This is a genomic window from Streptococcus sp. IsoGale022 (assembly GCF_031142805.1).
GTDB lineage: Bacteria > Bacillota > Bacilli > Lactobacillales > Streptococcaceae > Streptococcus > Streptococcus sanguinis_A.
Genome location: NZ_JAKZJI010000007.1, coordinates 1 through 101,643, shown reverse-complemented (window position 1 = coordinate 101,643; position 101,643 = coordinate 1). Strand labels below are relative to the sequence as shown.

The 101,643-nt window shown below is 43.6% G+C and carries 100 protein-coding genes, 1 tRNA gene, 1 other RNA gene and 3 pseudogenes; 18 read left to right on the top strand and 87 right to left on the bottom strand.

Features of this window, described 5'->3' with window-relative positions; translation table 11 throughout:
• Positions 1 to 266: 266 nt before the first annotated feature.
• The 3 genes from hpf to RG608_RS05430 all read right to left on the bottom strand — a co-directional run bounded on the left by hpf (position 267) and on the right by RG608_RS05430 (position 2,851).
• Positions 267 to 809: a ribosome hibernation-promoting factor, HPF/YfiA family gene (gene hpf / locus RG608_RS05440; protein WP_308946681.1), complete on the bottom strand. Its 543-nt coding sequence runs from the start codon at positions 807 to 809 to the stop codon at positions 267 to 269.
• Between the two features lie 81 nt (positions 810 to 890).
• Entirely contained in the window at positions 891 to 1,556 is a 666-nt protein-coding gene (locus RG608_RS05435; protein WP_308946680.1) for a ComF family protein, read from the bottom strand.
• Entirely contained in the window at positions 1,553 to 2,851 is a 1,299-nt protein-coding gene (locus RG608_RS05430) for a DEAD/DEAH box helicase (RefSeq protein WP_308946679.1), read from the bottom strand. The genes RG608_RS05435 and RG608_RS05430 overlap by 4 nt, the downstream gene beginning before the upstream one ends.
• A 55-nt stretch (positions 2,852 to 2,906) precedes the next feature.
• Between RG608_RS05430 and RG608_RS05425 the strand changes: the two genes are divergently transcribed.
• On the top strand, positions 2,907 to 3,539 hold the full coding sequence (locus RG608_RS05425) for a YigZ family protein (protein WP_308946678.1): 633 nt from the start codon (positions 2,907 to 2,909) through the stop codon (positions 3,537 to 3,539).
• Positions 3,540 to 3,639: 100 nt separating this feature from the next.
• Positions 3,640 to 4,569, top strand: coding sequence for a cysteine synthase A (gene cysK / locus RG608_RS05420; RefSeq protein ID WP_308946677.1), 930 nt, complete (start codon positions 3,640 to 3,642; stop codon positions 4,567 to 4,569).
• A gap of 107 nt (positions 4,570 to 4,676) precedes the next feature.
• Here the strand turns inward: cysK and RG608_RS05415 are convergent, their stop codons facing one another.
• From RG608_RS05415 to RG608_RS05355, 13 genes are all read right to left on the bottom strand, one after another.
• Entirely contained in the window at positions 4,677 to 5,039 is a 363-nt protein-coding gene (locus RG608_RS05415) for a S1 RNA-binding domain-containing protein (protein WP_002901252.1), read from the bottom strand.
• Complete coding sequence (locus RG608_RS05410) at positions 5,039 to 6,439, bottom strand: bifunctional Cof-type HAD-IIB family hydrolase/peptidylprolyl isomerase (RefSeq protein ID WP_308946676.1); 1,401 nt, start codon at positions 6,437 to 6,439, stop codon at positions 5,039 to 5,041. The genes RG608_RS05415 and RG608_RS05410 overlap by 1 nt, the downstream gene beginning before the upstream one ends.
• Positions 6,440 to 6,478: 39 nt before the next feature.
• On the bottom strand, positions 6,479 to 7,111 hold the full coding sequence (locus tag RG608_RS05405; RefSeq protein WP_002926512.1) for a response regulator transcription factor: 633 nt from the start codon (positions 7,109 to 7,111) through the stop codon (positions 6,479 to 6,481).
• Positions 7,089 to 8,108 carry a sensor histidine kinase gene (locus RG608_RS05400; RefSeq protein ID WP_308946675.1) on the bottom strand — a complete coding sequence of 340 codons (1,020 nt, stop codon included), beginning with the start codon at positions 8,106 to 8,108 and terminating at the stop codon, positions 7,089 to 7,091. The genes RG608_RS05405 and RG608_RS05400 overlap by 23 nt, the downstream gene beginning before the upstream one ends.
• Positions 8,105 to 8,800, bottom strand: coding sequence for a cell wall-active antibiotics response protein LiaF (gene liaF / locus RG608_RS05395; protein ID WP_308946674.1), 696 nt, complete (start codon positions 8,798 to 8,800; stop codon positions 8,105 to 8,107). The genes RG608_RS05400 and liaF overlap by 4 nt, the downstream gene beginning before the upstream one ends.
• 146 nt (positions 8,801 to 8,946) lie before the next feature.
• On the bottom strand, positions 8,947 to 10,794 hold the full coding sequence (pknB, locus tag RG608_RS05390) for a Stk1 family PASTA domain-containing Ser/Thr kinase (protein ID WP_308946673.1): 1,848 nt from the start codon (positions 10,792 to 10,794) through the stop codon (positions 8,947 to 8,949).
• The gene (locus tag RG608_RS05385) at positions 10,791 to 11,531 is read right to left on the bottom strand and encodes a Stp1/IreP family PP2C-type Ser/Thr phosphatase (RefSeq protein WP_002927472.1); all 741 of its coding nucleotides are present in this window, start codon (positions 11,529 to 11,531) and stop codon (positions 10,791 to 10,793) included. The genes pknB and RG608_RS05385 overlap by 4 nt, the downstream gene beginning before the upstream one ends.
• An 18-nt stretch (positions 11,532 to 11,549) precedes the next feature.
• On the bottom strand, positions 11,550 to 12,866 hold the full coding sequence (gene rsmB / locus RG608_RS05380; RefSeq protein ID WP_308946672.1) for a 16S rRNA (cytosine(967)-C(5))-methyltransferase RsmB: 1,317 nt from the start codon (positions 12,864 to 12,866) through the stop codon (positions 11,550 to 11,552).
• Positions 12,856 to 13,791 (bottom strand): methionyl-tRNA formyltransferase, encoded by a 936-nt coding sequence (gene fmt / locus RG608_RS05375; protein WP_308946671.1) that lies wholly within the window; start codon positions 13,789 to 13,791, stop codon positions 12,856 to 12,858. Before fmt ends, rsmB begins: the two co-directional genes overlap by 11 nt.
• 83 nt (positions 13,792 to 13,874) lie before the next feature.
• Positions 13,875 to 16,262 (bottom strand): primosomal protein N', encoded by a 2,388-nt coding sequence (locus RG608_RS05370; RefSeq protein ID WP_308946670.1) that lies wholly within the window; start codon positions 16,260 to 16,262, stop codon positions 13,875 to 13,877.
• A gap of 60 nt (positions 16,263 to 16,322) precedes the next feature.
• Positions 16,323 to 16,637, bottom strand: coding sequence for a DNA-directed RNA polymerase subunit omega (rpoZ, locus tag RG608_RS05365; protein ID WP_002893503.1), 315 nt, complete (start codon positions 16,635 to 16,637; stop codon positions 16,323 to 16,325).
• Positions 16,638 to 16,662: 25 nt separating this feature from the next.
• Positions 16,663 to 17,295 carry a guanylate kinase gene (gene gmk / locus RG608_RS05360; RefSeq protein WP_002893505.1) on the bottom strand — a complete coding sequence of 211 codons (633 nt, stop codon included), beginning with the start codon at positions 17,293 to 17,295 and terminating at the stop codon, positions 16,663 to 16,665.
• 187 nt (positions 17,296 to 17,482) lie between these two features.
• Positions 17,483 to 19,096 (bottom strand): ribonuclease Y, encoded by a 1,614-nt coding sequence (locus RG608_RS05355; protein ID WP_308946669.1) that lies wholly within the window; start codon positions 19,094 to 19,096, stop codon positions 17,483 to 17,485.
• Positions 19,097 to 19,461: 365 nt separating this feature from the next.
• On the opposite strand from RG608_RS05355, the gene RG608_RS05350 reads away from it, so the two are divergent.
• Positions 19,462 to 19,944, top strand: coding sequence for an S-ribosylhomocysteine lyase (locus RG608_RS05350; protein ID WP_308946668.1), 483 nt, complete (start codon positions 19,462 to 19,464; stop codon positions 19,942 to 19,944).
• A gap of 102 nt (positions 19,945 to 20,046) precedes the next feature.
• Here RG608_RS05350 and RG608_RS05345 read toward each other — a convergent pair whose 3' ends face one another.
• The 5 genes from RG608_RS05345 to RG608_RS05325 form a co-directional block, all read right to left on the bottom strand.
• Entirely contained in the window at positions 20,047 to 21,504 is a 1,458-nt protein-coding gene (locus RG608_RS05345) for a cell division site-positioning protein MapZ family protein (RefSeq protein ID WP_308946667.1), read from the bottom strand.
• Positions 21,505 to 21,516: 12 nt separating this feature from the next.
• Positions 21,517 to 22,671, bottom strand: coding sequence for a class I SAM-dependent RNA methyltransferase (locus RG608_RS05340; RefSeq protein WP_308946666.1), 1,155 nt, complete (start codon positions 22,669 to 22,671; stop codon positions 21,517 to 21,519).
• 283 nt (positions 22,672 to 22,954) lie between these two features.
• Positions 22,955 to 23,322: RNase P RNA component class B (rnpB, locus tag RG608_RS05335), an RNA gene on the bottom strand.
• A 21-nt stretch (positions 23,323 to 23,343) separates the two neighbouring features.
• Positions 23,344 to 23,706, bottom strand: a complete 363-nt coding sequence (gpsB, locus tag RG608_RS05330) for a cell division regulator GpsB (protein WP_050540601.1) — start codon at positions 23,704 to 23,706, stop codon at positions 23,344 to 23,346.
• Positions 23,707 to 23,777: 71 nt separating this feature from the next.
• Positions 23,778 to 24,305 (bottom strand): DUF1273 domain-containing protein, encoded by a 528-nt coding sequence (locus RG608_RS05325; protein WP_308946665.1) that lies wholly within the window; start codon positions 24,303 to 24,305, stop codon positions 23,778 to 23,780.
• A 67-nt stretch (positions 24,306 to 24,372) separates the two neighbouring features.
• Here RG608_RS05325 and recU point away from each other — a divergent pair, with 67 nt between their 5' ends.
• Positions 24,373 to 24,975 carry a Holliday junction resolvase RecU gene (gene recU / locus RG608_RS05320; RefSeq protein ID WP_002908157.1) on the top strand — a complete coding sequence of 201 codons (603 nt, stop codon included), beginning with the start codon at positions 24,373 to 24,375 and terminating at the stop codon, positions 24,973 to 24,975.
• Positions 24,968 to 27,109, top strand: coding sequence for a penicillin-binding protein PBP1A (gene pbp1a / locus RG608_RS05315; RefSeq protein ID WP_308946664.1), 2,142 nt, complete (start codon positions 24,968 to 24,970; stop codon positions 27,107 to 27,109). Before recU ends, pbp1a begins: the two co-directional genes overlap by 8 nt.
• A gap of 77 nt (positions 27,110 to 27,186) precedes the next feature.
• On the opposite strand, the gene pepC is transcribed toward pbp1a, so the two are convergent.
• The 13 genes from pepC to rsmH all read right to left on the bottom strand — a co-directional run bounded on the left by pepC (position 27,187) and on the right by rsmH (position 40,776).
• The gene (gene pepC, locus RG608_RS05310) at positions 27,187 to 28,521 is read right to left on the bottom strand and encodes an aminopeptidase C (protein WP_308946663.1); all 1,335 of its coding nucleotides are present in this window, start codon (positions 28,519 to 28,521) and stop codon (positions 27,187 to 27,189) included.
• Positions 28,522 to 28,599: 78 nt separating this feature from the next.
• On the bottom strand, positions 28,600 to 29,160 hold the full coding sequence (locus RG608_RS05305; protein WP_308946661.1) for a GNAT family protein: 561 nt from the start codon (positions 29,158 to 29,160) through the stop codon (positions 28,600 to 28,602).
• A 47-nt stretch (positions 29,161 to 29,207) separates the two neighbouring features.
• Positions 29,208 to 30,032, bottom strand: coding sequence for an ammonia-dependent NAD(+) synthetase (gene nadE / locus RG608_RS05300; RefSeq protein ID WP_308946660.1), 825 nt, complete (start codon positions 30,030 to 30,032; stop codon positions 29,208 to 29,210).
• Complete coding sequence (locus tag RG608_RS05295; RefSeq protein WP_308946659.1) at positions 30,029 to 31,489, bottom strand: nicotinate phosphoribosyltransferase; 1,461 nt, start codon at positions 31,487 to 31,489, stop codon at positions 30,029 to 30,031. The genes nadE and RG608_RS05295 overlap by 4 nt, the downstream gene beginning before the upstream one ends.
• A 107-nt stretch (positions 31,490 to 31,596) precedes the next feature.
• Positions 31,597 to 32,511 (bottom strand): thioredoxin-disulfide reductase, encoded by a 915-nt coding sequence (gene trxB / locus RG608_RS05290; RefSeq protein WP_308946658.1) that lies wholly within the window; start codon positions 32,509 to 32,511, stop codon positions 31,597 to 31,599.
• Positions 32,512 to 32,576: 65 nt separating this feature from the next.
• Positions 32,577 to 32,801, bottom strand: a complete 225-nt coding sequence (locus RG608_RS05285) for a DUF4059 family protein (RefSeq protein ID WP_002893522.1) — start codon at positions 32,799 to 32,801, stop codon at positions 32,577 to 32,579.
• A 171-nt stretch (positions 32,802 to 32,972) separates the two neighbouring features.
• A complete protein-coding gene (locus tag RG608_RS05280; protein WP_308946657.1) occupies positions 32,973 to 33,716 on the bottom strand; it encodes an amino acid ABC transporter ATP-binding protein in 744 nt (247 codons plus the stop codon).
• Positions 33,716 to 34,525, bottom strand: a complete 810-nt coding sequence (locus RG608_RS05275; RefSeq protein ID WP_308946683.1) for an amino acid ABC transporter permease — start codon at positions 34,523 to 34,525, stop codon at positions 33,716 to 33,718. Before RG608_RS05275 ends, RG608_RS05280 begins: the two co-directional genes overlap by 1 nt.
• A 258-nt stretch (positions 34,526 to 34,783) precedes the next feature.
• A complete protein-coding gene (locus tag RG608_RS05270; protein ID WP_002920069.1) occupies positions 34,784 to 36,127 on the bottom strand; it encodes a DEAD/DEAH box helicase in 1,344 nt (447 codons plus the stop codon).
• Positions 36,128 to 36,231: 104 nt separating this feature from the next.
• On the bottom strand, positions 36,232 to 37,215 hold the full coding sequence (gene mraY, locus RG608_RS05265) for a phospho-N-acetylmuramoyl-pentapeptide-transferase (RefSeq protein WP_308946656.1): 984 nt from the start codon (positions 37,213 to 37,215) through the stop codon (positions 36,232 to 36,234).
• A 1-nt stretch (position 37,216) separates the two neighbouring features.
• Positions 37,217 to 39,505 (bottom strand): penicillin-binding protein PBP2X, encoded by a 2,289-nt coding sequence (gene pbp2X / locus RG608_RS05260; RefSeq protein WP_126435182.1) that lies wholly within the window; start codon positions 39,503 to 39,505, stop codon positions 37,217 to 37,219.
• Positions 39,495 to 39,818: a cell division protein FtsL gene (gene ftsL / locus RG608_RS05255; RefSeq protein WP_002893529.1), complete on the bottom strand. Its 324-nt coding sequence runs from the start codon at positions 39,816 to 39,818 to the stop codon at positions 39,495 to 39,497. Before ftsL ends, pbp2X begins: the two co-directional genes overlap by 11 nt.
• 7 nt (positions 39,819 to 39,825) lie before the next feature.
• The gene (gene rsmH, locus RG608_RS05250) at positions 39,826 to 40,776 is read right to left on the bottom strand and encodes a 16S rRNA (cytosine(1402)-N(4))-methyltransferase RsmH (RefSeq protein ID WP_308946655.1); all 951 of its coding nucleotides are present in this window, start codon (positions 40,774 to 40,776) and stop codon (positions 39,826 to 39,828) included.
• A gap of 200 nt (positions 40,777 to 40,976) precedes the next feature.
• Between rsmH and RG608_RS05245 the strand changes: the two genes are divergently transcribed.
• The 3 genes from RG608_RS05245 to RG608_RS05235 are packed head-to-tail and all read left to right on the top strand — an operon-like array spanning position 40,977 to position 41,955.
• Positions 40,977 to 41,192, top strand: coding sequence for a helix-turn-helix transcriptional regulator (locus tag RG608_RS05245; RefSeq protein ID WP_002893537.1), 216 nt, complete (start codon positions 40,977 to 40,979; stop codon positions 41,190 to 41,192).
• A gap of 47 nt (positions 41,193 to 41,239) precedes the next feature.
• Complete coding sequence (locus tag RG608_RS05240; protein WP_308946654.1) at positions 41,240 to 41,782, top strand: DUF3278 domain-containing protein; 543 nt, start codon at positions 41,240 to 41,242, stop codon at positions 41,780 to 41,782.
• Complete coding sequence (locus tag RG608_RS05235) at positions 41,779 to 41,955, top strand: hypothetical protein (RefSeq protein WP_002927526.1); 177 nt, start codon at positions 41,779 to 41,781, stop codon at positions 41,953 to 41,955. The genes RG608_RS05240 and RG608_RS05235 overlap by 4 nt, the downstream gene beginning before the upstream one ends.
• A 57-nt stretch (positions 41,956 to 42,012) precedes the next feature.
• Here the strand turns inward: RG608_RS05235 and RG608_RS05230 are convergent, their stop codons facing one another.
• The 28 genes and pseudogenes from RG608_RS05230 to RG608_RS05100 form a co-directional block, all read right to left on the bottom strand.
• Positions 42,013 to 42,270, bottom strand: coding sequence for a DUF896 family protein (locus RG608_RS05230; RefSeq protein ID WP_308946653.1), 258 nt, complete (start codon positions 42,268 to 42,270; stop codon positions 42,013 to 42,015).
• A 22-nt stretch (positions 42,271 to 42,292) separates the two neighbouring features.
• Positions 42,293 to 44,332, bottom strand: coding sequence for a glycine--tRNA ligase subunit beta (gene glyS, locus RG608_RS05225; RefSeq protein WP_308946652.1), 2,040 nt, complete (start codon positions 44,330 to 44,332; stop codon positions 42,293 to 42,295).
• 2 nt (positions 44,333 to 44,334) lie between these two features.
• A complete protein-coding gene (gene glyQ / locus RG608_RS05220) occupies positions 44,335 to 45,252 on the bottom strand; it encodes a glycine--tRNA ligase subunit alpha (protein ID WP_308946651.1) in 918 nt (305 codons plus the stop codon).
• A 199-nt stretch (positions 45,253 to 45,451) separates the two neighbouring features.
• Entirely contained in the window at positions 45,452 to 46,213 is a 762-nt protein-coding gene (locus RG608_RS05215; protein ID WP_308946650.1) for an elongation factor Tu, read from the bottom strand.
• Positions 46,214 to 46,526: 313 nt separating this feature from the next.
• Positions 46,527 to 51,047 (bottom strand): annotated as a pseudogene (locus RG608_RS05210) (S8 family serine peptidase).
• Between the two features lie 258 nt (positions 51,048 to 51,305).
• Positions 51,306 to 51,458, bottom strand: coding sequence for a hypothetical protein (locus RG608_RS05205; RefSeq protein ID WP_308946684.1), 153 nt, complete (start codon positions 51,456 to 51,458; stop codon positions 51,306 to 51,308).
• 113 nt (positions 51,459 to 51,571) lie between these two features.
• A complete protein-coding gene (locus tag RG608_RS05200) occupies positions 51,572 to 52,324 on the bottom strand; it encodes a hypothetical protein (RefSeq protein WP_308946649.1) in 753 nt (250 codons plus the stop codon).
• A gap of 25 nt (positions 52,325 to 52,349) precedes the next feature.
• Complete coding sequence (locus RG608_RS05195) at positions 52,350 to 53,525, bottom strand: HAD family hydrolase (RefSeq protein WP_308946648.1); 1,176 nt, start codon at positions 53,523 to 53,525, stop codon at positions 52,350 to 52,352.
• Between the two features lie 38 nt (positions 53,526 to 53,563).
• Positions 53,564 to 53,923, bottom strand: a complete 360-nt coding sequence (locus RG608_RS05190) for an ATP-binding protein (protein ID WP_308946647.1) — start codon at positions 53,921 to 53,923, stop codon at positions 53,564 to 53,566.
• Between the two features lie 144 nt (positions 53,924 to 54,067).
• Positions 54,068 to 55,258, bottom strand: coding sequence for a helicase HerA domain-containing protein (locus RG608_RS05185; RefSeq protein WP_308946646.1), 1,191 nt, complete (start codon positions 55,256 to 55,258; stop codon positions 54,068 to 54,070).
• On the bottom strand, positions 55,251 to 56,609 hold the full coding sequence (locus RG608_RS05180; RefSeq protein ID WP_308946645.1) for an SIR2 family protein: 1,359 nt from the start codon (positions 56,607 to 56,609) through the stop codon (positions 55,251 to 55,253). The genes RG608_RS05185 and RG608_RS05180 overlap by 8 nt, the downstream gene beginning before the upstream one ends.
• Complete coding sequence (locus RG608_RS05175) at positions 56,609 to 57,235, bottom strand: DUF1524 domain-containing protein (protein WP_308946644.1); 627 nt, start codon at positions 57,233 to 57,235, stop codon at positions 56,609 to 56,611. Before RG608_RS05175 ends, RG608_RS05180 begins: the two co-directional genes overlap by 1 nt.
• Positions 57,236 to 57,517: 282 nt before the next feature.
• Positions 57,518 to 58,270 (bottom strand): DUF6261 family protein, encoded by a 753-nt coding sequence (locus RG608_RS05170; protein ID WP_308946643.1) that lies wholly within the window; start codon positions 58,268 to 58,270, stop codon positions 57,518 to 57,520.
• 650 nt (positions 58,271 to 58,920) lie between these two features.
• Complete coding sequence (locus RG608_RS05165; RefSeq protein ID WP_308946642.1) at positions 58,921 to 59,373, bottom strand: GNAT family N-acetyltransferase; 453 nt, start codon at positions 59,371 to 59,373, stop codon at positions 58,921 to 58,923.
• Entirely contained in the window at positions 59,374 to 60,219 is an 846-nt protein-coding gene (locus RG608_RS05160) for an aldo/keto reductase (RefSeq protein WP_308946641.1), read from the bottom strand. It abuts the gene before it with no gap.
• A 76-nt stretch (positions 60,220 to 60,295) separates the two neighbouring features.
• A complete protein-coding gene (locus tag RG608_RS05155) occupies positions 60,296 to 60,490 on the bottom strand; it encodes a hypothetical protein (RefSeq protein ID WP_308946640.1) in 195 nt (64 codons plus the stop codon).
• Positions 60,491 to 60,648: 158 nt separating this feature from the next.
• Positions 60,649 to 61,800 carry an N-acetylglucosamine-6-phosphate deacetylase gene (nagA, locus tag RG608_RS05150; RefSeq protein WP_308946639.1) on the bottom strand — a complete coding sequence of 384 codons (1,152 nt, stop codon included), beginning with the start codon at positions 61,798 to 61,800 and terminating at the stop codon, positions 60,649 to 60,651.
• A 239-nt stretch (positions 61,801 to 62,039) separates the two neighbouring features.
• The gene (gene rbfA / locus RG608_RS05145; RefSeq protein WP_002908941.1) at positions 62,040 to 62,390 is read right to left on the bottom strand and encodes a 30S ribosome-binding factor RbfA; all 351 of its coding nucleotides are present in this window, start codon (positions 62,388 to 62,390) and stop codon (positions 62,040 to 62,042) included.
• Positions 62,391 to 62,564: 174 nt separating this feature from the next.
• Positions 62,565 to 64,778, bottom strand: a pseudogene (infB, locus tag RG608_RS05140) (translation initiation factor IF-2); the annotation flags it as partial.
• Positions 64,779 to 65,158: 380 nt separating this feature from the next.
• Positions 65,159 to 65,357 (bottom strand): annotated as a pseudogene (locus RG608_RS11645) (translation initiation factor IF-2 N-terminal domain-containing protein); the annotation flags it as partial.
• 19 nt (positions 65,358 to 65,376) lie between these two features.
• Positions 65,377 to 65,673, bottom strand: a complete 297-nt coding sequence (locus tag RG608_RS05135; RefSeq protein WP_308946638.1) for a YlxQ-related RNA-binding protein — start codon at positions 65,671 to 65,673, stop codon at positions 65,377 to 65,379.
• Positions 65,666 to 65,962 (bottom strand): RNase P modulator RnpM, encoded by a 297-nt coding sequence (rnpM, locus tag RG608_RS05130; RefSeq protein WP_002893558.1) that lies wholly within the window; start codon positions 65,960 to 65,962, stop codon positions 65,666 to 65,668. The genes RG608_RS05135 and rnpM overlap by 8 nt, the downstream gene beginning before the upstream one ends.
• Positions 65,963 to 65,972: 10 nt before the next feature.
• Positions 65,973 to 67,229 carry a transcription termination factor NusA gene (gene nusA, locus RG608_RS05125; protein ID WP_308946637.1) on the bottom strand — a complete coding sequence of 419 codons (1,257 nt, stop codon included), beginning with the start codon at positions 67,227 to 67,229 and terminating at the stop codon, positions 65,973 to 65,975.
• A 59-nt stretch (positions 67,230 to 67,288) separates the two neighbouring features.
• Entirely contained in the window at positions 67,289 to 67,777 is a 489-nt protein-coding gene (rimP, locus tag RG608_RS05120; protein WP_308946682.1) for a ribosome maturation factor RimP, read from the bottom strand.
• Between the two features lie 198 nt (positions 67,778 to 67,975).
• The gene (gene trmB, locus RG608_RS05115) at positions 67,976 to 68,614 is read right to left on the bottom strand and encodes a tRNA (guanosine(46)-N7)-methyltransferase TrmB (RefSeq protein WP_002893561.1); all 639 of its coding nucleotides are present in this window, start codon (positions 68,612 to 68,614) and stop codon (positions 67,976 to 67,978) included.
• Positions 68,611 to 69,405 (bottom strand): cell cycle regulator CcrZ, encoded by a 795-nt coding sequence (ccrZ, locus tag RG608_RS05110; RefSeq protein WP_002893562.1) that lies wholly within the window; start codon positions 69,403 to 69,405, stop codon positions 68,611 to 68,613. The genes trmB and ccrZ overlap by 4 nt, the downstream gene beginning before the upstream one ends.
• 50 nt (positions 69,406 to 69,455) lie before the next feature.
• Complete coding sequence (locus RG608_RS05105; RefSeq protein WP_268687653.1) at positions 69,456 to 70,502, bottom strand: ABC transporter permease; 1,047 nt, start codon at positions 70,500 to 70,502, stop codon at positions 69,456 to 69,458.
• On the bottom strand, positions 70,499 to 71,230 hold the full coding sequence (locus RG608_RS05100) for an ABC transporter ATP-binding protein (protein WP_268687654.1): 732 nt from the start codon (positions 71,228 to 71,230) through the stop codon (positions 70,499 to 70,501). Before RG608_RS05100 ends, RG608_RS05105 begins: the two co-directional genes overlap by 4 nt.
• 68 nt (positions 71,231 to 71,298) lie before the next feature.
• Between RG608_RS05100 and RG608_RS05095 the strand changes: the two genes are divergently transcribed.
• Together RG608_RS05095 and RG608_RS05090 are read left to right on the top strand one after the other, a co-directional pair.
• Positions 71,299 to 71,709, top strand: a complete 411-nt coding sequence (locus RG608_RS05095; protein ID WP_002893566.1) for an HIT family protein — start codon at positions 71,299 to 71,301, stop codon at positions 71,707 to 71,709.
• Positions 71,710 to 71,718: 9 nt separating this feature from the next.
• Positions 71,719 to 72,006, top strand: a complete 288-nt coding sequence (locus tag RG608_RS05090) for a hypothetical protein (RefSeq protein WP_268687655.1) — start codon at positions 71,719 to 71,721, stop codon at positions 72,004 to 72,006.
• A gap of 121 nt (positions 72,007 to 72,127) precedes the next feature.
• Here RG608_RS05090 and RG608_RS05085 read toward each other — a convergent pair whose 3' ends face one another.
• From RG608_RS05085 to RG608_RS05065, 5 genes are all read right to left on the bottom strand, one after another.
• Positions 72,128 to 73,366, bottom strand: a complete 1,239-nt coding sequence (locus RG608_RS05085) for an LCP family protein (RefSeq protein ID WP_268687656.1) — start codon at positions 73,364 to 73,366, stop codon at positions 72,128 to 72,130.
• Positions 73,367 to 73,373: 7 nt separating this feature from the next.
• The gene (locus RG608_RS05080; RefSeq protein WP_268687657.1) at positions 73,374 to 73,895 is read right to left on the bottom strand and encodes a GNAT family N-acetyltransferase; all 522 of its coding nucleotides are present in this window, start codon (positions 73,893 to 73,895) and stop codon (positions 73,374 to 73,376) included.
• A complete protein-coding gene (gene tsaE / locus RG608_RS05075; protein ID WP_176798422.1) occupies positions 73,888 to 74,328 on the bottom strand; it encodes a tRNA (adenosine(37)-N6)-threonylcarbamoyltransferase complex ATPase subunit type 1 TsaE in 441 nt (146 codons plus the stop codon). Before tsaE ends, RG608_RS05080 begins: the two co-directional genes overlap by 8 nt.
• 139 nt (positions 74,329 to 74,467) lie before the next feature.
• A complete protein-coding gene (locus RG608_RS05070; protein ID WP_268687658.1) occupies positions 74,468 to 75,889 on the bottom strand; it encodes an NCS2 family permease in 1,422 nt (473 codons plus the stop codon).
• A 145-nt stretch (positions 75,890 to 76,034) separates the two neighbouring features.
• Positions 76,035 to 76,664 (bottom strand): DUF1361 domain-containing protein, encoded by a 630-nt coding sequence (locus RG608_RS05065; RefSeq protein ID WP_268687659.1) that lies wholly within the window; start codon positions 76,662 to 76,664, stop codon positions 76,035 to 76,037.
• Between the two features lie 96 nt (positions 76,665 to 76,760).
• On the opposite strand from RG608_RS05065, the gene RG608_RS05060 reads away from it, so the two are divergent.
• The 6 genes from RG608_RS05060 to RG608_RS05035 all read left to right on the top strand — a co-directional run bounded on the left by RG608_RS05060 (position 76,761) and on the right by RG608_RS05035 (position 82,510).
• Positions 76,761 to 77,573 (top strand): Cof-type HAD-IIB family hydrolase, encoded by an 813-nt coding sequence (locus RG608_RS05060; RefSeq protein WP_308946636.1) that lies wholly within the window; start codon positions 76,761 to 76,763, stop codon positions 77,571 to 77,573.
• Between the two features lie 217 nt (positions 77,574 to 77,790).
• Positions 77,791 to 78,810 carry an alcohol dehydrogenase AdhP gene (gene adhP / locus RG608_RS05055; protein WP_268687661.1) on the top strand — a complete coding sequence of 340 codons (1,020 nt, stop codon included), beginning with the start codon at positions 77,791 to 77,793 and terminating at the stop codon, positions 78,808 to 78,810.
• Positions 78,811 to 79,271: 461 nt separating this feature from the next.
• Positions 79,272 to 80,267 (top strand): PTS sugar transporter subunit IIB, encoded by a 996-nt coding sequence (locus RG608_RS05050; protein ID WP_002893577.1) that lies wholly within the window; start codon positions 79,272 to 79,274, stop codon positions 80,265 to 80,267.
• A gap of 44 nt (positions 80,268 to 80,311) precedes the next feature.
• Positions 80,312 to 81,118, top strand: coding sequence for a PTS mannose/fructose/sorbose transporter subunit IIC (locus RG608_RS05045; protein WP_002927603.1), 807 nt, complete (start codon positions 80,312 to 80,314; stop codon positions 81,116 to 81,118).
• Between the two features lie 18 nt (positions 81,119 to 81,136).
• Entirely contained in the window at positions 81,137 to 82,078 is a 942-nt protein-coding gene (locus RG608_RS05040) for a PTS system mannose/fructose/sorbose family transporter subunit IID (RefSeq protein WP_308946635.1), read from the top strand.
• 69 nt (positions 82,079 to 82,147) lie between these two features.
• Positions 82,148 to 82,510 carry a DUF956 family protein gene (locus RG608_RS05035; protein ID WP_002927605.1) on the top strand — a complete coding sequence of 121 codons (363 nt, stop codon included), beginning with the start codon at positions 82,148 to 82,150 and terminating at the stop codon, positions 82,508 to 82,510.
• A 184-nt stretch (positions 82,511 to 82,694) separates the two neighbouring features.
• On the opposite strand, the gene RG608_RS05030 is transcribed toward RG608_RS05035, so the two are convergent.
• From RG608_RS05030 to RG608_RS05020, 3 genes are read right to left on the bottom strand one after another with little or no spacing between them, the layout of a single operon-like run.
• Entirely contained in the window at positions 82,695 to 83,327 is a 633-nt protein-coding gene (locus RG608_RS05030; protein ID WP_002927606.1) for a GNAT family N-acetyltransferase, read from the bottom strand.
• 13 nt (positions 83,328 to 83,340) lie between these two features.
• Positions 83,341 to 83,919 (bottom strand): NAD(P)H-dependent oxidoreductase, encoded by a 579-nt coding sequence (locus tag RG608_RS05025; RefSeq protein ID WP_308946634.1) that lies wholly within the window; start codon positions 83,917 to 83,919, stop codon positions 83,341 to 83,343.
• Positions 83,912 to 84,469: a TetR/AcrR family transcriptional regulator gene (locus RG608_RS05020; RefSeq protein WP_002927608.1), complete on the bottom strand. Its 558-nt coding sequence runs from the start codon at positions 84,467 to 84,469 to the stop codon at positions 83,912 to 83,914. The genes RG608_RS05025 and RG608_RS05020 overlap by 8 nt, the downstream gene beginning before the upstream one ends.
• A gap of 310 nt (positions 84,470 to 84,779) precedes the next feature.
• Here RG608_RS05020 and serS point away from each other — a divergent pair, with 310 nt between their 5' ends.
• Entirely contained in the window at positions 84,780 to 86,057 is a 1,278-nt protein-coding gene (gene serS / locus RG608_RS05015) for a serine--tRNA ligase (protein ID WP_002927609.1), read from the top strand.
• A gap of 120 nt (positions 86,058 to 86,177) precedes the next feature.
• On the opposite strand, the gene RG608_RS05010 is transcribed toward serS, so the two are convergent.
• From RG608_RS05010 to RG608_RS04935, 16 genes are all read right to left on the bottom strand, one after another.
• Complete coding sequence (locus RG608_RS05010) at positions 86,178 to 87,095, bottom strand: TDT family transporter (RefSeq protein ID WP_002927612.1); 918 nt, start codon at positions 87,093 to 87,095, stop codon at positions 86,178 to 86,180.
• 72 nt (positions 87,096 to 87,167) lie between these two features.
• Positions 87,168 to 88,232, bottom strand: coding sequence for an acyl-CoA dehydrogenase family protein (locus RG608_RS05005; protein ID WP_268687662.1), 1,065 nt, complete (start codon positions 88,230 to 88,232; stop codon positions 87,168 to 87,170).
• 18 nt (positions 88,233 to 88,250) lie between these two features.
• Positions 88,251 to 88,799, bottom strand: coding sequence for a carboxymuconolactone decarboxylase family protein (locus RG608_RS05000; RefSeq protein ID WP_009659051.1), 549 nt, complete (start codon positions 88,797 to 88,799; stop codon positions 88,251 to 88,253).
• 199 nt (positions 88,800 to 88,998) lie between these two features.
• Positions 88,999 to 89,769 carry an acetyl-CoA carboxylase carboxyl transferase subunit alpha gene (locus tag RG608_RS04995; RefSeq protein WP_002927615.1) on the bottom strand — a complete coding sequence of 257 codons (771 nt, stop codon included), beginning with the start codon at positions 89,767 to 89,769 and terminating at the stop codon, positions 88,999 to 89,001.
• Positions 89,766 to 90,629, bottom strand: coding sequence for an acetyl-CoA carboxylase, carboxyltransferase subunit beta (accD, locus tag RG608_RS04990; protein WP_002901174.1), 864 nt, complete (start codon positions 90,627 to 90,629; stop codon positions 89,766 to 89,768). The genes RG608_RS04995 and accD overlap by 4 nt, the downstream gene beginning before the upstream one ends.
• A gap of 99 nt (positions 90,630 to 90,728) precedes the next feature.
• Entirely contained in the window at positions 90,729 to 92,096 is a 1,368-nt protein-coding gene (locus RG608_RS04985) for an acetyl-CoA carboxylase biotin carboxylase subunit (protein ID WP_002893598.1), read from the bottom strand.
• Between the two features lie 18 nt (positions 92,097 to 92,114).
• Entirely contained in the window at positions 92,115 to 92,537 is a 423-nt protein-coding gene (gene fabZ / locus RG608_RS04980) for a 3-hydroxyacyl-ACP dehydratase FabZ (RefSeq protein WP_268687664.1), read from the bottom strand.
• On the bottom strand, positions 92,534 to 93,022 hold the full coding sequence (gene accB, locus RG608_RS04975) for an acetyl-CoA carboxylase biotin carboxyl carrier protein (protein WP_268687665.1): 489 nt from the start codon (positions 93,020 to 93,022) through the stop codon (positions 92,534 to 92,536). The genes fabZ and accB overlap by 4 nt, the downstream gene beginning before the upstream one ends.
• Before the next feature lie 6 nt (positions 93,023 to 93,028).
• Positions 93,029 to 94,261, bottom strand: coding sequence for a beta-ketoacyl-ACP synthase II (gene fabF / locus RG608_RS04970; RefSeq protein ID WP_223312567.1), 1,233 nt, complete (start codon positions 94,259 to 94,261; stop codon positions 93,029 to 93,031).
• 64 nt (positions 94,262 to 94,325) lie between these two features.
• Positions 94,326 to 95,060 carry a 3-oxoacyl-[acyl-carrier-protein] reductase gene (gene fabG, locus RG608_RS04965; protein ID WP_268687666.1) on the bottom strand — a complete coding sequence of 245 codons (735 nt, stop codon included), beginning with the start codon at positions 95,058 to 95,060 and terminating at the stop codon, positions 94,326 to 94,328.
• A gap of 12 nt (positions 95,061 to 95,072) precedes the next feature.
• On the bottom strand, positions 95,073 to 95,993 hold the full coding sequence (fabD, locus tag RG608_RS04960; protein WP_268687667.1) for an ACP S-malonyltransferase: 921 nt from the start codon (positions 95,991 to 95,993) through the stop codon (positions 95,073 to 95,075).
• Complete coding sequence (fabK, locus tag RG608_RS04955; protein ID WP_002896881.1) at positions 95,986 to 96,960, bottom strand: enoyl-[acyl-carrier-protein] reductase FabK; 975 nt, start codon at positions 96,958 to 96,960, stop codon at positions 95,986 to 95,988. Before fabK ends, fabD begins: the two co-directional genes overlap by 8 nt.
• Positions 96,961 to 97,096: 136 nt before the next feature.
• Complete coding sequence (locus RG608_RS04950; RefSeq protein WP_002893611.1) at positions 97,097 to 97,321, bottom strand: acyl carrier protein; 225 nt, start codon at positions 97,319 to 97,321, stop codon at positions 97,097 to 97,099.
• A 55-nt stretch (positions 97,322 to 97,376) separates the two neighbouring features.
• Positions 97,377 to 98,351 carry a beta-ketoacyl-ACP synthase III gene (locus RG608_RS04945; RefSeq protein ID WP_268687668.1) on the bottom strand — a complete coding sequence of 325 codons (975 nt, stop codon included), beginning with the start codon at positions 98,349 to 98,351 and terminating at the stop codon, positions 97,377 to 97,379.
• Positions 98,351 to 98,785: a MarR family winged helix-turn-helix transcriptional regulator gene (locus tag RG608_RS04940; protein ID WP_002901186.1), complete on the bottom strand. Its 435-nt coding sequence runs from the start codon at positions 98,783 to 98,785 to the stop codon at positions 98,351 to 98,353. Before RG608_RS04940 ends, RG608_RS04945 begins: the two co-directional genes overlap by 1 nt.
• Positions 98,786 to 98,926: 141 nt before the next feature.
• Entirely contained in the window at positions 98,927 to 99,718 is a 792-nt protein-coding gene (locus RG608_RS04935) for an enoyl-CoA hydratase (RefSeq protein ID WP_268687669.1), read from the bottom strand.
• 251 nt (positions 99,719 to 99,969) lie between these two features.
• Here RG608_RS04935 and RG608_RS04930 point away from each other — a divergent pair, with 251 nt between their 5' ends.
• On the top strand, positions 99,970 to 101,334 hold the full coding sequence (locus RG608_RS04930) for an aspartate kinase (protein ID WP_268687670.1): 1,365 nt from the start codon (positions 99,970 to 99,972) through the stop codon (positions 101,332 to 101,334).
• A 231-nt stretch (positions 101,335 to 101,565) separates the two neighbouring features.
• Here RG608_RS04930 and RG608_RS04925 read toward each other — a convergent pair.
• Positions 101,566 to 101,639, bottom strand: a tRNA-Asn gene (locus tag RG608_RS04925).
• Between the last annotated feature and the right edge of the window lie 4 nt (positions 101,640 to 101,643).

Here is a 101,643-nt window from a genome sequence, read left to right as displayed (position 1 = left end):
GACAGGTTACATATCTCTATGTCACCCTGCACTTGGTTCGTCTTGTTCAGTTTTCAAAGGGCTTTGTCTTTCGCGACAACTATATTAGTATATCACCTATACCTACCAACTGTCAATACCTTTTTCCAATTTTTTTAAAAGTTTTATTTTTTTAACTAAGTATGAAGTTAAATCTTTGTAAGTAGGGGCTTGTTTATGTCACCTGAGAGTATAGCTTTCTAAAACTAAAAAGGTTGAGAAAACTGCTCTCAACCTTTTTAGATTATTTATTTGACTTCTAACAGGCCAATATCTCCATCCTCACGACGGTATATAACATTTGTGCTGCTGTCCTCAGCGTCAGAATATATGAAGAAATCATGTCCCAATAAATCCATCTGCAGAATCGCTTCTTCCAAGTCCATTGGCTTCAAATCGATGTGTTTTGAACGAACAACTTTTGACGGAACTTCTTCTGCTTCTTCAGCAAAGGAATCTGTGAAAAGCTGGCTTGTAGCAACTTTATTGCGATTCTTTCTTTCAATCTTGGTTTTATTTTTGCGGATTTGGCGCTCAATCTTATCTGTGACCAAATCAATTGATCCATACATGTCCTGAGAGATATCTTCTGCACGAAGAGTGATGGAGCCTAGCGGAATTGTCACTTCCACTTTCGCAGTCTTTTCACGGTAAATCTTGAGGTTCACACGCGCATCAAGTTCTTGCTCTGCTTGGAAATACTTCTCAATCTTCTCAAGTTTAGAAACTACGTAGTCACGGAGAGCGTCTGTTACTTCTAGGTTTTCACCACGGATACTATATTTAAGCATATAAGTACCTTCTTTCTAAACATAAATGTTTTATTTATAATATCATTATAACGCTTTCATTCCTTTTTTGCAAATTTTTTCTTATCTTGCGATTGAAAATGTCAAAATTTCTTTCACTCCTGCTTCCAGCAAGATTTGCTTGGCTAATTGCAAGGTTTTTCCAGTCGTATAGATATCATCAACCAGCAAAATTTTATCTGGCAAATCAACTCCACTCTTAATTTTAAAAGCCTGCTGCGTCTGCAGACGCTCCTCACGTGTCTTGCTCGACTGTGCTAGGGTGTCTTTTTTCTCTAAGATATCTCTGTATGACAAGTTTGCAGCATCTAAAATCCCCTGCACTTGATTAAAACCTCTCACTTGAAATTTTTCGATACTGACTGGAATCGGAACAATGGTATGCTCTCTAAACATTTTGACTGCTTTTTTAGCTGCTTTTGCAAATACAAAGCGCAATACATAGTCTCCCTGAAACTTGTATTGACTGAAATATTCCTTCATTGCTTCATTATAGGTAAATAGTGACTGATGCTGGACTTGATTCCCCTCTTTCTCCCATTTTTGGCAATCTGCACATAAATCTGATTGCCCGTTTCGAAAACAGCGTGGGCAATGCTCTTCAGATATGCGTTCAAAATTTTGATAACAAGTGGAGCAGCAGCTTGGTCCTTCTTCTTTTAATAGAAAAAGCCGTAAAAAACTGCCTTTCTCCTTAATTTGCTCCTTACATAAAAGACACTCTGTCATAATCCCGCCTCCTTATTCATATCTCTCATTTCCCGAATTGCCTTTTCCATAGCAAGGGTAGTCCCATCATGAAAAAATAGCAACTGTCCAGTCGGTCTATCCATACTACGGCCAACTCGGCCTGAAATCTGAACCAGAGCACTACGACTGAACAGGCGACGATTGGCTTCCAAGACAAAAACATCTACACCAGGAAAGGTTACTCCACGCTCTAAGATAGTCGTTGTCACCAAAATAGTGATCTCCTTGCGACGAAACTGCTCGACAATCTCTAGACGATTTTCTGTTGTGGAGGCGACAAAAGCCAGCTTTTCATCCGGCAGAGCAATATGCAAAGCCTGAGCAAAATCCTCTCCTCTTTGAATTTCTGCAGCAAATATCAAGAGAGGAAATTGAGTCTTTCTCTGTTTTTCTATATAGTTCAAAAGTTTAGGTGCTATTTTCTTCTTCTGAAGATGTTTTTGAAAATCGGATAACCAAACTTTCTGAGGGATGGTCAAGGGATTACCATGAAATCTTCTGGGAAGACTCAGGCGTTTCAGCTCACCCTTTTGAACTCTTTTATCCAGTTCATCCGTGGAAGTGGCTGTCAGAAAAATAGTTGTATCATCCTCTTTAACTGAACGCTCTACAGCGTGATACAGCATGGGATTATCCACATAAGGAAAGGCGTCTACCTCATCCACAATCAGCAAATCAAAAGCTTGATAAAATTTTAATAGCTGGTGAGTGGTAGCGATTACCAAGGGACTGCGAAAATAAGCTTCTGACTCCCCATGCAGAAGGGCTATTTCACAAGAAAAGTCTTCTATAAGGCGCCGATAAAGCTCTAAACAAACATCAATCCGCGGACTGGCCAAGCAAACAGAACCACCTCTATCAATAACTCTTGCAAGCACTTGGTAAATCATTTCTGTTTTTCCAGCGCCAGTAACAGCATGCACTAACGTATTCTGCCTTTTCTCTAGCGCATCAAGTAAGCCTTTGGAGACCTTCTCCTGAAACTCTGTCAGTTGCCCCTGCCATTTAAGCACCTGATTTTTAGGAAAATCCTCTTGAGGAAAATAGTAGAGTTTTTGGTCACTCCGTACCCGACCCAAGATTAAGCATTCTCTACAATAATAAGCTCCAACAGGTAGCTGATTTTCTCGTTCAATCAAGCTGTTGCAGCGTCCGCAGCGGAGCTTGCCTTTTTCTTCTCGGATACTGGGAATTGCTTTTGCTTTTGCTCGCAAGCTAGTCTCTAACTGATTTTCTGTAAATATCCGTCCTAAACAATCTTGTAACTCTAACATACTTATATATTCGTAATTTTTTGGCAAAATTCATCTTTTTTTGTAAAATATAGTTATGGAATTTAAGACAATTAAGGAAGATGGCATGGTTCAAGAGGAAATTAAAAAATCCCGCTTTATCTGCCATGTGAAAAGAGTTTACTCCGAGGAAGAGGCTCGCGCTTTTATCGCTGCTATAAAAAAAGAACATTACAAGGCCACTCATAACTGCTCTGCTTTTATCATTGGAGAAAAGAGCGATATTAAGCGGACCAGTGATGATGGGGAGCCCAGCGGAACAGCCGGAGTTCCTATGCTGGGAGTCTTAGAGAAGCACGAATTGACCAATCTTTGCGTTGTGGTTACTCGCTATTTTGGCGGTATTAAACTAGGAGCCGGCGGTCTGATTCGAGCTTATGCCGGCAGTGTTACTATGGCTATTAAGGAGATTGGACTGGTTGAGATAAAAGAACAGGCTGGCTTGCGCCTAAAACTGTCTTACAGCCAATATCAGGATTTTGCAAATTTTCTCAAGGCAGAAAATCTTGCTGAATACGATACTGAATTTACAGATACTGTCTCCTCTCTTCTTTTCGTTGACAAAGGTGAAAGAGAACTGCTCAAAGATAAACTGACTGAGTTTTTTAAGGGCAAATTGGAGATGATGGATCAAGGACTGCGCCAAGTAGAAGTCCCCTTGACGTTTTGACATAAAGAAAAGCTATGGCTCTCATAGCTTTTTTATATTTTACAAAGCGCTTGTTTCATTTTATACTAATTCTATTAAATTATATTGAGGTATGTATTTTATGTCACGTATTTATCAAAACATTACAGAACTAATTGGGCAAACCCCCATTGTCAAATTGAACAACTTGGTTCCAGAAGGAGCTGCTGAGGTTTATGTGAAGTTAGAAGCTTTCAATCCTGGCTCTTCTGTTAAAGATCGGATTGCTCTCAGCATGATTGAGGCGGCCGAACGCGATGGCTTTATCAAGTCCGGCGATACCATTGTTGAAGCAACCAGCGGAAATACTGGTATTGGTCTTTCTTGGGTTGGAGCAGCCAAAGGCTATAAGGTTGTCATTGTTATGCCAGAGACCATGAGTGTGGAGCGGCGCAAGATTATCCAAGCTTATGGTGCTGAGTTAGTCTTGACTCCGGGTAGTGAGGGAATGAAAGGTGCTATTGCAAAAGCACAAGAAATCGCCCAAGAACGAAATGGCTGGCTGCCGCTGCAGTTTAACAACCCGGCTAATCCAGAGGTCCACGAACGAACAACAGGAGCAGAAATTATTGCTGCTTTCGGTGAAACTGGACTGGATGCTTTTGTTGGCGGTGTCGGAACTGGCGGAACTATTTCCGGTGTATCTCACGCCCTCAAAAAAGTTAATCCGGACATCCAAACCTACGCAGTTGAAGCAGACGAATCTGCTATCCTTTCTGGTGAGAAGCCAGGTCCTCACAAAATCCAAGGGCTTTCAGCTGGATTCATTCCAGAGACTTTGGATACAACAGCCTACAACGGGATTGTCCGTGTAACTTCTGATCAAGCACTGGAATTCGGACGCTATATTGGCGGTCAGGAAGGCTTCTTAGTGGGGATTTCATCTGCTGCTGCTATTTTCGCAGCTATTGAAGTAGCGAAAAAACTAGGAGCTGGCAAGAAAGTCCTTGCTCTGGCACCTGATAACGGCGAACGCTACCTGTCTACTGCCCTCTATGAATTTGATGCTTAGTATTTTTTGAAAAACAAGTCCGTTTCAACTTAGCAGTCGGCTATGAATTGAATAGCAAGTCTATCTAAAACAAAAATATCCTGTTCTCTTATGGAACAGGATATTTTTTAAACTTTTTCTTCTTTTAAGAATTTTTTTGCCTCTTTGATCCAGATAGGCAGCTGTCTGCCTAAAGGCTCAAAACCAATTTTACAGCGGTCATTTGAAAAGCGGTGGCGTCTAGGGAGGCGGTGCTTTTCTTCTTCTAAGGTTCGCATGGACAGACTGGACTTCCCAGAAAATTCATCATAGTCCACAACTTGTACCAAGACTTGCTGGCCAATCTTTACACTATCATGGATATTTTCAATATAGCCCGGACGAATTTCTGAGATATGAATCAGGCCAATCGTTCCGTTTTCCAGCTCAACAAAAGCCCCATAAGGCTGAATCCCAGTGATTTTGCCTTTTAATTTATCACCGATTTTCATCAGTCTTCTACCTCAATTGTCTCAATCACAACATCTTCCACGGGCTTGTCCATAGCCTCCGTCTCAACAGCTGCAATCTTGTCCAAAACTTGGTAGGATGCTTCATCAACAAGCTGACCAAAGACAGTGTGGCGCCGATCCAAATGCGGTGTTCCTCCCTGACTGGCATAGACTTCAGAGATAGCTTCAGGCCAGCCGCCGCGGCTTAATTCCTTAGCTGAATAAGGAAGATTTTTATTTTGAACAATGAAAAATTGACTGCCGTTAGTATTCGGCCCAGCATTTGCCATGGAAAGAGCCCCACGAATATTGTAAAGCTCAGGTGAAAACTCATCTTCAAATTTCTCACCATAGATAGACTGACCGCCCATACCGGTACCAGTAGGATCGCCACCCTGAATCATAAAGTCCTGAATAATGCGGTGGAAAATAACACCGTCATAGTATCCATCTTTAGCAAGGGCAATAAAGTTGGCTACTGTTTTTGGTGCCTGTTCTGGAAACAGCTGAATTTTCATGTTCCCATGATTAGTCTTGATAGTCGCTTTTGGACCTTCTGCTGCTGCAAGTTCTACTTGCGGAAAATGTAATTCTTTTTCTACCATACCTAACTCCTCTAAAGCGGTAAAAATACCGTCTTCTTCTACTGTTTTTGTAATATAATCTGCTCTTTTTCGCAGTTCTTCATGGGAAACGCCCATGGCAATGCCAATTCCGGCATAGTCAAACAATTCCAAATCATTGAGTCCGTCGCCAAAAACCATGACATTTTCAGGTTTGAAGCCCAGATGTTCGACAACCTTGGAAACTCCGGCCGCCTTGGAACCTTCTGTCGGTACCACGTCTGACGAATGAGGATGCCAGCGAACCAAACGCAGATGCTCCGCTAACGCGTCTGGCAGCTGCAGGCTATCTCCTCTATCTTCAAAGGTCCAAAGCTGATAAATATCCTTGTCTAAATGAAAGTCCGGATTAACGGGCAAATCTGGATAAACCACATCAATGGCCTCTGAAATCAGAGAATTTCGATTGGACAAGGCTGCTCCATGGCTGCCGACCAGACCATAGTCAATCCCTTCCCTCTGAGCCCAAGCAATATAGGAAGTTACTCTATCGGCTGGGATAACCGTCTGATAAATCACCTTCCCTTTGCTGTCTTCGACATAGGCTCCGTTCAGGGTAACGAAAAAGTCTGGTTGTAAAGCTCTCAGCTCCGGCACGACACCAAACATTCCTCGTCCAGACGCAATACCCGTCAAAATCCCTTTGTCCTTCAACTGCTTGAAAACTGTCTGGATAGAGTCTGGGATAAAACCTGTATCCTTGACTCGCAGGGTATCATCTATATCGAAAAAGACAATTTTTATCTTTTTTGCCTTATACTTTAATTTTGCGTCCATATCTCCCCTTGTTCAATCTTAATCTTTTCTATTATACCATTAAAAGTCTTCTTGTGGGACAAGATGGTGCTGAAAAGCATAAACAACTGCCTGAGTGCGATCGCTCACCTCCAATTTGGACAGGATATTGGAAACATGAGTCTTGACCGTTTTAAGGGAAATGAAGAGCTCATCCGCAATCCGTTGATTTTCATAACCCTTGGCTAACAGCCCTAAAATATCACGCTCACGAGCTGTCAAATCCTCATGGAGCTCAATATGGTTACGATGATATTCCACTTTCTTACTGACCTCTGTTTCAATGGCAAATTCTCCCTTGGCCACTTTTTTGACAGCACGGAGGATTTCTTCAGCGCTGGAAGTCTTAAGCATGTATCCATGAGCGCCTGCATCCAGAACAGGATAAATTTTTTCATTATCCAGATAAGAAGTCAAAATCAAAATCTTTGCTTCTGGCCACTCTTTTAAAATGGCCAGTGTCGCTTCAATCCCATTCATCTCAGGCATGACAATATCCATGATAATCACATCCGGACGACTTGCCAAAGCCTGCTCAACTCCTTCTTTACCATTGACTGCTTCAGATACTTCTGCTATATCATCTTGCAGTTCCAGATAACTTTTCAATCCCAATCTGACCATCTGATGGTCATCCACTAACAATATCTTCATGATCTTCTCCTTCTAGTAAAGGTATCGTGATTTCAATAGAAAGACCTTTTCTGGGGGCAGTCAAAAGCTTAAAGGTACCCGCCATATCCCGCACACGGTCTTCCATATTTTTCAAGCCGTAGCTGAGTTCATCTTGAGCCAGCGGATCAAAACCAACGCCATTATCAGATACCTTGATTTTAAGTTCATTAGGTGCCTGATAGAGGTAAATATCCAGCCGACTGGCTTGGGCATGCCGCAGTGTGTTGTTGATAATTTCCTGCATGATCCTGAAGACATGCTCCTCCATCTGTTTGGGTAGATGCCCAACCTGATGATTGAAGTGAACATCAATGTCGCTTTTATCAGTCAGCTCCTTGATAATCACATCCATACCTTCGACCAGAGTCTTATTTTCCAACTCTGTAGGTCGCAGGTGGAGCAGGAGAATCCGCAAATCCTTCTGGGCTGTGTCCAGAATATCTGCAATCCCCTTGAGCTGCTTTTGCAGTTTTTGTCCATCAAGGCGCTCTACATTTCCAGCCACTCCTGAAAGAATCATATTGGCTGCAAATAATTCCTGACTGACAGTATCGTGCAAATCACGCGCAATCCGCCGCCGTTCTTTTTCGATAATTTTCTCTTCTGTCTGCAGGGTTTGATTTTCAGACTTTTGAAGATTCTCTGTCAGACGGTGCAGCCTTCTCTCGAGCTGATGCAGAGAGCGATCCAGCTCGGGTTGGTCTGTCGGCTCCAGCCTCCGTCCATCTAGCAAATGCCGAAGATTTTTTTGCACATGGGCGACCGACAGGTATTGGATCAAGCGGGCCGCAATCACAATCAGAATAGTCAGTGATAAACCGATAATCACAACAAAGAACACAAAAGACTGCAACAGCTCCAAATCATTAAAGAGTTCCTGCCAAGTGAAATCAAAAATATTAAAAATATAATGAAAGATGATAAATAAGACAAAGAAAGTATAGAGGAGAATGAGAAAATAATTTGATTTCTTCACTTTCTGACAACCTCCACATTTCCTAAGAAGCTGACGAGGACAATCTTCACTGTCTTATTGGCTCGTTTATAATCTGGTGTCGTCAGCGAAATGGTTTCGTTGCGCAGCTTGCGAGATGGATGATGCAGAAAGTTCAGCTCCCCGTAAAGAGTATTGATTTGCAGCTGAATTTCCACATCCAGCGGTACAATAATCTTGGTATCGCCAAAACCTTTTCGAATGACAATGACATTATCATGGTTGACCAAAATCACGTCTTCCAAATGAATGGTGTCTTTCCCAATGATACGCAAAAGGTTGATGTCATGAAATTGACAGCTGTCCTTAGAAAAATGCTGCAGGTCCCCCAACCAGCGATTTTTTTCACTCTGAATTTCCACATCTTCTTCGTAAACGAGATGGGTTTCTTGATTTTCCTTATAGATATAAGGGTAGGCCACAATCATCCCATAAACAAGCGCAAATAAAAGGGCAGCAATGACGTAGGGATTGAGCATAATAATGAAAAACAGCATAATCATGGAAGCGACCAGCAGAAAATTCCCTTTTTGCTTGCCGAAGTAATAGTAGAGCAGCAGCAAAAAAAGGACCAAGATAATGACAACTCTTGAAAAATCAGCTGCCAACATGGTCACCAATGCCATGGATAATAAGACTGTTTCAACAAAGACAAATAATTGAACCTTCCACATAGCCTTTTCCTTTCTCTACCTTCCTATTTTAACAAAATTAAAGCAAAAATCCTCCGTCCAAGGCATGAAATGGGGAAATTTGTCCAGCAAAAAAGAAAAAACCATCCTTTCAAGCTAGAAAGCTTAAAAGGAATGGTCTTTTATCATTAATGTTCTGAAGAACTAGAACTACTAGAATGATTTTCATCATCGGACGATGAACTGCTCTTCGAACTGCTAGATGAGGATGACGAGCTAGATGACGATGGTGTCGTTGCTTCTGTCACGTAAAGAGTGATTTTTTCATTAGACTTGAGGTCGATTGTCTGACCTGCCGCTGGGGACTGGGAAGTTACCAAGTCTGCCTGAGTCGAAGTGACCGAACGGTCAACAACTCGCTCAATTCGAGACGAAGAAATTCCCATTTGAATCAAGTAAGAACGGGCATTGGCGTAGGTGTACTGCATGCTGCCAAAGTCAGGCATGGCCACACTAGTCACTGCTTTCGCCACTGTCAGCTTGATCTTATGATTAGAAGTCAAATCATAGGTCGAACCAGCTGCCGGCGACTGGCGAATGACCTGACCTGGCTCGTACTCGTCCGATTCCTCCTCAACAATCTCAATCAATTTCTCAGAAACATTATAGTTTGTTTTCAGATTTTCAACTACGGCTGATTTTGCTTGACCGACATAATCTTCCATCACAAAGGTCTTGGGTCCCTTGGAGATAATCAGGTCAATCTTGCTGCCTTCGCGGCGCTGACTATTGGCCTGTGGATCAGTTTTAATTACTTTGCCGGATTCGACATTGTCGCTGTATTCTTCCTTTTCCTCTCCGACAACCAGCTTCTTAGCTTCAATAGCGGAGCGAGCCTCTGCTACAGTCTGACCAGAAACATCTGGCACGCTGGTGTTAGACGGGCTGTTATAGAGAAGGACGACAAAGGCAGCCAAAACCAATAGGATAGCAAAGAAAAGAACCTTGTAACGCGTTCTCAAACGGCGTTTCTTTGGAGCTTTCTTAACCGCATCAGATGTCTCTTCCTTGACTTCAGCAGCTTCCACTTTAGGCGGCGTTGACTTAACAGGTGGAACTGCCGGCTGAGGTACAGGTGAGATTTTTGGCAAGGTCTTGGTGTCTGCTTTCGCAACATCATCAAAGACTAATTTCTTTTCATTACGGCGCTCGTAGGATAAGCTGCTGGACAAGTCAACATACATCTCTGCAACTGACTGATAACGATCCGTCAGTTTTTTGGCTGTTGCCTTAATGACCACATTTTCCAAGGCTTGAGGCACATTAGGATTTTCAGAAATGATGGATGGCAGCGGCTTTTGGAAATGCTGCAAGGCAATCGTAACGGCACTATCCCCGTCATAAGGGATATGACCAGTCAGCATTTCATAAAAAATAATCCCCATCGCATAAATATCACTCTGAACAGTTGCTTTAGAGCCACGTGCCTGCTCAGGCGATAGATAATGAACTGAACCTAGCATTGAGTTAGTCTGAGTCAGACTTGTCTCCGCAAAGGCCACCGCAATCCCAAAGTCTGTTACCTTGGCATTGCCATCTGGGGTTAAGAGGACATTTTGTGGTTTCAGGTCACGATGGACAATACCGCGTGTATGCGCTAGGCGCATTGCCAGCAAGATTTGTCCCATGATTCTGACTGCTTCTTCATTTGAAATCGGAGAATTCTCTTTGATATAGCGCTTGAGGTCCAGACCCGCCACGTATTCCATAGCCAGATACTGCTGGCCATCTTCTTCCCCAATATCAGTAATCCGAACGATGTGCGGATGGTCCAAGTCAGCCATCGCCTTAGCTTCCCGCTGGAAACGCGCGACAGCGATAGGATCTGTCTGGTAATTGGTCCTAAGAACCTTTACCGCAACTTCCTCACCATCCAAAATCAAGTCCTTGGCCAGATAGACATCTGCCATGCCTCCGCGGCCAATCTGCTTGATGATTTTATATCGCCCGGCAAAGATTTTGCCGATTTGAATCATGCCTTATCCTCCTTGTCAAAGCGAACCAGAGCAACTGTGATGTTATCTAGCCCTCCAGCATTGTTGGCAAAGCGAATTAAGGTTTGTGTTTTTTCAGACAGGCTGATGTCGCTGCTGACAATGTCACAAATTTCACTGTCTGAAATCATATTAGTCAGACCGTCACTGTTGAGCAGAAGGTAGTCACCATCTTCCAAGGTAATCATGCCATAGTCAGGCTGTACTTCGTCTTTTTGACCAATAGACTGGGTAATGATATTCTTCTGCGGATGACGCTCTGCTTCTTCTGGAGTAATCTGTCCAGCTTTCAACAAAGCATTAACAAGCGAGTGATCATTGGTCAGCTGGCGGTATTCATCACCGCGAATCAAGCCGATGCGAGAATCACCGATATGGGCATAGATGGCTTGATTATCAATGATAGCCAAGGCTTCCAAAGTCGTGCCCATGCCCTTGTATTCTTCATCTTGACCAAATTGATGAATGCGCTGATTTTCCTCTTCCAAGTGCTCCGCAAACCATTCACGCACTTGATTCACCGAATCAATCTGTGTATCAACCCAGGCAGCTCCTAAGTCTGTCACAGCCATTTCGCTGGCAATATTTCCCGCTCTGTGACCGCCCATACCATCTGCCAAGATGATAAGGGTCTTGCCCGCCCGATTCACAAAAAGATTGGCATAATCTTGGTTATTTGTACGCTTTTGACCAACATCTGTTAATAATGAAATTTCCATACTGTCAGTTTCCTCCTCTTATTCCGATATCTTCCTAAATTGACTGATAAAAAATCCGTCACTTTCATATAATTCCGGCGTAATCAAGATACAGCCGTCTTTGACGATATCTTTTCTTTCATGGTCTAATAAGACTTGCTCAAAATTCGAATGGCTGGCCAGAAATTTATCGACAACCTCAAAATTCTCTTTGGCCATAATCGTGCAAGTACTATAAGCTATTATACCACCTTTACGTAGACTTTGACAAACGCTGTCTAGTATATCCAGCTGAATTTTTTGTAAATTCTCAAAATCTGCATTTTCTTTATTATATTTTATATCTGGTTTGCGGCGAATTAAGCCAATACCAGAGCAAGGAGCGTCCACCAGGATTTTATCGAAAGCATTTGGGCCAAAAGTCTCAAACACCTTGGTCGCGTCTAGCTTTTTAGTAGTGATTTTATCAGCCAGACCCAGCCGTTCCGCATTTTCTTCTACGAGCTCTAACTTATGATCGTAGAGGTCCAAGGCTGTAATGTGACCGGTCGTCAGATAGGAAGCCATGTGAACAGTCTTGCCGCCCGGTGCACTGCAGGCATCCAAAATCTCCTCCTCTTCTTCGATGGCCAGAGTCGGGGCCACCAGCTGGCTAGACTCATCCTGAATCGTAATCACTCCGCTTTCAAAGAGCTGATGCCCAGCAAAATGTCCCTGTTTCTTAACCAAGGCTGACGGAGATAAGAGCGAGTCCTCAGCCCCTAAAAGCTGGCGAAGCTCTGCCTTGCGCGACATATCCGTCACGCGAATGCTGGCCTTGCTGCGAACAAAGAGACTGGCAAAGATAGCCAGAGCTCTTTCTTCGCCATACTCTTCTATGAGAGCTTTGGCCAGCCAGATCGGCAGAGAATACTGGATCGAATAGCGCTTATTTTTGCGCTTGATTGTTTTAAAATCAGCTACACCCTCACGCTCAACCCTACGTAACAAGGCATTGACAAATTTTTCGCTGCCGCGCTTACGGATTTTCGCAATTTCAACAGCCTCATGAACAACTGCGTGCTGAGGAATTTTGTCCAGATAGAGCATCTGATACAGACTGAGCTCAAGCAAAATGTAGAGCCAGTTATCTAATTTGTTCCTATCCTCAATCAGATGGGATAAATACCATTCCAGAGTGATTTTCCGAGCAACTGTGCCGTAAACCAGCTCTGTTACCAGACCTTTATCTGCTTGACTCAGCGGACTTTGACTCAGAGCTCGGTTTAAGGCTATATTGGAATAGGCTCCTTCTTCAAAAACTTCTTCCAAAATTTCCAAGGCCTGCCAACGGGCCATTTTTTGCTTACTTTCCAAAAGTATCTCCTACGGACAGACTGCGCCCCAGTCCATTCAAAAAATCAACGATTGCCATCTTGGGCTTACCAGCAGGCTGAACCGTCTTCAGCGAGAGAGCTCCCTGACCAGCTGCGACTACAAGCTCTTTTTTACTAATAGACAATATCTGTCCCGGCTGACCGTTGCCAGCTACCATATCTGCTTCGTAAATCTTAAAACGTTGCCCTTGCAGCAAGGTATGAGCTACCGGCCAAGGGTACATGCCGCGAATTTGATTGAAAATTTGTCGGTTTGTTTTGCTCCAGTCTATCCGCTCTTCTTCTGGGCTGATATTCGGAGAGAAAGTGACCTGACTAGGATCCTGCGGCTGAGGTGTAATCTGCCCTGCCCTATAGGCTGGTAGCACATCCAATAATAGATCTCGCCCGATAAGCGCCAATTTTTCAAAGAGAGTTCCAACGTTGTCCGTCTCTTCAATCGGCGTCGCCTTGCTGGCTATCATATCTCCGGCATCCATTTCCTTGACCATTTCCATAATCGTAACACCCGCCTGCTCATCGCCGTTGATCAAAGCATAGTGAATAGGCGCACCACCTCGGTATTTAGGCAACAAGGAGGCATGAACATTCACCGCAAAGTCAACACTGTCCAGCAAGCAGCTAGGCAAAAACTGTCCGAAAGCAGCTGTGACAATACCATCTGCTTCTAAGTTCATCAACTCCTCTAAATCCGAGCTTTGAGCCAGCTTTTCCGGTTGATAAACCGGCAGCTTGTATTCCAAGGCTAATTCTTTTACTGGAGTCATGCGAATCTCTCTTTTACGGCCAACGGCCCGGTCCGGCTGCGTCACCACGGCTAACACTTGGTATTGACCATTGTCCAGTAGTCCTTTTAGGACAGTCGCTGAGAAGTCCGGTGTTCCCATAAATATTATTTTCATCATTTTTAACTATTGATTCCTTCTTTGTTCCTTCACTTATTATATCAGAAGTCGCCTGCAACAACCTTAATCTCGGCTAAAAAGCTTTACATAAAATTTTGTGGTTCATTATCAATTATCAGGCGTAAATCTTTATTGTCCCGATTCTGTGTCCAGTCTAATACTTGATTTAGTGTCGCCTGCAGCTTGTCTTCAAAGCGATATTTGAGCAAAATCTGATAATGATAGAGATTGTGGGTACGGGCAATGGGCTTCGGCGTTGGACCTAGGATTTGCACTTTTTCTGACAGACCGCTCCGCAGAATATCCATAACCTCATAGGCTTTTCGCACTGCTGTCTCTTCGTCCTTGTGGGACAGGGTTAGACCGACCGTAAAGTAATAAGGCGGATAGCCCAGCTGCCGGCGGATTCCCATTTCATAAGCATAAAAACCTTCATAATCCTGCCGCTTGGCAAATTCAATGGCATAATGATGAGGATTGTAGGACTGGATAAAGACCTGACCAGCCTTTTCAGCCCGACCAGCCCGGCCTGCCACCTGAGTCAGCAGCTGGAAAGTTCGCTCTGAAGAGCGAAAGTCCGGCAAATTAAGAGCAGTATCCGCATTGAGAACACCAACTAGCGTTACGTTTGGAAAATCTAGCCCCTTGGCAATCATCTGAGTGCCTAAGAGAATATCTGCCTGCCCTTGACCAAAGCTTTCTAAAATGGCTTCATGACTCCCTTTCTTACGGGTCGTATCTACATCCATCCTCAAAATGCGAGCCTGAGGAAAGAGCTGAACCAACTCATCATAAGCTTTCTGCGTCCCTGTCCCATAATAGCGAATGCTGCGGCTGGCACAGTTAGGACAAGACTGAGGAATATTCTTAGCAAAACCACAGTAGTGGCAGTTCATGGTCTTGGTGTCCATATGCAGGGTCAGAGAAATATCACAGTTAGGACAGCTATCAACGGTCCCACATTCCCGACACATGACAAAGCTGGAATACCCCCGCCTATTAAGCATGAGAACCGTCTGCTCTCCCTTATCCAGACGATCTTGAATAGCCTCTAGCAGGACTGGGGTGAAATTACTGGCCTCATGCTGGCCGATATAATCCCGAAAGTCCACGACTTCCACTTGAGGAATCTGCGCCAGCGGATTTGCACGCTTGCTGAGTAGCTGAAAATCATAAACACCACGGCTTGCTCGAGCATGGCTCTCCAAGCTCGGAGTCGCTGACCCCAGCACTAAGACAGCTTGATTGTACTGAGCTCGCAGGAGAGCCACCTCTCTGGCATGATAGCGAGGATTAGAATCCTGCTTGTAGGAAGATTCATGCTCTTCATCAATGATGATGGCTCCAATATTCGTCAAGGGAGCAAAAATAGCTGAACGCGCTCCGACAACAACCTGGGCAGCTCCTCGCTCCACCTTGCGCCATTCATCATATTTCTCACCGTCAGACAGACCTGAATGCAAAATTGCAACTTGGTCGCCAAATCTAGAAATAAAGCGATCAGTAACCTGCGGAGTCAGAGAAATTTCTGGAACAAGCATGATAGCGGTCTTTCCCTGGGCCAGTGCCTCAGCGATAACTTGTAGGTAAACTTCGGTCTTCCCACTGCCAGTAACCCCTTCTAAGAGGACTGGCTGAGAATGACTCTGTCCAATTTTCTGAGTGATTGCCGCAACCGCTGCGGCCTGTTCATCGTTTAAGGTCAGACTTTGCTGCTGCCGCTCCTTTTGGAAATAAGCAGCAGAACGGCTGATTTCTCTATCTTCAATGCTAATTAGGTTTTCTTTGATAAAGTAATTGATAACATCGCGCGAAAAGTTTTCTCGCAAATCAGCCAAGAGCCGGCTATCTCTCTGTTCTAGCAAGACTTCTTTTAATGCTTGTTTTTTCTTGGCTTGTCGGGGAAGGTCATGATTTTGCAGAGCGGTATGATTGACCTGATACCATTTCTCAGTCTTAATATGCTTCTTGTCCGTCGCCTGATACTCCAGCCGAATGCGGCCAGTCTGAGTCATTCGCATCAGTTTAGCCTGGCTTTTCTTGTCCAAATCAGAAAAGCGAAGGCTGTCTTCCTGTCCAAAGATAGCTGAACGTTCCTCATCATTCAGCAGCTCCGTCGGATAGAGCAGTTTATCATAACTGGAGTTGAGAAGACTAGGCAGCATGGCCTTTAAAAGGGTAATCTTATAGGAAAAGACTGACTTGCGCAGCTCATCCGCCAACCAGAGCTGTTCCTGGTTTAGCACTGGCCTGAAATCAAGGACTTCCGCAATTTCCTTCAGCTTTTCTTGGCCTCCCGTCTCATCAAAGCCGACCACAATCCCCTGAATCAGACGATTTCCCTGCCCAAAAGGGACATGTACCCGCATGCCAGCCGTTAGCATTCCAGCAAACTCTTCTGGAATAGCATAGCTATAGGGCTTGTCCGTCTGCATCAGAGGAACATCCACAATAATCTTTGCTAGCTTCACATTCTCACCCCACTTTCCTAAACGTCATTACAGAAAAAATAAGATTGAGCATCCCCAACCTTAAATCTTCTCACCTTCTTCTTTTTCTTTAGCGATTTGCTCTTTAATCTTGCGTTCTTCTTCTTCTTTACGCAGGCGCTCTTCTTCTGCCCGACGGCGAACTGCCTCGCGCTTGCCTTCTGGATCTGGATGGATAACGACATTGCCAGATTCAATTTCTTCCAAAGCACGAAGAGTGGATTTAACAGACTTGAATTCCTGCGTAGCGGGAGCTCCAGCTTCAAGCTCATGAGCGCGCTTAGCTTCTAAAATAACCAAGGAATATTTTGAAGGAACCTTGTCCAGCAAAGTGTCAATAGACGGTTTTAACATCATAATTTTCTACCTAATTTCTAACTTTCTATCGAATAATCGTTTCATTTTTGGGAAGCATGTCCTGATAACGGCCGATAACACGGTCTACTCGGAAATGCTCTGCTTCAATCACGCGCTTGACACGGTCGGCAGCCAGCGGCACCTGATCATTGACAATGGCATAATCATACTCGCGCATGAGGGCAATTTCTTCTTTGGCCTTTTCAATGCGCTGAGCGATAATCTCCGCACTGTCTGTCCCACGTCCGACCAAGCGGTCTTTAAGTTCTTCTAAGTCTGGAGGAGTCAAAAAAATAAAGACGGCATCTGGAACTTTTTTCTTGACTTGCAAAGCTCCCTGAACCTCAATCTCTAGGAAGACATCAATACCTTTATCCAGCGTTTCATTGACATAAGTCAGAGGCGTCCCGTAATAATTTCCCACATACTCTGCATACTCCAACATCTGTCCCTGACGAATCAGCTCTTCAAACTCCTCGCGAGTGCGGAAGAAATAGTCAACTCCATCCACTTCGCCTGGACGCTGCGGACGAGTCGTCATGGATACCGAGTACTGAAATTGGTTATCAGTGCTTTCAAAAATTTCTCGTCTAACAGTCCCTTTTCCTACACCAGAGGGGCCAGAAAAGACGATTAGTAAGCCTCGTTCCGTCATCATGTCTCCTTCACAGTCTTTCTATCTAGTGTAACAAAATTAGGCTGATATTTCAAGAGGATAGAAAGAAATGTATGTGTCTAGAGTTTTGAGAAAATAGAAAAAATAAGCAAGCAATCATACGGAAAACAAAATAGACCAGCAGATAATTTAAGAAAAAAGCAATCTGTTATCAGACTGCATTTCTTCTTTATTTTGCGTAGTCGACGGCACGCATCTCACGAATAACCGTTACCTTGATATTGCCTGGATATTCCAAGTTGTTTTCGATTTTTTCACGAACATCGTGCGCCAAAATCGTAATCTTGTCATCCTTAATCTTGTCCGGCTGAACCATAATCCGGATTTCCCGGCCAGCTTGTAAAGCAAAGCTGTTCTTGACACCCTTGAAGCTATTAGCGATTTCTTCCAAATCTTGGAGACGCTTGATATAGCTTTCCAGAGATTCACTACGGGCACCTGGCCGAGCGGCACTGAGAGCGTCTGCAGCAGCTACGATAACAGCAATGACACTTTCTGCTTCCACATCCCCGTGGTGGCTGGCAATGGTATTAACAACGATTGGATGCTCCTTGTACTTACGAGCCAGTTCTGTCCCGATTTCCACGTGGCTGCCTTCAACCTCACGGTCGATAGACTTGCCAATATCATGGAGGAATCCAGCACGGCGGGCTAAATTGGCATTTTCACCAAGCTCACCAGCGATAATACCGGAAAGCTTGGCAACCTCAATAGAGTGCCGAAGGACGTTCTGACCATAAGAAGTACGGAACTGCAAGCGACCCATGATTTTCATCAAATCAGGATGCAGGTTAGGAGCTCCGATTTCATAAGCTGCAGCTTCCCCATACTCACGGATGCGATTGTCAATTTCCAGACGGTTCTTCTCAACCAACTCCTCGATGCGGGCTGGATGAATGCGACCATCTTTCAAGAGTGCTTCCATGGTCATTCGAGCGATTTCACGGCGAATCGGATCGAATCCTGAGAGAGTAACCACTTCAGGCGTATCATCAATGATGACATCAATACCAGTTAGGCTTTCAAAAGTCCGAATATTGCGACCTTCCCGGCCAATAATCCGCCCTTTCATACTGTCATCTGGCAGATGCACCGTTGAATTGGTTTGCTCAGCGACATAATCACCAGCAATCCGCTGCATAGCTTGGACCAAGATATTCTTCGCAACCTTATCAGACCGCTCTTTGATATCTTGCTCCGCATCCCGAATCCTAGTTGCAATCTCTTTAGAAAGCTTGTCTTCGGTCTGCGTCAAAATAATATCACGCGCTTCTGTCTGCGATAGCGAAGCAACTCGCTCCAGCTCTGCTGCCTTCTGCTTTTCAAGTTCCGCTACTTGTTCTTCACGCGCATCAATGTGTTTAGATTTATCTGAGAGACTTTGTTCTTTTTGCTCCAAAGCCTTTTCTTTGTTGCTCAAATTATCGTCTTTGCGGTCAAGGGTAGAAGCACGCTCTGTCAGGCGGCTTTCGATTTGTTTCAACTCTTGACGCTCAGACTTAAATTCTGCATCAACTTGTTCACGATATTTTCTGGCTTCTTCTTTTGCCTCCAAAAGTGCTTCTTTTTTAAGCGAACTTGTTTCCCGCTTGGCTTCTTTGATAATCAAATCAGCTTCACGTTCAGCTTGTCCGCGTAAATTGGTTGCTTCTTGTTCAGCATTTAAAAGAGTAAGCTCTGCAGCTTCTTTAGATGATTTCATCTTAGCCGAGACACTTACATATCCAATCACTAAACCAATGATGGCAGCAAAAACAGACATAATTATAGGAAATAGGCCCATGTTTTTACTCCAAATCTATTTAATTGTTGAATTCAAAATTCCATACTATTCTATCACAAATCTAAAAAATTCACAAACCTATTTTTTGAAATTCAAGAAAGCTTTTGTCCATTTTTTAGAGACAAAATCTTCAAAGTTTGTAGAAGCCTGAACACCAAAACTTTTTTCAAACCATAAGCAAGGTTGTTCATTTTTTTCATTTTCCTAAAACCTAAACTTTATTCCCAAATAAAATTTTTTTATGCTATAATCAGAGAAGAAAATGTGTCTTTGAGACAGGCTTTTTCTTCGCGAACAAGACAAACTTATGGCTTGATATCAATAGAAAAACCTTCTCGCACTTGCTAAATTGTAAAGGAGAAACCATGTCTAAAGAAGTTATCGTTGAAAGCTTTGAGCTGGATCACACCATTGTCAAAGCGCCTTACGTTCGTCTCATCGGAGAGGAAACCGGCCCTAAAGGAGACATCATTTCCAATTTTGATATCCGTTTAGTTCAGCCCAATGAAGATTCCATTCCGACAGCCGGTCTGCATACCATCGAGCATTTGCTGGCCATGCTGATTCGCAAGCGCATTGATGGTATGATTGACTGCTCACCTTTTGGCTGCCGCACTGGTTTTCATATGATTATGTGGGGCCAACACAGTTCCAGCCAGATTGCTCAGGTCATCAAATCCTGTCTGGAAGAAATTGTTGAAACAACTAGCTGGGAAGATGTCCCTGGAACAACCATTGAATCCTGCGGAAACTATAAAGATCACAGCCTCTTCTCCGCTAAAGAATGGGCTAAACTTATTCTCAGCCAAGAGATTTCTGATGATGCCTTTGAACGCCATGTGATTTAAAAAAGCAAAAAGTTCTCGAAATCGAGAACTTTTTTTGTGAATGTATAATGAAATCCATCAACAAGCTATAAAGCCAGCTGCTGAAGAAATGTTCAAAGACAACTAGAAATCAAGCGAGTCAGCATGACCCGGACCATTTCCGACGAAGTATCCAGTCTTACAGTTGATACTGAAGAGATAGGTGCCGTCTGGTTTGAAGAGGTTGTAGTAGCCGTTTCCTTTGATAATATTAACGCGTTCCAGAATATAGTTGTCTCCAGAAATGTAGCCGCGCTCACGAGAAGTTTGCAAAATCTTCTCCAGAACACCAGGATTGAATGTCCAAGCTGGATTGTTGACGTCATCAATAGCTGCTTGATTATAAGGAACACGACTGAGATCTCTCTGCAGATTTACTCCGTTGCTAGGAAGACCATAGCCAGAGTAAGAGTTAGAACCCCCTGAACCAGAAGCAGACGAGCTTGAACCGCCGCTTGTACCCGCACCAGTGCCTCCCTGATCAGTAGCAGGAGCTGGTGTTGGTACCTGTTGACTACGTCCTTGGGCAATTGCTGCCTTTAGAACTTCATCTAACTTAGCATTGCCACTTGATACATCTGAGAAGGTCGCATTTGTATTCGCCTTGGCATCCTTGTTCAAGACACCGTCAGTGATCGCTCCGCCATCAAACTGCGAATTGACACTTTGGATAGCTGAAATTTGTTTCACTAGGGAATCATACTTGCTCTTAGCGGCATCATAGTCTTTGCTGCCTTTTAGCTTTTCAAGTAATGTTTTTAATTTTTCCAAGTCGCCGAATTTACTGTTTTTGACAGCTGTCTGATTGCTATCTGTGAAAAATGCAGCATATTCATCATTAAAGGCCTTCAAATTCTTGGCAGTATTATCAGAGCTAGAGGAAGACGAGCTCTTTTTGCTGGACTGCGATGTTGAAGAGCTAGAGCTTGTAACGGTCTTGTGACCCCAATTATGCCCCAGAGCAAAGTAAAGCCCTGTGCCCGCTACAGCAATCCCGAAAAGTCCTAAAACTGGATAAAGGAAAGCTTTTTTCTTGTAGAAAGGTGTCTTAGGAACCTGTAATTCCTTCTCATCAAGCGGCTCCGGAATAGGACCGTAAGATGTCTTTTGAACGGGAGCAGCAGGAATCGAATCCGCCTGCTCTGAGCGTTGACTGCGAGAACCTAAGGGGTTTGGAGTTGCTTCTGGCTCACTTGCAGTCTCAGTGCCTGTCGACTGAGCTGTTGGAATCTCCTGTTCACTTTCAACCTCTTGCCGTCTTTCTTTGATGAAGTCGGTCAAATCAGAAGAGGCTTGCTCAGCCTGAGCCGCTTCCAGCTCCTGCACCTTTCTGATTTTCTGGGTTTCAAATTTTCCAGCTTCGATTTCCTGACGGTGCTGCTTTATATACTTATCCAGCACATTATCGCTTTCATTCACACCGGCTTCCACCTCCTCTTTCTTACGAGTAGCTTGGCCGACTGTCATTTCCTTGGCCTCTTCAAAATCAAGGACTGACTCTTTCTTTTCTTCTTCCGGTGAGTAGTTTTCTTCTTTCGTCACGGCAAATCCTTTCTAATCTAACTGACGTTTGACACGCTGGCCAAAATACTGATATAAATCAACTTTTAAAGTACCATTATAAAGTTTGCGTTTTTTATCGGCCTGACTGACGTATTTGCTTTCAAAAGCTTCATCGCTGGTCAGGATAAATTTGCTCCAGGTTTTGAGCGGAGCAAAGGTTTCTCCCATCTCCTGATAAAGCTGAGTCACAGCCTCATCATCTAGGAGGCGCTCCCCGTATGGCGGATTAGAGATAATCACACCGTTGATCTTATCTGTATGCAAATCTTGCAGACGCATCTGCTTAAAGTGAATCTGCTCTGCCACTCCTGCTTGCTCAGCATTTTTTCGAGCTAGCTCTACCATACGGCCATCGATATCCGAGCCAGAAATATCCAGCTGGATGGTCTGATCAATCTGACTGAGTGCAGTTGAGCGAGCCTGGGCTACCAGGTCTTTATCCACCCAATTCCAGTCTTCAAAGGCAAAGGAACGATGGAGTCCTGGCGCTATCTTCATCCCGATCATGGCTGCCTCGATACAAAAGGTACCAGAGCCGCAAGTCGGGTCAATCAAAGGCTTATCTGGATACCAATTGGACAGGAGTAAAATGGCCGCTGCCATATTCTCCTTAATCGGTGCACCACCTTTATCAGCCCGATAACCACGTTTGAAGAGGCTGGACCCTGTCGTATCAATCATGACTGTCGCTACATCTTTTAGGATAGAAACCTCTATCCTAAACTCAGCTCCATTTTCCTGCAGGGGCACCCCTTCCGGACGTGCATAATGCTTCTGCAGCTTCTTGACAACTGCCTTTTTAGAAATAGCCTGAACACTAGGCTCATTGTGAAGTTTTGACCTGACACATTTGGCCTTGGAAATAGGAAATTTAGCTCCCAGAGGTAGATAATTCTCCCAATCCAGAGCAAAAACTCCCTGAAAGAGCTCTTCGAAAGTCTTAGCCGGAAAACTGCCAACTACAATCTTAATCCGATCGGCCGCGCGCAGCCAGAGATTGGTTTGAATAATCGTACTGACATCACCCTCGAAGCGAACCCGGCCATTTTCGACCTGACAATCAAGCCCCAGCTCTCTGATTTCACGGCCGACAACAGCTTCCAGTCCTGCCGCTGCGGTCGCAATTAAATTAAATTTTTCTTTCATCTCGGCTTCTAATGGATTCCAATCTATACAAACAAAGGGAGTGAGACAAAAATCGTGATTTCGTCACATCGATTTTCCTCACTCTCCCTTTTTAAATTTTGGGCTGAGAAGGTTACGCTGCCATTTGTCAGCTAGCTCATTACTTGAAATGTCCATTAAACAAATGAAGCAACAGCTAGTTGAACTTGGCAGAGAATAGAGCGCTCAGCCACTCTCTTGCTATTCTATTATAAAATTTAAAGAGGACAGGACTTGCCGTCCCAGCCTCAGCCTATATGCAATTTTCTGTAAGCCATGTTTTGTTCCAGAAATGACTAGGTACCATTTCCTTCGATAATCATCTGTCTACTGTTTCCAGTCAGAGTGCTATGTTCGCTTCCACGCACTCCATGCCCCGACCAAAGTTTGGGTTGCTAGCTTGAGGGGTTTACCGCGTTCCACTTCTTCTGTTTCCAAAAGAACTACGTCACTGTGGCACTTTCAGACCTAATTAGACATATCCAAAGACTTAGCCCTTTCAGCCGCCGTAACGGAAAAATCCGTCCCTAGGCTTATTTCTTCGCCTAGCACAAACACTACCGGCATCACAGCCAGTGCTAGCATGGACTTTCCTCATGAAAATCTAAAATTTCCACGCGATTATCCAAAAATTGCACTGTTCTAAAAGAACCATTATTCACGATCCAGAATTTGTTTCCCAAATACTTCCTTTTCAAGACGGTTCAAGCGCTTCAAGATATCAAAGTTAGTCGCAGAAGTCATCTGTGGGAAGCTTTCCACAGTCGACTGAGTCGCTTGTGTTGATTGGACAGGCTGAGTCGGCTGAACTGGTGCTTTTTCAACCGGCTTCGCAGCTAACTCTTCCTTGAGACGGCGATTTTCCTCACGCAGCTCCTTTACCAAGGCTGCATAAGTCTCATAATCCTTGATAATATCGTCCAAAAACTCATCCACTTCGGACTTACTATAGCCACGTACTTCGCGTTTAAAATCCTGATCAAAAATATCTTTTGCTGTAAAAATAATACTTGCCATCTTCTCTCTCCAATCTAGTTTGTCATATTCAATTATAAACAAAATGCACTATAAAAATCAAGATTTATCATCTAATTTCCCGAAAAATTTTCGGCTACTTCATTCAGGTCATCAAATGTTAATTTTTTGATAAAATATTGTTCTTGTTTTTTCATTTCTTGGTAAAGATATTTCAGTTTTGACTCCTGTTCTTCATCATAAAACAGGTAGGCTCCGTCCGTATTTTGAATGATGAATTGATTGTAATCACGAAACTGACTAGGATTTTGGTAGGTCGGATAAGCATACTTGACGAAATCCGTCTGCTTAAAAGCAGCTAATTTTACCTGATTAGCTTCGTTCCAATTTTCACCTTGATTCTCAAAGAGAAAGATGGTTGCCGTCTGAAATTCATAGTCCTTTTTCAAGTCATCAGCCAGCTCCAAGACCCAAGACTCAAAGCCCAGATTGCCCATAAAAACCAGCCAATCCACTCCATCTTCCAAAAAACGGATTAAGTCCCTTTTAGCGGCTTCTTTTATGATGTTTATTCTCATATCTTTTTCCGTCGAAATGCCGATTTCAAAGGCTTTGTAGCCTGTTATTAGTAGACTTGTCATTTATTCTCCCTTAAAAAAGTTTTTTGTGGTATAATAGAGTGATGCTATTGTACCAATAAGGAGTTTTATGGTCAACTATCCGCATAAGTTAAAGGCAAAAAGCAGTATCAATAGGCCAGTTTCCGGCATGATTAACTTTGCCAATCGTGGGATGTCTTTTGAAAAGATGATCAACGAATCCAACAACTACTATCTAAGCAGAGGACTCGCAGTCATCCATAAAAAGCCCACCCCCATTCAGATTGTCAAGGTTGATTATCCGCACCGTAGCCGAGCCAAGATTGTAGAGGCTTACTTTCGGCAAGCTTCCACAACAGACTATTCTGGTGTCTACAAGGGCCATTATATTGACTTTGAAGCCAAGGAAACCCGACAGAAAAAATCGATGCCCATGAAAAATTTTCATTCGCATCAGATTGAGCACATGGAGGCTGTCCTTGAGCAAAAGGGCATCTGCTTTGTCTTACTGCATTTTTCCAGCTTAAGGGAGACTTACCTGCTTCCCGCTTCTTATTTAATTGAGTTTTACAAGATCGACAAGGGAGGGAAGTCCATGCCCTTAAGCTATATTCAAGAGCATGGCTATCCGATTGAAATGCAGCAGCTTCCCAGCATCCCTTATCTTGAAATTATCGAACAAAAACTACTAGGTGGTATTATAAATGAATAAACAAACTCTTATGCAGGCTTTAAAATATCTTGCAAGTGCACTTATAACCCTGCTTATGATTGGATTCGTGATTGGCTGTTTGGTATTTACCTACTATGCTGTCAAGGCTCCCAAGCTTTCTGAAAAAGACCTGATCGCGACCACATCCAGTAAGATTTTTGACAGCAATAACAATTTGATTGCGGACCTAGGCGCTGAAAAGCGGGTCAATGCTGAAACAAGTGAAATACCTACGGATTTGGTTAACGCCATTGTCGCCATTGAAGACCATCGCTTCTTCAATCACCGCGGAGTGGACTTTATTCGGATTGCAGGTGCCCTTATCAGTAACATCCGTGGCGGGGGCCGTCAAGGGGGATCAACTCTGACCCAGCAGTTGATTAAGTTGTCCTATTTCTCAACTTCTTCTTCGGACGCGACCCTTTCACGTAAAATCCAAGAAGCTTGGCTGGCTGCTCAGCTCGAGCGGAAAGCGACCAAGCAGCAAATATTGACCTATTATGTCAATAAAGTCTACATGTCTAACAGTAACTACGGTATGCAGACAGCAGCCCGAAGCTACTATGGCAAGGACCTAAAAGATTTGAGCTTACACCAAACGGCTCTGCTGGCAGGTATGCCTCAGGCACCAAATCAATACGACCCCTACACCCATCCAGAGGCTGCAACCAATCGCCGTAATCTGGTACTTCGTGAGATGCACGATCTCAAATACATCACAGATGAACAGTATGAGCAAGCCAAAAACACACCTGTAACCGATGGGCTTCAAAGTCTGAAAGCTTCTACTAGCTACCCAGCTTACATGGATAACTATATCAAAGAAGCAATTGAACAGGTTGAAGAAGAAACTGGTTACAATGTCCTGACAACTGGTATGGAAGTCTATACAAACGTCAACACAGAGGCTCAACAAAAACTCTGGGATATTTACAATACTGAAGACTATGTAGCTTATCCAGATGATGAAATGCAGGTTGCCTCCACCGTTATGGATGTCCAAACTGGTAAAGTCATTGCCCAACTCGGTGCCCGTCACCAGTCTACCAACGTATCCTTTGGTACCAACCAAGCTGTTGAAACCAACCGTGACTTCGGTTCAACTATGAAGCCAATCACAGATTACGCTCCAGCTCTTGAAAATGAAGTCTATACTTCAACTGCTGCTCCTATCACAGATGCTCCATATAACTTCCCGTATTCCAGCACACCAGTTTATAACTGGGATAAGAAATACTATGGCGGGATGACGATTCAATACGCGATTCAGAAATCCCGTAACGTTCCTGCTGTGAAAACGCTGGAAGCCGTTGGTCTGGATGAATCCCTCAAGTTCCTGAATCGGATAGGGATTAACTATCCTGAAATGTTCTATGTTAATGCCTTTTCAAGTAATACCAGCAAATCCGGCAACGAGTACGGAGCCAGCAGTGAAAAAATGGCTGCTGCCTATGCTGCTTTTGCCAATGGCGGTACTTACTACAAACCTCAGTATGTCAATCGCGTCGTTTTCAGTGACGGAACGGAGAAGACCTTCTCCAACAATGGTTCCAAGGCTATGAAGGAAACGACAGCCTACATGATGACCGATATGATGAAAACAGTCTTGCAGTCTGGTACAGGTACAAACGCTGCCATTTCTGGTGTTTATCAGGCTGGTAAGACTGGAACCTCCAACTATGCTGATGATGAATTAGCCAAACTGACCAAGCCTTACTACTACTCTAGCATTGTCACACCAGACGAGCTCTTCGTTGGTTACACACCTAAGTATTCAATGGCTGTTTGGACTGGCTACTCTAACCGTCTGACACCAATCCTTGATGACGGGGTTAAGGTTGCAACAGATGTCTACCGCGAAATGATGCTTTACCTAGCTCAAGATGGCTCTGCTTCAGAAGATTGGGAAATGCCAGATGGTCTCTACCGCAGTGGCTCTTATGTCTACCTCAACAGTGGTACTGGCTATAACCGTTACTACAATAACCAGCAGTACTATAACTATTCTAGCTATAGCAGTTACAGTACAGAAGCTAGCTCTGACACATCAGCTTCCAGTGAGCATTCTGGCGATTCAAACAATAGCTCTTCTAGCCACAATGACTCAACTTCCGGTGATGGTGGAAATGACTAGAGAGACGAAGATTAGAATACAAACTAAAAGAGTAAGAATGAAAAATTCTTACTCTTTTCTTATTCTATCATCAAAGCTTACTTTGCCAAAGCCCCCATGGGATCCCATGGGGCTAGCACAAGTGGCTCTGCTTCATATGCTGCTAATTCAGCTACTGTCAGAAACTCTTTACGAACGACGATTTGATAGGTATATTCATCCATCCAAGCGTCAGAGGCTACGAAATATCCCTTGTTACCAACCTTTTCACCCCAGGAGTTTTCGACCTTCCATTTCTTAGCCTTGCCATTTTCATCCAAATCCACCCCTGTCAAGACCATGGCATGGGTCATGAGGCTTTCGCTATAGTCCAAGCGGCCAGCCTTATCCTGAGTCAGTCGAATATCCATGCTGGCAGTGAAATCGTGCATTCCTTCTGCCATAACACCGGCCTTACGATTGCTAGACTGACCTACATCCGAGCCAAACCAAACGGTCTCGCCAGCCTGCATTTGAGCGATAGCCAGCTCTTTTAGTCGGTCCATTTCAACATTCAAATAACGAACGGGCTTGCTGCCAACGACATTGCCCAACATCTCAACCGTATAAGACCGACCATAAGGCTTGTCTGCAGTCGGCGCATTGATGATAGAAACATAGTCATCTAGCTTGAGGTCGACATATTTTTGATAGAAAGTCAGAGGTGTCAATCCGCTCTCACCATGGAAATGATTGTCCTTATCTCGATAGGCAAAGTCAAACTGGCGAGGCGGCAAGCCTAAATTCATAGCTAGAAAGTTAAAGACTTCCTGTAGGAGTTCTTCTTTTTTAGTTTGAAGTTCAGCCGATTCTGCCCCTTTCGCTCTTAATTCTCGCAAAATCTGCGCATCTTGACGCAGGAGTTTATTGAGAATCTGATTGAGCTCGCGGCTGCTGCTAGAAGAAATCGACTCTGGATAAACCGACTTAGGCACAACTCCGTATTTCTCAAAGAGGGAAACAACCATATCCCATTGACCGCCATCCTGCTGAGGCGTGTCTAAGAGAAACTTAACCTTACGGCTAGTCAATTCTTGATCAGCCGTCGCAATCACCTGCTCCAAGAACCAGTTGGATTTTTCATATTTATCCCAAAAGAAGGTATGGGCTTGAGATAGCTCAAAATCCTCCAGTCGAAAGTTCGCAATCATCTTGTGGCGGAAGGTGTTAAGAGCTGCAAACATCCAACAGCGTCCAGAAGCTTTCTGGTCGCTAACCTTGTCCTTAGTAAGATCCAGCGAAAAGACAGGTGTATTTTCCACGGCAGCGCTTCGCTTCTCTAAGGAAGCCAAAAGGCCATTGTGGCTGATGGCATTTTCAATTGCTGCATACTTGGGATTTGCCTCATAAGCAGCATACAACTTATCTGTAAAATTTTGTTCTAACGAATGCATAGAACCCTCCTTGTCATTATACATCTATTATAGAACTTTAAAAAAGGAGTGCAAGTAAAAAGGCTGGACAAAAGAGCCCTAGCCTTTTTCTAAATCAGATCTTAGGATTCCATAGACGGAAAAATCTTTGACTCGTCCTTTATGAAATACAGCCTGACGGAAAGTTCCTTCGTAGCTCATGCCAGCTTTGGCCATGACACGTCCCGAAGCTGGATTGGCTGTTACAAATCTTGCTGTGACACGATTGAATCCTGCATCTTGCAAGAGATAGATTAAAACAGCTTTCAAAGCTTCTGTCATCAGCCCTTGCTCCCAGTAGTCTTTACTTAAAATATAACCGACCTCGCAAGCATTAACTGCCTCATCCATGTCCACTACACTGATGTCCCCGATTACAGAATCAGGATTTTCTTTCAGACAGATGGCCCACTTGTAAAAATCCATGTTTTGATAATTCTCAACCCAGCGAGCAATAGACTGTTGGGTGACTTCAGGACTCTCATGAGCATACCAGGTCACATGCAGCAAATTATCCGGACGACAAGCCCAGTTGTCATACATAGCTTGAGCATCCGATTCCAGAAAAGGTCTTAGTAAAAGACGTTTGGTTTCAATGGACTGTGTACCTATCTTTTTCATAGCTTCCTCATTTCTTGGCTCGGACTAAAAAGATTCGATAGAGATTTTCACTTCCAAAATTCATCAAAAACTGTAATCGGCAAATGCCGTTTGTGCTGGCCTTTATGCCACCATGATTCGATAGTTTCTTGGGCTTGGGCTGAAACGGACTTGCCTTCGAGGTAGTCGTCAATTTCATTGTAAGTCACGCCCAGAGCGACTTCATCCGCAATCCCAGGCTTTTCTTCTTCCAAATCAGCCGTCGGCACCTTTTCATAGAGAGCCGGATCCGCTCCTAAGGCGGCCAAAAGCTGCTTACCTTGACGCTTATTGAGACGGTAAAGTGGTAAGATATCTGCTCCACCATCTCCAAACTTGGTGAAAAAGGCTGTGACATTTTCTGCTGCGTGATCAGTCCCAATGACAGCTCCGCTGTATGAACCGGCCAAAGCATACTGGGCAATCATACGGCTGCGCGCCTTGATATTGCCCTTGTTAAAATCAGAGACTTTGGCACCCGTTGCCTCGACAGCCTTTGTCATGGCATCAGCAGATTCCTTGATATTGACTGTCAAACTGACGTCGGGCTGGATAAAAGCCAGAGCTTTTTGCGCATCATCTTCATCTACCTGAACACCGTAAGGCAGACGAACAGCAATAAAGCGGTAGCTATTATCACCAGTCTCAGCCCGCATTTCCTCTACAGCCAGCTGAGCTAAGCGGCCAGCCAAGGTTGAGTCCTGACCACCAGAAATTCCCAAAACATAACTTTTCAAAAAAGGGTGCTTTTTCAGATAGGCCTTGAGAAAATCCACCGACTTGCGGATTTCTTCCTCCGGATCAATGATTGGTTTAACGCCCAGTTGAGCGATGATTTCCTCTTGTAGACTCATTTTTCTGCTCCTGTCTGGTAGGCTTTCTTGCGCATCTGGTCAATTAAGTCCATCTTATCCTGCCAGATATCTCGAGCCAAGTCAACTGGATAATCCTGTGGATTGAGAACCCGCTTGTACTCATCCCAGAGTTTATCAAATTCCTTACGGGCATAGGCTTGAATTTCGGTCAGACTTAGCTGATCATAGACTAAATTACCTTCTTGGAAAATATCGACCAAAAGCGGTACGGCATCAAAATTTTTGACAGTTTTATTGATATAGGTATAGGTTGGATGGAACATTTCCAGCTCTTCCAAACCATTGACATCAAGGCCATCATAGGTAATGTAGTCTCCCTCGGACTTCCCTTTTTCACGACTGGTAATACGCCAAACCTGCTTCTTGCCTGGAGTAGAAACTTTTTCAGCATTATTGGACAGCTTGATGGTATTGCGCAATTCTCCATTCTCATCTTCAATAGCTACAATCTTATAAACTGCTCCTAAAGCCGGCTGGTCATAGGCTGTAATCAACTTGGTACCCACGCCCCAGACATCAATCTTAGCCTTTTGCATTTTCAAGTTGAGAATGGTATTTTCATCCAAATCATTGGACGCATAAATCTTAGCATCAGGAAAGCCAGCTTCATCTAATTGCTGCCGAACTTTCTTAGAAATATAAGCAAGGTCTCCTGAGTCAATACGAACACCCAGAAACTTAATCTTGTCTCCTAGCTCACGCGCCACCCGAATGGCTGCTGGAACACCTAGACGCAGTGTATCGTAGGTATCTACTAAGAAAACACAGTTATGATGAGTCTCAGCATAAGCTTTAAAGGCTTCATAATCATTCCCATAGACTTGAACGAGAGCATGGGCATGTGTTCCTAAAACAGGAATATCAAAGAGCTTGCCAGCCCGAACATTGCTGGTTCCGTTAGCTCCGCCAATCACAGCAGCCCTAGTCCCCCAAATAGCAGCGTCCATTTCCTGGGCCCGGCGAGTTCCAAACTCCATCAGAGGCTCATCTTCGATGACAGAGCGGATACGAGCTGCCTTGGTGGCAATCAGCGTCTGAAAATTAACGATATTGAGCAGAGCAGTCTCAACCAGCTGACACTGAGCCAGTGGACCTTCCACCTGCACGATTGGCTCATTGGCAAAAACCAAATCACCTTCCTGAACAGACCTTACTGTCAGGCTCATCTTGAGATTTCGTAAATAATCCAAAAACTCTCCGTGATAGCCCAAGGATTGCAAATAATCTAAATCGCTCTGGCTGAACGTTAGATTATTGAGATAGGAAATAATTCTTTCCAAGCCCGCAAAGACTGCGTAGCCGTTATTAAAAGGATTCTTACGGAAAAAAACTTCAAAAACCGCATGCTTGTTGTGAATATTTTGCTTGAAATAAACCTGCATCATGTTGATTTGGTACAAATCAGTGTGCAACGTTAAACTATCATCTGGGTACATCTTCTTGCTCCTTTACGCTAGATATCTTTTATTATATCATAATTCCAAAAAAGCTAAGCAAATCCTGTCAACTCACCTGAATAGACACACTTGCTTAGCTTATATTTTTATGCTTGCTCTGTAAGATATTTGTAGGCTTCCTGACTGGCAATGGCACCATCACCAACAGCTGTCGTAATCTGGCGCAGGTCTTTCTGGCGAACATCACCAACAGCGTAAATACCGGCTACTGACGTTTTCATCTGATGATCCGTTAGAATCCAGCCAGCCTCATCAGTAATGCCCAAATCCTTAGCAAATTCACTAACCGGATCCAGACCGACATAAATGAAGATGCCACCAAACTCTGCCTGACTAAGCTCACCCGTCTTGACATTCTTAAAGGTTACGCCAGTCACCTTACGCTCATCACCATGGATGCTTTCCACCACAGAGTCCCAGACAAAGCGAATCTTTTCGTTGGCAAAAGCGCGATCCTGCAACACTTTTTGTGCTCGCAGCTCATCGCGACGGTGAACAATGGTCACACTTTTTGCAAAGCGCGTCAGGAAAATAGCTTCCTCTACCGCCGAGTCACCACCACCAACAACCAGCAGATCTTCATCACGGAAGAAGGCGCCGTCACAGACCGCACAGTAGGAAACCCCACGGCTGTTGTAGGCTTCCTCGCCAGAAACCCCTAGATGACGATGATTAGCACCAGAAGCAATGATGACTGTTTTAGCTTCAAAACGCTCATCTTCTGTGATGATTTCCTTGAAATCGCCCCGATCTTCAATTTTTTCTACTAGGCCAAATAGATGTTCAACACCCAGATTCTCAAGAGGCTCAAACATTTTTTCCGCCAGCTCGGGACCGCTGATATTGGCATAGCCCGGGTAGTTTTCAATGTCAGCAGTATTGTTCATCTGACCACCAGGAATACCACGCTCCAACAGGGCAACTTTTAGATTGCTGCGGGCTGCATAGAGGGCAGCTGTCATGCCGGCAGGCCCAGCTCCAATAATAATTGTATCGTACATAACTCTTCTTTCTCCTTGTTGTAACTAGAATTATTCTAACAACTTTTCTACAGTTTTACAAGCATTTAAGCTTTTAGGACAATGAGCAGGCCCAACGTTGCAAAAGACAGGACTGGAATCGTCATAATGACAATCAAAAGGACATCGTACAGATGACTCTGGCGCTCCTTGGCCGTCTTGTCCTTGCGGCGAATCATCCGCAGTCCAATCCATAAACCCGCAATGATCCCTACACCGACTGCAGTATAAAGCAAGCTCTCAATATAAAGTGCAAATATTTGATCTAACATGTTAACTCCTCAAAGGTCAATCAACCTCATAGTGCATAGAAAGGGAACAACTCCAAATCTAGCCGTCAATATAAAACACCCACTAGAAAAGAAAGCCTGCTCCACAGTATGCTAAGACTGAAAACAAACTCAGCTGGTCTAGCCAACTGAGCCTTCACTGTCTCTATTATATCAAATATAGGTCCGTTTGTAACTAGCAAAAAACTCCTTGGTTCTTTCTTCCTTTGGATGATGGATAATCTCATCTGGTGTCCCAGACTCTATGATTTTCCCCTTGTCCAAAAAGAGCACCCTGTCGGCCACCTGAGCGACAAAGGACATATCATGACTGACCAGAACCATGGTCTGACCAGACTTGGCTGCATCAGCGATTGATTTCTCAACTTCTCCGACTAACTCAGGATCCAAGGCTGAGGTAGGCTCGTCTAGCAAAAGAACATCTGGCTTCATAGCCAAAGCCCTTGCTAAGGCTACCCGCTGCTTCTGACCGCCTGACAAATGTCTAGGATAGTGATTTTCTCGGTATGATAAGCCAACCTTTGCTAACTCTTCCTTGGCTAGCTTAGTCGCTTCTTGGTCAGACAGTTTCTTAACTACCAGTAGACCTTCCTTGACATTTTCCAGAGCTGTCCGACGGGAAAAGAGATTAAACTGCTGAAAGACCATAGCTAGCTTGCGACGCAGCAGCAAAATCTCATCTTTGGAAATCCTTGAAAAATCTACTTTAAAGCCGTCAATAGTAATTTTTCCGCTATCTGGCTGTTCCAGATAGTTGAGACTACGGAGGAAGGTTGACTTCCCAGCACCCGAAGAGCCAATCAAAGCTACCACTTCGCCTTTTTGAATATCCAAACTGAGATCATCCAGAACCTTTTGACCTGAAAAAGTCTTACTTAAATGTGAAATATTAATCATCAGATCCCTTCTCCTTCTGCTTGCTGAAGCGATTCAAATTTATCCGGCTGCTTGATATCCATCTTCTTTTCAATCCAGCGGCCAAGCTGCTCAATGAGAATATTGACTGCCCAATAAATCAGCGAAACCGAGATAAAACGCTCAAAGTAACGGTAGTCTGCCCCAGCGATGGCTTGCGCCTTGGCAAAAATTTCCACTACACCAGCACTAAAGGCCAGAGAAGTGCCCTTGGTCAAGCCAATCAGGGAATTAATCAGACTAGGCGTCGCTACTACTGCTGCATTGGGGATAATGACACGCATATAAACCTGCTTGTTGGTCATCCCTAAGCTGCGAGCAGCCTCGATTTCTCCCGGATCCACGGACAAGATTGCTGCTCGGATGGTCTCACTGGCATAAGCCGCTTCGTTGAAAGCAAAGGCAACAATCGCAAAGACAGACGCTGGAATCTCGTTGATATTAAAGCTTGTGCCATACTTCTGATTGATGGCCTTCAGCAATAGAGGAATCCCAAAATAGGTCAGCATGAGCTGGACCAGTAGCGGTGTTCCTCTCAGAAAGCTGACAAAGAAAGCCTGAATCGGATACAGGACTTTAACCCGATTAATCTTGACAACAGCAAAAACCATGGCAAGCAGAATACCAAAGACTGCACCACCCACCGTCAAAAGAAGGGTGATTGGCAGATTTTGAAAAATGCCCGGAATGGCCTCAAAAACAGCCCTTAAACTAAATAATTTACCATCTGGAATGAACTTGAGGAACTCCTCATACCAACCAGTTGTCAGAAGATAAGTTGTAACCACTATTATTACTTCCTTTTCTTGATAATGAAATATTTTAACACAATTCTGGAACAAAACAAAGAATTTGCTCCGCTTGGACTAGCAAGCTACGGCCTTTTTGACAATTAAAATATGAGCAGTCTGTGCAAATATCCTGTAGCCAAATACCAAATAGACCACACTAAGCCCAATATAAAAATAGACTAGTTTCACTAGTCTATCATATCTATCTCACAAAGACTAATATATTTTTCTTATCACAGCGATAAGAAAAGTATATCACTAAAAGGTTTGGCGCTTAGCCTTACGCTCTGCCCGGCCACGCGCACGATTCTCTGCTCGCTTAGTCTTGCGGCGCTTCTCGTTCACCGCCCACTGGATTTTTTTCTTGTAGCCTGGTTTGATTTTTTTCTTTTTCTTCTTGACCAGCCCCAGCATTTCCGTATCCAGCTTCTCCCGGCTCTTTTCCCGATTGGCCCGACGGTCTCGGTCGTAGGTGTCCTGGAACTCGTCATCTTTTATCATCTTGGGAATGAACTTAATCCCCATCTTTTCCAACTCCCGAATATCTGAGTCGTCACTCGGCTGGTAGAGAGTAATGGCTGTGCCGGGAAGACCATTACGGCCGGTCCGGCCTACCCGATGGACAAAGAAAGACAAGTCCTGAGGAATGGCATCGTTGATAACATGGCTGACACCTTCGATATCAATCCCCCGCGCTGCCAAGTCAGTAGCGACAATGTACTCAAAATCCAGATTTTTGACCTGATTCATGATACGCTTGCGCTCCCGCGGAGCAATATCTCCATGAATTTTAGCAACTTTGAGCCCTTGGGCTGTCAGATAGCTGTGCAGCTCATCTGCCCTCGTCTTGGTATTGACGAAAATCATGGCCAGATAAGGCTGCAGGAGTTGACTGATTTGATATATCTGGGCATTCTTGTCTCGTCCCTTGGTTGACAAGAGCCAGTTTTCAATGGTGTCGGCAATGACCGTCTTGGTCTTAATCTGCTCAATGACTGGATTAGACAGGTATTTTTTCAAAAAAGGCTGAAGCTTCTGTGGAATGGTCGCTGAAAAAACAAGAAACTGCAGGTCTTTTGGCAACCGGCCTGCAATCTTATCAACCGTCGCCAAAAAGCCCATGTCCAGTGTCATATCTGCCTCGTCAACGACAAAGGTCTTGGCCTTGTGAATGGCCAAGTCGCCAGACTCTACCAAGTCATAAATCCGCCCCGGCGTTCCGATGACGATATGAGGCTGACTGGACTCTAACTTCCCAATCTGCCGAGCCTTGTCAGTTCCACCGACATAATTGGCCACCCGAATCTCTTTTTCAGAAAAACTAGCTAACTGACGAGCGGCCTGATAAATCTGCGCTGCCAGCTCCCGACTTGGGGCTGTAATAACAGCCTGTACGCTGTCTGCTTCCTCATCCAGCATTTGAAAGATCGGCAACAAAAATGTGTGGGTCTTACCAGAGCCTGTCTTGGACTCACCGACCAAATCCCGACCTGACAATACCACAGGAATCAGCTTTTCTTGGACTGGAGTCGCTTCAACGAAGTTCAAATCCCTAAGCGCTTCCTGAATATAATCTTTAAACTTAAATTCTGTAAATTTCATCTTGTCCTCTATTCTATTATCCTAACTATTATACCAAAAAAATAACCATCCTGCTTACCCTCAAATCTAAGAAGCAGAAAAGCGAGCCAGAGACTCGCTTCTTGCTATAAATATAGGATAGCTAGGGTCAAAAGACTGCCCACGATACCGATTCCCCAGAAGAAGAAATCGACCTTCCACTCGCTCCACTCTTTGCCATGGCCAGTTAGGCCTCCCAGTTCAAAGTGGTGATGAACCGGAGTCATCCGGAAAATCCGCTTGCCGCCGGTCAGCTTGAAGTAGGTCACCTGCATCATTACAGAAGTTGTTTCAAACACATAGACGATTCCAATCAAGAGCAGGGTCCACTCTTGGTGAAGGGAAATGGAGATAGCAGCCAGCATACCGCCCAAAGCCAAGCTTCCTACATCTCCCATGAAGATTTTAGCAGGCTTATGGTTGAAGACAAAGAAGCCTAGCAAGCCGCCAATCATGCTAATGATGACAATCAGAATATCAAAACGCTTCTGCTCAACAGCAATCACAGCATAGGCTACCAAGCTAATGACCACCGAAATGCTGGCCAAACCATCAATTCCATCCGTCAGATTGACAGCATTGGAGAAGCCAATCAGCCAAAAAAGTACGAAAAAGATATAAAGGAAGCCCAGATGGACAGGAACGGTGAAGACATTCAGCTGGTCGCCAGCTCCGTGCTGATTGTAAAAGAAGTAAAAGACAACTCCACCGACCAGCTGCAGAAACAATTTCTGCTTGGGATTTAGACCCTCGTTGATCTTACGAAACACCTTGAGAAAGTCGTCCAAAAAGCCGACAACACCATACAGGACCAAGATAAAAAGAATCATGATCAAGCCGTTGGACAGCTGATGCGAAATCAAACCTATAACAAAGCTGGCCAGAACGGATGTCAAGAGAAAGACTGTACCACCCATGGTTGGCGTTCCAGCCTTGGCCTGATGCTGCTTAACATCTTCGTGCATCTGTTGGCCTGTGATACGAGCCTTATGGTAAAAACGAATAAAGGCAGGAATGCCGATGATAGTTAGGATAAAAGTTACGATTCCTGCAATAAGAGTAATAAGCATATTAGTCTCCCATTGTAATTGTTATTTTCTTGAGATTTTTCAGCGACGTATTGGTCTTCTCGCTCTGCTTGACGACCTTGGAGCCCTCTCCTTTGAAAGTGACTTCGATGTCCTGCCACTTGGCAAAACGTTCGACATTGGCCTTGGTCCAGCCGTACATATCAGGCAGACTGTCTAAATCATCTGACAAGATTAAAACCTGTTGGTTGGCCTTAAGATTTTTGCCCTCTTTGACAGATACTTTTTTAATCTTGCCACCTGTTCCCAGCACAATTGGCTGGACTAGGTTGCGGCGCAATTCATCTGCCAGACCGCCAGGACTGATTTGATGTTTCAGACCTAGTTGCTTGGTCAGTTTTTCTACGGACGGCATTTTATAACTGGTTTCTTCAGTGACTGTTTCAAGAGCTGGAGTTGCCTCCGTTGTCAGATTAAGGCTGTCTTTGAGAGCGACTGCTTCTTCCAAGACCGGATTGACCACTTCCTGCCAGAATATTGGCTGGAATTTTTCCTCAGGCTGCTGAACAGTCACATACATGATAAATTCAGGATTTTCTGCCGGCGTCATGGCAACAACTGAATAGATATAATCGTTCTCGCCCTCTAGATAACCATTTTCAGAAGCGATCTGAGCGGTCCCTGATTTGACGGCGACATTCTGACCAGCCACTTGAATGACGGGTTCTCCACCAACATTCAGGGTTCCTTTGTAGGGGTCTGTTCCGACTTGAACCATATAATCCCGAGTGGTTTGAGCTGCTTTTTCTGAGACAGGATTTCCGATAATTTCCGTCGCAGTCTTACGAGCTGTATTGGTTTTAGGATCATGGATAGCATTGATAAACTTAGGCTCCACCATGACACCATCATTGGCTACGGATGAGAAAGCCCGCAGCATCTGCACCTGTGTCACACCAATCCCTTGACCGAAAGAACTCATGGCAATCGTAACATAGTTATCACCTGGCAGGGAGCCATAGGTTTCATTCCCCATACCAAAGCGAGTCGGCAGACCAAACTTAAACTTACTTAAGTAGTCTAGCCACTTGTCATTGCCCATCTTCTGCTCCAGAATGGTCATACCGACGTTACTGGAATAGGTAAATCCTTGGGCAAAGGTCAGCGTTTCCCCTTCTGAAATCCCCATGTTGACGTTCCAGTCCCGAATGGTCGCATCCATGACCTTATACTCTCTGCTATCATAGGTATCGTTAGGATTAAAGCTGCCATTATCAATAGCTGAAGCCAGAGTCATGACCTTCATGGTAGATCCAGGCTCGTACTGACCTTGATAGAGCATGGTGTTCCAGTTGCCCAGATTTTTCTCATTCAAGCCTTCCTTAGTATCTGCATTATAGGTCGGCCTTTGAGAAGTGGCTAGGATTTCGCCGGTCTTGGCACTGACCAAGGTTGCATTGACAAACTTGCCTTTGACCTTTTCTTGGAAGGCGTTCATCCGCGTTTCTAGGTAGGTTTGCAAATCAGCCGACAGCGTTGTATAGACATCCTTACCATCCTCTGCCTGTACAGAGACCTTTTCTGACCCAGGCACAACATTACCATTTCGGTCTTTTTCGTAGGTCACAATCCCATTCTGACCAGCAAGAACCCTATCCAGAGCCTGCTCCATGCCAGAAGTCCCTTTCAGCGTCTTATTACCTTCCTTATCCTCTTGCAGCTGGGCAAGACCAATAAACTGGGAGGCAAACACGCCGTTATTATAACTGCGGTTAGGACTGGTAGTAAAGTCAATCCCTTCAATACCAGCAGCTTCAAAGGCTTCCCGCATAGCATTCATATTACTGTAGGTAATGCCATTGCCCTGTGCCCCGAAGGAAACCTGCTTGAGATTTTTCTGCGACAGCTGGGTTTTGACGTAGTCCTTATCCAGCTCTAGGTATTGATTGAAAATCTCTGCCACCTTATCATACTGGGATTCTTCTACGTAGAGAATCTTGCCAGTAGCTGACTTGTAACTCTTGTCAATAATGGCATAGACATTATAGGTCGTGGCATCCTCTGCAATGGGAACTCCATTTCGGTCATAGATTGTTCCCCGCCGGGCAGCGACTGTGACCGTCTTTTGATGGACTACTTCTGCACCCTTTGATAGATTAACCCCGAACTTCTGGTCTGTCCCGATAATGATGGCAAAATTAATCAAGAAAACGAAAAAGAGAAAGATAGCTAAGATGCTCATGCTCTTTCCCACTTGTCGCCGATTGTATTCAGGGGTTTGCCTATTTTTCAGGGCGTATTTTTTAATTCTTTCAAAAATTCTATTCTTCATCCGTTGAACTCACTGTTTTACGATTTCCCTTCTGGAGTTTCATATCCTGAGAGCTGGCTAACTGGGACAGTCTTTCATAGCGGGTCAGTTCATTGACTTCCTGCTTGATGTCGGCTAGTTCTGTCTGCTCCGCTTCAATCTGTGTATTGACTTCCGTCAAATCCCGATCCACCTGCAATAGCTTGGTCTGCATAAAGACAATGCTGACCGCTAAAATAATAGCAGTCAAAACGATAGAGCCGTAAAAGGCCTTCTCAACTCGGGAAAATTTTCTCATCTGATCTTGAAGCGGGTTTGGTCTTTTTTCTGACATTTCTTCCTCACTTGTGTATCTTACGGGCCACGCGCAGCTTGGCGGAATGAGCCCGGTTATTGCTTTCTAATTCTTCTTTGCTTGGTAAAATTGGTTTGCGGCTGACCAGCTCCAGCTTAGGCTGCAGTTCATCTGGGATGAAGGGCAGGCCCTTGGGAACATCCACTGTTGACGCCTCCTTGAAAAGCTGCTTGGTCAGACGGTCTTCTAGCGAATGAAAGGTAATGACCGCAATCCGGCCGTCCGCCGCCAGCAGATCAATAGCTTGTTGAATAGACTCATCCGCAGCTCCCAACTCATCATTGACCTCAATCCGGATGGCCTGAAAAATCTGCTTGGCTGGATGACCTTTCTTCTTCAGCTCCTTAGCTGGCTTAGCCGACTTGATAATTTCAGCCAGTTCTGTCGTTGTTTCAATAGGCTTGACACTTCTAGCCTGCTCAATCTTGCGAGCAATCTGCTTAGAAAACTTATCTTCGCCGTATTTAAAAAAGATTCGTACTAAATCCTGATAGCTATAATGATTGACAACCTCAAAAGCTGTCAAGGCTGCCTCGCGGTTCATGCGCATATCCAAAGGCGCATCCTGTTTATAGGAAAAACCACGCTCACGCTGATCCAGCTGAGGGCTAGAAACGCCTAAGTCATAACAAATCCCATCAATTTCTTCCACACCGGCTTCTTGCAAACGGCTCTTGAGGTGGCGGAAATTGTCCTTGATAAAAGTCACCATCCCCCGCTCTAAATAAGGAGCCAGGCGCTTTTTAGCATTGTCAATAGCTGTCTGGTCCTGATCAAAGGCATAGAGATGCCCCTCATCCCCGAGCTGGCTCAAAAGATATTCGCTGTGACCAGCACCCCCAAGGGTCGCATCGACATAGATGCCGTCAGGCTTAACAGCCAGCTGGTCAACCGTTTCATGAAGAAGAACAGTAATGTGATGAAATTCGTTTGTCATATCTTACTTATTATATCACATTCAAAAGCAAAAAAAAATTTAAAAGAAAAAGTAAGCGGATGAAATCCTTTTTTAAATTTTTTGTCATATATACTTGACACATTTTCCAAAAAGTATTATACTAGCATAAAATAAAAGTCAAATATAACTGACAAAGTTAGTGAAAGCTATCAGTTATAGCATTAGAAAGGAAGGGTGTAATGAATCGTGTCAAAGAATTTCGAAAAGAAAAAAAGATGTCTCAGCTAGAGTTGGCCAAGTCTATCGGGGTATCGCGGCAAACTATCAATATGATTGAAAACAACAAATACAACCCCACCCTCGAGCTCTGTATCAATCTGGCTAGAGCGCTGGATACTGACCTCAACGCCCTCTTTTGGGAACCCCAGCTGACAGATGAAGATTCAAATGACTAAGAGTTTTTTCCTGCAGCAAATTTCATACCTAAAGAAAGGACTAAAAAATGAAAAAAGAAACATTCTCAGACAAGATGATCAAACGATTTTACGGCATTACCGGACCTTTGGACGAGCAAAAGCGTCAACAGGCTGAACACTTAGGAAATATAGGCTTTATTTGGCTTTTCTTTATTCTGATTTTTGGCAATGCTATCGCCTTTCCCCTAGCCTTTCGCTGGCCCCAAATTATCGCTGTTGCCTATCCTATCCTGCTGGAAATCCTTATCCTCGGCTTCTGTGTCTATATAGTCATTCAAGCACGGCGCAAAGGAATTGATGACCTAGAGCTAGAACTTCAGGATGCCAAGGAAGAAAGGGCCATGAAGCATGCTGGTCTCAAAGCAGGTTTCTCCTATTGGCTACTCTTTTACCCTCTCTTTAGCATCATGATAGCTGTCATGGAAAAGAAAGATATCCTACAAGTTTTGCTTCAACCTAAACTTATTGTAACTGGATTAGCCGCAGGCCTTGGATTTGGACTGATTATGCATTTCATTGCCAAAGGAAAGATTCGTCAAGCACAAAAAAAGGAGGAAGAAGACCTATGAGACTCAATCTCAAAGAAAAAATGGATTTAGGGATTCTATCCCTCATTATTGCCATCGCTGCTTATTTCTTTTTCCGTATCACGGAGCCTTGGATTTTCTGGCTGGATGTAGCAATCATCGTTAGCTGCATCTATGTAGCCCTCCGCATTTTGAAAAAACGTAAACAAGAATAAAAGAACCCCTCGACAGGAACTTTCTAGCTTCCTAGCGAGGGATTTTTTTATATTTACTTAAGACTCTGGGTCATCCAGACTGCGGCCATGAAGACCTTTCTCGCGCTGAACTTGACGCAACTTCTCAGGTGTCACATCATTGCCTTCCTCGTCAACAATCTTAATACCTTCGATGTGATGACGAACAGAACGACGATAGCCTTCGATATACTCTTCACGAAGCTTGGCTTGTTCCACTTTTTCCTCAGCAGTTAAACCTTCCGTTTTTTTCTTTTTAGCCAGTTCATTAATACGGGCAATTTTTTTAGGATCCATGATTCTACCTCTCTCTTACCTTTTATTTGGTATTAATCTGATTAAACTGCGCCAACTGGCCAGCCTTGGCTGTCAAAGAAGCTAGGAGAGCTAGGCGATTGTTACGCACAGCCTCATCTTCTGCCATGACCATGGTATGGTCAAAGAAAGCATCGATAACTGGACTGAGAGCAAAGAGTTGGTCCAGATTGGCAGCTAAGTCTGCCGTCAGCTCCACTGCTTCAATAGCAGCTGCCAAATCTTTTTCCTCTTGATTTTCAAAGAGAGCTGGATTGACAGCTGTCTGCCCTTGGGCTTTCTCAGCTAGATTAAAGACACGAGACAGGCTTTCGACTGCTGACTTGAAGTTGTCTTCCTGAGCTTTTTCTGCTAGGAGCGCAGCTGTTTCTACTAAATCGCGTACGACAAAGTTAGTGCTTTGAAGAACAGCCGTCACGATGTCTTTTGGAATGTTACGATCCATCATTTTCTCAACGCGGGCACGGAAGAAGTCCAGCACAGCATCTTGATTGTCATAGCTTAAGCTATCAAACTTGAGTTCGCAAAGTCGACCAAGAAGCTGAGCTAAGTCAATGTTCCAGCCAAACTTGTCCAAGATACGCACAACACCCTGAGTCGCACGTCGCAGAGCATAAGGGTCATTGGAACCGCTTGGAATCAGCCCAACTGAAAAGAAGGACAGAATGGTATCCAGCTTATCAGCCAGAGCCAAGACTGCTCCGACCTTGGTGTCAGGCAATTCACCATCGGCCGAAGTCGGCATATAGTGCTCCCGAATGGCAGCTGCCACCGCAGCATTCTCACCAGCCAGAAGAGCATACTTTTCACCCATGATACCTTGCAACTCATCAAATTCCCCAACCATGCCAGTCAGCAAATCAAACTTATAAATAGTTGCTGCACGAGCCAAGTCGGCTGTCTCATCAGCATCCAATCCTGCTTCTTGCGCCAAGAGAGCAGCAATCTTGCCAGTCCTCTCCATGTGCTCTGCCAGAGAGCCAATCTTTTCGTGGAAGGTCACATTGCCAAGTTTTTCAACCAAGTCGGCAATAGCCAGCTTTTGGTCTTCCCGCCAGAAGAATTCCCCATCTTCCAGACGAGCCACCAAGACTTTCTCATTTCCCTTGATGACATTTTCTAAGTGCTCTGCATTTCCGTTGCGAACAGAGATAAAGTGCGGCAAAAGTTTGCCTTCAGCATCGCGCACAACAAAATAACGCTGGTGCTCTTTCATGGAAGTCACCAAGACTTCTTCTGGCACCTCTAAATATTTAGCATCAAAATTACCTAGGAAAGCAGTTGGATATTCTACCAGATTCAAGACTTCATTGAGCAGGTCTTCGTCAATTTCGATAGAAACACCGTGCTCCTCTTCCAGTGCTCGAATCTGCTCGACAATCATATCTCCCCGCTCAAGAGGACTAGCAATGACAAACTGAGCCCGTAGATCATCTTCATAAGAATCTGCTGAAGCAATCTCCGTTTCTTGACCCAAGAAGCGGTGTCCTCGGCTAGTACGGCCGCTCTTGATATCCAAGAAATCCAAGTCAAAGGCCTGCTCATCTAAGAGTACAGTCAAGGTGTGGACTGGGCGGATGTATTCAAAGGTGTTGTTGGCCCAGTGCATGCTGACAGGGAAGGTCAGGGCTTGCAGAACTTCTGTCACTGCTGGGATGATCTCTTCTACAGGGCGACCGACCTCTTCCTTGGTCACATAGACATATTCTTCCCCCTTAATTTCGCGGAAAGTAATGTCCTCAACCGTCAAGCCCTTGCCACGGACAAAGCCTTCTGCAGCCTTGGTAAAGTTCCCATCTGCATCCAGAGCAATTTTCTTAGAAGGGCCTTTGAAATCTTCGGTCAAATCAGACTGCTTGTCCGCCAAGCCAACCACGTGCACCGCCAAACGGCGAGGCGTAGAGAACATTTCAATTTTCTCAAAGGTCAGACGATGGTCTGTCAGGAAGGCTCCCATCTTGTCGCGCAGCTGCTTCATGCTCGGTGTCACGACATAGGCTGGCATTTCCTCCAAGCCTAATTCAACTAATAAATTTTTTACCATGATTATTCTCCCTCCTCTGCCAAGAGTTTCTCGCGAATCTCAGCATCCAAAAGTGGGTAGCCTAGACGCTTGCGCTCAGCCACAAAGGTCTTAGCCACAACACGAGCCAGATTACGAATACGGGCAATATAACCAGCCCGTTCTGTCACAGATACAGCGCCACGCGCATCCAAGAGGTTAAAAGTATGCGAGCATTTGAGAACATAGTCATAGGCCGGGTGCACCAGATGCTCGTCCAGACAGCGCTTAGCTTCCGCTTCAAACTTCTCAAAATTCCCCAAGAGCAAGTCTTGGTCGCTGACCTCAAAACTGTACTTAGAATGCTCATACTCAGGATGCGTGAAAATTTCGCCGTACTTAACGCCATCAGCCCACTCAATGTCGTAAACAGAGTCCACTTCTTGAATATAAGAAGCCAAACGCTCCAGACCATAAGTCACCTCAGCAGTTACTGGCTGAGTTGGCAGACCTCCGACCTGCTGGAAGTAAGTGAACTGAGTGATTTCCATACCATCCAACCAAACTTCCCAGCCCAGACCAGCCGATCCAGTTGACGGGTTTTCCCAGTTATCCTCGACAAAGCGGATGTCATGCTCCAATGGATTGATTCCCAAGAGCTCCAAAGACTGCAAGTAAAGTTCTTGGATATTGCTTGGAGATGGCTTCATGACCACCTGAAATTGATGGTGCTGGTAAAGACGGTTGGGATTTTCCCCATAGCGCCCATCTGCTGGCCGGCGAGACGGCTCTACATAGGCCGCGTTCCAAGGCTCTGGCCCAATAGCCCGCAGGAAGGTATAGGGACTCATCGTTCCCGCTCCCTTCTCATTATCATAAGCCTGCATGAGCATACAGCCCTGATCATTCCAGAACTGCTGTAAAGTCAAAATTATTTCTTGAAAGGTAAGTTTCTTAGTCATTAGTTATTCCTTTAGTTTCTTGAGATTCTTGCGAAGCCTTCAAAAGGGAACGATTATTTCCCTTTTGAAAAGCTAGTACATCGCCTAGACAAACCGCCCCATAGCGGTTGTCGTTAGTCAATCGAACCTTTAGGTTCGCAATTGACTTTGGCAAGGTGAAATATTAACTTTTTAGACATTTGTTACTCCTTTAGTTTGTTTATATCTCTTTGTCTATTATTTTCTGCTGTATGAACCAATCCAACAAGGGAAGTATTTTATCTGTATTTGCCCACCGATGATAAGAATCAAAGACCGCTTGCACACTGCCTAGATTTTCTACTAACTTGTCAACTGTCAAAAAACTGCGCCAGTATTCATAAAAAATACTAGCATAATTCCCTTGATAAGTCGAAGTACCGAAATCATTCAATGAGTGCCAACCGTGCTTTTTCTGAAAGAGCTTTACGAGAGACTGATTATATGCTTTTTCTGCTCGAAATTCCTCAGCTGTAAAGAAATACTTGCGACTAATATACTCAGCCATACCTTCTTCAAACCAGATATAAGCACCGTATCCCTCAAAGTCATCTGAAAAATGCTCTGACCAATGAGCCAACTCATGGCCTACAATCTGCAAGAGGGAATTTCCTGACAAAGACTTATAGTGGCTCTCTATTGCTCGAGTTTGGTGAGATGTCTCGTAATTCTCCAACTGAAGGAGATACAAATCTTTCCAAACCGGCAACTCGGGAGTCATAACCATCCGCTTATCATTTGTATAAGCCGGCACAGGACTTTCACGAATGATCTGCGTAGCAGAATCAAAATCGGACCAAATGATAGCTTGCGGCAAGTCATAAACCGCAAACTCGTCTTTTAAAAAAGCTAGATAATCCTGCAACTTTGCGGCATTCTTTGCAACGAAATCTCGAAAAGCTACTAATTGATTCTCATCTTTTACAAGATAAAGGTTCTCCATGAATCTCCTTTCTTTCAAACAATAGACTCAGTAAGCAAAAGAACCACATCCGACACCCCTAGGCTTTTCAACCTAGGGGCGTCAAGACGCGGTTCCACCCTAATTTATTACTTCATTGCTTTTGAAATTATATCCGAAAGCGCCATCTGCACTGCTTCCTTATCCGGCTCACACTATCCCGAACTCGCTAAAAAGTAGACAATGAGAATTCTTTCTAAAAAAGATTATAGCAGAAAATAGGGCCAATGTAAAATACTTATCGAAAAATCCCTCAAGTTTCAACTTAAGGGATTTTAACTGACTTGAAAACCAATTAGACTTGTTTAGGTTTTTTCGGTTTAACTACTCTTGGCTTTCTGCCATCGAGTTTTCTTTTTGCCTCTTTGAGGTTGGCAATGGCTGCTTTGACATCTTCCTGGCTGGCACCTGGATCCGCCAAGACTGCCTTAGCCTGTGCATAAGCCTCTAAATAAGCCACCTTAACCGCGTCAGTAGCATAGATAAACTTATTGCTGATAGCTTGGTAATGCACCTCATCATCGACTATCTTCTTGAGATTGGTAAAGTTAGTCGCCTTGCCATCCAGCTTCTTCTCTGCTGTAGTCAGCTGAGCTAGGGCAGTATCGATTTGCTCCTAGGTCACCTTATCCTGCACCAAGAGCAGAGCCACTGCTTGGAAGGCCTTGTCATAAGCGCGGCGAGTTCTATCCTTAGCATTGGCATAAGCACCAGTCTTAGTGGTCGCTGCATAAGCTTCCACAGCTGCCTTGACTGCAGCAAGATCAGAGTCCTTACCGTCTAGATCAGCAGATGCTGTTTCTAGTTTTGCTCTTACGGCATCAACTTGCGCTTGGGTCAGCTTACTTGTCAAAGCTTCCTTGGCTGCCTGATATGCTTGGTCGTAGGCTGTGCGCTTCGCTGCAGAAGCATTGTAATACTGAGCAGCGCTGACCAGACTAGACTGCTGATTGACAGCCGCCAGCAAGCCTGACTTGACGATAACTCCCAGCTTGAGCAGGTTATTCTTGCCCTCTTTGACCTCAACAGTCGGCTCAGTTTCCCAGAGCTCGTAGCCAGTCGGTAGGTTGACAAAGACAGAGTAGAATCCAGCTGCTACAGATCTTCCGAAGGCATGCTTGCCAAACAGTTCTGCTGGAAGCGTATAGGCATCGCCATTGTTATTCTTGAGAACCACTTGAGTATTCTTCGGAACAGCTTGATCAAAGGCAACGCTGACCGGTGCAAAGACCAGCTTCTTGACCAGAAACTCAATCGTCTTAAAGCTATCTTGGGCTGTCAGCTCAAACTCCTGAGTCAGAGCGCTGTAGAAACGAATCTCATCCTTATCATAAGTAAAGATCTCTGCTGTGTAGCGTCCAAACGGCAGAGCATTGATTTGCTTGCCTTTGTCCAGTTCGACATACTTGCCCTTGCTGTCCTTGATTCGATAGACAAAGGTTGACGATACATCCTGACGTGTATTAGCATCAACCAGAGCAACACGGATGCGCCCGTCATTTTCAGCACTGACCAGCTCTGACAGAGCTATGGCATCACGGTTGCCTGCATAGTCCTCTACCACATAGAAAATCTTGGACTTGTCCACTCCTTTTGGCAAGGTGTAGCTGCCATCCGCATTGGCTGAGATGTAAACCCGACGCTCGTAATCACGCTCAATGCCAAAATCATCCACGGCTTTATAGGTCTCTTTCCCTTTTTCATCTGCTTGCAGATAGAAGACCTGCTCTCTCAAAATACCGCCGTTGCCAACATCTTTTGGCTTGCGAGCCGTAAAGATTTCCGCACCATCCTTGGTACTGATATAGCCTGAGCTAATCAAAGGCTTCTGCGTATCGATCTGCAGGTTAAAGCTAATCTGCTGCTCTTTAGCACCTGGTACATCTGGTGTATAGCGAACCACATAGGTATAGAGGCCATCTTCCAACTTCTCACCCTTGCTATCACGACCATCCCAGTATGTATCTTCTAGTAGGTAGGACTTAGGATTGTCTGACTGACCACTATAATAGTTCTTGCGGCTTTCTCTAATCGTGCTGCTCTGCCAGATTGGGAAGCGATAGTCCTTATCATCTGCCGTATAAACACTAGCTGTCAGATTATTGATATTGCGATAGAGAACTGTCCGATACTGGATGCTGTCCTGATTGCCATCACCATTAGGTGAGAAGGCCAGACGAATCTTGCCATCCGCTCCCAGCTGCAGCACATGCTTACCATCCGCATTTTCTGCAGTTCCCAGTACAATTGAGCTGCGAGCAGCTGTTCGACCGGTAGAGTAGAGTGTATCATTTGACTCTGTCACAAGGGAAGATACATTGTCATCAGATAGGATACTCTTGTCCTCTGGCACTGGGTAATAGAAGCCTGACTTGCCTTCTTGGACTAGATCATAGATTGGTCTTTCTACAGCTGGCAGATCTTGGAATTGCCCACGGAAGCCCATAAATGGCAGACTAACCACATCGCCGTCATCCGCTGGATCGACAAAGCGGACAAAGCCTTCTAGGAAATAGCCATTCGGCATCTGCTTGATCAACTCTTCCGCAAACTTAGCAGTATTTACCTTGACCGTCACTTTCTGGCTGCTGTGAGCCTTGACGGTAACTTCTGGCCAAACCGTTTCGGTTAGTTTGCGAGGTGTCAGGGTAAAGTAGCCATCCTTGACCGCATCCGTGTTGGTATTGACAATCATCTTCAGCGTCCGGTCCTTATCAGTGATATTATGAACCGTAACATCAAAGGTGAAACTGTCTTGGACATTGCCCAAGGAAACACTAGGATATTGGTTATCCCCTGTCACATAGAGGCCCGTAGAAATAGCCGCTGCCGTATCTACGATACCTGCACCCTGCTGACGCGGAGAAGTGTAGACACCAGTTTCTTTGTTGACGTGCAGCTTAGCTGTTGACATGATGAGCGCTTTGACCAAATCGGCATTCTGGGCAGGCGTTAAGTCTGGATAGTGCTGAAGCAGATATTCCTTGACCAGAGCCGCTACACCAGCCACATGAGGGGTAGCCATACTGGTTCCCTGCATATTGCCATAGGTATTGTCATTAAGCGAAGAGTAAATATCGCCACCTGGTGCTGTCACATCTGGCTTGAGCAAGCCATCTGTCGTTACACCCCAACTAGAGAAGTCAGACAGACTACCTGCTCCTGGATGCGGCCGATTGACCTTAAGTCCATTAAAGGCCACCTTGTAGTTACCAGCTGCTAAAGCCTCTCCATATTTCTTACTGATAAAGGCTGACGGAACCTTTTTAGATTCATTGTCCAGACTCATAGTTAGGTTAGCTCCGTCAACATTATTGTAGATCAGAGCACCAACTGCACCATGACTGATAGCATTTCTAACCTTTTCAGCAAAGGTAAAGGAACCACGCTGGATTAGGGCCAGCTTACCTGTCAGATCCTTACCAGCAAAGTCCTCTTCACGGCCAAGACCAACATGGACATACTCATATTCCTTGCCCTTTTCAAAGGTTGCATTTGTCTCACCCATGGAGTAGCTGAAATGACCGTTCAAAAGCTTATCGTTCTTTTCCAGACCACGAACTTCCATGACTTCCTCTGTCAGAACAGTGTTATTGACAGAAGCGACTGAGATTGAGCTTTCTGCTGTTGAAGGACTGTCAACTAGACCATAGTCTGGATTTTCAACTAGCGGTTTAGAGTAGCCGCTGCCAAAGGTATTGTCATTACCCGCCGCAATGATCACACTCACCCCCTTGGCCCGAGCGCGCTCAATAGCCGCCTGCAGGCTAGGGCTGACATCAACCGTTGAACCTGTTGCTGAACCTAGACTCATATTGATGGTATCAGCTCCCAAAGCTACCGCATCATCAATGGCTTTGATATAGATAGCGTCGCTTGTTGTGCGCTGACGGTCTGAGAAGACCCGCATAAACATAACTTGTGCTTCTGGCGCAACACCGTAGACATACTCATCATTTGGAGCTTTCTTGTTGGGATTTCCCACTGAAATCCCTGTTACGTGCATACCATGCGAATAACTGTTCTTTTCCTTGATATTGTCATCACCGTCGATATAGTTATAGGCATAGACAACCTTGCTGTTGTACCATTTACCGTAGTCAATACCAGCCTTCTTCTTAGCCTCTTCCAGAGCTGCCTCTGTTTGATACTTGGCCTTTGACGGGTCAGAGATCTTCAGAACCTCATGGTGGACATCCAGACCTGAATCGATAATCGCTACCAGTCTGCCTTGACCTTTATAACCCTGAGACCAAGTCTGAGGAACCTTGATGATCTCATTGGTGCTGATGCTGCTTGGCTTAGCATCGCGAGAAGTTGGCGACTCTGCTACTGCATCAGAATTAGCAGCAGGCTTTTCTGAGTTTGCAGCTGCCGGAGACTCTACAGTTGGACTAGCTGGAGGTGTTGCCTTGGTCTCTGTGGCAGAAGGCTGAGTTACCTTCTCAGCACTTGAAGAAGTCTGTTCTGATGAAGAAGTCGCTCCTTTTTCTACAGGAGCTGTGGCTGCTTCCTTAGCCTCTGTCGTAGAAGGCTGGATAGCTTGCTCTGTACTTGAAGCAGCCGATTCAGAAGAAGCTGGCGTTGCTTTCTCCACAGGGGCTTGATTTGCCGGCTGACTCTCAGGTGTTGCTGCTTGAGAAGCGGACTCAGTCGCTGATACCACAGCAGCAGTCGTCTGACCTTGCCCTGACGAACTAGCTGTCGCCTGCTCATCCGCCTGAGCCTGTCCCGTACCAAAAACCAGAGCAGTTCCTAGCAGAACAGAAGCCAAACCGAACTTGTATTTACGGAGTGAAAAACGTTGTCTTTGCATAGAAGTCTCCTTATCTTTATTTATAAACCATATTATAATAAAAATTTTCTGACAATTCATACAATCCTAACAAATTTAACCAAAACGTAATAATGACGAACGTTATAGTCAAGAAAAGCTATATGATAAAGTTTCAAGCCTCTATTTATTTGAAATACAGAACAAATACATCTTAAAATCCGGAAATAAGAAAAACCAATCAGAACAAGCGCAGAATGGACCAGTTTGATTGGTTTGTGATAGGATGTTTATTAGATATTATTTCTCAAACTCAGCCAAAAACTTCTCTAGTTCTTCCTGAGCTTCAGGCGTTGTGCCTCTGAGTTGGCCCAGCATGTTTACAAGTTCAGCTGTTTTACTTTCAATCTCCTTATTAGTACGATTGATATTGGCAACAATCTCTGTTAGCAAAGCACATCTGCCAAGTTCCAGAGAGGCTGATAAAATCTCGGGGACGTTTGAGGTGTTTCTTGTGTTATAAGTTTCTTTCTAGTTATTGGGTTTGAGAAACAGCAGAGCGGTTATCAATAGCCGATAACTTCTTTTTCTACTGCTGCTATGATTTCTTGGGGAATGTCTGAGATAGCCAAACGATAAACGATATTCTGTCTGGGATTGTAAAGCCCCAAATATTCAATGCTGCTAAACTCAGGATGAATAGAGCGAGTCCCCATCAGGTAATAAATCAGCAGCTGCAAGGTATGGTCTTTGTTAGGCTTTGTCTTTGATACCTTAAAGTCCCAGAGGGTATCTGCGGTCAAAAAGTCACCATCTCCAATCGTGATTTGGTTCGTATAGGCACCTTTCAAGTCAAAACCATCTTTAACTACTGGACCATAGCCAACAAAGAAAGCTAGACTTCTCTCTACCATGGTACGAATATTAGCAAGCGTCTGCTCGTCCGGTTCTATCTCTTCAACTGGCTTATAAAAAGCCATTCCAGCCCGATAAACCACATCAAAGCCTACCAACTTACAAGCGTTTGAAATAGAGCTATCATCCAGATTGGTAATCTTGCTGAGAAACTCCTGTGCCAGAGCTTCCATCCCTGCCATGGAAGCACCTATCAGAGAAATCTCAAAAGCATGCTCCTTGGCTGAACCACTCATAAACCGACTAAGATAGTCCACGCAAAGCCCAATTAAATTAGGTGAAACATTTTCTTGAGTAGACAAGACTTTCCCATCTGAAAGCTCTTCCTCAGAAAAGAGCTTAACTGGCAAAAAACCGCCACGAGGCTGTTTAATTTGCGAAATCCGTTGCGTTACTGATGTCATGATAATCTCCTTTTCTACCACCACATTAATCTTCTTGTGGCTTGATAATTTCTCTAATCAACTCTGCCTCTTCACTTTCTGAAGGAGCCTCTTCTAAAATGTTGAGATAGAACTTTTTAATATCAAAGTCATTAAGAATATAGTATACTTGACTATTATTGCACGCAATTGATAAAAGATTCAAAATATCATCAGATTGCCAATTTTTATATTGTGATAATTTTCTAATAACGTTATGAGTGTTTTGGAAATTTGCACTACTTTCCAATGCAGCTAGCAAATCTGATTTTTCTTGCTCCTCTTCTGTTTTTTCTCTAGGTAACGATGCTTCTTTTTTATAAGCATTTTTCTTCTCTTCAAGCTGTTCATTAAAGACCGCTTTATCAATCATTAACTTAATTAAGTTATCTAATTCTTTTCCCTCGGAATAATCAGCAGGAGCAAAATAACCAATCCGATTCTCTCGAATCATCTTATGAACCTTTCTTCTATCATTTTTTTCTGGGTCAAATACACCTACAGAATAACCACCGTGCGAATTCACCAACTTCATACATGGAATATCTGTATCACTATCACCAATATAAATCATATTTCTAAAAGGAACTCGCAACTGATCAACTGGGAAAGAATCATTGACTGCAGGGTCATTTACATCAAGTACTCCCTTAGAAATTCTAAATAAAAATTGTGTCTTATTTGTGTAATTTACTACTTGAGAAGGCCAAACTGCAACACCATTTTCATTACAATAAAACGAAGTTGCATATATTCTTTTAAAGGCACCTTTTTTTGAAATGGATGTTCCTTCAATCATTTCTTTTAAACCTGAAGATATAATGTAATGTTCAATGATAACACCTTTTTCTTCCCCATATTTTCTTATACGTTCAAACCATTCTTCCACTCCAGGAAATAATGCAACTTTTGAACCATATTTAGCAAGTTCTTTCTTCGTAAATAAAACTTTCCCAGCAGCTTCTTCCTTCATGGTATACATATAGGCAAGATTCTGATCCATATTATTTGCAGAAGCTAAACCATTTGATTTTTCCCAAAACTCAGCAATATTAAATCCTACAGATTGAATATACCCTTGTGCTTGCATATCATCAGGTGAAAGCGTCTTATCAAAATCATAACAAAGTGCAATAACCGGTTGTTCCTTTTTCTTTTCTCGTTTAAATTCTGCGGCTGACATATTTTTGTTCCTTTCTATAAAAAAATATTGTTCATTTATTATTCTTCTTTAAATTTAATTCTAGGAGTAACTGTTATATCCGACTTTTTGTCTTTAATCACATCAACTTCAACTGGTATGGGGTACAACTCACCAACAAGGTATGCTGTTCCGGTAGGTAAGTATGAAAATCTAGTTAATTGATTTTTATTAATAAAAGGTATTGTTTTTAAAAGATACTCTAAATCAACATTATTTTTTATTCGATGTATTAAGTAATTATTACACTGTGACAGCACTGTAGAAGAAAGTTCACTCGGTCTCTGACTTGATAACATTAAGAAACAACCAAACTTCCTCCCTTCACGTGCAATCTTTTTAAATATTTCAACCTCATTAAAAAGACTATTCTCTTGCAACTTAGAAATATACCTATGTGCTTCTTCAAAAATAAATAGATTTACATTTCTATCCTTTAATTCTAATGCTGAACTATCCTCAAACTTTTTTTCAAAAGATAGCTAGTGAAAAATAGTAGTAAATCATCATCCATATTAGAAACATTATAGACTGTTATCTTTGCATCTTTCGTTTTTTTTTTGATTGGCTCTTTTTTTAAACAATTTCCCATATCTATTTTGGATGTTTTTTATCCTAGTCTCCAATGTTGCAGAATATCCTCGAGCTTGTGTATTTCCGCGACATTCTTCTAAAAGAAACACGAACTCTAAACCATCAAATAAGTCGTCAAAATTTCTAATTTTATGATTTGCTTCTTCAATTTCTTTAGAAATTTCTGAATAATCAGCATACATAGAAGATTTTAATGCTGAAATAAAAATCTCCTCATCATTACTGCTAAAATTGCCATATTGCGCATGATATTTGCTCGTATCAATATCAATGCTACTCAAAAGTCCTACAATTTTTGCTCTTTTAGCCACAGTATCTGACTGCTGATTAAAGTACAAATTATATGCAATATAACATCTCAATTTTTTGTTATCTAATTTATTATTTGAAAGACAATTTGATAATTTTAAAGCTGTTTGTACAATAGGTAACTGAACTAACTCTGATGGTTTTATTAAATTTAACCAATCTTGTAATCCTAAAGATTCTAAATCTATATAATAATCATTTAGCACATCTATAATATTTGCTTCGTTAATTTGACCGTATTCATTATGAACATCAAAAATATTTAATAACAGATTTGTTGTATCTTTTGTGACAACTTCATTAATTATTCTTCTTACAGTAGTTGATTTACCTGAGCCAGTATTTCCTAAAACTGCAGAGTGATGAGTTATCAAACTATTTAGTTTTAATTTAGCTTCGTATTTATTTTGTATCATTCCAAGTGAAATAGATTTCCTACTTTTTTTATTTGAGAAAACTTTTCGTAGTTCATCATCACTGGATAGATATACCTTATCCTGTAAAAAAGGGTACTGCTTTAAATTATAACTGATAGTTTCACCTTCTAATATACCGATTGGAATACATTCGAATCTTCCAGTATAATCAAATTTTGATTTTTCATCTCTTGCTAACTGAACCTCCTTATCTTCAACTCGAACGACTTGATAAATAAAACGATCTCCAAATTGGCTTTTTATTGTCACATAGTCAATTACCCCCCTTGATATATACACATTTCCGTTATAGTTATAAATCAATTTTTCAAAATTACTTACCTCAAAAATTAATCTATCATATGAAACTGAGACAACACGCCCAATACTATTCATCTCCATTCTCCTCGGTTACCCCTAACTCTTCTATCAGAGTATAATTAATTATCTCATCTACTAAATATTTAAAATAATGAGCTTTAGTTTTATTATCAACATCTTCTCCACCAATCAAATGAAAGCCCTCTTGTCCCTGGAATTCTCGAAAAAATCTCTTCATTTTATCTTCTTCTTTATCTCCAAAAACAATCAAATTAAAACCTTGATTTCTTAGATTTTGAGAAATAATATTGTTAATATGTTCATCAGGAAATCCATACCCCAAAACAATGAGTGTCGTATTTGGCACTTGAAGAATGTTAGCAAATTCTCTAAATAATTCCGAATAGGGGGCTTGAGCAGTCTCTTTATGCTTTAGCATTGTTGGATAAATAATAACTTCACTCTCATCAGGCATAATTTGATCTCTTTGGATAAGTATGCTATTATCGTCAGATGTCCAATTTATTGAACCGTGAATTTTTAACAAATTGGCTTCTTTAAATGTAGGTTGCCAAACATTTTTATATCTATTAGTATCATCAACCACTCGGTTTCTAAATAAATTTACATTAAATTTTCGATGCAAATTATTCTCAAATCCAGTTGAATAAACAATTCGATTGTTTTCTAAAGCATATTCATTAAATAAATCATAGTTAGTCGTAACGATAGTGACTTTGCTACCTAATTCAGTTCTATGTTTAAAAACTGATTGAAAAAATTTTTGATAGGTACTTAATGTAGTCCCGCTTTGATAAACTTCACTTCCTAAAGTAGGAATTGTATCAATAAATTCTCGTTTCAAAGTTTGAATTGCTTCTTCCAACTCGCTATCATTTGGGGAAAAATTTAGACCATTTTGCAACCAGTTCAATAAACTTTCAATATCGGAAAAGGATTTATAGAAATTATCATCTAAGAATTCTTGATGTTCTTGGTTTCGAACATTATAAAATTCTTCAATAGAGGTTTTATTATTTTTTTCTAGCAAATCTAAAAGATTAGAACTTACTCTAAGCTCAGTTTTCAAGGAATCTTTTCTATTTTTATCTTCTTCGTTTTCATATTTTTTCTCTAACCACGAATGATTTGATTTAATACTATTATTCAAAAAATCTAAATTTTTTGAATTTAGAAATTGCCTTACTTTTTTATATACAACATCATAATCATTTAAAATCTTACGCATAGTTGTAGACATTAACGGAATATCCTCTGATGAACATCCTGATCCAATAAAGACAACTAAATTTCTAGATACAAACTGTTTATTTATAAAAACACTTAAACTTTTCTTTTGCTGCTCAAAATCATTTTGTTCAAATTCGTTTATTCCGTTTTTATAGTGATATAAGTTGCTCGCCATTATATATCTCCCTTATCAATATCAAGTTTTAATATTACTTTAAAATAATTATCTATATTTTCAAAAAATATTTCTTTAATATTATTAATTAGTCGTTTTCTACGTAATACAATATCTTTATCGTCAAATTTATCACACTTAAATACCTTGTTAATATAAAGGTCAAAATCTGGATAATAGGCTAAAATCTCCCTTTTCTTCTCAAACATACAATTATTTACAGCATTATTTGGCGCTTGATAGAGTAAAGTCAAATTACCTAAATCATGCTTTAGATTCTTATTATATGGAAATACACTTTGCGGGATAATATGTTCAAGGTGCCATATTGCATTTCCTTTTTTATCCAACTCTGTAAAGTCAAAGTCATTAAGTTGGTTATGATATTTTTCTATACTAATAAGAAGAAATCGTGTGAATATAGCATGATTATTCTTATAATGATTTTTTCTCAGCAGTATTATTTCCCCAATCTGTTCATTATAATAACCTAACTCATAACTCACAAAAGTTTGAACAATTTCCTTATCTGTTTTATTAAAGTTATAGCATTCGGTCTTTTCTAGAAAGTAATCTTTAATTTTTTTCCCGTAAACCAATTCTAATTTTTTTAATAATTGTTCCATAGTATATTCCTGTAGTTTCCGCCTTATCATCCTGACATCAGTTGTTATATAGTATACTTGATTAGTAAAGCTTAAGTTTCTTCGATTTTTCTGAACTCAATACGTTATACGCATACAAAGTTGATTTGTTTACATCTATCATTATATCAATTATTACACATTCTATAAAGTATTTATGTAAAAATCCAATGTTTTTTATCGACTTCCGCCTTCACATTCCCTAACCAATGTCTATTAAGCACCAAAAATCCCCTAGAATTTTCAATTCTAAGGGATTATTCTTTATCCTGCTGCTTCTGGTGCTGGCTCCGGTTTTGTTTTCTTATTTGGACTGGATAGGCGGCGCTTGCTGTCTCGGATAGTATTGAGATCCTTGAGGAGTTTGGCAAAGTGGGCTTTCTCTGGATAGGCTTCTGCAGAGGCTGCGGTATAGCGCATAAAGAGGTCATAAGTGCGGGAGATTTCCGTGCGCAGCTGCTTGGTCTTACCGACTTCTTTGCTGGACTTGGCTGCACGCGCTAAGGCTTCGGCCTTATCATAGTCTTCCTGAGCAGTCGTCACTGCGCTAATCACCGGTGAGAGTCCCAGCGTAGTTACTGCCGCATTGTAGGGCTCTTCCTTGAGGGTTTTGAGGAGGCTCTTAATCTCAGCAGTGGCGACATCGTTATTATGCTTGGCGATATCCTTGTACTTGGTTAGGACTGGAGCCAGCGTCTCATGGGCTTCCTTGAACTTTGCTTCCTTTATCTTAGCAAATCCCCTATGCAGGGTAAAGAGCCCGACCAGAGCACTATCTCGCTCCTTATCTACCTCTGCCAGACTTATAGTCTGTTTCTTTTCCACGCTAGCTAGCTGTTTTTGGAACTCTTCTAGCTTGCTTGTAAAGGGCTCCAAGTGCGTACCATACATATCTTCGTCCTTATTTGCCTTAACAAAGTCGGTGATGATTTGACGAGAATCTGTCATCAAACTTTCAAACTCGCGGTGAGTAAAGTTGCTATAGGTCAGGGGACGAATGGTGTAGTTAGTAGTCATAATAAAACCTCTCCAATAATTTGATGAACTAAGTATAGCACGTGGCGATAAATCTTTGCAAGGCTGCCCTGAAATGTCATTTTTTATCCCTGAAATAACACTTTTTCAAAATCAAAGACATAAAATATCCCCACCTGATGATTTCTTCAACTTCAGATAGGGATTATTTCTCTTTAAAAATGAATTATTAAGGCATTTCACGCTTAGAATACTTTAAAATTTTAACAAACACTGGTATTCAAACTTCAGAAAACCTGTAAATTATAGTAAATCACATCATCTGATAGATAGAAAGCACGGATTTTTTCGCAAACTGGACTATTCGAAACCTTGCTTATCTAAATATTTTAGTAAACACTCGTATTCAGCCTTTAGATTGTTTGGATATTTAGCCACAGATGACTCTTCGAGTTTTTAATGATTACCTTTCTCTCCTATCTCTCCACTCTCAAGGGATCGAAGATCTCCTCAATCAGTTGGGTGTAATTTCCAATTCTTAGGTCTTCTTCATCTAATTCCCCCATCTTAGTATTTCGTTGGATATCGGTCTCATTTTACATCTCTCATTATAGCACAGAAGCAGCTTGTTTTATAGTTTCTTCCGGTGGTAGAGATAAAAATCCCCAGTTCTTTTTAAACTGGGGATACTTTTATATTTTTAATTCATATACTTCCTGCCAGCCAGCTGGTCCTAATATCCGCTGGGGCTGTTTGCTAAAACCAGTCTCTCGGTAGAGATAGGAAGCGACTTGATTTCTCTCATTGACACCTAGGATAATACTTTTATACATAGGCAAATGTTCTCTTATGAAATCAGGCAAGAGCTTCAGCGTCTGACTACCGTACCCTCGCATCCGAAAGTCTTCATCCGTTGAAAAGCTACGAAGGAGCAGGCTCTCTGGCTGACCGCCATAAGTAAACTTCTCTTCCCCAGCATCCAAGATCAGAAAGGTTACGATTTGATCTTCTTCAAGACCCAAGATGGCATAGCGATTTTCTAAATCAGCGACAACCTGGCTAGGATGATTGGTAAATCTCAAGTCGGTTAAATGGTAAGACTGCAAGGCTTCTCTATCTGAACTTCGATAGAATCGGATTTTCATCTAAAAATCCATCCCATCCGGATTTGGAGCGCCACCGGTCAAACCGCTGACATTTTTGAGCACTTCCAAGTCAGCAGCATCTAGCTCGATGCCAAAGCAGTCCAAATTGCTGGCAATCCGGCTCGGAGTGACCGACTTAGGTAGGGGCAGGAAGGCTTCCTGCAAGCTCCAAGCTAGAGCGACTTGGGCAATAGTCTTGCCATACTTATCTGCCACAGCCTGTACGGCTGGATTTTGGAAGAGCTCACCTTGGCCAAATGGTCCCCAAGCTTCCAGTAAAATCTCATGCTCACGACAGAAGTTCACCGCTTCTGTCTGATAGACACCTGGAGCCAGGCGGATTTGATTGACAGCAGGAGTCATGCGCGCTGTTTCAAGCAAGGCTTCTAAGTGATGAGGCAGGAAATTGCTGACGCCAATCGCTCGAATCTTACCGAGATTATAAAGATCTTCCATAGCCCGCCAGACTTCGGCATTGCGCTTTTTCCAAGCATCGTTTTCCCTCAGGGGTTTGGGATTAGGCCAGTGAATAAGGTAGAGGTCCAGATAGTCCAGTCCCAACCGCTCCATTGAGGCAGCAAAGGCCTCTTGAGCCTCCTCATAAGTATGAATGTCATTCCAGAGCTTAGTCGTGATGAAGAGCTCCTCCCGCGGAATGCCGCTGTCCTCGATTGCCCGTCCGACGCTCTCTTCGTTCTTATAGATGGCTGCCGTATCAATGTGCCGATAGCCTGCCTTGAGAGCGGCTAATGTCGCTTGATAGGCTTCTTCGCCATCCTTAGCCTTCCAAGTACCGAAGCCCAGCACCGGAATGCCAACACCATTGTTCAAAAGATATTCTCTCATCTCACGTCTCCTTTATAAGTTCCATCTACTGCCTTCAGCAAGGCAGTTGCTACAGTGATTAAAAGAGCAGAACTGCTCACTTCTTTTCCCTTTTCTTCAGTATTGGCTTGGGTTTAAATATATTTTCCTTAGTCGGCTCCATCCCTTTACTGAAAAAGCTATAGATAATGAAAGCAAGTCCTGCGACAAGGATCAAGATTCGTCCAAATATCAGTCCGGCCAGCAGTAAAACAAGTCCCATTATCAAAAATTTCGCATCAATTCGTTTCATAGCCTACTCCTGTTTACATTATAGTCTCATTATATCACGCCTAAGAAAGCAATTCAAATCTAGGAGAAGGCTATCAAGTAGCTTGCCAATCAAAAAGAACAGGTTGCCCTGCTCTTTCTGAAAAATATAAGGAGACTAATTTAAAATACCTGCGGTTCTCATACATGGAATCGTTCTTGACCATCAAGATAAGTAGCTACCAGCTCTAAATCTTTATCTAAAACGATAAAGTCAGCATCGTAGCCCTCCTTAATCTGTCCGCAGACATCATCAATATGGACGGATTTTGCCGGAATCAGGCTAGCCATCATGACTGCCTGATGAGGATTGGCAATGCCCCATTTGACCACATTTTTCAATCCGTCCTTGAGTTTTAGGATAGAGCCAGCTAGATTGCCCGTTGACTTGAGCCGAGCTGTTCCTTCCGCCACAACCACTGGAAATTCTCCCAGCATGTAGTCACCATCTTCAAGACCTCCTGCAGTCATACAGTCAGTAATGAGGGCAATATTTTCATGTCCCTTTTGCTTGAGCAAGATGTCACAGGCCTTAGGATCCACATGGTGGCCATCACAAATCAGTTCCGCATAGGTGTGGGGCAACTCATACATGGCACCAACCATGCCCAGCTCCCGGTGGGTCAAGCCCCGCATACCATTATAAGCATGCACCCAGACACTGGCACCTGCTTCGACCGCAGTTTTGGCTTCATCATAGGTTGCGTTAGAATGCCCCAAAGCAACGGTCACACCTTCATCAGTCAGCATGCGGACAAATTCCTCCACGCCATCACGCTCTGGTGCGAGAGCAATCTTATTGAGCAAGCCATTTGCAGCTTTCTCCCAAGCACGAAACTCATCCATGCTAGGATCTTTCATATAGGCCGGATTTTGAGCGCCTTTATACTTTTCGGTGAAATAAGGCCCTTCAAAATAGAGTCCGCGAATCTTGGCCCCGCTGGCTTCTTGATAGCGAGCACCGATATTTTCAGTTACTGCTAAGAGCCGCTCATAGGATGAAGTCAGGGTTGTTGGTAAAAAGCTGGTCACACCGGTAGTCAAGAGACCCTCACTCATGGTATGAAGAGTTCCTTCGATGTTGTTGTCCATGACATCCACACCACCAAATCCGTGAATGTGAGTATCCACTAGACCTGGTGCAATCGAGTAGCCGCTGTAGTCTATGACTTCTGCATCCTGCGGAACAGACTGCACCAGCTTGCCAAATTTGCCGTCAATCAGCTCTAAATAACCGCCCTGACGGATTCCCTGAGGATAGAAAAATTGATCTGCTTTGATATATGTAGGCATAAGACTGCCTCCCTTTTTCTTGACTTCTGTATTCTCTGCCATTCAAAGCGGAATTCTATGATAGAGCTAGCATCTTTCTATAGCTGCTTTCTAACTCCCGCTTTTGAATCTCTGAGTTTTCTTGACTATATTATAACTCTTTCTTTTTTATTTGTAAATGGTATATACCTATTTTTGTAAAAATTGTTATATTAAATTAAAAAATGAGAAAACCCAGCCATGACAGCTGAGTTTCTGCTTTACTTTTTATCTAAATCGCGCAGCATCTGGTCGATTTTATTGCCATACTCGATGGATTCGTCCTTGACAAAGGTCAAATCTGGAATCTTGTACATCTTCAGATTGTGACCCAGTTCTCGCTTGATAGTACCGGTTGCTTTTTCCAGACCGGTCTGAGCTTTTTGATTATCAGAGGCCAGATTGCTCATAATCGTGTAGTAGACCTTGGCCATGGATAGGTCGCCCAGCATTTGGACATCGGTAATAGTTACTCCTTGCACCCGCGGGTCACGAACTTTCTTCTGCAAGATTTCATTGACTTCGCGCTTGATTTCCATGCCGACACGGTCTGTACGAAAATTATTTGCCATGAGATTTCCTTTCTAATTTTTCTCTTCTGCAATATAAGCTAGGCTAGGCCTAGCTTATATTTTAGTTTTAATGAATGAAATCTGTTTTAAACTCTTTGTGAAAAAACATGGGATTAGAAGTACAGACTTCCCCCAACAATGATTTCACTGCGAGTTTTCAACCTACTTCTTATCTTATTTCTTAATTTCTTCCATAATGTAGGCTTCAATCGTGTCATCTACTTGGATGTCATTGTAGCCATCAATCATGAGTCCACCTTCGCGGCCGTTAGTCACTTCCTTAACATCATCCTTGAAGTGCTTGAGGCTGGCAAGCTCCCCATCGTAAATCACGACGCCATCACGGATAACGCGAACCTTGGAATCACGGGTCACTTTACCGTTGATAACCATAAATCCACCGATAGTACCAACCTTGGAAACCTTGAAGGTCTCGCGGATAAGAGCTTCCCCGATGATTTTTTCTTCGTATTCTGGATCCAGCATTCCCTTCATGGCATCTTCCATTTCCTCGATAACCTTGTAGATAATGCTGTGGAGACGGATTTCGACATCATCAGCTTCTGCCTGTTGTCGAGCTTGAGATGTAGGACGAACATTAAATCCGATGATGAAAGCATTTGAAGCTTCTGCTAGTGTCACATCAGATTCATTGATAGCACCAACCGCTGAGTGGACGATGGTAATCTTAACCCCTTCCACTTCAATCTTTTGCAGGGAAGCAGACAGGGCTTCTACTGAACCTTGTACATCAGCCTTGATGATAACATTGACAGACTTAACTTCACCAGCTTTGAGGGTATCAAAGAGATTTTCCAGACTGACGCGGTGAGTAGCTTGACGCTGTTTGAGAAGGGCACGTTTGGCACGTTCTTCACCGGCTGCACGCGCAGCTTTTTCATCTTCATAAACTGCAAAGTGGTCACCAGCCATCGGAGTTTCATTGAGACCAGTGATAGAAACCGGTGTAGATGGTCCTGCCACCTTAACACGGCGGCCCAGGTCATTGGTCATGGCCCGAACCCGACCGAAGGTATTACCAACAACGATTGGATCCTGCACATTCAGAGTTCCCTGCTGAACCAGAAGGGTTGCGACAGCACCTTTTCCTTTATCCAGACGGGCTTCAATAACTGTACCAATCGCTCGAACAGTCGGATCTGCCTTGAGTTCTTGAATTTCAGCCACCAAGAGGACTGTTTCCAGCAAGCTATCGATATTTTGATTGAATTTCGCTGAGATTTCGACAAATTCAGAATCTCCGCCCCAAGCTGTTGACATGACACCATGCTCAGCCAATTCACCAATCACGCGCTCAGGATTCGCTCCTGGCTTATCGATCTTGTTGATAGCTACGATGATTGGGACATCAGCGGCCTTGGAGTGGTTGATAGCTTCAATCGTTTGCGGCATAACACCGTCATCAGCCGCTACCACCAGGATAGTGATATCCGTAACAGAGGCACCACGGGCCCGCATAGAAGTAAAGGCCGCGTGTCCAGGCGTATCCAAGAAAGTAATCTTCTTGCCGCTTTCCTCGATCTGGTAAGCACCGATGTGTTGAGTAATACCACCTGCTTCACCTGTAGCTACGCGAGAGTTACGCAATGTATCCAAGAGGGTTGTTTTACCATGGTCAACGTGTCCCATGATGGTGACAACTGGCGGACGCTCTACCAAGGCATCTTGGTTGATATAGCCTTCTTCTACGAAGAAGCGCTCAATGTCAGCTGTGTCAACTTCCACCTTCTTCTTAGCTTCAATACCGTAGTCCACCATGAGGAGCTCAATAGTATCGCCGTCAAGAGATTGGTTTTGCGTTGCCATTACACCCATCATAAAGAGCTTCTTAACAATTTCAGCTGGCTCGCGCTTGATCCGTTTTGCAATTTCTGCAACGGTCATTCCGTCTGTATATTCAAATTCAGTTGGCAACTCATGGAACTTACGTTCTGTAACAGGTTTTGGTGCCTGGTTATTGTTGCCCTTTCCTTTTTTATTTTTCTTGTTTTTATTCCAATTACTATTTCTTTGATTTCTCACTTGATTTTGACTGCTTCGATTCTTTTGTTGTTTTCTTGGACCTTCTTCTTCGCGATCAAAATCATCGCGCTTCTTATCTGGTCGAGCTTGCTTCTTACGACGCGTATCCACAGCGGCTGGAGCTGGGCTTGGATTCGCTGCCGGAGCAGATGGAGCTGGTGCAGGCTGAACTGGTGCACTTGCTTCTGCCTTAGGCTGCTCCTTGCGGCGGTTTTGCCGTTCCATAACTTCTTTAGCTTCTTGTGCTTGCTTAAAGCGTTCCTCGCTGGAGCGAGCGTATTCAGCATTCTGCTCTGCTTTCAAAGCTGCTGCCCGAGCCTTAAAGTCAATCTTCGGTCCTTGAGGCTGTTGGCGGTTTTGACCGTTAAATCCTTGATGATTCTGGCCATTGCAGCGGCCATCTTGACCACGATTATCGCGACGGTCATTTGGACGATTGCCTCTATCTCGGTCGTTGCGGTTTCCGCGATTCTTATTTCGATTATCGCGGTCCTCACGCTTGCCTTGCTCTTTGTTTTGTGGTTTGCGGTTACCTTGCTGCTTCCGACGTTCTGCTTCTTCCTTGGCTCTCGCTTCACGCTCTGCCTTAAAGTTCCGGCTTTGCGGGCGCTTGGCAGGCGCTACCGTTTCTGCTTTCGCTTCTGGCTTAGCAGCTGCTTTTGCTTCTGGCTGTTCTGCCTTGACTGGCGCTGCCTCTTTGGCAGGATTTTTTTGCGGTGATGGCTGAGCTGCTGCAGGCTTTTCTGCAGGAGCTTGAGGTGCGGCTGCTTTCTTGAAGCTGGATTTGATTCGCTCACCAGCGTCAGCTTCTACGCTGGATGAGTGACTTTTGACATCCAGACCCAGCTCCTTAGCACGAGCCACTACCTCCTTGCTTTCTTTTCCCAGTTCTTTGGCGATTTCATACAATCTTACTTTAGACAAATCTTGTCCTCCTCTTCTATTACATAAGAGACCTCATTTTCTTTGTAAAACCAGCATCTGTCACGGCGAGCACTTTTCTGGCCTTGCCAATGGCAGAGCTTAATTCCAGTGTTGAAAACACGGTTGATACTTCTACTTGGTAGTAACGACTTTTATCAGTGATTTTCTTGCTGAGATTAGGAGTTGCATCCTGGGCTAAAAAGACCAGATCTGCTTTTCCCTCCTGTATAGCTTTGACGGTCAGATCCTCACCAGAAATGATGCGGCCAGCCCGCTGAGCCAGTCCCAGCATATTTGCAAGTTTCTCTTTATTCAAGACCTAACTCTCTTCTTTTGACCTTATGATCGACATAAGCGATTAACTCATCATAGAAAGCCTCATCCACTTCCATACTAAAGCTGCGGTTAAAGACCCGCTTCTTCTTGGCTTGAAGAGCTTCCTGATTATCCAGCTTGATATAGGCTCCACGGCCGTTAGCCTTGCCTGTCGGATCGATAAAGACTTGACCTTCCTTGTTCTTGACAATCCGCAGCAAATCACGCTTGTCAATCACTTCGTTAGACACCACTGATTTTCTTAAAGGGATTTTTCTTGTTTTTGCCATTCCAGCCCCCTTAATCTAGTTCTTCAGCTTCGCTTTCTAAACCAGCTGTTTCCAGTACAGTTTCCTCTGCAGCTGCGTCAAATTCTGTTGCTTCTGCTGCTGAAACTTCTGTCTCTAGAACAGCTGCATCCGCAAGAATTTCTTCTGCTTCCTGAGCAAATCCGCCCAGTTCATTGGCTGCTTCCATTTCTTCAAACTCTGTGGCAGACTTGATATCAATTCTAAAGCCTGTCAAATGAGCTGCCAAGCGAACGTTCTGTCCGCGACGACCGATAGCCAGAGAAAGCTTGCTGTCCGGTACGACAACCAAGGCCCGCTTGTTATCTTCTTCGTTAAAGATAACTTGGTCAACTTCGGCAGGAGCAATAGCGTTGTAGATAAATTCAGCTGGATCTGCTACCCACTCGATGACGTCGATATTTTCTTCAGTCGGTACCATACGGCCGCTCTTCGGATCATATTTGGCAGGATGGAACTTGCTAGTAATTTTCTTGATATTGGCTCCACCGCGTCCGACGATTGTACCGATGGCATCCACATTAGGATTGTGACTGCGAACCGCTACCTTGGTCCGATCGCCTGCCTCCCGTGACACGCTCATGATTTCCACAATTCCATCATAAACTTCTGGGATTTCCTGCTCCATCAAGCGCTTGATCATTTCTGGATGGCTGCGGCTTACAAAGACATTGACACCGCGAGGATTGTCTTCTACCTTGTAGACAAAGACTTCGATGCGGTCATGAGAGGCAAAGACCTCACCAGGAATCTGGTCTTGCTTCGATAGCTGCGCTTCAATGCTACCTAGATTGACATATATAAAGCGATTGTCAAAGCGCTCCACCGTCCCGCTCATGATTTCATTTTCATGCTCTTTATAGGTATTGTAGGTGATTGCTCGGGTCTGCTTGCGCATCTTTTCCATGATAGTTTGCTTGGCAGACTGAGCAGCGACCCTGCCAAATTCAGCTGGCGCTTCTTCAAACTTGATCTTATCTCCCAACTCATAGGCTGAACTGATAGCCAAGGCATCTTTGAGACTGATTTCCAAACAGCTGTCAAAGACCTCGTCCACGACTTCGCGAACAGTATAGACACGGAAATCTCCTGACTTTTCGTCAAACTCAATGGCTGCGCTGTCTGCCTGACCATAGCGACGACGATAGGCTGAGCGGAGTGACTCGGTCACTGCGTCAATGATATCTTCTTTCTTGATTCCTTTGTCTTCTTCCAAAATGCGGAAGGCCTCTAGCATTTCTTTACTCATTTTCATATGACTTTTGCCGAAACAAAAGTGTTCCTTTCTTTTCTATATTGCTTCTGCGACTAAAACTTAACGGCTAATCTGGCTTTGGAAACCAGACTGTAGGGAATTTCGACTTCTTTTCTGCGAGTCTTGTCCAGGTATTCCACGTGCAGAACATCCTCTTCAAAGCTCAGCAAGGTGCCTTCAAAGACTTTCTGCTTGTCAACAGCCTTATAGAGACTGACATGGATATAACTGCCGACTGCATCGGCTAGCTGTTCCTTGGTCTTGAGCGGACGCTCCAAGCCTGGACTGGTCACTTCCAGAAAATACTGTTCTGGGAAAGGATCTGGTTTGATTTGATCCAAGAGCGGACTGATAATATCCGTCAAATCCGCAGTATCATTGACCGTAATACCCTCAGGCTTATCCACAAAGACACTGAGAACGTAGTCCCCGCCCATCTTTCCGTACTCAATATCGACTAATTCATAGGGGGCCAGAATGGCTGGTTCAATAACCTCCCTCACCAATTCAACAATCGTTGCGATATGACGACACCTCCTCACAGATAAGAGGCGAAGATACTTCCTCGCCTCTCTTTCCTTATTCATCACTAGTATTATAGCACGACACGTCCCAGAATGCAAGGGAAATATGCTGTGCAAGCTTTTAAAGACAGAATGCCACTTAAAACACTCTTATTTTTAAGCAAAATTCTTTCCCAATAAAAAAGTCTTCAAGGACTTTCCCCAGAAGACTCTTTCTTATTCAAATGCTGCCTCCACCCGGTAGATGACTTGTCCCTTGTTAGCAAATTTCTGCTCATACTCAGTCAGGACATTATCCTCGAAGTCGCTGGCATGCAAATCTAACCAGACGCCCTTTAACTTCATACCATACTGTGAAAAGCTTACTAGGCTATACTCAAAAAGACCGCGGTTGTCCGTTTTGAAGTGGATTTCTCCATTTTCCGGCAAAATCTGCTGATAGGTTGCCAGAAAGGACTGATAGGTCAGACGGCGCTTTTCATGGCGTTTCTTGGGCCAAGGATCTGAGAAGTTCAGATAGAGGCGGTCAATCTCGCCCTCTTCAAAATAATCAGTCAAATCCGAACCGTCCACCCAGAGAAGCTTGATATTGGGCACATCCGTTGCTAGCACCTTGTCCAAGGCATAGCTGAGGACCGATTTCTGGATATCAATCCCGATGTAGTTGATCTCTGGATTGGCCTTGGCCATACCGGATACAAAAGCTCCTTTACCGCTGCCAACCTCTACATGAATGGGATGGTCGTTGCCAAAAATCTCCTGCCATCTGCCCTTGGCGTCTGCTGGATTTAAAATCACATACTGGGGATGCGCCTCTAGCAGTTCCGTCGCTCCCTTACGATTCCTTACTCTCATTGTCCTCTTCCGTATTTGGAACGGAAGTTTCGTAATGCGTAAATCTCCCGGTTCACATTTTCTAAATCATTGTTTTCATAGTATTTAGCAATCTGCATCAGATAAGAATACTGTCCAAACCAGTATAGCTTATTGAAAACAGTCTGATTATATTTATAGCCATAAGCACTCAGCCACTCTTGCCAGCCTGAATCAGGCACATAATGGCTCAAAATATGTGCTACATCCATCATCCTGTCTGTCAAACGCACAGAATCCCAATCCACCAAGTAAATAAGCCCGCTGTCGGTCTCTACCCAGTTGCTGTGGCGCACATCTCCGTGAACGATGGTCGCATAGTCCTCACGAAAGGCTGGTACTGTCTGGCGCAGGTCGCGGATAACTGATTGCAGATACTGATTATTCCTCAAAGCAAGCGGCACTTGATTGAGCCAAGCATTCAGCAAATCAGTCGGCGTTTCCAAAGTATAGCCCAGCTTGGTCAGCTGCGTCATCAATGGGCGCGAGCGATGCAGCCGTGTCAAAATGTTGATGACCTGCTTTTTGGACATATCATTTGGGGTCAGAATAGTGCCTGAAAGCCACTCCTGCCCGCTCATTACGTTACCGTCCGGCATCCGGCGGCTCCACAAAAGCTGCGGTGCGATTTGTTCTCGAGCTAAGCCTGCTAAGATAGGGGTTGTATTCATCTTGACGAAAACGCGCCCCCCGTCCGGATAAGTCCCCATATAGGCCTTTCCGCTCTTACCAGCTATCGGTGTCAGGGTCAGCTCGTTATCAACCAAGTCCATATTTCCCCTCCGTAAAAAGTTTCTTTATCATTTTACTAGTTTTACCTCTTTTAGTCAACCAATCTCCGTAACTTAAACGGCAGATAGAACAGATAGAGTAGGGCAGTCGCTCCCAGCATGGCCAGCACTGCTGTCTTGTCTTGGAAAAATAGCAGAGCAGTCAGCACTTCAGCCAAGAGAACGCTGATGCCAATCGAAGTGATAATTTGTCTTGCTCCCTTCAGCTTTTCCCCTCTTTCTATCGGAAAAAGCTGGGTCAAAAACTGATAGTCAAAAGCTTCGTACAAGGCTGTTAGCTGGAAGAGTAAGAGATAATTGAACAAGACCGCAAAAGCTGCAGCAATCCAAGCTTGGCTGACAAAAACCAAGGACAAAAGAGCCAAAAAGAGCAGTCTCAAGGTCAGAGCAAAGAAGTCTCCATTTCGCAAGTAAGAGCGCAAAAAGAGATTCTGCCAGGTCTTGCTATGCTGCTTGCCCACAAGTCTCGTCAAACCATCCAGATAGGCCCGGCGCTTGACACTGTTTGAAATGCCTTTAACATTGGTAAAGAGAGCAAAGAAGCGCAGAATCGTCTGCTTTCGGGCTGCTTCATAAGCCACCAGCGCCTGCCAATCTAGGCCATTTTCAGTAAAGAACTTCTTGGCCTTAGCCTGAAACAAAAACCATTTCAAGACTAGCATAAGGAGGCAGTAGAGCCCGAAGCCCCAAACAGGCAATCCCAGAGCCAGAAAAAGCGGAGCTAACAGTAGCAAGATTCCAGTTTGTATGACTGCATACAAGAGATAGGAACGTAGAATCTGAGCCTTGATAAAAGCCCTGACTTCTGCTTCTCTGACTAAGAGAAAAAGAGCATCCGGCTTTTCCAGATAGGTCGCAATCCGTCCAAAAGGCAAGATAAAGAGCGATAGAATAACCAGACTGGCAATAATGGGTAGGTGGTTGGTCGGAAAATGTCGCAAAAGCTGACTGTATTGAACACCTAAAAATCCCATAAAAATCAGCAGAAAGAGCACAAAATGGTCATTAAAAACATAACGCAGGTATTTCAGACACTGCTGACGAAAATCCTGCTTTCGTTTGGCAAATAATTCTTTCATAGCGCTGCCTCTTCTGTCAGGGCTAGATAGATGTCATTCAGACTAGCATCCGGCATTTGAAATTGAGCCCGCAACTCAGTCAAGCTGCCCTTGGCCCGCACTTGACCCTTGTGCAGAATTACAAAACTATCGCACATCTTCTCAGCAGAGTCCAGAACATGGGTGCTCATCAGAATCGACTTGCCCTTCTTCTTTTCCTCATCCAAGAGCTGGATAAGGTCTGCAATAGCTACCGGATCCAGACCCAGAAAAGGCTCATCCACAATAAAAAGGCTGGGATCAACTACAAAAGCACAGATAATCATCACTTTTTGCTTCATCCCTTTTGAAAAGTGAACAGGGAACCAATCCAGTTTTTCCTTGAGCCGGAACATTTCCAGTAGCTTATCCACGCGCTCAAAGGCTGTCTCCTGCTCAATGTCGTAAGCCATAGCTACCGTCTCAATGTGCTCGCGCAGGGTCAATTCTTCGTAGAGACTAGGCGTTTCCGGAATAAAACCGATCTTCTTGCGGTAATCGCTGGGACTGGTTCGCAGCTCCAGTCCATCAATCTGAATCTGCCCCTTATAAGGGGTCAGAAGACCAATAATTTCATTGATAGTCGTGGACTTGCCCGCACCGTTGAGACCAATCAGACCAACCAGCTGGCCATTGCCCACTTCAAAGCTGACATCCTTTAAAACCGGGATATTAACATAGCCGCCCGTAAGCTCTTTGATTTCTAACATATTTTCTCCGAATTCTGGTATAATGGTTCTTATATTATAACAAAATCTAGCGAATAGAGGTACCATTTATGGCTGATTGTATTTTTTGTAAAATTATTGCCGGAGAAATCCCTTCTTCTAAAGTCTATGAAGACGAGAAAGTCCTTGCTTTTCTGGATATTTCCCAGGTAACACCAGGTCATACCTTGGTTGTACCTAAAGAGCATTTCCGAAATGTGCTGGATATGGATGCTGACAGCACCAGTCAGCTCTTCGCTCGCGTACCTGACATTGCTCGAAAGGTGATGAAAGCCACAGGTGCAGCTGGTATGAATATCATCAACAACAACGAAGAAATTGCTGGACAGACTGTCTTTCATACCCATGTGCATTTGGCACCACGCTACAGTGATGCAGATGATCTCAAAATTACTTTCGCAGCCCACGAGCCAGACTTCCCAGCTCTGGCCGAATTAGCTGAGAAGATTGCACAAGCTTAAGGAGGGAATATGAAACTTTCAAATATTTTCCTATTTATCGGTGCCGCAGCAGCCAGTTACAAACTGGTTGAAAACCGTCAAAAAATCCAAGAAGAAATCACTGAAACAACAGATAGTCTAGACAAAGTAAAGGACAGTCTAGCCAATATCCAACGAAATATTGCCATCATTCAAGAGCAAAAAGAGCAAGTCAAAGACATGGCTCAAGATCTTACTTATAAATATAAAGTCCTTGAAAACCAAGCTCAAGTACAGATCCAGCAAATCAAAGACATCTGGGAAAAGTACGAGTCTTGATAGAGAAAAGGTGGGTGATAGGGGAACAATAATTCCAATCAGCCACCACGTCAAGGGCTTTCCGCCATAACCAAAAGAGACCGAGACATTTTGTCCCGGTCTCTTTTGATATTTAACTTTTTTACTCTGTAGCCGAATTGACTACCGGCTGACTTTGCGGAGCGCTGACACTGACATCTGCCGCTGGAGCGGAGGAAGCCGCTGGAGCAACTGGAGTCGTATTCGTAGTCCCAACTGTTGTATCTGTCGTCGGATAAGAGTAATTCTCATAGCCATTATTATAAGTTGGCTGACTATAAGGAGTCTCATAGTTGTTGTTGCTTTCTGCGCTGCTAGATGCACTGCTGCTATTGCTGCTTCTTAGACTGTTGCCGCCCATAATATCTTCATAGAGAACAGCATTGGTTTTCAGACTCTTGACTTTGTCCAAGCCCAGAGACTTGCGGATTAGATTCTGCATACTCAGCAAATGCTCTGATGTCACCAGCTGATAGCTTCCACCGTCAGGCAAGGTCGCATCTTCTCCACGCAGCTGCTCAGACTTAATGTTCTTAAAAGCATCCTGATAGCCTAGCAGTTGGGGAATGCTTTTTGAATCAAGCGCGATATTAGTCTGCATATTGCTGCTAACAGCTTTTAAAATAGCCTGATAATGGCTGACACTGTTGAGACTGAGAACTTTTTCAACCACTTTCTTAATTACTTCACGTTGACGCTTTTGGCGGCCATAGTCACCCTCTGGATCCTGATAACGCATGCGAGCATAGACCAGTGCCTGATCACCATTGATGGTTTGCTTGCCTGGCTCAACCTTAGCAGTATACTCAGGCTCATTATCCTCAATAGAAATTGGGAAGTCAAAGGTATTATTAACCTCAATACCACCTACTGCGTCTACTAGCTGAACCAAGCCCTGCATATTGATCATCACATAGCGGTCGATGTGGATATTCATCAAGCCCTCAATGGTCGAAATGGCTAACTCTGCTCCACCTGTCGCATAGGCTGCATTCAGCTTGGCTTCAACTGTCTGACCGTTCTCATCAATCTGAGTCAGAATATCACGTTCCAAACTCATCATGACCGTTTTCTTGGTCTTTGGATTGACACTCAGAAGAATCATGGTATCGCTGTTCCCGACCCAAGTATCCTCGCGAGATCCGCTCCCTGTATCTACACCCATCAGCAAGATGGTCATGGGCTTAGTCGCAGAAATGACATCTGTCTCATTTCCCAAACCCTTATAAGTCTTGGACAGTTCATCTGTTGACTGACCATAGATCGTCCAAGCATAAGTACCGATACCAGCTGTCGTTACGACAAGGAGGCTGAGAAACATCATTATAATCTTTTTAAACATATCTTTTTTAGTCTATCAGTTTACCCATCAGGTAAACATCAAGAAATATCCCTTCTTTTAAATAGGCTCCTCTTTTTTGTAAGCCTTCAATTTCAAATCCTAAATCTTTATAAAGGTGAACCGCTCGTTCATTTCTAACCTGAACGCTCAATTCCAAACGTCTAATATCCTGAGAATCTTCTGCCCAAGTCAGTGCCTCTTCCAGCAGTATGCGTCCCAGTCCTTGATCCCAGAAAGCTTTCTTCACAACAACAAAGACTTGACCAATATGGCGAATTCGCTCATGGAAATCAGCTGTGATGCTGACAAGGCCAGCAATCTCACCATTTAAAAGCGCCAACAGATAAAGCTGATTACTAGAAGCAACCTGATGCTCAATGAATGAAGCCATCTCCTCTTGATTCATCAAAATTCCAGCTTCATCCAGCGTCATATAATCTGACTCAGATCCAACCTGATTGAGGAAGGCAATCAGCTCAGCAGCATCCGTTTTTTCCGCTTCACGCAAGCATAATTCATATTCAGTCATTCTGCAGTCCCTCAAACAACTCTTGGGCTCGCTTTCCTTTGGCTTCAAAAACCAATTCACGCCCGTCTTCCTTTTTCAAGAGGCTTAATTTGAGATAGTCTTCAGGCAGATTTTCTCCCAGCAACTCTCCCCATTCAATGACCGTCACGCCTTCCCCGAAGAGAAAGTCATCCAAATCAATGGAGTCTGGATCGTCTCCAATGCGATAGACATCCAGATGATAGAGTGGCAAGCGCCCCTCATATTCCCGAACAATGGTATAGGTTGGACTTTTAATCATCTGACTGATACCCAAACCTAGAGCCAGACCCTTGGTAAAGGTTGTCTTCCCTGCTCCTAAATCTCCCGTTAAAACCAGTACATCCCCTGCCTGAAGCAATTTGCCCAGGCGCTGGCCCCACTGGATTAATTCTTCTTCATTATGACTAAACATTCTCTTATTATACCAGAAAAAAATTTTTTCTGCTTAATTTTGCAAAAGAAAAATCAGCTAGGAAAAGCTGATTTTTTATACCAAAAACGTATCCTATACAAAGGGTACTAAAATCAAGGAAATCCAGCAATGTTTAAGCCTAATTTAAAGCCAGATTTACGAAATTCAAAATAAATAGAAGATCCAAAATCCAAATCATAGAATGCACATCCTTGGCTTGACCTTTGAAGACTTTGACCAAGGTGTAGGTGATAAATCCAGCTGCTATCCCGTGAGTGATAGAATAGGCAAATCCCATAAAAATAGAAGTAAAGAAAGCTGGGATGGCCTCTGCCATATCATCCCAATGGATATTTTTCAGACTAGCTAGCATCATAATCCCAACAATAATCAGAATCGGTGCAGTTGCAGCGTTGGGAACAATGGCTAAGAGCGGGCTAAAGAAACTTGACACCGCAAAGCAGATAGCTACGACCAAGGCGGTCAGACCCGTTCGGCCGCCAGCTCCGATACCAGCTGCAGACTCCACATAAGTCGTCACGTTAGAGGTTCCAGCAATGGCTCCGATAGAGGTCCCGATGAGGTCTGCATAAAGAGCCTTATCCAGACCTTCTGATTCATGGTTTTCCCCAGAAGTTGCCACAATCCCGACCTTTTCACCAGTACCGATTAAGGTACCAATGGTATCAAAAATATCTGTCAAAGAGAAAGCCAGAATGGCCATACACGTCTGAGGCCAGCGAGCCGAATCTGCTAAGAGGGCACCCAGACCTTTCGGACCTACTGCCACCCCAAAAATCTGTCCCAATTCACTAACAGCAGTGCCAATGTTATTCTGCCCAAAGTCAATAGCTGACAAATCAACCAAGCCAACCAGAATAGCTACAACTGTCGTTACCAGAATAGATAGGATAACTCCACCCTTGATATTTTTCACGATAAAGAAGATTGTGATGGCCAAACCGACCAAGGCTACGATGACCGCTGGATTGTTAAAGTCTACCAGACCGGGAGTTGCTGCCGAATTAGCCGTAATAGCCGCTGCAGCCTTATCTGCTCCCTTGCCAGCTACTGTATAATTGCCTGGATCGATTGAAAACTTGAGCAAGCCAGCATTTTTAATACCTACATAGGCCAGAAAGACCCCAATACCTGCTGAAATAGCTGCGCGCAAGGAGCCTGGAATTGACTCGATAATCATCTTGCGCACCTTGGTCAGAGTGATAATGAGCGAAATAATCCCACAGATAAAGACCATAGCCAAGGCTTCCTGCCAAGTGTAGCCCAAGGCAAAGACAACCGTGAACGTGAAAAAGGCATTCAAGCCCATACCCGGTGCCTGCGCATAGGGCAAGTTGGCAAAGAAAGCCATCATCAAGGTACCTGCAACAGCCCCGATAATCGTAGCTAGGAAAACTCCCTGCTTAGGCATACCTGTCTGAGCCAGCATAGCGGGATTGACGAATAAAATGTAGGACATGGCAAAGAAAGTCGTCAGACCAGCCAAAACCTCTGTCCGGACATCTGTCCCTTTTTCGGTCAGTTTGAAAAATTTATCCATTTTCCAATAAATCTCCTTTTAAGTAAAATTTCTAATATCTAGTTCAATAACAAAGAAAAACAGATTGAATTTCATTTATTTACGAACGATGATTTAAATTATAATAAAAAACATTCACTTTTTCAAGATGAATGTCTCGCTTTTCTTATTTTTTATTATCTCTCATCAGAAATACCAAACTCATAAACTGCAAAAAAGTAAAACCAAGAATGAAAGGCAGACGATCAGGCTGCAAAGTTTGCAAGAGCTTCTGTAGAACCAGCTGAGGATGAAGCAATAAATCCCAGCTATTGAGGCGATTATAACGTCCTATGTAGATAGCCAGACTAGACACAGCCGACAGAGCAGCCGTCAGCAACAAGTCTAAATACCAGTTAAGCTTCCAGCGTTCCTTGATGACATACCAACTCTCCATACCACAGAAAATTCCGAATAAAATACTGGAAACAAAAGCTAAAAAGAGCAGGAAAACACTTGGCTTACTCAGAACATCTGCCACCCAAGTCATATGGATCAAATCAGTAATCATATAGAAAGTGTTGGGGAAGAAAAGCAACCACAAGAGGAAAAGAAGAGGATATACCCACTTCTGCTTCTTAAATAAAAGTGTCAAGACAGCTGCATCATAGCTGATTAAGGCCAAGGTCATATTCCAGATTAGATAGGTCGGACCGCCATTTAGAGATTGGATATAGATAAAAAAGGCAATCATCAGAAAAAGAGCATGAATCATGATTGGTTTACGCATACGAAAAGCTCCTCCTTGGTGTGTCATAATTGTGACGGATTAGAGCACCATTATAACATAAGTCGTGTTATTTACACTGAATTCTGTTATAATAGTCTGTATTATCACTGAAAAGAGACTCACATGACAAAAAAAGTAATCGCTGTGGACTTGGACGGAACCTTGCTGGATTCTAACAGCAATTTGTCTGACTTCACCAAAGAAACCATTAAAAAAATTTCCCAAAAGGGCCACAAGGTCATTATCACAACAGGCCGGCCCTACCGCATGGCTTTGAAATATTATAAAGAATTAGAGCTCAATACGCCCATGATCAACTTCAATGGCTCTCTGACTCACATTCCAGAAAAGAAATGGGACTTTGAAAAATCGCTGACGCTGGACAAGTCCTTTCTGCTGGATATGGTTAAGCGCAGGGATGAGATTGAAGCTGATTTCATTGCCGGCGAATACCGCAATAAATTCTATATCACCAATCCCAATGAAGAAATCGCTGATCCCAAGCTCTTTGGCATCGATGCTTTCAAACCTGAAAACCAGTTTCAAGCCAATCTGGTAACGGAGAATCCTAACGCCATTCTCCTGCAGACCCGAGCAGCTGACAAATATGCTCTGGCAGAGGAAATGAATGCTTTTTACCAGCATGAACTTTCTATTAACTCTTGGGGCGGGCCACTCAACATCCTAGAGTGTGCTCCCAAGGGTGTCAATAAGGCCTTTGCCCTTCAGTACCTACTTAATATTCTCAATGTAGACCGTAAAAATCTGATTGCCTTTGGCGATGAACAAAATGATACTGAGATGCTGTCCTTTGCTGGCACTGGCTATGCCATGAAAAATGCGAATATTGACCTTCTTCCATACGCTGACCAGCAGTTATCTTTGACCAATGACCAAGATGGCGTCGCCTACGAGCTCAACAAACTCTTTTTATAAAAATAGACAATTAGACAAACTCTGTTCGAGAGTTTGTCTTTTATTTTTTTCTTCCCTCAAACTCCGTTAGTTGCAAAAAGCTTTAAAAATAGGAGTTTATCAGCTATGTCAGAATATTAGAGTGAATCCACGCTTAGTTTTGTAAGCGTTTGCCGTTTGTTTGAGTTTGTGATATAATTAACATAATCAAAAACTAAATAACAGGAGGAAACTACTTATGAAAGCAGTTGTTGTAAATCCAGAGGGAACTAATGTCCAACTCGTTGAAAATAAAGAAATGCGTCCGCTTGAAACAGGGGAAGCTCTCGTTGACATCGAATATTGCGGTGTCTGCCATACGGACCTGCACGTCGCGCACGGTGACTTTGGCAAGGTGCCGGGCCGAGTTCTTGGTCACGAAGGTATTGGTATTGTAAAAGAAATCGCTCCAGATGTAAAAAGTCTCAAGGTCGGAGACCGCGTCAGTGTCGCTTGGTTCTTTGAAGGCTGCGGCGCTTGTGAATACTGTACAACTGGTCGCGAAACCCTTTGCCGTACAGTAAAAAATGCCGGCTATTCTGTCGATGGTGGGATGGCAGAGCAATGTATCGTAACAGCTGACTACGCTGTCAAAGTCCCTGAAGGACTCGATCCCGCCCAAGCTTCTTCTATCACTTGTGCCGGTGTAACCACCTACAAGGCTATCAAAGAAGCCCAGCTGCAACCAGGCCAATGGACAGTTATCTTTGGAGCAGGTGGATTGGGTAACCTAGCGGTTCAATATGCCAAGAAAGTCTTTAATGCCCATGTTGTCGCTGTTGATATCAACAATGATAAGCTAGTTTTGGCCAAAGAAGTTGGTGCTGATATCGTCATCAACGGCCATGAAGTTGAAGATGTCGCTGCTCTTATCCAAGAAAAAACTGGCGGTGCGCATTCTGCCATAGTAACAGCCGTTTCTAAAGTTGCCTTCAACCAAGCGGTGGACTCTGTTCGTGCTGGCGGTCGGGTAGTTGCCGTTGGATTGCCATCTGAAATGATGGACCTCAGCATTGTCAAAACCGTTTTAGATGGTATCCAAGTCATCGGTTCCCTCGTTGGTACGCGCAAGGACTTGGAAGAAGCCTTCCAGTTTGGTGCTGAAGGATTAGTGGTTCCTGTCGTTCAAAAACGCCCTGTTTCAGATGCTGTGGATGTCTTTGACGAAATGGAAGCGGGTACCATTCAGGGACGTATGGTACTTGACTTCACACACTAATGCTTTAAAGCATGTCAGTCCCAACATTTACAAAACTCTTGGAAACGTATGGTGGACAGACTTGATATTATTTAGAAACTTTTGCCATTATAGAGGGAGACTAAAGACATAAGACGCGACTTTTTGTCTTTGGTCCTCCTTTTTCTTTTTTGATAAATAAACACTTTCTCAAACAAAATTCTCTTCTGTCATTTCAAAAGTCTCTTTCATATTATTTCAATCTTTTTCATATATTAATCTATTGTATTTTCTATTTTCCTAATTTATTAAAACATTTCTATAGCTAAGGTTTGCTTATACTTATATTTATCAGGGTTTCAGCAAATACTGACATTTTTGAAAGAAAAAGTCGTTTTTTAGGAACAAACGCTTGCATTTTTCATGAAAACGTTTTATAATAAACTTGCCTTAAAGTTTTCTTAAAACTTAAGTCAAACATTTTATAAGGAGGAATGTCAATAATGAGTATCGGAATCATTATTGCTAGCCACGGTGAATTTGCTGCTGGTATTCATCAATCAGGTTCTATGATTTTCGGTGAGCAGGAAAAAGTACAAGTTGTAACTTTCATGCCCAACGAAGGACCAGATGATCTCTATGCAAAGTTCAATGACGCTGTGGCTTCGTTTGATGCGGACGATGAAGTGTTGGTCTTGGCTGACCTTTGGAGTGGCTCTCCATTCAACCAAGCTAGCCGTGTCATGGGTGAAAATCCAGACCGCAAGTTCGCTATCATTACAGGCTTGAACCTGCCTATGCTGATTCAAGCTTATACAGAAAGGATGATGGATGCCAACGCTGGCGTCGAAGCTGTTGTTGCTAACATCATCAAAGAAGCCAAGGAAGGAGTCAAAGCTCTGCCTGAAGAGCTGAACCCTGCTGCTGAAGAAGCAAATGCTCCTGCTGCAGCTGCTCCAGTTGCCCAAGCAGCAATCCCTGAAGGGACTGTAATCGGTGACGGCAAGCTCAAAATCAACCTTGCCCGGATCGACACACGCTTGCTGCACGGTCAGGTAGCAACAGCTTGGACGCCAGATTCAAAAGCAGATCGTATTATCGTTGCTTCTGACTCAGTAGCTCAAGACGAACTTCGTAAAGAATTGATTAAGCAAGCTGCACCAGGTAATGTCAAAGCCAATGTTGTCCCAATCGACAAATTGATTGCTGTTTCAAAAGACCCTCGCTTTGGCAACACTCATGCCTTGATTCTGTTTGAAACTCCTCAAGACGCCCTTCGTGCTGTTGAAGGCGGTGTGCCAATCAAGACCCTTAATGTCGGTTCTATGGCTCACTCAACTGGTAAAACAATGGTCAACAACGTACTGTCAATGGATAAGGAAGACGTTGCCACTTATGAAAAGCTTCGTGACCTTGGCGTTGAATTTGACGTACGTAAAGTACCAAATGACTCTAAAAAAGATTTGTTTGATTTGATTAAGAAAGCCAACGTGCAGTAGAATCAAACGTTTTGCTTTTATTAATTTAGGAAAGGATTTAGAACATGTCTATTATTTCTATGGTTTTAGTAGTCTTTGTTGCCTTCTTAGCTGGCCTAGAAGGTATCTTGGACCAATTCCAATTCCACCAACCGCTGGTTGCTTGTACCTTGATTGGACTGGTAACTGGTAATTTGGCAGCCGGTGTTATGCTTGGTGGCTCTCTCCAGCTGATCGCTCTTGGCTGGGCTAATATCGGAGCTGCTGTAGCACCTGATGCTGCCCTCGCTTCTGTTGCCGCTGCCATCATCATGGTACTGGGTGGAGACTTCTCAAGCAAAGGAATCGCTGTAGCACAAGGTGTTGCTATTCCACTTGCTGTTGCTGGTCTCTTCTTGACTATGATTGTCCGTACTTTGTCAGTCGGTTTGGTTCACGGTGCAGATGCTGCTGCGAAAAAAGGCGACATCAAAGGCGTTGAACGCGCTCACTTTATCGCTCTCTTCATGCAAGGAGCACGTATTGCTATCCCTGCAGCACTTCTTTTGATGATTCCTGCTGAGTCTGTTAAAGCTGCTCTTGAAGCTATGCCAGCTTGGCTATCAGAAGGTATGCAAATCGGTGGTGGTATGGTCGTAGCCGTTGGTTATGCCATGGTTATCAACATGATGGCAACTCGTGAAGTATGGCCATTCTTCGCTATTGGTTTCGCTTTGGCTGCTGTCAGCGAACTCACTCTGATTGCCCTTGGTGCAATTGGTGTCGCTATCGCTCTCATCTACCTTGCCCTGTCTAAAAAAGGCGGAAATGGTAGCGGTGGAGCAACAGCTTCATCTAACGATCCAATCGGCGACATCCTAGAAGACTACTAAGAAAGGAGACACACTATCATGACAGAATTAAATACTGTAAAACCTGATGAGTCAGGAAAATTGACTCTTTCAAAGGCTGACCGTCAAAAAGTTTGGTGGCGTTCTACTTTCTTGCAAGGTTCTTGGAACTACGAACGTATGCAAAACTTGGGCTGGGCTTATTCACTGATTCCAGCTATTAAGAAACTTTATACTAAAAAAGAAGATCAAGCTGCTGCTCTTGAGCGTCACTTGGAATTCTTCAACACTCACCCGTATGTTGCAGTTCCAATCATCGGAGTTACACTTGCGCTTGAAGAAGAAAAAGCAAATGGTGCAGCAATTGACGATGCGGCTATCCAAGGGGTTAAAATCGGTATGATGGGACCTCTGGCTGGTATCGGAGACCCTGTCTTCTGGTTCACAGTTCGTCCTATCCTTGGTGCACTTGGGGCATCTCTTGCTTTGACTGGAAATATCATTGGTCCACTTATCTTCTTCTTAGCTTGGAATGCTATCCGGATGGCTTTCCTCTGGTACACACAAGAATTGGGCTACAAGGCTGGTTCTGAAATCACTAAGGACATGTCTGGTGGTATCCTTCAAGACATTACCAAAGGTGCTTCAATTCTAGGTATGTTTATCTTGGCTGTTCTGGTTGAGCGCTGGGTATCTATTAAGTTTGTCTTTAACGTTTCATCTGTTAAGCTAGATGATAAAGCATATATCCATTGGGACAAATTGTCTAGTGGCTATAAGGGTATCCAAGAAGCCTTTGCTCAAGTAGGTCAAGGACTATCTCAAACCCCTGAAAAAGTTACAACTTTCCAACAAAACTTGGATTCCTTGATTCCTGGTTTGATGGGACTGCTTCTAACTTTCGCTTGTATGTGGTTGCTTAAGAAGAAAGTATCCCCTATCACTATCATCATCGCCCTCTTTGTAGTTGGTGTACTAGCTCACGTTGCTGGTTTGATGTAATCAAAAAGAAGGTTTCGGCCTTCTTTTTATTGTGGTATAATAGCTATATTATCTAAAAGGGAGTACTCTATGGCACAGTCACAAAACAAAACAGTTGAGTTTAATACCACTGGCGTATCCTATCTTGGATTAGGCGGAAAGGTTGGGAAATTTTTAATCGGCGAGACAGCTCTGGAGTTTTACGCTGATGCCAATGTAGAAGACTATATCCAGCTGCCTTGGACTAGCATCACTGCTATCGGTGCCAATGTTTCTGGCAAGAAAGTCAGCCGCCACTTTGAAATCTGGACTGACAAAGGGAAGTTTCTCTTTGCCTCCAAAGACTCTGGTAAGATTCTCAAAATTGCGCGGGAGCATATCGGCAATGACAAAGTAGTTAGATTGCCGACTCTGTTACAAAAAATTGCTGGAACCTTTAAGAAGAAAAAATAAGGTTGAAAAAGTTTCAACCTTATTTTTTATATTTTCGACTAAGACAAAGACTGCTTGTATCAACAAAATGGAGCTAGCACAAAAATTGGAAAGTGAAACAATCTGAGAATGCACTATTTCAGCCCCTTGAAATGATAGGGTGGGGTAAGCTAACATTATCAATGCAAGACCGCATCATTAGATTTTAAAAAGTATAAACATCAGCTAAATTTTTCTCGAAAGTCCATGTCTTGACACCTTCAACATCACGGACATCTAGTTGTTTAAATCCGTTCTTTTTGTAAAAATGACAGTTGCTTTCTGTATGAGTAATCAAAGTAAGCCGCTGACATTTCTCTTCTTTGGCAAGTAGCTCAAGTCCCTTTGAGATAAAAAGACCGCCAACTCCCTGTCCTTGATAATCAGGAAGCACACCCAGTAGTTCAAGATAAAGAGTTGAAACACCCCTTTTCTTAGCTTCTTTACTGCCCTCCCCAAAGACTTTTTGAAAGGCTAAAAGCTGGGGAATATATTGCCACATCCTCCATGCTCCTGCCCGCAAAAAGGAAAGTATACCGACAGGATGGCTACCGAGCTTATGAATAGTAGCGACCGCCATAAGACGTCCGTCCACTTCAGCAAGTAGGCAAATATGATGACGCATCGCCGCCTTAACCATAACTGCATGCAATCTATTTAGAAAATCAATATAAGACTGGCTGCTGCCAAAGAGAGGACGGAATTTTTCTCTGTAGACCTCATGCTCAGCAAAAGCAGCAGTTAAAACCGAGACCGCAGCAGCAAGATCCCTTTCATCTGCTCTTCTAAAACGAATCATGATAACTACCTCTTCAAATCTTTTCTGCTAGTTTTTCTAAAAAAGCCTGCCGTTTTTCAGCTGTAGACTGAGAAATATTCCCGAAATTTAACCAACGGCGCTGTCTAGCTCCGATAGACTTAAAGGTATGGCCCAACATAGCTTTCTTGACGACGTCACCACAGAAATACTTAAGATAGAAGGTCGGTGCTGCAGAGGTAGTAATAGCCAATACCTCTTTAATATTGGTCAGACAACCAACTAACTGGCGAGTCTTCGTCTCCTCGTAAATCTTATTTTTCAAAAAGACCTTATCTTCAAAGCCTTTGACAATAGCTGGCATATCTGCCCACCAGATAGGAAAAATTATGATAAGGCGGTCACAGGATGCAAGAGCTTCCTGATATTTTAAAACCAGCGGGTCTAGTGCCTGCCCTTTATTAAAAAGCGCTAGCTCTTCCTTGGTATAGACAGGATTAAAACCATCCTCATAAAGATCAATCAGCTCATAGGTCTGACCTTTCTTCTCCAACAAGTCCTGAACCTGCTCTAAAATAGCATGGTTAAAGCTTTTATCATAGGGATGTGCATAAACAATGAGATTTTTAATCATGTTTGTAACCTCCTAGTAAATCATTGAACATTGAGCGATAGATTTCCTCATCAAAAGGCTCCAAGCCTTTAGCAATAAAATGGCCATAGCCTGTGATGAAGGTATCCAGCTTGAGCAAGAGAATCTTTTTCTCTTTCTGACTCTCAATAGGCAGCCTATCCAGATAAGCCACCGTCTTATTCCCGATTTCCAGAAGCTCACCTTTCCGGTAAGCCTCTGTCGCCACAGGGCTGAAAAAGAGAAAATCCATCATCTGACTGTTAGTCTTATATTCCGATAAAAGAAAGAGTCCTATCTGCCAAATGCAATCCAAAGGAGCAGAGACTCCATCTAGATACTGCTCCTCTAAACGCTTAAGCTGCTTCTGGTTTTCCAAAAGACAGACCTGATAATAAAGATCCTCCTTATTCTCAAAAGCCTTGTAAAAAGCACCAGTCGTAACCCCCAGCAGAGATGCCAGTTTCCTCAGGGGGATATTCTGATAGCCATATTCTCTGATAAGCTGGCTTGCCTTCTCAATCATACGGTCGCGCGTTGTTTGTTTTACCATAAGAACTCCTTTAGGTAACAACGTTACCTTTATTTAAAGATAACATAGTTATCTTTTTCTGTCAAGATTTTTCCTATCCTGGGATTTACATTTTCCGGAAAATCCTGTATAATAGTCGAAACGGATAAGTACTATTGGGCACTTTTCAGAAAGTCTGCGGTGGCTGTGAGCAGATAAGAAGAAAATAGGAAATTCTACCGTTAGTTTAAAAATGAATAATTAAGCAAGTGCACTTTAGTGAAGTTGGATGGAACCGCGGCTCTGCCGCTCCAACAGTTTCATAAAGTGTTTTTTATTTTTGGAGGTACCTATGTTAGATCTAAAACGCATCCGTACGGACTTTGATTCAGTCGCTGAAAAATTGGCCAACCGTGGAGTCGATGCAGCTACACTCAATCAAATGAAATCTATTGATGAAGAGCGACGAGATTTATTGGTCAAGGTTGAGGCACTAAAGGCAGAGCGCAATACTGTTTCTGCTGAAATTGCCCAAGCTAAACGCAATAAAGAAAATGCAGATGACAAGATTGCTGCCATGCAAAAACTTTCTGCTGAAGTCAAGAACTTAGACGCAACCTTGGCTGAGCTAGACGCTAAGTTGACTGAATTCACTACCACTCTGCCTAATATCCCGCACGAAAGTGTTCCTGTCGGAGCAGACGAGGACGAAAATGTCGAAGTTCGTCGCTGGGGGACACCGCGCGAATTTGACTTTGAAGCTAAGGCTCACTGGGATTTAGGTGAAGACTTGGACATCTTGGACTGGGAGCGTGGAGCAAAAGTTACTGGTGCTCGCTTCCTCTTCTATAAGGGCTTGGGAGCAAGACTTGAGCGTGCTATCTACAATTTTATGCTGGACGAACATGGCAAAGAAGGCTATACAGAAGTCATCACTCCCTATATGGTCAACCATGATTCTATGTTTGGGACTGGGCAATATCCTAAGTTCAAAGAAGATACGTTTGAGCTAAGCGATACCAACTTCGTTCTGATTCCAACTGCTGAAGTTCCGCTGACCAACTACTATCGAGACGAAATTCTAGACGGCAAAGAATTGCCAATCTACTTCACAGCTATGAGTCCGTCATTTCGCTCTGAAGCTGGCTCTGCTGGTCGTGACACGCGCGGTCTCATCCGTCTGCACCAATTCCACAAGGTTGAAATGGTGAAATTTGCCAAGCCAGAAGAATCTTATCAAGAGCTGGAAAAGATGACTGCCAACGCTGAAAACATCCTGCAAAAGCTGAATTTACCTTACCGCGTTGTAGCACTCTGTACCGGAGATATGGGCTTCTCGGCTGCTAAGACCTACGACTTGGAAGTTTGGATTCCTGCTCAGAACACCTACCGTGAAATCTCTAGTTGCTCAAACACAGAAGATTTCCAAGCTCGTCGAGCTCAAATCCGCTACCGTGACGAAGCAGATGGCAAGGTCAAACTCCTTCATACTCTCAACGGTTCTGGACTGGCTGTCGGACGCACAGTAGCAGCTATCTTAGAAAATTACCAAAACGAAGATGGCTCTGTGACTATCCCAGAGGTTCTGCGTCCGTACATGGGTGGCTTAGAAGTCATCACGCCAAAATAAAAATCAGATTATTCTGATACTTTGCCTGTATCATTAGGTCTAAGTTCAGACTTATTTTGCTAAAATTAAAAAAATCCGAGATCAACTCAGAGAGAATCAAAAACAGATTTTCAAAGAGTATCATCTCGGATTTTTTGTTATCTTTCTGGCTCGCAATGAGACTGCATAGTAAAAACAAACATAGAGGACGATTACGAAAGCTAGCAGAGCTTCTGCGTGGCTTAGCCAAACAAGCCAGGTCCAACCTAGATAATCAAGTCCCAGTTTCAGGGCAAAAGCTGTATTGACAAGAGGAAAGGTCAAAGCTGACCAGCTAAGCTGAGGCCCCAGTCGGAAAATGCGAGGTAAAAGCCATAGGACCAAGAGATAAAAGCCCTGCGATAAGAGGAGAAGCAAGGCAACAAACCAACCTTCTGCATCAGAACCAGCCAAACGGATATAGCTTCCCAGCAGGAGCGAGAAAGGCGCACAGTAAATGCCCCACTGCGGCTTTAAAGCATCAGGCAGTCTTTGTGACCGCCTAACCTTGTAAAACAAGGGATAGAGAATCAAACTCAGTAGCAGAGCAAAAAACCAAGCCAAATAGCCCAAAAACGGCTGATGAACGACACCCTGAGTCAAGCTTGCCATGGCTAATCCAACATATAGGACCGTCCAGCTCGGGGTCAAAGATAACCTCTCAGCCTTAAGCACATACTTCCAAGTAAAGATAGCTATTAGAACAATATGCAGCAGCAAGGCAAAGTACCAAAGCAGCTGACCCATCCAAAGTAAACCAAGCTTGCTTAGGTAAGAAGCTAAAAGCATACTAGCCATAGGATAAGTCGCAAAGCTCGATAAGAAAGGGGCCTTTTGCAAATCTTGCCGATAGTCCGAAAATGACAGCACTAAAGCCAGTGTCAGATAAAGCCAAAGTATCAAAGCCAGACCATTCAAGAAGTGGAAAAAGATAGAGTGGTAGTTCAGTAAAAGATTACCTAAACCAAATAGGCCTAGAATCAACCCAGATAAGAGGATGGGCGGTCGTTTGCTGTTCACGAAGCAACTCCTTTATAGTAATGTCTTGAAGTCCCTTTTCAATGACAATCAAATGTTTGTTTGCCATCATTTCTATGAAACTTCTAAAATATGCCGCAGCTGGACTGCACTCGGTGAGACAATGGGAAGAAAAGCTCCTTCGTTCCAACGGCGGATAAAGCCAGAAGTCGAATTACTCAAATACCCTCTGCCTCCACTAGCCTGCAGCTCCAAGAGCAGACTTTGGGCTACCACATCAACTATATCAATTCGCAGCTGGAAGAGCTCCTTAGGACGCTCAACAAAATAACCAGGCCGGAGAAGACCTCTATAGAGCTGATCCTGGATCGCAGTCAGAGCAGCCACTTGCTCCTCCCACTCCTCTCTCAAAATAGAGCGGACTGACAGATTAGCTTCGACCTCCGCCAGCGATTTCTCTGCTAGGCCAAGAGCCAGACCAAACTGATAACCGAGAAAAGCTGGGCGATTTTCTGCCAAAAATTCCAGGGCATCTTGTGCAAGAATCCATTCCTCTTGCAAAGGCACATGGTTAAAGGTCAGGGCAGCTGTATTTCCTCCTTGTAGAGATACAAACTCTAAATCCGCTGAACGGGAAAAATTCTCTGCGTCAGATGGCACAGCCAGAACCAGCGGCTGGTGGCTCCCGTCTTCGAAACCAGCAACAAATATGCTGAGGAAGCGATCCGCGCGAGCATTGGTTACCCAAGGCAGACGCCCCTTGAGATAAAGATTCCCGTCTTCTTCTACAATAGAGACATTTAACTCCTCTAGGTCCGACAGGAATTTGACAGCATTGGACAGGGCTGTCGCACCTGCATATTCTCCTGACAGAAGCCCTTCCAAATAGTGGTCTCTAAAGTAGGGATTAGCAGACTTTAAGACGTTATCAATAAAGGTTCTTTGCCCCCAAGAGATAAAGGAAGCGGTCAAGGAATGGTGAGCCAGCTCCTTGAGCACTTCAATCACATCCGTATCATTGCCACCTCGGCCTCCTAGCTCTTCTGGAACTCCAACCCGAAAGGCTCCTTCAGCAGCGATACGCTCAATCAATTGATTGCCTGCTGCACAGGATTCTTTGTCAATTTGGTCAGCGTGGTCATCCAACCAGTTGATAAACTCTTCTGAAAAAAATGTCATTTGCCACCTCCTCAAAGACTAGGCATAAGGCTGCAATTCCGGATTAATTGGCGTGTTGGCCAGATTATTGGCATAATTGCAAAGGGTCGCAAGGCTGACACCCAGAACTACATCCAGAGCATTCTCATGCGTATAGCCTGCTTCTAGGAAGTCTGCTAACGCCTCATCTCCGACCCGTCCCTTAGTATTAATGACAGCAATGGTAAATTTAGCAAGCGTATCTAGCTTCGGATCTGTATCAATCGGAGTACGATTGCGCAGAGCCTCCAAAAGATCATCATTCATTTGAATCTGCTTGATTGAAAAAGCTGTATGACCCGCTACACAGAAAGCGCAACCGTTGGTAACTGCAGCCGTTATCTGCACTACTTCACGCTCAGTCGGTGTCAGGCTGTTACGGCGATTGATGGCTCCAACCGTCCGATATGTTTCCAAAGCCGTTGGCGCATTGGCTAAAAGACCGATAAGATTGGGAATGTAGCCACCGTTATCTTTTTGAACAGTTTCCAGGACTTCTTTTACCTCGGCTGGTGCGGACTCAATCGTGTGGATAGTAAATTCTGACATATGAAACCTCATTTCTTTTAATTAGAAACTATCTTAACATAGGATCAATAGCTTGTATAATATATATTTTATATAAGTCCTATAAAGAGAATATAATGCGATTTTTCAAACTAAAATATATTTCCCTCGTAAGGTAGCTCCACATCAATTCCAAACAAGAATCCGAAACGAGAAAAAGAAGCCTTCTGGCTTCGATTTTTTAATATTTCCTGAATCTCTGGTAGCGATTTTCCAGTAATTGCTCCAAGGGTAGCTGAGACAGACTATTCAACTCAGTTGCGATTTCTTCTTTCACTGCAGCCAGTAATTCATGGTTGTTAAAGCCTCTTTCAGGAATGACCTTATCCACCACTTCCATCTGCAAGAGCTCGTGTGAAGTAATTTTCATCAGCTCGGCTGCTTCCATAGCGCGGCTGCCGTCTTTCCAGAGGATAGAAGCAAAGCCTTCTGGACTAAGAACTGCATACATAGAGTTTTCCAGCATCCAGACCTTGTCTGCTACAGCCAAAGCCAAGGCACCACCTGAGCCGCCTTCACCAATGATGATGGCAATAATCGGTACTTTGAGATTGCTCATTTCCATCAAATTGCGGGCAATAGCTTCCCCTTGACCACGCTCCTCAGCACCGACACCAGGATAGGCACCTGCCGTATTGATAAAGGTTACCACAGGACGACCAAATTTTTCCGCCTGTTTCATGAGGCGCAAAGCCTTACGGTAGCCTTCCGGATGCGGCTGTCCAAAGTTTCGTCGCAGATTGTCCTGCAAATTGCGACCCTTTTGAATACCGACCACTGTTACAGGCTGACCGTTTAATGTCCCGATGCCGCCAATGACCGCACCGTCATCTCGAAATGAGCGGTCTCCATGCAGCTCGACGAAGTTATCAAAAATTCCTTGTGCAAAATCCAGCGCAGTCAAACGAGCCTGATCACGCGCCTCTTTAATAATCCGAGTGATTTTTGTCATGCTTGACCTCCATGGAATGCTAATAAGGTAGCAAGTGTATCTCTCATGTCACCACGCTTGACGATGGCATCTACAAAACCATGCTCCATGAGAAATTCAGCCTTTTGAAAATCATCTGGTAGCTTCTCACGAACTGTGGATTCAATGACCCGACGCCCGGCAAACCCAACAAGAGCCTGAGTTTCAGCCAGAATAATATCACCCTCCATAGCAAAAGAGGCTGTGACACCACCAGTTGTCGGATCTGTCAAGACAGTCAAATAGAAGAGGCCTGCTGCGGAGTGACGCTGTACAGCAGCAGAGACCTTAGCCATCTGCATCAAACTCATAATGCCCTCCTGCATGCGGGCACCACCAGAAGCCGTAAACAGAACGACTGGCAATTTATGCTCTGTCGCATACTCAAAGAGGCGGGTAATCTTTTCACCCACTACTGTCCCCATAGATGCCATGATAAAGTTTGAATCCATGATTCCAAGAGCCGTTTTATGCCCCTTGATACTAGCCGTCCCAGTCAGAACCGCCTCATCCAACCCTGTCTTCTCGCGGGTAAGAGCTAATTTCTCCTGATAGTTAGGGAAGTTCAGAGGATCCTTGGTTTCAATTCCAGTGAACATCTCCTCAAAACTGTTCTCATCCACGGTTAGATTTAAGCGCTCATGAGCAGAAATACGGAAATTATAGCCACAGTTAGGACACACACTGTCATTTCCAAGATCTTTTTGGTAAATGGTATGCTTACAACCTGGGCATTTCGAAAAGAGTTCGTCTGGTACCTCAGGCTTTGCTTGAGGCTTTTCCCGACTCGCTCGATTAGGATTGATACGGATATATTTATCCTTCTTTGAAAACAAAGCCATCGTTTACGTCTTCTCCTTTTCAAGATTTTATACTCAGGCACATCAAACAGTAAGAGCCGCCGGCTTTCGAGTTTACAGAGCAGCTCTTACATGTCGTATCTATTGTTTCTCTTGATAAGCCGGAAGGAACTTCTCCATGAGAAAGGCTGTGTCATAATCACCAGCAATTACATTAGGATCTGAGATTAAGTCCAGTTGGAAGCCACTGTTGGTTACAACACCGTCAATTTCTAGTTCATAGAGCGCACGTTGCATCTTCATCAGAGCATCGAAGCGATTTTCTCCGTGAACAATTATCTTCGCAATCATGCTATCGTAGTAAGGCGGGATGGTATAGCCAGGATAGACGGCCGAATCCACGCGCAGTCCCACTCCACCACTTGGCAGATAAACATTTGAAATCTTACCAGGACTCGGCGCAAAGTTAAAAGCTGGATTTTCAGCATTGATCCGACACTCAATTGCATGCCCTCGGATTTCAACATCATCCTGACTGAAGGACAGCTCTTGACCGTTTGCAATCTTGATTTGCTCTTTTACAATATCCACACCAGTCACAAACTCGGTCACTGGATGCTCAACCTGCACCCGAGTGTTCATCTCCATAAAGTAGAATTCACCCTTGGCTTCATCGAGAAGAAACTCAATTGTACCGGCATTTTCATAGCCGACAGACTGAGCAGCCCGAACAGCTGCTTCACCAATCTGCTGACGCAGAGTTTTCCCAATTGCCACAGACGGACTTTCTTCCAGCACTTTCTGATTATTACGCTGCAAAGAGCAATCCCGCTCGCCCAAGTGGACCACATGCCCCTGTTGATCTGCCAAAATCTGCACTTCAATATGGCGCGCTGGATAGATTACTCGCTCCATATACATGGCACCATTACCAAAGGCTGCTTTTGCTTCGCTAGAAGCAGACTCAAAGGCTGCTACTAAATCCTCAGCCTTTTCAACCTTACGAATACCCTTGCCGCCGCCGCCAGCAGAAGCTTTAAGCATGACTGGATAACCAATCTTTTCGGCGACTTCCAAAGCTTCTTCAGAGGTATGAACTTCTCCATCAGAACCTGGGATAACTGGCACTTTCGCCTTAATCATCTGAGCCCGAGCATTAATCTTGTCCCCCATCATGTCCATAACAGCACCTGAAGGCCCAATAAACTTAATGCCAACCTCTTCGCACATGGTCGCGAATTTAGAGTTTTCGCTCAAAAAACCAAAACCAGGATGAATGGCTTCTGCACCTGTTAGGACAGCAGCAGATAGGACAGCATTCATATTCAGATAAGAATCAGTGGACTTGGCTGGACCGATACAGACAGCCTCATCAGCCAGTAGGGTATGGAGTGCTTCCTTGTCAGCTGTTGAATAAACAGCTACCGTATCAATTCCCAACTCGCGAGCTGCACGAATAATTCTGACCGCAATTTCCCCACGGTTAGCAATTAAAATTTTACGAAACATGGTGAAAGCTCCTTTTATCTACTGGCCAATCGCAAAGGTCAAGGTACCGCTGGCTGCAAGTTTTCCATCAACTTCTGCTTTCGCCTCTACAACTGCAATGGTTCCGCGGCGCTTGACAAACTTAGCTGTCATAATCAGTTGATCACCTGGTACAACTTGCTTCTTGAACTTAACCTTATCCATGCCAGCGTAGAAGACCAGTTTGCCCTTATTTTCTTTTTTGGACAATTCCAACACGCCAGCTGTTTGAGCCAGAGCTTCCATGATTAAGACACCTGGCATAACAGGATATTGAGGAAAATGTCCGTTAAAGAAAGGCTCATTGACTGTCACATTTTTCAGAGCAACAATCTCATCTTCGCTAACTTCCAAAACGCGATCCACCAAAAGCATTGGGTAGCGGTGCGGAAGTGCTTCTTTTATTGCATTGATATCAATCATTTGATGCGTACCAGCCCTTTCCCAAATTCAACCATTTCTTCATTCTGAACCAGAATTTCTGTAACCAGACCATCTTTAGGTGCTGGAACTTCATTCATGACCTTCATTGCTTCAATAATCATCAGGGTTTGACCTTTTTTAACTTGGTCTCCAACTGATACAAACGGCGGCTTGTCTGGACCAGCTGCTAAGTAAGCCACACCAACCAAAGGGCTTTCCACAACATCACCTTCAGCAGCAGGTGCCGGAGCTTCTGAAGCTGTTTCTGGCTCTGCAGGCGGAGCTGCTTGAGGAGTTGGCTCAATCACAGGCGCATTCGCAGCCTGCAAAGGTGCAGCAATTGGAGCAGCGCTGGCTGTTGGAACTGCAGCCTGACCCTCATTCTTACTAAAAGTCAGCTCATCGCTCTGATTTTTGTAAGAAAACTCACGCAGACTAGACTGGTCAAACTGCGCCATTAAATCTTTAATTTCGTTGATATTCATAGGTTTTTAAGCCTCCCAGCGTTTAAAGGCAAGAACTGCATTGTGGCCGCCAAAGCCAAATGTATTGGAAATCGCATAAGGGATTTCCTGTTCCTTACCTTGACCGTAAATAACGTTGGCTTCAATATAGTCTGGCAGCTCTGTTGTACCAGCTGTTTTTGGCACATAGCTATGACGCATTGCTTCAATCGTCGCAATAGCCTCAACCGCGCCCGCTGCACCGAGCAAGTGTCCTGTAAAGGATTTAGTTGAAGACACCGCTACATCTTTACCAAAGACAGAAACAATGGCTCCGCTTTCGCCTTTTTCATTAGCAGGAGTTGATGTACCGTGAGCATTCACATATGCCACATCTTTTGGCTCAATTTCAGCTTCTTCAACTGCCTGTTTGATCGCCTTGATAGCGCCCAAACCTTCTGGGTGCGGAGAGGTCATATGGTAAGCGTCACAAGTATGACCGTATCCTACCACCTCAGCCAAGATAGTCGCTCCGCGTTTCTCAGCATGTTCCAAACTTTCCAGGACCAGCATACCAGAACCTTCACCCATGACAAAACCATTGCGGTCCTTATCAAAAGGAATAGAAGCACGCTTAGGATCTTCTGTCGTAGAAAGAGCTGTCAGAGCTTGGAAACCAGCAATCGCAAATGGTGTAATGGAAGCTTCTGAACCACCGACCAGCATCACATCTTGATAACCGAATTTAATCGAGCGGAAAGCTTCACCAATCGCATCGTTAGCTGAGGCACAAGCTGTATTGACAGATTTACAGATACCATTGGCTCCAAAGCGCATAGCCACATTTCCTGCCCCCATATTTGGCAATGCTTTTGGCAAGGTCAAAGGTTTGATACGTTTAGGACCTTTTTCATGCAAGCGAACAACCTGCTCTTCAATTTCCTGAATCCCACCGATACCTGAAGCAACGATGACACCAAAGCGATCCTTATCCAGCGTATCTACATCTAAGTGAGCATTATTCACCGCTTCTTGAGAAGCATAAATCGCATAAAGAGTGTAATTATCATAACGGTTGGTATCCTTTTTGACAAAATATTTATCAAAAGGGAAATCCTGAATTTCCGCCGCATTGTGAACACTGTATTCACTATGATCAAATTTAGTAATTGGACCGATTCCAATATTGCCTTCTTTTAAATTATTCCAGAATTCTTCTGGAGTATTGCCGATAGGTGAAGTTAAACCGTATCCTGTTACAACAACTCGATTAAGTTTCATATTGAGCTCCTTTATTTAGATGAATCAACTGATTTTATACTCGTTAATATTCAAAAACTATGACCTACTGCATGGTAAAGCCGCCATCAATCGTGAGGACTTGTCCTGTCAAATATTCCTGACTTGCTAAGAAGAGGGCAACATCTGCAACTTCTTCTGGAGTACCAAAACGCTTCATTGGAATGAGTGCCAGAGACGCCGCCTTTACTTTTTCTGGAAGTACATCTGTCATATCAGATGCGATAAAGCCAGGGGCAATACAGTTGACACGGATATTACGCGCTGCTACCTCACGCGCAACTGATTTAGAAAAACCAATCAGACCAGCCTTGGAAGCAGCATAGTTAGCCTGACCGACATTCCCTGCCAGACCAACGACACTTGACAGACTGATGATAGCACCCTGACGAGCTTTTGTCATCGGTTTCAGGACTGATTGTGTCATATTGAATGCTCCAGTAAGATTCACTTTCAGCACCCGCTCAAAATCTTCTTCCGTCATTTTCAGCATGAGCTTATCACGTGTAATACCAGCGTTATTGATCAGTACATCAACAGATCCCAAGGCTGCAACAGCTTCTTCTACCATTCGCTGGGCATCTTCAGCTTTGGAAACATCTCCAATAACAGTTACAACTTTCCCAGAATAGCCGGCAAATCCAGCCAAAACATCATCAGAAATCTCTGCTAGTCCGTTTAAAATGATATTGGCACCGACACTAGCAAATTTATGCGCAATTGCCAATCCAATTCCGCGAGCGGACCCAGTAATTAATACATTCTTGTTTTGTAATTCCATGATGATTCCTCATTATTTTTCTAGAAGAGCATTTAAACTTTCTACATCTTCAACTTGGCGGACATCCGCAGACTTATCAATTTTCTTAATAAAACCAGACAGAACTTTGCCAGGACCAATTTCGATAAACTCAGTCACGCCAGCTTCCTGCATTTTAGCAATGCTGTCATAAAAGCGCACCGGTTCCATCACCTGACGAGTCAAGAGTTCTCTAACTCTTTCTTTTTCCATCACAGTTGCTTCTGTATTTCCGACTAATGGCCGCACAAAATCTGAAAACTCAACTGTTTCCAAGACTTCTGCCAATCGTTCGCTGGCTGGCTTTAAAAGCGCCGTATGGAAAGGTCCAGATACATTGAGTGGGATTAAGCGCTTGACACCGGCATCTTTCAAAAGCTCCACAGCCTTGTCCACTGCTGCCACTTCTCCGCCGATAACAATTTGACTAGGCGTATTATAGTTAGCTGGTGAGACTACACCAATAGCACTTGCTTCTTGGCAGATTGCTTCAATGAGAGAAACCTCAGCATTTAAAACTGCGACCATTTTTCCAGAACCAGCTGGAGCCGCCTCTTCCATGAAGCTGCCGCGCTTAGCAACCAAGGCCACCGCCGTCTTGAAATCAAGGGCGCCCGCAGCCACCAAGGCAGAATATTCTCCAAGAGAGAGACCAGCTACCATGTCAGGCTCTATTCCCTTATCAGCTACGAGGCGATAAATAGCTACTGAAGTCGTTAAAATAGCCGGTTGCGTATAGCGAGTTTGATTGAGCTTTTCCTCATCCTGATCGATCAAAGCTCGGACATCATAGCCTAGAACTAGGCTAGCCTCATCAAAAGTTGACCGCACAAGCGCATAATGATCATAAAGCTCGCGCCCCATTCCAAGGTACTGCGCTCCCTGACCGGCAAAGAGAAAGGCTCTTTTAGTCATTTCTAGTTACTCCTGCCCAACGTTTTGCCTCCTGCTGAATCTTCTCAGCAGCACCATAGTAGATATCTTTGAGGATTTCTTCGACTGTTTCTTCCTTACTGATTAAACCAGCAATTTGACCAGACATGACGGAACCATTTTCCACATCTCCGCGAACAACTGCATTGGCCAAAGCACCAGCACCCAGATTTTCAAAAACAGTCAAATCCGGATTTTCTTGCTTGAAGGCTTCTTTTTCTGCCTTTTCGAAATCACGCGTCAGCTTATTCTTAATAGCACGAACTGCATGGCCGAAATGCTGGGCAGAGATAGTCGTATCAATATCGCGAGCCTTCAAAATCATATCCTTGTAGTTCTGATGGGCATTGGATTCCTTAGCAACGACAAAGCGAGTTCCGACCTGAACGGCCTCCGCTCCCAGCATAAAGCCAGCCGCAGCCCCAGAACCATCCGCAATACCACCTGCAGCAATAACCGGAATGCTGACTGCTTCTGCAACCTGACGAACCAAGGACATGGTAGTCAATTTCCCGATGTGACCACCGGCTTCCATACCTTCTGCAATGACCGCATCCGCACCGATTTTTTCCATCCGCTTAGCCAAGGCCACACTTGGCACAACAGGGATAACTGTAATCCCCGCTTCATGGAAACGAGCCATGTGCTTACTTGGATTACCCGCACCAGTTGTTACTACTTTTACTCCCTCTTCAATGACGAGATCAACAATGTCGTCCGCAAAAGGAGACAGGAGCATGATATTAACACCGAAAGGACGGTCCGTCAAAGACTTGATCTTGTCAATATTAGCCTTTACCACTTCCTTGGGTGCATTTCCGCCACCGATGATACCAAGACCGCCAGCTTTTGAAACCGCGCCAGCCAAGTCACCGTCAGCAACCCAGGCCATCCCGCCTTGAAAAATAGGATAATCAATATTCAATAATTCTGTAATACGTGTTTGCATAATACCTTCCTTTTATCATTGCTTAAGTAATAGCTTGATCTCAAACTATCACATACTGGATGTATTTTCTTTACTTTGACAGTCAAACTATTACCTAAACAAGAGAGAATATCTTTCGATACTCTCAGTTACTTGCTTATTTAGTTTTTTCTTCTACATAAGCAACCAAATCACCAACTGTGTTCAAACCTTCTTCAGTTTCGATTTGGATGTCAAATGCATCTTCAATTTCTGAAATCACTTGGAATAAGTCCAATGAATCTGCTTCAAGATCATCGAAAGTTGACTCAAGAGTAACTTCTGATGGCTCTTTGCCAAGTTCTTCAACGATAATTTCTTGTACTTTTTCAAATACTGCCATGGATAGACTCCTTTAAAAATAAAATATTTTTTATCATGTGTTTCCACTTGATTAACTAAATTGTAACAATAAGCGTGCCCCATGTCAAACCCCCACCAAAACCTGACATCAAAATTGTCTGATTTCCGTTCAGTTTGATTAGTCCTTGCTCCACACACTCAGATAATAAAATCGGGATGCTAGCTGCACTAGTATTGCCATATTCCATCATATTGGCTGGAAGCTTCTCCCGCACAACACCAAGCTTCTTAGCCATTTTATCCAAAATACGGATATTGGCCTGATGCAGCAACAGAAAGTCCAAATCTTCCGCTGAAAGCTGACTGCTTTCAATGGTTTCTTTGATTGAACGAGCAACATCACGAATAGCAAAGTCAAAAATAGCTCGACCGTCCATTGTTAGATAAGGCTGATTCTCACCCTTTTCAGAAAAAGGTGAAGCCAAACCGATTTTTCCGCAGGTCAGACTATCTCCACGTGATCCGTCCGTAAACTGACTTTCTGCCAAAAAATGCTGCTCTGAAGCACTTTCCAACAGTACACCGCCAGCACCATCTCCGAAGAGAACAGCCGTTGAACGATCCGACCAATCTACCGTCTTAGAAAGGGTCTCACTACCTATGATTAGACCTTTTTGATAACGACCTGAAGAAATTAATTTTTCTCCAGTCGATAAGGCGAAGATAAAGCCACTGCAGGCCGCCGTGAGATCAAAGGCAAATGCATTCTTGGCCCCAATATTGGCCTGTACTCTCGCAGCAGTTGAAGGCATTAAAGAATCCGGCGTAATGGTGGCAACAATGATAAAGTCTAGGTCTTGAGCAGAAATCCCTGACTTTTGCAGCAAATTCTCTGCTACTTTTGTAGCTAAGTCACTGGTCGTTTCATCTGACGATAAATGGCGGTTTTTAATCCCAGTTCGACTTGAAATCCACTCATCACTGGTATCCATAATCTCGGCTAGATCATCATTGCTGACAACCTGACGGGGAGCATAATGAGCCACCTGGCTAATCTTAGCATAGTTCATTATTTCAAATCCTCTAGGAAACTATATAAATTTTGCAGGCCCTTTTGCATCACTTGTCTCTCTTCTGGACTCATCCCATCCACTACCTGCATGACCATGCGGTTGTGGAATCGCTTGTGAAGACGATACAAAAGCCGCCCATTCTTTGTCAAATTCAGATGCACCACACGACGGTCAACTTCCGACCGACGCCGCTCAATATAACCCTTACGCTCCAGATTATTCAAACTAGTTGTAACAGTCCCCAAAGTAACCATCAATTCTCGTGATATATCACTTGGAGTAGCATTTGGGGTTGTGCCGATAACATCTATTGTATGCATTTCCTTAATGGAGACATCGTTGAAGCGACTGCTTCTTAGGCTCGATTCTTCAATAACCAAGACATTATTGAAAATAGACGTTAAGTAATCATTTACTAACTGAAAATTCAAAACCATACCTCCTTAAGAAAATACTTTGACAATCAAATTTTATCAGATAGAAAAACAATTTGCAAGCTTTTTTGAAAATTAATTTGATTTTCAAATATTTTCGTAAATAACTTGCAAAATAAGCAACCTTGAACCAATACATTATTTACCAGTGAAGTTTGGACGACGCTTCTCAGAATAAGCCCGAACCCCTTCTTTGAAATCCTTTGTGAAAGCCAGCGATTTCTGAAGCTCCAATTCTAGCTCAGCATACTCAGACCAGCCGCTGAACAAACTCTTCCAGACCATTTCTTTCATGGCTCTGTAAGAATTCAGAGAGCCTCGTTTGAGTTTCTTCAGTAACTGTTCCGTTGTTTTTTCCAATTTCTCTGCTTCACAGACTTTATAAAGCAAGCCATACTCCAGAGCTTTCTCTGCAGTCAGAGCTTCCCCAGTCATAACCAGATGGGTCGCACGAGTCACCCCGATAGCACGAGCCAGTAAGAAAAGACCGCCAGCATCTGGCGCCAGACCAACTCCGACAAATGCCTGAATGAAACGGGATTTTTCAGTCGCAATACAGAAATCCGCTGCAACGACCATATTGGCAGCCGCACCAGCAACAGGACCATCAACACTCATGATGACAGGCTTAGGAAGACGTTTCATAGCAAAAGAAATATCATTGACCAATTCAGCGATTTTCACCAAGGATTGGACATCATCATCACTGACTGCTCTCTGCATCTCAGCCAAGTCTCCACCCACTGAAAAAACCTTCCCATTCGCATTGATAACTAAAAATTTGACGGACTCATCCTTAGCAGCAAGTTCAATAGCCTCTAAAATTTCCTTACACATAGGAATATTAAAGCCATTTGAAACTTCAGGACGATTGAAAGTAATCGTTGCTACTTCATCTGCTACATGATAGAGAATTCCATTAAATGTCATTTCAGCTCCATTCCCGACCCGATCTCAAATCAGCCGTTTTGTTTTATTATTAAATAATTTGATATTCAAATTATACACAACTTATATTTTATCATAAAATATAAAAGAAAGGAAATAAAAAATGGGTAAAAATAAAATAGCGTTCCGATTTAAACGATATTAGCAATAATTTGGGTAAAAATAGTATAAAAACAACGTTTGAATAATTTTCAGAATTTTGTTATAATTTTTAAAATAAGATAGGAGACCCTATGAAAGTTGTAAAATTTGGCGGAAGTTCACTGGCTTCTGCAATTCAATTAGAAAAAGTATTGAACATTGTCAAATCTGACCCTGAACGTCGTTTTGTTGTGGTATCAGCACCAGGAAAACGCCATGATGACGATATCAAAGTAACTGATGCCCTGATTAAATACTACCGAGAATATATTGCTGGAAATGATGTCACACCTAACCAACAGTGGATTATTAATCGCTATGCAGATATGGTGGCTGAATTAGGTTTGAAACCAAAAGTTCTGGAAAAAATTTCCAAAAGCATTACAACCCTTGCAACCCTGCCAATTGAAGAGAACGCATTTCTTTACGATACTTTTCTCGCTGCAGGGGAAAATAACAACGCCAAACTGATTGCAGCATATTTCAGTCAAAATGGCATTCCTGCTCGCTATGTCCATCCAAGAGAAGCGGGACTCCTTGTTTCCAGTGAGCCATGTAATGCTCGAATTCTCCCTTCCAGCTATGATAAAATTGAAGAACTCAACAATTCTGATGAAGTTCTAGTTATCCCTGGTTTCTTTGGTGTTACTCAAGATGATCAAACCTGTACTTTCTCCCGTGGTGGTTCCGATATTACAGGTTCTATCATTGCTGCGGGTGTTAAGGCAGATATTTATGAAAACTTTACTGATGTTGATGGAATTTTTGCAGCCCATCCTGGTATTGTCCACAAACCGCATTCCATTCCCGAGCTAACCTATCGTGAAATGCGTGAATTAGCCTACGCAGGCTTTACTGTTCTCCATGACGAAGCTCTGCTTCCAGCATACCGCGGTAAAATTCCTCTGGTTATTAAAAATACCAACAATCCAGAACATCCAGGTACTCAAATTGTTCATAAACACAGTAAGGATCACTTACCAGTCGTTGGAATTGCTGGAGATGCAGGCTTTGTCAGCATTAACATGTCTAAGTACCTGATGAACAGAGAAATCGGCTTTGGTAAACGAGTCCTTCAAATTCTTGAAGATTTGAATATTGGTTGGGAGCATATGCCTACAGGAATTGATGACCTCTCCATTATCTTGCGGGAACGCGAATTAACTCCTATCAAAGAGGAAGAAATCCTTCGCCAGCTTGTCCAAAAAGCAGAGGTTGATCATGCAGAAATTGAACACGACCTTTCCATTATCATGATTGTTGGTGAAAAAATGAAAAGCCATATCGGGGTTACAGCTACCGCAACCAAAGCTCTTTCAGAAAACAACATCAACATTCAAATGATGTCCCAAGGTTCAAGCGAAGTATCCATCATGTTTGTTGTTGAAAAAAATCAGGAAAAAGCGGCCATCCGAGCTTTATATAGAGCCTTCTTTGACGTCCATACAGAATCATAAATGCAAATCTCAGAAGCATTTTATCATACAATCACTCGATAATCGAAAAAGGCAGAAGTTAGTGCATAACTAACTTCTGCCTTTTTGATTTAACTGCTAAATACTGTTATTTAATTCACAGACTATCTGAAAAACAATAGCTTTTAACACTACCATTCACAATCATAGAATTATCTCCCATTGTAAATAATACCAAAAAGTATAAAAAAAGAGGTGAAAACCTCTTTGAAACTCCGCCAGTAGGACTCGAACCTACGACATCATGATTAACAGTCATGCGCTACTACCAACTGAGCTATGGCGGATAAA

Bases quoted from the DNA above. Each gene is read 5' to 3' on its own strand.
- fabG (WP_268687666.1), bottom strand. From the start codon at position 95,060: ATGGAATTACAAAACAAGAATGTATTAATTACTGGGTCCGCTCGCGGA.
- RG608_RS05000 (WP_009659051.1), bottom strand. From the start codon at position 88,799: ATGTCAGAATTTACTATCCACACGATTGAGTCCGCACCAGCCGAGGTA.
- pknB (WP_308946673.1), bottom strand. From the start codon at position 10,794: ATGATTCAAATCGGCAAAATCTTTGCCGGGCGATATAAAATCATCAAG.
- RG608_RS04945 (WP_268687668.1), bottom strand. From the start codon at position 98,351: ATGAACTATGCTAAGATTAGCCAGGTGGCTCATTATGCTCCCCGTCAG.
- RG608_RS05305 (WP_308946661.1), bottom strand. From the start codon at position 29,160: ATGAAAAAGATAGGTACACAGTCCATTGAAACCAAACGTCTTTTACTA.
- fabZ (WP_268687664.1), bottom strand. From the start codon at position 92,537: ATGATTGATATCAATGCAATAAAAGAAGCACTTCCGCACCGCTACCCA.
- fabD (WP_268687667.1), bottom strand. From the start codon at position 95,993: ATGACTAAAAGAGCCTTTCTCTTTGCCGGTCAGGGAGCGCAGTACCTT.
- RG608_RS04930 (WP_268687670.1), top strand. From the start codon at position 99,970: ATGAAAGTTGTAAAATTTGGCGGAAGTTCACTGGCTTCTGCAATTCAA.
- cysK (WP_308946677.1), top strand. From the start codon at position 3,640: ATGTCACGTATTTATCAAAACATTACAGAACTAATTGGGCAAACCCCC.
- RG608_RS05425 (WP_308946678.1), top strand. From the start codon at position 2,907: ATGGAATTTAAGACAATTAAGGAAGATGGCATGGTTCAAGAGGAAATT.
- RG608_RS05280 (WP_308946657.1), bottom strand. From the start codon at position 33,716: ATGATTAATATTTCACATTTAAGTAAGACTTTTTCAGGTCAAAAGGTT.
- serS (WP_002927609.1), top strand. From the start codon at position 84,780: ATGTTAGATCTAAAACGCATCCGTACGGACTTTGATTCAGTCGCTGAA.
- RG608_RS05005 (WP_268687662.1), bottom strand. From the start codon at position 88,232: ATGACATTTTTTTCAGAAGAGTTTATCAACTGGTTGGATGACCACGCT.
- gmk (WP_002893505.1), bottom strand. From the start codon at position 17,295: ATGATGACGGAACGAGGCTTACTAATCGTCTTTTCTGGCCCCTCTGGT.
- RG608_RS05405 (WP_002926512.1), bottom strand. From the start codon at position 7,111: ATGAAGATATTGTTAGTGGATGACCATCAGATGGTCAGATTGGGATTG.
- glyQ (WP_308946651.1), bottom strand. From the start codon at position 45,252: ATGACTAAGAAACTTACCTTTCAAGAAATAATTTTGACTTTACAGCAG.
- rpoZ (WP_002893503.1), bottom strand. From the start codon at position 16,637: ATGATGTTAAAACCGTCTATTGACACTTTGCTGGACAAGGTTCCTTCA.
- RG608_RS05030 (WP_002927606.1), bottom strand. From the start codon at position 83,327: ATGATTCGTTTTAGAAGAGCAGATGAAAGGGATCTTGCTGCTGCGGTC.
- RG608_RS05195 (WP_308946648.1), bottom strand. From the start codon at position 53,525: ATGTCAGCCGCAGAATTTAAACGAGAAAAGAAAAAGGAACAACCGGTT.
- hpf (WP_308946681.1), bottom strand. From the start codon at position 809: ATGCTTAAATATAGTATCCGTGGTGAAAACCTAGAAGTAACAGACGCT.
- RG608_RS05025 (WP_308946634.1), bottom strand. From the start codon at position 83,919: ATGATTAAAAATCTCATTGTTTATGCACATCCCTATGATAAAAGCTTT.
- RG608_RS05070 (WP_268687658.1), bottom strand. From the start codon at position 75,889: ATGGATAAATTTTTCAAACTGACCGAAAAAGGGACAGATGTCCGGACA.
- RG608_RS04995 (WP_002927615.1), bottom strand. From the start codon at position 89,769: ATGACAAAAATCACTCGGATTATTAAAGAGGCGCGTGATCAGGCTCGT.
- RG608_RS05355 (WP_308946669.1), bottom strand. From the start codon at position 19,096: ATGGGCCTATTTCCTATAATTATGTCTGTTTTTGCTGCCATCATTGGT.
- RG608_RS05230 (WP_308946653.1), bottom strand. From the start codon at position 42,270: ATGGATCCTAAAAAAATTGCCCGTATTAATGAACTGGCTAAAAAGAAA.
- nagA (WP_308946639.1), bottom strand. From the start codon at position 61,800: ATGCCTACATATATCAAAGCAGATCAATTTTTCTATCCTCAGGGAATC.
- trmB (WP_002893561.1), bottom strand. From the start codon at position 68,614: ATGAGAGTAAGGAATCGTAAGGGAGCGACGGAACTGCTAGAGGCGCAT.
- RG608_RS05050 (WP_002893577.1), top strand. From the start codon at position 79,272: ATGAGTATCGGAATCATTATTGCTAGCCACGGTGAATTTGCTGCTGGT.
- RG608_RS04950 (WP_002893611.1), bottom strand. From the start codon at position 97,321: ATGGCAGTATTTGAAAAAGTACAAGAAATTATCGTTGAAGAACTTGGC.
- RG608_RS05065 (WP_268687659.1), bottom strand. From the start codon at position 76,664: ATGACACACCAAGGAGGAGCTTTTCGTATGCGTAAACCAATCATGATT.
- RG608_RS05285 (WP_002893522.1), bottom strand. From the start codon at position 32,801: ATGTTAGATCAAATATTTGCACTTTATATTGAGAGCTTGCTTTATACT.
- pbp2X (WP_126435182.1), bottom strand. From the start codon at position 39,505: ATGAAGAATAGAATTTTTGAAAGAATTAAAAAATACGCCCTGAAAAAT.
- RG608_RS05170 (WP_308946643.1), bottom strand. From the start codon at position 58,270: ATGACTACTAACTACACCATTCGTCCCCTGACCTATAGCAACTTTACT.
- RG608_RS05185 (WP_308946646.1), bottom strand. From the start codon at position 55,258: ATGAATAGTATTGGGCGTGTTGTCTCAGTTTCATATGATAGATTAATT.
- RG608_RS05035 (WP_002927605.1), top strand. From the start codon at position 82,148: ATGGCACAGTCACAAAACAAAACAGTTGAGTTTAATACCACTGGCGTA.
- trxB (WP_308946658.1), bottom strand. From the start codon at position 32,511: ATGTACGATACAATTATTATTGGAGCTGGGCCTGCCGGCATGACAGCT.
- liaF (WP_308946674.1), bottom strand. From the start codon at position 8,800: ATGTGGAAGGTTCAATTATTTGTCTTTGTTGAAACAGTCTTATTATCC.
- fabK (WP_002896881.1), bottom strand. From the start codon at position 96,960: ATGCAAACACGTATTACAGAATTATTGAATATTGATTATCCTATTTTT.
- ftsL (WP_002893529.1), bottom strand. From the start codon at position 39,818: ATGTCAGAAAAAAGACCAAACCCGCTTCAAGATCAGATGAGAAAATTT.
- RG608_RS05045 (WP_002927603.1), top strand. From the start codon at position 80,312: ATGTCTATTATTTCTATGGTTTTAGTAGTCTTTGTTGCCTTCTTAGCT.
- RG608_RS05415 (WP_002901252.1), bottom strand. From the start codon at position 5,039: ATGAAAATCGGTGATAAATTAAAAGGCAAAATCACTGGGATTCAGCCT.
- adhP (WP_268687661.1), top strand. From the start codon at position 77,791: ATGAAAGCAGTTGTTGTAAATCCAGAGGGAACTAATGTCCAACTCGTT.
- RG608_RS05435 (WP_308946680.1), bottom strand. From the start codon at position 1,556: ATGACAGAGTGTCTTTTATGTAAGGAGCAAATTAAGGAGAAAGGCAGT.
- RG608_RS05100 (WP_268687654.1), bottom strand. From the start codon at position 71,230: ATGTTAGAAATCAAAGAGCTTACGGGCGGCTATGTTAATATCCCGGTT.
- RG608_RS05090 (WP_268687655.1), top strand. From the start codon at position 71,719: ATGAAACTTTCAAATATTTTCCTATTTATCGGTGCCGCAGCAGCCAGT.
- RG608_RS05155 (WP_308946640.1), bottom strand. From the start codon at position 60,490: ATGAAACGAATTGATGCGAAATTTTTGATAATGGGACTTGTTTTACTG.
- RG608_RS05410 (WP_308946676.1), bottom strand. From the start codon at position 6,439: ATGGACGCAAAATTAAAGTATAAGGCAAAAAAGATAAAAATTGTCTTT.
- RG608_RS05235 (WP_002927526.1), top strand. From the start codon at position 41,779: ATGAGACTCAATCTCAAAGAAAAAATGGATTTAGGGATTCTATCCCTC.
- RG608_RS05095 (WP_002893566.1), top strand. From the start codon at position 71,299: ATGGCTGATTGTATTTTTTGTAAAATTATTGCCGGAGAAATCCCTTCT.
- RG608_RS05240 (WP_308946654.1), top strand. From the start codon at position 41,240: ATGAAAAAAGAAACATTCTCAGACAAGATGATCAAACGATTTTACGGC.
- ccrZ (WP_002893562.1), bottom strand. From the start codon at position 69,405: ATGGACTTGGTTGATAACGAGCTGACCCTGACACCGATAGCTGGTAAG.
- nadE (WP_308946660.1), bottom strand. From the start codon at position 30,032: ATGAGTCTACAAGAGGAAATCATCGCTCAACTGGGCGTTAAACCAATC.
- RG608_RS05180 (WP_308946645.1), bottom strand. From the start codon at position 56,609: ATGGCGAGCAACTTATATCACTATAAAAACGGAATAAACGAATTTGAA.
- gpsB (WP_050540601.1), bottom strand. From the start codon at position 23,706: ATGGCAAGTATTATTTTTACAGCAAAAGATATTTTTGATCAGGATTTT.
- RG608_RS05430 (WP_308946679.1), bottom strand. From the start codon at position 2,851: ATGTTAGAGTTACAAGATTGTTTAGGACGGATATTTACAGAAAATCAG.
- RG608_RS05325 (WP_308946665.1), bottom strand. From the start codon at position 24,305: ATGACAAGTCTACTAATAACAGGCTACAAAGCCTTTGAAATCGGCATT.
- pepC (WP_308946663.1), bottom strand. From the start codon at position 28,521: ATGCATTCGTTAGAACAAAATTTTACAGATAAGTTGTATGCTGCTTAT.
- RG608_RS05105 (WP_268687653.1), bottom strand. From the start codon at position 70,502: ATGAAAGAATTATTTGCCAAACGAAAGCAGGATTTTCGTCAGCAGTGT.
- glyS (WP_308946652.1), bottom strand. From the start codon at position 44,332: ATGGTAAAAAATTTATTAGTTGAATTAGGCTTGGAGGAAATGCCAGCC.
- RG608_RS05020 (WP_002927608.1), bottom strand. From the start codon at position 84,469: ATGGTAAAACAAACAACGCGCGACCGTATGATTGAGAAGGCAAGCCAG.
- fmt (WP_308946671.1), bottom strand. From the start codon at position 13,791: ATGATGAAAATAATATTTATGGGAACACCGGACTTCTCAGCGACTGTC.
- RG608_RS05060 (WP_308946636.1), top strand. From the start codon at position 76,761: ATGACAAAAAAAGTAATCGCTGTGGACTTGGACGGAACCTTGCTGGAT.
- RG608_RS05215 (WP_308946650.1), bottom strand. From the start codon at position 46,213: ATGGAGAACCTTTATCTTGTAAAAGATGAGAATCAATTAGTAGCTTTT.
- RG608_RS05040 (WP_308946635.1), top strand. From the start codon at position 81,137: ATGACAGAATTAAATACTGTAAAACCTGATGAGTCAGGAAAATTGACT.
- accB (WP_268687665.1), bottom strand. From the start codon at position 93,022: ATGAATATCAACGAAATTAAAGATTTAATGGCGCAGTTTGACCAGTCT.
- recU (WP_002908157.1), top strand. From the start codon at position 24,373: ATGGTCAACTATCCGCATAAGTTAAAGGCAAAAAGCAGTATCAATAGG.
- RG608_RS05245 (WP_002893537.1), top strand. From the start codon at position 40,977: ATGAATCGTGTCAAAGAATTTCGAAAAGAAAAAAAGATGTCTCAGCTA.
- tsaE (WP_176798422.1), bottom strand. From the start codon at position 74,328: ATGTTTAGTCATAATGAAGAAGAATTAATCCAGTGGGGCCAGCGCCTG.
- RG608_RS04985 (WP_002893598.1), bottom strand. From the start codon at position 92,096: ATGTTTCGTAAAATTTTAATTGCTAACCGTGGGGAAATTGCGGTCAGA.
- RG608_RS04935 (WP_268687669.1), bottom strand. From the start codon at position 99,718: ATGACATTTAATGGAATTCTCTATCATGTAGCAGATGAAGTAGCAACG.
- RG608_RS05165 (WP_308946642.1), bottom strand. From the start codon at position 59,373: ATGAAAATCCGATTCTATCGAAGTTCAGATAGAGAAGCCTTGCAGTCT.
- RG608_RS05160 (WP_308946641.1), bottom strand. From the start codon at position 60,219: ATGAGAGAATATCTTTTGAACAATGGTGTTGGCATTCCGGTGCTGGGC.
- RG608_RS05295 (WP_308946659.1), bottom strand. From the start codon at position 31,489: ATGTACCCAGATGATAGTTTAACGTTGCACACTGATTTGTACCAAATC.
- RG608_RS05175 (WP_308946644.1), bottom strand. From the start codon at position 57,235: ATGGAACAATTATTAAAAAAATTAGAATTGGTTTACGGGAAAAAAATT.
- RG608_RS05350 (WP_308946668.1), top strand. From the start codon at position 19,462: ATGTCTAAAGAAGTTATCGTTGAAAGCTTTGAGCTGGATCACACCATT.
- nusA (WP_308946637.1), bottom strand. From the start codon at position 67,229: ATGAGTAAAGAAATGCTAGAGGCCTTCCGCATTTTGGAAGAAGACAAA.
- fabF (WP_223312567.1), bottom strand. From the start codon at position 94,261: ATGAAACTTAATCGAGTTGTTGTAACAGGATACGGTTTAACTTCACCT.
- accD (WP_002901174.1), bottom strand. From the start codon at position 90,629: ATGGCTTTGTTTTCAAAGAAGGATAAATATATCCGTATCAATCCTAAT.
- pbp1a (WP_308946664.1), top strand. From the start codon at position 24,968: ATGAATAAACAAACTCTTATGCAGGCTTTAAAATATCTTGCAAGTGCA.
- RG608_RS05200 (WP_308946649.1), bottom strand. From the start codon at position 52,324: ATGACATCAGTAACGCAACGGATTTCGCAAATTAAACAGCCTCGTGGC.
- RG608_RS05080 (WP_268687657.1), bottom strand. From the start codon at position 73,895: ATGACTGAATATGAATTATGCTTGCGTGAAGCGGAAAAAACGGATGCT.
- rsmH (WP_308946655.1), bottom strand. From the start codon at position 40,776: ATGACAAACGAATTTCATCACATTACTGTTCTTCTTCATGAAACGGTT.
- RG608_RS05085 (WP_268687656.1), bottom strand. From the start codon at position 73,366: ATGTTTAAAAAGATTATAATGATGTTTCTCAGCCTCCTTGTCGTAACG.
- rnpM (WP_002893558.1), bottom strand. From the start codon at position 65,962: ATGGCAAAAACAAGAAAAATCCCTTTAAGAAAATCAGTGGTGTCTAAC.
- RG608_RS05270 (WP_002920069.1), bottom strand. From the start codon at position 36,127: ATGAAATTTACAGAATTTAAGTTTAAAGATTATATTCAGGAAGCGCTT.
- RG608_RS05340 (WP_308946666.1), bottom strand. From the start codon at position 22,671: ATGAAAGAAAAATTTAATTTAATTGCGACCGCAGCGGCAGGACTGGAA.
- RG608_RS05385 (WP_002927472.1), bottom strand. From the start codon at position 11,531: ATGGAAATTTCATTATTAACAGATGTTGGTCAAAAGCGTACAAATAAC.
- rbfA (WP_002908941.1), bottom strand. From the start codon at position 62,390: ATGGCAAATAATTTTCGTACAGACCGTGTCGGCATGGAAATCAAGCGC.
- mraY (WP_308946656.1), bottom strand. From the start codon at position 37,215: ATGCTTATTACTCTTATTGCAGGAATCGTAACTTTTATCCTAACTATC.